The 115,343-nt window shown below is 39.9% G+C and carries 94 protein-coding genes, 1 tRNA gene and 1 riboswitch (1 of these 96 running past the window's edge); of the genes, 55 read left to right on the top strand and 40 right to left on the bottom strand.

All coding sequences use genetic code 11. The features are described 5' to 3' along the window. From LU635_RS11500 to LU635_RS11485, 4 genes are all read right to left on the bottom strand, one after another. Positions 1-183, bottom strand: the start of a protein-coding gene (locus tag LU635_RS11500) for a NupC/NupG family nucleoside CNT transporter (RefSeq protein ID WP_240099336.1). The gene continues 1,524 nt to the left of window position 1, outside the view; 183 of the gene's 1,707 nt are visible here — the first part of the coding sequence; it begins with the start codon at positions 181-183; its stop codon lies off the left edge, out of view. A 6-nt stretch (positions 184-189) separates the two neighbouring features. Continuing rightward, complete coding sequence (locus tag LU635_RS11495; protein WP_240099334.1) at positions 190-816, bottom strand: bifunctional nuclease family protein; 627 nt, start codon at positions 814-816, stop codon at positions 190-192. 84 nt (positions 817-900) lie between these two features. Further along, positions 901-1,869, bottom strand: coding sequence for an electron transfer flavoprotein subunit alpha/FixB family protein (locus tag LU635_RS11490; RefSeq protein ID WP_240099332.1), 969 nt, complete (start codon positions 1,867-1,869; stop codon positions 901-903). 49 nt (positions 1,870-1,918) lie between these two features. Beyond that, positions 1,919-2,665 (bottom strand): electron transfer flavoprotein subunit beta/FixA family protein, encoded by a 747-nt coding sequence (locus LU635_RS11485; protein ID WP_240099330.1) that lies wholly within the window; start codon positions 2,663-2,665, stop codon positions 1,919-1,921. A gap of 304 nt (positions 2,666-2,969) precedes the next feature. Here LU635_RS11485 and LU635_RS11480 point away from each other — a divergent pair, with 304 nt between their 5' ends. The 4 genes from LU635_RS11480 (at position 2,970) to LU635_RS11465 (ending at position 9,636) form a co-directional block, all read left to right on the top strand. Further along, entirely contained in the window at positions 2,970-3,950 is a 981-nt protein-coding gene (locus tag LU635_RS11480; protein ID WP_240099328.1) for a pyruvate dehydrogenase complex E1 component subunit beta, read from the top strand. Positions 3,951-4,009: 59 nt separating this feature from the next. Then, positions 4,010-6,502 (top strand): DUF5686 and carboxypeptidase-like regulatory domain-containing protein, encoded by a 2,493-nt coding sequence (locus LU635_RS11475; protein ID WP_240099326.1) that lies wholly within the window; start codon positions 4,010-4,012, stop codon positions 6,500-6,502. Positions 6,503-6,570: 68 nt separating this feature from the next. Continuing rightward, positions 6,571-7,083, top strand: coding sequence for an inorganic diphosphatase (locus LU635_RS11470; protein WP_240099324.1), 513 nt, complete (start codon positions 6,571-6,573; stop codon positions 7,081-7,083). A 132-nt stretch (positions 7,084-7,215) separates the two neighbouring features. Then, a complete protein-coding gene (locus LU635_RS11465) occupies positions 7,216-9,636 on the top strand; it encodes a sodium-translocating pyrophosphatase (protein ID WP_240099322.1) in 2,421 nt (806 codons plus the stop codon). A 44-nt stretch (positions 9,637-9,680) separates the two neighbouring features. On the opposite strand, the gene LU635_RS11460 is transcribed toward LU635_RS11465, so the two are convergent. After that, complete coding sequence (locus LU635_RS11460; RefSeq protein WP_240099319.1) at positions 9,681-10,148, bottom strand: hypothetical protein; 468 nt, start codon at positions 10,146-10,148, stop codon at positions 9,681-9,683. Between the two features lie 314 nt (positions 10,149-10,462). Here LU635_RS11460 and LU635_RS11455 point away from each other — a divergent pair, with 314 nt between their 5' ends. The 4 genes from LU635_RS11455 to LU635_RS11440 all read left to right on the top strand — a co-directional run bounded on the left by LU635_RS11455 (position 10,463) and on the right by LU635_RS11440 (position 15,032). Further along, a complete protein-coding gene (locus LU635_RS11455; protein ID WP_240099317.1) occupies positions 10,463-10,711 on the top strand; it encodes a DUF7218 family protein in 249 nt (82 codons plus the stop codon). Position 10,712: 1 nt separating this feature from the next. Then, positions 10,713-11,489 carry a non-homologous end joining protein Ku gene (ku, locus tag LU635_RS11450; RefSeq protein ID WP_240099315.1) on the top strand — a complete coding sequence of 259 codons (777 nt, stop codon included), beginning with the start codon at positions 10,713-10,715 and terminating at the stop codon, positions 11,487-11,489. Then, on the top strand, positions 11,458-13,911 hold the full coding sequence (gene ligD, locus LU635_RS11445; RefSeq protein WP_341482127.1) for a DNA ligase D: 2,454 nt from the start codon (positions 11,458-11,460) through the stop codon (positions 13,909-13,911). The genes ku and ligD overlap by 32 nt, the downstream gene beginning before the upstream one ends. A gap of 83 nt (positions 13,912-13,994) precedes the next feature. Continuing rightward, the gene (locus LU635_RS11440) at positions 13,995-15,032 is read left to right on the top strand and encodes an App1 family protein (RefSeq protein WP_240099313.1); all 1,038 of its coding nucleotides are present in this window, start codon (positions 13,995-13,997) and stop codon (positions 15,030-15,032) included. A gap of 71 nt (positions 15,033-15,103) precedes the next feature. On the opposite strand, the gene LU635_RS11435 is transcribed toward LU635_RS11440, so the two are convergent. From LU635_RS11435 to metK, 10 genes are all read right to left on the bottom strand, one after another. Then, positions 15,104-15,811 carry a sterol desaturase family protein gene (locus tag LU635_RS11435; protein WP_240099310.1) on the bottom strand — a complete coding sequence of 236 codons (708 nt, stop codon included), beginning with the start codon at positions 15,809-15,811 and terminating at the stop codon, positions 15,104-15,106. Continuing rightward, positions 15,786-16,400 (bottom strand): deoxynucleoside kinase, encoded by a 615-nt coding sequence (locus LU635_RS11430; RefSeq protein WP_240099308.1) that lies wholly within the window; start codon positions 16,398-16,400, stop codon positions 15,786-15,788. The genes LU635_RS11435 and LU635_RS11430 overlap by 26 nt, the downstream gene beginning before the upstream one ends. A 159-nt stretch (positions 16,401-16,559) precedes the next feature. Further along, a complete protein-coding gene (locus LU635_RS11425) occupies positions 16,560-16,910 on the bottom strand; it encodes a DUF6122 family protein (protein WP_240099306.1) in 351 nt (116 codons plus the stop codon). A 12-nt stretch (positions 16,911-16,922) separates the two neighbouring features. Then, positions 16,923-17,255 carry a DUF202 domain-containing protein gene (locus tag LU635_RS11420; protein WP_240099304.1) on the bottom strand — a complete coding sequence of 111 codons (333 nt, stop codon included), beginning with the start codon at positions 17,253-17,255 and terminating at the stop codon, positions 16,923-16,925. A 2-nt stretch (positions 17,256-17,257) separates the two neighbouring features. Next, entirely contained in the window at positions 17,258-19,063 is a 1,806-nt protein-coding gene (locus tag LU635_RS11415; protein WP_240099302.1) for an SLC13 family permease, read from the bottom strand. 88 nt (positions 19,064-19,151) lie between these two features. Then, positions 19,152-20,087, bottom strand: a complete 936-nt coding sequence (locus LU635_RS11410) for a threonine ammonia-lyase (protein WP_423738490.1) — start codon at positions 20,085-20,087, stop codon at positions 19,152-19,154. Between the two features lie 61 nt (positions 20,088-20,148). Continuing rightward, the gene (locus LU635_RS11405; protein WP_240099297.1) at positions 20,149-20,598 is read right to left on the bottom strand and encodes a universal stress protein; all 450 of its coding nucleotides are present in this window, start codon (positions 20,596-20,598) and stop codon (positions 20,149-20,151) included. Positions 20,599-20,616: 18 nt separating this feature from the next. Further along, positions 20,617-21,546 carry a 2-hydroxyacid dehydrogenase gene (locus LU635_RS11400; RefSeq protein ID WP_240099295.1) on the bottom strand — a complete coding sequence of 310 codons (930 nt, stop codon included), beginning with the start codon at positions 21,544-21,546 and terminating at the stop codon, positions 20,617-20,619. Positions 21,547-21,569: 23 nt separating this feature from the next. After that, positions 21,570-22,934 carry an acyl-CoA dehydrogenase family protein gene (locus LU635_RS11395; protein WP_240099293.1) on the bottom strand — a complete coding sequence of 455 codons (1,365 nt, stop codon included), beginning with the start codon at positions 22,932-22,934 and terminating at the stop codon, positions 21,570-21,572. A gap of 115 nt (positions 22,935-23,049) precedes the next feature. Then, the gene (gene metK, locus LU635_RS11390; protein ID WP_240099291.1) at positions 23,050-24,312 is read right to left on the bottom strand and encodes a methionine adenosyltransferase; all 1,263 of its coding nucleotides are present in this window, start codon (positions 24,310-24,312) and stop codon (positions 23,050-23,052) included. A gap of 925 nt (positions 24,313-25,237) precedes the next feature. On the opposite strand from metK, the gene LU635_RS11385 reads away from it, so the two are divergent. The 19 genes from LU635_RS11385 (at position 25,238) to LU635_RS11295 (ending at position 47,840) form a co-directional block, all read left to right on the top strand. Then, positions 25,238-26,530 carry an O-acetylhomoserine aminocarboxypropyltransferase/cysteine synthase family protein gene (locus LU635_RS11385; protein WP_240099289.1) on the top strand — a complete coding sequence of 431 codons (1,293 nt, stop codon included), beginning with the start codon at positions 25,238-25,240 and terminating at the stop codon, positions 26,528-26,530. Positions 26,531-26,597: 67 nt separating this feature from the next. Beyond that, on the top strand, positions 26,598-29,978 hold the full coding sequence (gene thrA, locus LU635_RS11380; protein ID WP_240099287.1) for a bifunctional aspartate kinase/homoserine dehydrogenase I: 3,381 nt from the start codon (positions 26,598-26,600) through the stop codon (positions 29,976-29,978). Then, a complete protein-coding gene (locus LU635_RS11375) occupies positions 29,978-31,141 on the top strand; it encodes a trans-sulfuration enzyme family protein (protein WP_240099285.1) in 1,164 nt (387 codons plus the stop codon). Before thrA ends, LU635_RS11375 begins: the two co-directional genes overlap by 1 nt. Before the next feature lie 33 nt (positions 31,142-31,174). Then, a complete protein-coding gene (locus LU635_RS11370) occupies positions 31,175-31,591 on the top strand; it encodes an RrF2 family transcriptional regulator (RefSeq protein ID WP_240099283.1) in 417 nt (138 codons plus the stop codon). Positions 31,592-31,706: 115 nt separating this feature from the next. Continuing rightward, the gene (locus LU635_RS11365; RefSeq protein WP_240099281.1) at positions 31,707-31,958 is read left to right on the top strand and encodes a DUF2061 domain-containing protein; all 252 of its coding nucleotides are present in this window, start codon (positions 31,707-31,709) and stop codon (positions 31,956-31,958) included. Positions 31,959-31,960: 2 nt separating this feature from the next. Next, positions 31,961-32,590, top strand: coding sequence for a phosphoadenosine phosphosulfate reductase domain-containing protein (locus tag LU635_RS11360; protein ID WP_240099279.1), 630 nt, complete (start codon positions 31,961-31,963; stop codon positions 32,588-32,590). Positions 32,591-32,601: 11 nt separating this feature from the next. Beyond that, positions 32,602-33,501, top strand: a complete 900-nt coding sequence (gene cysD, locus LU635_RS11355) for a sulfate adenylyltransferase subunit CysD (protein ID WP_240099277.1) — start codon at positions 32,602-32,604, stop codon at positions 33,499-33,501. 71 nt (positions 33,502-33,572) lie between these two features. Further along, positions 33,573-34,817: a sulfate adenylyltransferase subunit 1 gene (locus LU635_RS11350; RefSeq protein ID WP_240099275.1), complete on the top strand. Its 1,245-nt coding sequence runs from the start codon at positions 33,573-33,575 to the stop codon at positions 34,815-34,817. A 251-nt stretch (positions 34,818-35,068) separates the two neighbouring features. Beyond that, positions 35,069-37,162: a HEPN domain-containing protein gene (locus LU635_RS11345; protein WP_240099272.1), complete on the top strand. Its 2,094-nt coding sequence runs from the start codon at positions 35,069-35,071 to the stop codon at positions 37,160-37,162. Beyond that, positions 37,155-37,946 (top strand): uroporphyrinogen-III C-methyltransferase, encoded by a 792-nt coding sequence (gene cobA, locus LU635_RS11340; protein WP_240099270.1) that lies wholly within the window; start codon positions 37,155-37,157, stop codon positions 37,944-37,946. Before LU635_RS11345 ends, cobA begins: the two co-directional genes overlap by 8 nt. An 83-nt stretch (positions 37,947-38,029) precedes the next feature. After that, positions 38,030-38,623, top strand: a complete 594-nt coding sequence (locus LU635_RS11335; RefSeq protein ID WP_240099268.1) for a precorrin-2 dehydrogenase/sirohydrochlorin ferrochelatase family protein — start codon at positions 38,030-38,032, stop codon at positions 38,621-38,623. Then, the gene (locus LU635_RS11330) at positions 38,616-39,680 is read left to right on the top strand and encodes an NAD(P)/FAD-dependent oxidoreductase (RefSeq protein ID WP_240099266.1); all 1,065 of its coding nucleotides are present in this window, start codon (positions 38,616-38,618) and stop codon (positions 39,678-39,680) included. The genes LU635_RS11335 and LU635_RS11330 overlap by 8 nt, the downstream gene beginning before the upstream one ends. 138 nt (positions 39,681-39,818) lie before the next feature. Further along, the gene (locus tag LU635_RS11325; RefSeq protein ID WP_240099264.1) at positions 39,819-40,316 is read left to right on the top strand and encodes an SRPBCC family protein; all 498 of its coding nucleotides are present in this window, start codon (positions 39,819-39,821) and stop codon (positions 40,314-40,316) included. Positions 40,317-40,379: 63 nt separating this feature from the next. Then, positions 40,380-40,802 (top strand): OsmC family protein, encoded by a 423-nt coding sequence (locus tag LU635_RS11320; protein ID WP_240099262.1) that lies wholly within the window; start codon positions 40,380-40,382, stop codon positions 40,800-40,802. 148 nt (positions 40,803-40,950) lie between these two features. After that, a riboswitch (SAM riboswitch) is annotated at positions 40,951-41,054 on the top strand. A 46-nt stretch (positions 41,055-41,100) separates the two neighbouring features. Further along, a complete protein-coding gene (locus LU635_RS11315; RefSeq protein WP_240099259.1) occupies positions 41,101-42,117 on the top strand; it encodes a homocysteine S-methyltransferase family protein in 1,017 nt (338 codons plus the stop codon). A 4-nt stretch (positions 42,118-42,121) separates the two neighbouring features. Further along, positions 42,122-44,800 carry a methionine synthase gene (gene metH / locus LU635_RS11310; RefSeq protein WP_240099257.1) on the top strand — a complete coding sequence of 893 codons (2,679 nt, stop codon included), beginning with the start codon at positions 42,122-42,124 and terminating at the stop codon, positions 44,798-44,800. 178 nt (positions 44,801-44,978) lie between these two features. Next, a complete protein-coding gene (gene metF, locus LU635_RS11305; RefSeq protein WP_240099255.1) occupies positions 44,979-45,932 on the top strand; it encodes a methylenetetrahydrofolate reductase [NAD(P)H] in 954 nt (317 codons plus the stop codon). A gap of 52 nt (positions 45,933-45,984) precedes the next feature. Next, positions 45,985-47,088 carry an acyloxyacyl hydrolase gene (locus LU635_RS11300; protein WP_240099253.1) on the top strand — a complete coding sequence of 368 codons (1,104 nt, stop codon included), beginning with the start codon at positions 45,985-45,987 and terminating at the stop codon, positions 47,086-47,088. Beyond that, entirely contained in the window at positions 47,085-47,840 is a 756-nt protein-coding gene (locus LU635_RS11295; protein WP_240099251.1) for a head GIN domain-containing protein, read from the top strand. The genes LU635_RS11300 and LU635_RS11295 overlap by 4 nt, the downstream gene beginning before the upstream one ends. A gap of 38 nt (positions 47,841-47,878) precedes the next feature. Here LU635_RS11295 and gldA read toward each other — a convergent pair whose 3' ends face one another. Further along, complete coding sequence (gene gldA / locus LU635_RS11290; protein WP_240099249.1) at positions 47,879-48,796, bottom strand: gliding motility-associated ABC transporter ATP-binding subunit GldA; 918 nt, start codon at positions 48,794-48,796, stop codon at positions 47,879-47,881. A gap of 337 nt (positions 48,797-49,133) precedes the next feature. On the opposite strand from gldA, the gene LU635_RS11285 reads away from it, so the two are divergent. From LU635_RS11285 to LU635_RS11270, 4 genes are read left to right on the top strand one after another with little or no spacing between them, the layout of a single operon-like run. Beyond that, on the top strand, positions 49,134-49,961 hold the full coding sequence (locus tag LU635_RS11285) for a prephenate dehydratase (protein ID WP_240099247.1): 828 nt from the start codon (positions 49,134-49,136) through the stop codon (positions 49,959-49,961). Next, the gene (locus LU635_RS11280; RefSeq protein WP_240099245.1) at positions 49,958-51,103 is read left to right on the top strand and encodes a pyridoxal phosphate-dependent aminotransferase; all 1,146 of its coding nucleotides are present in this window, start codon (positions 49,958-49,960) and stop codon (positions 51,101-51,103) included. Before LU635_RS11285 ends, LU635_RS11280 begins: the two co-directional genes overlap by 4 nt. Continuing rightward, positions 51,100-51,984 (top strand): prephenate dehydrogenase, encoded by an 885-nt coding sequence (locus tag LU635_RS11275; protein ID WP_240099243.1) that lies wholly within the window; start codon positions 51,100-51,102, stop codon positions 51,982-51,984. The genes LU635_RS11280 and LU635_RS11275 overlap by 4 nt, the downstream gene beginning before the upstream one ends. Beyond that, positions 51,974-53,062, top strand: a complete 1,089-nt coding sequence (locus tag LU635_RS11270) for a bifunctional 3-deoxy-7-phosphoheptulonate synthase/chorismate mutase type II (RefSeq protein WP_240099241.1) — start codon at positions 51,974-51,976, stop codon at positions 53,060-53,062. The genes LU635_RS11275 and LU635_RS11270 overlap by 11 nt, the downstream gene beginning before the upstream one ends. Before the next feature lie 46 nt (positions 53,063-53,108). Here LU635_RS11270 and LU635_RS11265 read toward each other — a convergent pair whose 3' ends face one another. Then, entirely contained in the window at positions 53,109-53,753 is a 645-nt protein-coding gene (locus LU635_RS11265; protein ID WP_240099238.1) for a hypothetical protein, read from the bottom strand. Positions 53,754-53,838: 85 nt separating this feature from the next. Between LU635_RS11265 and rsgA the strand changes: the two genes are divergently transcribed. From rsgA to LU635_RS11225, 8 genes are all read left to right on the top strand, one after another. Then, a complete protein-coding gene (gene rsgA, locus LU635_RS11260; RefSeq protein WP_240099236.1) occupies positions 53,839-54,786 on the top strand; it encodes a ribosome small subunit-dependent GTPase A in 948 nt (315 codons plus the stop codon). Then, a complete protein-coding gene (gene dtd, locus LU635_RS11255) occupies positions 54,786-55,238 on the top strand; it encodes a D-aminoacyl-tRNA deacylase (protein WP_240099234.1) in 453 nt (150 codons plus the stop codon). The genes rsgA and dtd overlap by 1 nt, the downstream gene beginning before the upstream one ends. Then, entirely contained in the window at positions 55,239-55,565 is a 327-nt protein-coding gene (locus LU635_RS11250) for a nucleotide pyrophosphohydrolase (RefSeq protein ID WP_240099232.1), read from the top strand. Beyond that, positions 55,565-55,819, top strand: coding sequence for a hypothetical protein (locus LU635_RS11245; RefSeq protein ID WP_240099230.1), 255 nt, complete (start codon positions 55,565-55,567; stop codon positions 55,817-55,819). The genes LU635_RS11250 and LU635_RS11245 overlap by 1 nt, the downstream gene beginning before the upstream one ends. 29 nt (positions 55,820-55,848) lie before the next feature. Continuing rightward, on the top strand, positions 55,849-57,075 hold the full coding sequence (gene aroA, locus LU635_RS11240; RefSeq protein WP_240099228.1) for a 3-phosphoshikimate 1-carboxyvinyltransferase: 1,227 nt from the start codon (positions 55,849-55,851) through the stop codon (positions 57,073-57,075). Positions 57,076-57,150: 75 nt separating this feature from the next. Continuing rightward, positions 57,151-58,206, top strand: coding sequence for a tRNA preQ1(34) S-adenosylmethionine ribosyltransferase-isomerase QueA (gene queA, locus LU635_RS11235; RefSeq protein WP_240099226.1), 1,056 nt, complete (start codon positions 57,151-57,153; stop codon positions 58,204-58,206). A 117-nt stretch (positions 58,207-58,323) separates the two neighbouring features. Continuing rightward, positions 58,324-59,367, top strand: a complete 1,044-nt coding sequence (gene rlmN / locus LU635_RS11230; RefSeq protein ID WP_240099224.1) for a dual-specificity RNA methyltransferase RlmN — start codon at positions 58,324-58,326, stop codon at positions 59,365-59,367. Positions 59,368-59,424: 57 nt separating this feature from the next. Continuing rightward, positions 59,425-60,402, top strand: a complete 978-nt coding sequence (locus tag LU635_RS11225) for a polyprenyl synthetase family protein (protein ID WP_240099222.1) — start codon at positions 59,425-59,427, stop codon at positions 60,400-60,402. 45 nt (positions 60,403-60,447) lie between these two features. On the opposite strand, the gene LU635_RS11220 is transcribed toward LU635_RS11225, so the two are convergent. From LU635_RS11220 to LU635_RS11210, 3 genes are all read right to left on the bottom strand, one after another. Then, complete coding sequence (locus LU635_RS11220; protein ID WP_240099220.1) at positions 60,448-60,705, bottom strand: hypothetical protein; 258 nt, start codon at positions 60,703-60,705, stop codon at positions 60,448-60,450. A gap of 73 nt (positions 60,706-60,778) precedes the next feature. Beyond that, positions 60,779-61,009, bottom strand: a complete 231-nt coding sequence (locus LU635_RS11215) for a hypothetical protein (RefSeq protein ID WP_240099218.1) — start codon at positions 61,007-61,009, stop codon at positions 60,779-60,781. A gap of 274 nt (positions 61,010-61,283) precedes the next feature. Further along, a complete protein-coding gene (locus tag LU635_RS11210) occupies positions 61,284-62,984 on the bottom strand; it encodes a sulfatase family protein (protein ID WP_255749822.1) in 1,701 nt (566 codons plus the stop codon). 93 nt (positions 62,985-63,077) lie between these two features. On the opposite strand from LU635_RS11210, the gene LU635_RS11205 reads away from it, so the two are divergent. The 9 genes from LU635_RS11205 to bglX all read left to right on the top strand — a co-directional run bounded on the left by LU635_RS11205 (position 63,078) and on the right by bglX (position 80,375). Further along, the gene (locus LU635_RS11205) at positions 63,078-65,819 is read left to right on the top strand and encodes a LuxR C-terminal-related transcriptional regulator (RefSeq protein ID WP_240099213.1); all 2,742 of its coding nucleotides are present in this window, start codon (positions 63,078-63,080) and stop codon (positions 65,817-65,819) included. A gap of 228 nt (positions 65,820-66,047) precedes the next feature. Further along, positions 66,048-69,056 carry a SusC/RagA family TonB-linked outer membrane protein gene (locus tag LU635_RS11200; protein ID WP_240099211.1) on the top strand — a complete coding sequence of 1,003 codons (3,009 nt, stop codon included), beginning with the start codon at positions 66,048-66,050 and terminating at the stop codon, positions 69,054-69,056. A gap of 12 nt (positions 69,057-69,068) precedes the next feature. Then, positions 69,069-70,670 carry a RagB/SusD family nutrient uptake outer membrane protein gene (locus LU635_RS11195; RefSeq protein ID WP_240099209.1) on the top strand — a complete coding sequence of 534 codons (1,602 nt, stop codon included), beginning with the start codon at positions 69,069-69,071 and terminating at the stop codon, positions 70,668-70,670. A 7-nt stretch (positions 70,671-70,677) separates the two neighbouring features. Then, positions 70,678-72,420 carry a LamG-like jellyroll fold domain-containing protein gene (locus tag LU635_RS11190; RefSeq protein WP_240099207.1) on the top strand — a complete coding sequence of 581 codons (1,743 nt, stop codon included), beginning with the start codon at positions 70,678-70,680 and terminating at the stop codon, positions 72,418-72,420. A 248-nt stretch (positions 72,421-72,668) separates the two neighbouring features. Continuing rightward, positions 72,669-74,021: a glucoamylase family protein gene (locus LU635_RS11185; RefSeq protein ID WP_240099205.1), complete on the top strand. Its 1,353-nt coding sequence runs from the start codon at positions 72,669-72,671 to the stop codon at positions 74,019-74,021. 31 nt (positions 74,022-74,052) lie between these two features. Beyond that, on the top strand, positions 74,053-75,432 hold the full coding sequence (locus LU635_RS11180) for a glucoamylase family protein (RefSeq protein ID WP_240099203.1): 1,380 nt from the start codon (positions 74,053-74,055) through the stop codon (positions 75,430-75,432). Further along, positions 75,422-76,237, top strand: a complete 816-nt coding sequence (locus LU635_RS11175) for a carboxylesterase family protein (RefSeq protein ID WP_240099200.1) — start codon at positions 75,422-75,424, stop codon at positions 76,235-76,237. Before LU635_RS11180 ends, LU635_RS11175 begins: the two co-directional genes overlap by 11 nt. A gap of 22 nt (positions 76,238-76,259) precedes the next feature. Beyond that, positions 76,260-78,065: a family 43 glycosylhydrolase gene (locus tag LU635_RS11170; RefSeq protein ID WP_240099198.1), complete on the top strand. Its 1,806-nt coding sequence runs from the start codon at positions 76,260-76,262 to the stop codon at positions 78,063-78,065. Between the two features lie 36 nt (positions 78,066-78,101). Next, the gene (gene bglX / locus LU635_RS11165; protein ID WP_240099196.1) at positions 78,102-80,375 is read left to right on the top strand and encodes a beta-glucosidase BglX; all 2,274 of its coding nucleotides are present in this window, start codon (positions 78,102-78,104) and stop codon (positions 80,373-80,375) included. Between the two features lie 56 nt (positions 80,376-80,431). Here bglX and LU635_RS11160 read toward each other — a convergent pair whose 3' ends face one another. From LU635_RS11160 to LU635_RS11150, 3 genes are read right to left on the bottom strand one after another with little or no spacing between them, the layout of a single operon-like run. Beyond that, positions 80,432-83,011: a glycoside hydrolase family 2 TIM barrel-domain containing protein gene (locus LU635_RS11160; RefSeq protein WP_240099194.1), complete on the bottom strand. Its 2,580-nt coding sequence runs from the start codon at positions 83,009-83,011 to the stop codon at positions 80,432-80,434. Positions 83,012-83,019: 8 nt separating this feature from the next. Continuing rightward, positions 83,020-84,168, bottom strand: a complete 1,149-nt coding sequence (locus tag LU635_RS11155; protein ID WP_240099192.1) for a CehA/McbA family metallohydrolase domain-containing protein — start codon at positions 84,166-84,168, stop codon at positions 83,020-83,022. 29 nt (positions 84,169-84,197) lie between these two features. After that, on the bottom strand, positions 84,198-85,106 hold the full coding sequence (locus tag LU635_RS11150; RefSeq protein WP_240099190.1) for an alpha/beta hydrolase: 909 nt from the start codon (positions 85,104-85,106) through the stop codon (positions 84,198-84,200). Positions 85,107-85,210: 104 nt separating this feature from the next. Between LU635_RS11150 and LU635_RS11145 the strand changes: the two genes are divergently transcribed. Further along, positions 85,211-85,660, top strand: coding sequence for a GatB/YqeY domain-containing protein (locus tag LU635_RS11145; RefSeq protein ID WP_240099188.1), 450 nt, complete (start codon positions 85,211-85,213; stop codon positions 85,658-85,660). Positions 85,661-85,673: 13 nt separating this feature from the next. After that, positions 85,674-85,747, top strand: a tRNA-Arg gene (locus LU635_RS11140). A gap of 211 nt (positions 85,748-85,958) precedes the next feature. Here LU635_RS11140 and LU635_RS11135 read toward each other — a convergent pair. From LU635_RS11135 to LU635_RS11120, 4 genes are all read right to left on the bottom strand, one after another. Further along, positions 85,959-86,822: a hypothetical protein gene (locus tag LU635_RS11135; RefSeq protein ID WP_240099186.1), complete on the bottom strand. Its 864-nt coding sequence runs from the start codon at positions 86,820-86,822 to the stop codon at positions 85,959-85,961. 191 nt (positions 86,823-87,013) lie between these two features. Continuing rightward, entirely contained in the window at positions 87,014-87,748 is a 735-nt protein-coding gene (locus LU635_RS17270) for a GH32 C-terminal domain-containing protein (protein WP_341482129.1), read from the bottom strand. Beyond that, entirely contained in the window at positions 87,730-88,605 is an 876-nt protein-coding gene (locus tag LU635_RS11125) for a glycoside hydrolase family 32 protein (protein WP_341482126.1), read from the bottom strand. The genes LU635_RS17270 and LU635_RS11125 overlap by 19 nt, the downstream gene beginning before the upstream one ends. Further along, positions 88,602-89,930 carry a sugar porter family MFS transporter gene (locus LU635_RS11120; RefSeq protein WP_240099184.1) on the bottom strand — a complete coding sequence of 443 codons (1,329 nt, stop codon included), beginning with the start codon at positions 89,928-89,930 and terminating at the stop codon, positions 88,602-88,604. The genes LU635_RS11125 and LU635_RS11120 overlap by 4 nt, the downstream gene beginning before the upstream one ends. Before the next feature lie 252 nt (positions 89,931-90,182). Between LU635_RS11120 and LU635_RS11115 the strand changes: the two genes are divergently transcribed. Further along, a complete protein-coding gene (locus LU635_RS11115) occupies positions 90,183-90,545 on the top strand; it encodes a hypothetical protein (RefSeq protein WP_240099182.1) in 363 nt (120 codons plus the stop codon). A gap of 65 nt (positions 90,546-90,610) precedes the next feature. Here the strand turns inward: LU635_RS11115 and LU635_RS11110 are convergent, their stop codons facing one another. From LU635_RS11110 to tamL, 9 genes are all read right to left on the bottom strand, one after another. Beyond that, positions 90,611-91,606 (bottom strand): YpdA family putative bacillithiol disulfide reductase, encoded by a 996-nt coding sequence (locus LU635_RS11110; protein WP_240099180.1) that lies wholly within the window; start codon positions 91,604-91,606, stop codon positions 90,611-90,613. Next, positions 91,593-92,255, bottom strand: a complete 663-nt coding sequence (rpe, locus tag LU635_RS11105; RefSeq protein ID WP_240099178.1) for a ribulose-phosphate 3-epimerase — start codon at positions 92,253-92,255, stop codon at positions 91,593-91,595. Before rpe ends, LU635_RS11110 begins: the two co-directional genes overlap by 14 nt. Before the next feature lie 55 nt (positions 92,256-92,310). Beyond that, complete coding sequence (locus tag LU635_RS11100; protein ID WP_240099176.1) at positions 92,311-92,712, bottom strand: BLUF domain-containing protein; 402 nt, start codon at positions 92,710-92,712, stop codon at positions 92,311-92,313. A gap of 203 nt (positions 92,713-92,915) precedes the next feature. Continuing rightward, positions 92,916-93,779, bottom strand: a complete 864-nt coding sequence (locus tag LU635_RS11095; protein WP_072552879.1) for a sigma-70 family RNA polymerase sigma factor — start codon at positions 93,777-93,779, stop codon at positions 92,916-92,918. A 261-nt stretch (positions 93,780-94,040) separates the two neighbouring features. After that, positions 94,041-96,257, bottom strand: a complete 2,217-nt coding sequence (locus LU635_RS11090) for a polyribonucleotide nucleotidyltransferase (RefSeq protein WP_240099174.1) — start codon at positions 96,255-96,257, stop codon at positions 94,041-94,043. Between the two features lie 236 nt (positions 96,258-96,493). After that, complete coding sequence (gene rpsO / locus LU635_RS11085) at positions 96,494-96,763, bottom strand: 30S ribosomal protein S15 (protein WP_240099172.1); 270 nt, start codon at positions 96,761-96,763, stop codon at positions 96,494-96,496. Positions 96,764-96,859: 96 nt separating this feature from the next. Next, positions 96,860-97,717: an acetyl-CoA carboxylase, carboxyltransferase subunit beta gene (gene accD, locus LU635_RS11080; protein ID WP_240099170.1), complete on the bottom strand. Its 858-nt coding sequence runs from the start codon at positions 97,715-97,717 to the stop codon at positions 96,860-96,862. Positions 97,718-97,800: 83 nt separating this feature from the next. After that, positions 97,801-98,868 carry a class II fructose-bisphosphate aldolase gene (fbaA, locus tag LU635_RS11075; RefSeq protein WP_240099168.1) on the bottom strand — a complete coding sequence of 356 codons (1,068 nt, stop codon included), beginning with the start codon at positions 98,866-98,868 and terminating at the stop codon, positions 97,801-97,803. Between the two features lie 44 nt (positions 98,869-98,912). Beyond that, complete coding sequence (gene tamL, locus LU635_RS11070; protein ID WP_240099165.1) at positions 98,913-101,483, bottom strand: translocation and assembly module lipoprotein TamL; 2,571 nt, start codon at positions 101,481-101,483, stop codon at positions 98,913-98,915. A 37-nt stretch (positions 101,484-101,520) separates the two neighbouring features. Between tamL and LU635_RS11065 the strand changes: the two genes are divergently transcribed. Further along, on the top strand, positions 101,521-102,261 hold the full coding sequence (locus LU635_RS11065; RefSeq protein WP_240099164.1) for a TrmH family RNA methyltransferase: 741 nt from the start codon (positions 101,521-101,523) through the stop codon (positions 102,259-102,261). Here the strand turns inward: LU635_RS11065 and porT are convergent. Both porT and ubiE read right to left on the bottom strand, forming a co-directional pair. Continuing rightward, complete coding sequence (gene porT / locus LU635_RS11060) at positions 102,248-102,955, bottom strand: type IX secretion/gliding motility protein PorT/SprT (protein ID WP_240099163.1); 708 nt, start codon at positions 102,953-102,955, stop codon at positions 102,248-102,250. The genes LU635_RS11065 and porT overlap by 14 nt on opposite strands. A 4-nt stretch (positions 102,956-102,959) precedes the next feature. Next, positions 102,960-103,688, bottom strand: coding sequence for a bifunctional demethylmenaquinone methyltransferase/2-methoxy-6-polyprenyl-1,4-benzoquinol methylase UbiE (gene ubiE / locus LU635_RS11055; protein WP_240099161.1), 729 nt, complete (start codon positions 103,686-103,688; stop codon positions 102,960-102,962). A gap of 132 nt (positions 103,689-103,820) precedes the next feature. Here ubiE and trkA point away from each other — a divergent pair, with 132 nt between their 5' ends. Continuing rightward, entirely contained in the window at positions 103,821-105,170 is a 1,350-nt protein-coding gene (gene trkA, locus LU635_RS11050) for a Trk system potassium transporter TrkA (RefSeq protein WP_240099159.1), read from the top strand. Beyond that, positions 105,170-106,666 carry a TrkH family potassium uptake protein gene (locus LU635_RS11045; RefSeq protein ID WP_240099157.1) on the top strand — a complete coding sequence of 499 codons (1,497 nt, stop codon included), beginning with the start codon at positions 105,170-105,172 and terminating at the stop codon, positions 106,664-106,666. The genes trkA and LU635_RS11045 overlap by 1 nt, the downstream gene beginning before the upstream one ends. Before the next feature lie 54 nt (positions 106,667-106,720). Here the strand turns inward: LU635_RS11045 and LU635_RS11040 are convergent, their stop codons facing one another. Continuing rightward, positions 106,721-107,911 (bottom strand): pyridoxal phosphate-dependent aminotransferase, encoded by a 1,191-nt coding sequence (locus LU635_RS11040; protein WP_240099387.1) that lies wholly within the window; start codon positions 107,909-107,911, stop codon positions 106,721-106,723. A 162-nt stretch (positions 107,912-108,073) separates the two neighbouring features. On the opposite strand from LU635_RS11040, the gene rsmG reads away from it, so the two are divergent. Further along, positions 108,074-108,703, top strand: a complete 630-nt coding sequence (rsmG, locus tag LU635_RS11035) for a 16S rRNA (guanine(527)-N(7))-methyltransferase RsmG (protein ID WP_240099155.1) — start codon at positions 108,074-108,076, stop codon at positions 108,701-108,703. 1 nt (position 108,704) lies between these two features. Here the strand turns inward: rsmG and LU635_RS11030 are convergent, their stop codons facing one another. Further along, entirely contained in the window at positions 108,705-115,331 is a 6,627-nt protein-coding gene (locus LU635_RS11030) for a LamG-like jellyroll fold domain-containing protein (RefSeq protein ID WP_240099153.1), read from the bottom strand. Positions 115,332-115,343: the final 12 nt, after the last annotated feature.

The following is a 115,343-nucleotide window of genomic DNA, read 5'->3' as shown; positions in this document are numbered from 1 at the left end:
GGAATCCTTTAAAAAATGAAACCTTCCTTCCTTGAAATTGATCTCATTGGCATCGCCAAAAACAGTTTGTTGACTCAGACTGTCTGTCTGAGGTTCAAGTTGCCAGTTTTTTGAAATAGTTTGGGAGAAGACTGATGTAATAGAAAATACGATCAGAAGCAGGCAACACCAGATTTTGTTCATTTCGGGTTATTTTCTTTTAGAAATTTCGTCCCTGATACGGGCCGCTTTTTCATAATCTTCCTGACTAACAGCCTGCGAAAGTAACTCTTTTAATTCCTCGAGCGACATCTTTTTATAATCTGTGGTGTCTTCAGATTTCATTTCGATCTCTTCTTTCAGGAGTTCTTCTTCAATAATATCTTCTTCTTCTTTCTCCTCTTCTTCTCGCTGCTTTTCCTCGGCCTTCAGGTAGATACCGGCCTTGTCAAGAATATTTTTATAGGTGAATATTGGTGCATTGAATCTCAGGGCCAGTGCAATGGCATCACTGGTTCTGGCATCTATGATCTCTTCAATCCCATCCCTTTCGCAAATAAGGCTGGAATAGAAAACACCATCTACCAGTTTATGTATAATAACCTGTTTTACCACGATCTCAAACCTGTCTGAAAAGTTCTTGAACAGGTCGTGAGTAAGTGGTCTAGGTGGTTTTATCTCTTTTTCCAGAGCAATGGCAATAGATTGTGCTTCAAATGCGCCTATCACAATCGGAAGTTTTCTTTCGCCTCCTACTTCGTTAAGTATTAGGGCGTAAGCTCCGTTTTGTGTTTGACTATAAGAAATTCCTTTAATATTCAGTCGCACTAAACTCATACTACAATAAGTTAAAAAGGCTGTCTAAATAAGGACAATTCGCCAGATTTAGACAGCCCTTTTATGGGGCACAATTTATGAAAATTATGCGTTTTTCTCTTTAAATTCCCTCAATTTTTCGTTCAGTTTCGGTACCACCTCAAATGCATCTCCAACCACGCCGTAGTCTGCCGCCTTAAAAAACGGGGCTTCCGGGTCGTTGTTGATGACAACTTTTGTTTTCGCTGCATTGATACCTGCCAGGTGCTGGATAGCTCCTGAAATACCAATTGCAATATAAAGATTTGAGGCAACCGGTTTACCCGTCTGGCCTACGTGTTCGCTGTGAGGTCTCCATCCCATATCACTTACAGGCTTGGAACAGGCTGTAGCGGCACCAAGGATATCGGCCATTTCTTCTATCATTCCCCAGTTCTCAGGACCTTTAAGTCCGCGACCTCCAGAAACCACTATTTCAGCATCTGCAATGGTCACCTTGTTAGTGGCTTTGTCAACAGATTCCACATTTACTGAGAAGTCCTCATCTGTAAGATTCGGACTAAATTCTTCAGCCGTCGCATCTCCACCGGCCTCTTTAAGTCCGAAGGAATTCTTGGCCAATCCCACAATCTTCACATCTGTAGTGATCTTTGTGAAATTAAAGGCTTTATTGGTAAATGAATTTCTTTTTACAGTAAAAGGTTCTGTGCTTTCAGGCAGAGCTACTGCATTTGAAGCGTAACCTGCTTCCAGGTGAACTGCCAAAAGGGGTGCCAGATATTTGCTGTCGGCACTTTGGCTTAATACCACAACTTTGCTTCCCTCTTTTTTGGCTGCCTGCTTAATGGCATCTGCATAAGCTTCAGCATTAAAATTTGAAAGCTTTTCATTGCTCACTTTAAGCACTTTGTCTACTCCGTAAGTTCCTAATTCTCCTGTGTCTTCCGCATTGAAAGTTATTGCAGTAACACTGGTGTCCATCATTCCCGCAACTTCCTTTGCATAGGAAGCTACTTCATAAGAGGCTTTTTTGAACTTTCCTTGTTCTGATTCTATATATACTAAAACTGACATTTTCTTCTGATTTTAAATTTTGAAATTCTTTTTGATCTGCTGAATCTTATTAGATTGCCTTGGCTTCATTATGAAGCAGGTCTATCAATTCGTCAAGATTTTCAGGATCAACCAGTTTAACCTCTCCTTTAGGAGCAGGTTTTTCAAATTTCACGACTTCGGTTCTGGCAGAAGTTTCAGATGGCTCTACCACGTTCAATGGCTTTTTACGCGCCTGCATGATCCCTCTCATATTTGGAATACGAAGGTCGCTCTCTTCCACAAGGCCTTTTTGTCCGCCAATTACCAGCGGAAGGGAAGCAGTAAGGGTTTCTTTACCGCCATCGATTTCACGAACGGCCGTTGCCTTGTCACCTTCCACTTCAAGGCTTATACAGTTATTTACAAAATTAGCATTTGTTAGCTGTGCAAGCATTCCCGGAACCATACCGCCGTTATAATCGATAGATTCCCTGCCGGCTATAACCAGGTCGTATTCCCCATCTTTCACCACCTTTGCAAGTTCTTTTGCGACCTCGAAACCATCTGTGGCCTGCCTATTTACGCGAATAGCACTATCGGCACCAATGGCCAGGGCCTTTCTAAGGGTAGGCTCGGTTTCAGCTCCACCAACATTTACCACATCTACACTTGCGCCTTGTTTTTCCTTGAACCACATAGCCCGTGTAAGACCAAACTCATCATTAGGGTTGATTACAAACTGGACACCATTAGTGTCAAATTTGGTATCTCCCTCTGTGAAATTGATTTTTGATGTAGTGTCAGGCACATGACTAATACATACTAAGATTTTCATATATAAAGTTCTTTTTTTAATAAAACGATTTCGCAGACGAAGGTAAGTAATTTTAGTCAAAAAATGCTATGCATGCATAATAAAATTTACTTAAAAAAAGAAATTATGTTCCTGGTGATCTTTAATCGATTTCCTCTTCAAATATGCATGGGAATAATAGACATAAAAAGCCATGGCACTGCTTTAGACGGCGTGAGTACTTTCCTTAGTTGGCAGTTGGGAAAATTTTAATCGGCAAATATGGTATTTACCTTATTGAATTACTATTTTTGCCTTGCAGGAATAAAAAATAAGATATTATATAATGAGGACAATTCAATTTAGAGAAGCCGTTGCCGAAGCGATGAGCGAAGAAATGCGTCGTGATGAAAGCATCTATTTAATGGGAGAAGAGGTAGCCGAGTATAACGGTGCCTATAAGGCTTCTAAAGGGATGTTAGACGAATTCGGTCCGGAACGCGTTATAGATACACCTATCTCTGAACTTGGTTTCTCCGGAATAGGTGTAGGTTCAGCAATGAACGGTAACAGGCCAATCATTGAATTCATGACCTTCAATTTTTCTCTGGTAGGGATAGATCAGATCATCAATAATGCTGCAAAGATGAGGCAGATGAGTGGAGGTCAGTTCAATATTCCTATTGTATTTCGTGGTCCAACAGGTTCTGCCGGGCAGTTAGGGGCAACCCACTCACAGGCTTTTGAAAGCTGGTTTGCCAATACCCCGGGATTAAAAGTTATCGTGCCTTCTAATCCATATGATGCTAAAGGACTTCTTAAAGCCGCAATTCGTGATGACGATCCGGTAATTTTTATGGAAAGCGAGCAGATGTATGGAGATAAAGGTGAGGTTCCTGAAGATGAATATGTGATCGAAATTGGAAAAGCTGATATTAAAAGAGAAGGTGATGATGTTACCATCGTCTCGTTCGGAAAGATCATCAAAGAAGCATACAAGGCAGCAGATCAATTAGCTGAAGAAGAGAATATTTCTTGTGAGATCATCGACCTTAGAACTGTTCGTCCTATGGATCATGATGCTATAATAGAATCTGTGAAAAAGACCAATCGTCTGGTGATTCTTGAAGAGGCATGGCCTTTTGGGAATGTGGCGACTGAGATTACTTATCAGGTTCAGTCAAAAGCATTTGATTATCTAGATGCACCGATCGTAAAATTGAACACAGCAGATACACCGGCACCATATTCTCCGGTTCTTCTGAAGCAATGGTTGCCTAACAGCGATGATGTTGTTAAAGCTGTTAAAAAGGTAATGTACAAATAAGCTTAATCGACTTATATTTGAAACTTCATCTTTTAGATGAAGTTTTTTTTTATCCAAATATGAACAAAGGCCTCTATTTATTTCTTCTTTTGATCTTTTGTCTCAACCTTGTTCATGCTCAAACCAAGGTAAGTGGCCGTGTTATCGATAATACCGGAAATACTGTGCCTTTTGCTAATGTGATCTTTGAAAACTCATCAACCGGGACCACTACAGATGAAGTTGGGGAGTTTTATTTGCAGTCTGAAAAGGATTATGAAGCAATAGTGGTTTCTTTTCTTGGGTATAAAACCCTCAGAGTTCCACTTGAATCTTCGGTTAATCTCAATATGAAAATTAACCTTGAAGAAGAAACTTCAAGTCTGGATGAGGTTGTGATCTACAGAGGGAAGACGTCAAAAAAGAATAATCCCGCTGTAGATATCCTGAAAAAAGTCTGGAAAAACCGAAGGAAAAATGGAGTGAAAGCCTTCGATCAATATTCATATAAGGAATATGAAAAACTTGAATTCGATCTTAATACCATAGACAGTACGGTTATTAATAACCGGCTCTTCAACGGAATGGAATTCATCTTTGATTATGCCGATACAAATAACGTAACCGGCAAGACCTACCTGCCAATGTTTATCAACGAATCGGTTTCCTGGGTCTATGGCGATAATGAAATGGGAAAGAAAAAAGAAGTTTTGCTGGGAAACAAGAATTCGGGTTTCAGCCAGAACCGTAACCTGATCAATGCCGTCAAAGATATTTATGACGATTATGATATTTATAAAAACTACATAAAATTCTTCGATAAAAGCTTTGTGAGTCCCATTTCTACCACGGGGATTGATACCTATAATTACATACTTTCAGATAGCGCCTTTGTAGATAACAAATGGTGTTATAATATTATCTATTATCCGCGCCGGGAAAACGAACTTACATTCAGAGGCAATTTCTGGGTGAACGATACGACCTGGGCGGTAAAGAATATAAACCTTGAAACCTCCAGGGATGCCAATATCAACTGGGTGAAACAGGTGTATATAGAACAGGATTATGAAGTTTTGAATGATTCCGTATTCATCATCACCCGTGATTTCTTTATGGCCGATTTTGGTCTAACCAAAAAGAAAGGCTCAAAGGGAGTTTACGCCAAAAGGACGCTGCTTCTTAATGAATATGAATTCAATAAGGAGAAACCGGAACCTTTTTATCAGTCTCAGGTATATGATCCCCAGCCTCAGGTATATGATCGAAGTGATGAGTTCTGGGAAGCCAACCGTCTCGAAGAACTTAATAAAGATGAGAAAGGCATCTATGTAATGCTGGACAGTCTTACTAAAACCAGGGCTTTCAGGAGACTTTATGATATTGCAACCATAGCAGAGTCTGGTTATGTGGAATTTGATGGATGGGATTATGGTCCGGTTTACTCCACTTTTGGATTCAATGAAGTAGAAGGTATGCGTGTAAGGTTTGGAGGAAGAACCTATTTTGGTCAGAATGATCCCTGGAGAATCCAGGCCTATGGTGCCTATGGATTTAGAGACAATAAGTTCAAATATGGAATTTCAGGCAAAGTTCTCTTAGATCCAAAATCAAGACTCATCCTTGCAGGAGGGAACAGGAGGGATGTTGAACAACTTGGTGCCAGCCTTACGAATTCTACCGATGTGTTGGGCCGGAGTCTGGCCTCTTCCTCACTTATCAATGTGGGTGATAATGATAAACTGAGTTCTATTAATCTGAGTACTTTTTCCCTTTCCATTGAACCGGTGAAGAATTTTAGTCTTCGGGTGGGCGCGAATTACAGGGAAATAAGACCTGCTTCTCCTGAATTCAGTCTGGATTATTATGTAAATGAAGACAGGACCATTGTTCACTCAGAGATCCACCAGACCGAATTATCTACTATTCTGACTTATACTCCAGGGAGAATAGTTTCAGGCTATGGGGTAGAACCGAATGTTGTGAATGAGGAGGACTTTCCCACTTTCTTCCTGAACTACAGTCTGGGGGTGAAAGATGTTTTTAATAGTGATTTTGATTATAAGAAACTACAGTTCTTCTATAATCAGCCTTTACTTATCGGAGGTTTAGGCCGATCTAATTTTAGCATTGAAGCAGGAAAGACCTTTGATCCAGTGCCGCTCGGACTTTTAAGTGTGGTGCCGGGAAACCAAACCTACTTTGCTATATACAATAGTTTTCCAACACTGGATTTTTATGAATTTGTGACCGATTCGTATGCTTCGGCACATTTTGATCATAATTTCAACGGAAGACTTCTTTCAAGAATTCCATTGCTCAGAGAGTTGAATCTGAGGGAACTGGTAGGGATTAGTATGGTGTGGGGAGAGATTTCCGAAGAAAGTAAAATGCTGGATGCTTCTGGTTTAACATTGCGTGCTCCCGATAAGGATCCTTATTATGAATACAGTTTCGGGATTGGGAACATCTTCAAAATTCTTCAGATCGAAGCACATTTCAGAGGGAATTATTTTCAGAATCCCGATGCCAGATCCTTTGCTATCACCGCAGATTTTGGATTTCACTTTTAGTTAAGGAATTTAAAGACTGGAATTCACTATCTTTGCAGCCCTTAAATTAATGTTGTAAATAAAGAAAAATGTCTGAGACTTTTGATGTATTGATCGAGATCCCTAAAGGGAGTAGAAATAAATACGAATACGATTTTAAACTAAAGAAAGTTCGTTACGACAGGATGATCTTCTCTTCGATGATGTATCCTGCAGATTATGGTTTTATTCCAAATACACTCGCGCTGGATGAAGACCCGCTGGATGTGCTTGTTCTGGTTTCTGAACCAACCTTCCCGGGTATTGTAATGGAGGTGAAACCCATTGGGGTTTTCCATATGGCAGATGAAAAGGGACCTGATGAGAAAATAATATGTGTTCCCGTTTCCGATCCTATCTGGAACAGGCTTAACGACCTCAAAGAGCTTAACGGTCATATGCTTAAGGAAATAGAACACTTCTTTAAGGTTTATAAAGATCTTGAAAGAAAGAAAGTAGATACCGGAGATTTTGGAGATGCCGGCGAGGCAAAAGAGATTATAAGGCAGTGTATGGAACGCTTTCACAACTATGAGGGCGATAAATCCAAATTCGGTATATAGTCAAAAATTTATCGTTTAAAATTTGATATAATAAAAGCAATAACCTTAAAAAGTTATTGCTTTTTTAATTATAGCCGATTTTACTACATTAGCGGGCATTAATATTTAATTAACATAATTAACCTAGCTAATATGGAATCAATAATGATTTATATGCCTGCTATTCTGGCAATAATCGGACTCATTTTTATGTGGGTCAAAAGATCCTGGGTGATGAAACAGGATGCCGGTGACGGAAAAATGAAAGATATTTCATCACATATCTATGAAGGCGCATTAGCCTTTTTAAAAGCAGAATATAAATTATTGACATTTTTTGTGATAGGAGCCAGTATCGCTCTTGCGGCTATCGCTTACTTTGTTCCAACTACACACTATCTCATTATTGTTGCTTTTATTTTTGGAGCATTCTTTTCGGCGCTTGCCGGGAATATGGGGATGCGTATCGCAACCCAGTCGAATGTAAGGACTACCCAGGCAGCCAGAACCAGTTTACCAAAGGCACTAAATATTTCTTTTGGTGGCGGAACGGTAATGGGTCTTGGTGTTGCAGGTCTTGCTGTTTTAGGACTTACCGGTTTCTTTATCCTTTTCTTCAATTATTTCATGGGAGGTGAGTGGACCAATACCCAGCAAATGACTATTGTACTGGAAACCCTCGCCGGATTTTCTCTGGGAGCTGAATCCATCGCTCTTTTTGCCCGTGTGGGTGGAGGAATTTATACCAAGGCTGCCGATGTTGGGGCCGATCTTGTTGGTAAGGTGGAAGCCGGAATTCCGGAAGATGATCCGCGTAACCCTGCGACCATTGCTGATAATGTAGGTGATAATGTAGGTGATGTTGCCGGTATGGGAGCCGATCTTTTTGGTAGTTATGTAGCGACCGTTCTTGCTGCGATGGTACTTGGGAATTATATTATTGAAGATATGGGAGGTGATATCACTTCTTCAGGATTCGGCGGAATTGGACCAATTTTACTTCCTATGGCCATTGCTGGTGCAGGAATTATTATCTCTGTTATAGGTACCTTGCTGGTTCGCATAAAATCTAATGATGCTAAAGAAGCTGAGGTCCAGAAAGCACTGAATATAGGTAACTGGTTCTCCATATTTTTAGTGGCCGTAGCAAGTTATTTTCTGGTAACCTGGATGCTTCCTAAAGAAGCAATGACCATGGGCTTTTTTACCGGAGGTAAAACTGGTTTTGAATTTAAAGAGATTGAGGCCATAAGAGTATTTTATGCCACCTTGGTAGGTATTATCGTAGGAGGTGTGATCTCTGCGGTAACCGAATACTATACAGGGCTGGGAAAAAAGCCTGTTTTGAGTATCGTTCAAAATTCAAGTACAGGAGCTGCGACCAATATTATTGCCGGTCTTTCTACCGGAATGATCTCCACTTTCTTTTCTGTTCTGTTATTTGCGATTGCTATCTGGGCATCTTATGCATTTGCTGGCTTCTACGGAGTTGCATTGGCAGCCTCAGCCATGATGGCGACCACTGCGATGCAGCTGGCCATCGACGCATTTGGGCCTATTGCTGATAACGCGGGTGGTATTGCCGAAATGAGCGAACTGCCTCCGGAAGTAAGGGAGCGAACAGATATTCTTGATTCTGTGGGTAACACTACCGCTGCCACCGGCAAAGGTTTTGCCATTGCTTCGGCAGCACTTACTTCACTGGCTCTTTTTGCGGCTTACGTGACCTTCACCGGAATTGACGGTATTAATATTTTTAAAGCACCGGTACTTGCAATGCTTTTTGTTGGCGGAATGGTGCCTGTAGTTTTCTCAGCCCTGGCTATGAGTTCGGTAGGTAAAGCGGCCATGCAAATGGTGCGTGAGGTGAGAAGACAATTCAAGGAAATTCCGGGAATAATGGAAGGAACCGGGAAACCACAATACGATAAATGTGTTGAAATCTCTACCCAGGCAGCTTTGAAAGAAATGTTATTGCCTGGAGTTATTACTATAGGATTTCCAATTGTTATCGCTTTCCTGCCTATGCTTTTCGGATACGAAAATGTACTTATTGCAGAGATGCTTGGTGGTTACATGGCAGGGGTAACGGTTAGCGGTGTATTATGGGCAATATTTCAGAATAATGCCGGTGGTGCATGGGATAATGCAAAGAAATCATTTGAGGCCGGGGTAATGATCAACGGTGAAATGACCTATAAGGGATCTGATGCACACAAAGCGGCTGTGACCGGGGATACGGTTGGAGATCCTTTCAAGGATACTTCCGGTCCTTCCATGAACATCCTTATCAAGCTTACCTGTTTGATAGGTCTTGTGATAGCTCCAATACTTGGTGGTCATACAGAAACAGATGTGAACGGTGAACCCGAAGAAACTTCATCTGTTGTTCAACCTGCTAATAACGCGCAGATAATTTCTAAAGAGGTTAAAATGGAAAAGACCACGGAAGATGATCATGTGACCGCGAATGTGGTGGTGACCCGGATGGAGAATGGTGAAGAGATTACAAACACCTTCGAATTTGAAGGGACTGAAGCTGAAGTGCGTAAAAAAGTAGAAGAAACTAATTAGTTTTCAGTTTTATACCAATAAAAACCCGCCTTAGGCGGGTTTTTTTATGCCACAGGAAACTTCATTATTCCTGTGTTATTCATTTCGCCTATATTGGTTTTTACTTTATGTTTATGTTCCAGGAGAACTGCTCTTACAGAGGCATGATTGATTTTTGACAGATACTTCTGATATTTTTTGAAGCTTTTAAATTCCCGTTTATAGACCTTGGCATAAGTATAATTCAATTTATATTTTAAATATAACTGCGAAAACTCGCAACGTCGTCGCTTATAAAAAGCCAGGAGCTTTGGATCTTCTATAGGAGAAATCTCCTTTTTAACCTGATCAATCTTTTTTTCTATGTCCTTTAAAAATGCCAGTTTTTGCGCATACAATTTCCGGTAGAAATTTCTAAGGATTAATCGCTTCTCATTTGAAAAGGCAATTTTATAAATAAATGCACTTTTATAATTCATTACCCTTAATTTCTCTAGTAATTCAATTGTCTCTTTTTTCTTCCATAAACGCATAAAAATTCCCCCTACTTTTTTTGATTTAACTGGATTTTAATATGGTCGCCTAAAATTAAAAGTAAGCTTCGATAATGACTAGATATTTAACTTATTTAACCCCTTATTATCATAAAGAGCGGGTATTTGTAAATAGAGTATTAAAGTTTTTTAAGCTGGGAAATGAGGTAAAGATTTACCGGATATCGTCCAGTTGCTAATAATCTTTTAATATGTAGGGTATTGTTGTTAAAAACTAGTTAATCAGGTCTTTATGGGGTTTATAAACATTCCTGATGTTGTAGTTTTAATTAGTAACTATAAATACTAATATTATGGCAAAAGATCATGGACCACAGATTAAGAATGATGAACAATACGAGGAGTTGCGGGATAAGGGAGTAAGCAAGGAGAAGGCAGCGCGCATTGCGAATGATCCTAAATCCGGAAAAAAAGGAGGGCACGCTGATGAGTATGAAGAAAGGACCAAGGAAGAGCTATATAAGAAGGCCAAGGAAGTAGGAATTGAAGGAAGGAGCGAGATGACTAAAAAGGAGCTTATAAAGGCTCTTAGAAATCGTTAGTATGAGATCTATCTGGAATGGTTCTATAAGTTTTGGTTTGGTTTCTATTCCTGTAAAATTATACTCAGGCTCAGAAGAAAGACGCCTGGAACTGGATATGCTGGACCGAAGGGACAATGCCCGTATTCGCTATAAAAGGGTGAACGAGGATACAGGAAAAGAAGTGGAATGGAAAGATATAGTAAAGGGATTTAAAAAGGATGATGGTTATGTAGTTCTGGAAAAGGAGGATTTCGAAAAGGCTAATATGAAGAAAAGTAAGACCATCGATATTGAAGAGTTTATTGATGAATCGCAGGTGGCAGATGTTTTGTTCAAGAAACCCTATTTCCTGGAACCTCAAAAGGAAGGCGGTAAATCTTATAATCTCCTGAGAGATGCATTAAAGAAGACCGGAAAGCAAGGGGTGGCCACTTTTGTGATGAGACAAAAGGAACATTTAAGTTTGATAGGTGTTTACAAGAACGCACTGGTCCTGCACACTATTAGATTTGCCGATGAGATTAGAAATCCATCTGATCTGAAACTTTCTACAACTAAAATCAAAAAGAAAGAAGTTGATATGGCTATCTCCCTGATAGAACAGTATACTTCCGATTTCGATTTCAAAAAATACAAGGATATCTATAACGATCAGCTAATGAAGATCATTAACTCTAAGGCTACTGGGAAGAAACCTGAAGCCGATGACTTTGAAAACAAACCTACTCCCGCAAAAGATCTCATGTCCCAGCTAAAGGCCAGTCTTGAAAAAAAGAATAAGAAAAAAGCATCCTGAAACGATGGGACTTGAAGACTACAGGCGAAAAAGGGATTTTAATAAAACTCCCGAACCATCTGCAGAATTAAACAACGAAAATAAAGGACGTTTCGTGATACAGCGGCACAAAGCCACCCGCCTTCATTATGATCTGCGGCTCGAAATGGAAGGCGTCCTGAAAAGCTGGGCCGTCCCCAAAGGGCCTTCTATGAATCCCGGCGATAAGAGATTGGCTATCCAGACCGAAGACCATCCGGTTAAATATTTAAATTTTGAAGGAACTATACCGAAGGGGAATTATGGGGCCGGGGAAATGTTTATCTGGGATGAAGGTATATATAAATCGGTACAGGATAATAGAGAACTTATAGATCAACTTGAAAATGGAAATCTGAAAATTGAGTTCTTCGGAAAGAAGCTAAAAGGAGAGTTTTCACTGATAATTACTAACAGGGGAGAAGGAAAGAACCAATGGTTACTAATAAAAAAGAAGGACAGGTATTCTACAGATCTGGACTACGATTCCGAGCTGTATATTCCTGAAAACCTTTCCCAGGAAATTAAAGTACGGGAACTGGATTCAGGAGATCCGGTAAAGCCAATGCTTGCCACTCTGCATAAGAAAATTTTCAACAAACCAGGCTGGATATATGAGTTGAAATGGGATGGCTACCGGATGATAGCAAATATTGAGGATGGAAAGGTATCTATACATTCCCGGAATGGTATTACTTATAATTCCAGATTTCCAAACCTTGTAAAAGATCTGGAGCGCATTCCTCATAATGTAATTTTAGATGGTGAAGTAGTAGTGCTTGACGAAACTGGAATACCTATTTTTCAGGAATTACAGAACTATGATTCTTCCACCAGTGGAAGTCTGAGGTTTTATGTTTTTGATATGCTTTTCCTTAATGGTCACAGTATGCTGGAACTCCCGTTACTGGAGAGAAAGAGCCTTATTCCTGAAGTTCTGGAAGATACTGTCCTTTCGGTTTACTGCGATCATGTGGAAGGAATGGGAACTACTTTTTTTGATAAGGCCGTGGAAGCGGGCATGGAAGGAGTGATCGCCAAAAAGGCCGATTCTGTTTATACTCCGGGTTATCGAAGTGAGAACTGGCTGAAAATAAAGGCTCATGAGAGTCAGGAAGCTTTGATCTGTGGTTACACAGATTCTGAAGGCTCTCCTTTTGGCTCTCTGATACTGGGAGTTTTTAAGGAAGCTATACTGGTCTATGTGGGGAATTGCGGTACAGGTTTTTCTTTTGACCAAAAGCGATCTCTGCTGAAAAAAATGGAAAAATTAAAGGTCAATGAAAGTCCTTTCCAGGGTCGACTTAATCTGAAGGGAAGAGCAGCTAATTGGATAAAGCCAGACCTCATTTGTGAAGTGGTTTTTTCAGAATGGACAAAAAAGGGCCGGATGAGGCATCCTGTTTATAAAGGCCTCAGGGAAGACAAAATTCCTGTAGAAATTCAAAAAGAAAGCGAAAATACAGGACTAAATAGTCGGGGAAAAGCGCCATCAAAATCCAACGCTCTTGAGGTCGACGGCCGGTTAATTAATTTTACAAACCTTGATAAGATCTACTGGCCCGATTCAGGTTTGCAAAAATATGACCTGATAGATTATTATATAAAAGTAGCCGATTGTATCCTGCCATATCTCAAAGATCGTCCCCAAAACCTGCACAGACATCCGAACGGGATTAATAAGAAAGGTTTTTATCAAAAAGATAATGAGGGCCTACTTGAAAAATGGATAAACACGACAAAAATATATTCAAAATCTAGCGATCGGGATATTGAGTATATGCTTTGCCAGGATGAAGCTACCTTGCTTTATATGGCGAATTTAGGATGTATCGAGATAAATCCGTGGAACTCCCGCATCCAGAATTTAGAAAGACCCGACTATGCTGTTATTGATCTGGACCCTTCAGAGCAAAATAATTTTGATGAAGTGATAGAAGTAGCTAAGGTTGCCAAAGAAATCCTGGACCAGGCTCATATTAAAGCTTATTGTAAGACAACGGGTTCCAGAGGGATTCATATCTACATGCCCCTTGGAGCAAATTACACTTATGAAGAAGCCAGAGATTTTACAAAAATTATCTGTTATTTCATTTTGGAGAGAACAAAAAAATTGACCAGTATGGAAAGGACTGTGAGGAATAGAAAGGGAAAGATCTATTTGGATTATCTTCAAAACCGAAGGGGTCAGACGTTGGCTGCTCCCTATTGTGTCAGGCCTAAAAAGTCGGCGCCGGTTTCTGCTCCTGTCGAATGGAAGGAACTGAAACGGGGATTGAAGATCACCGATTTTACTCTTAAGAATATGCCTTCAAGACTGGATAAAAAAGGAGATATTTTTAAAGGAGTACTTTCTGAGAGCATAGAAATGGAAAAAGCCTTGTATCGCCTGGAACAGCTCTAGATATTAAATATTTTATAAAACTAGGCATTAAAACAAAGGCTTTTGACAATAAGAACTAACTTGAAAGCAAAGCGTCAACTTTAATGATCAAACGTTTTAAGAAAATCATTGGCCGTTACCGGAATCTGGAACAGGTTTATGTGCTGCCATACCGAAGTTATGGAACCTATTCCCATTTATATGTAAAAGGAAGAGTCTTAGATAATGAGCCGCTTAAAATTGTAAAGGACCAATCCTTTTTTAAAACCATTAAAAACACCTACAAGCAGTTCGATAGTTTTGAGATTCCTGATGCCCTTATGGAGCTTGTAATTCCGGATAAGATAAACCTAAGGGAAATGACTAACGATGAGGGCTACTTCCTTTTTAAAAAGACCATTGACAAAAACCTTTCAGAACATGCTAATGAGGAAGGCTGGGTAGAATATGAGATTTATTATCGCAATGAGTTAGGGGAGAGGACCGAACTCCTGGCCAATCCATTCCGTGGAGAATTCCTGGTGCCACAGGTGGATGCTGAATTTGGAGTGATAAGCGATATTGATGATACTATTCTGCACACAGGAGTCACTTCTTTTCTAAAATGGCGGCTGCTTAAGAACTCACTTTTAACCAATGCCTACAAACGTATTCCCTTAAAGGATGCGCCAGATCTCTATCAAAAGCTTCATAAGGGGAAGAGTGGAAAGAATAAGAATCCAATGTTTTATTTGAGTAACAGTCCGTGGAATTTATATGAGTACCTGAGATTGTTCCTGGATTATAACAAATTCCCCAAAGGACCAATTCTGCTCAGGGATTTTAGAACACCGTTTGAAAGTACTCTCAAACCCGAAAAGCCTCATAAACAGAAGGAAATTACCAATATCCTGAAAACTTATCCTGACTTGAAATTTATCCTGATTGGTGATAGCGGGGAACATGATGCAAGTATCTATACCGATATTGCCGCCCAGTATTCAGACAGGATACTTGCAATATACCTCAGAAGTGTAAAGCATAAAAGGAGAATGGAACGGGTAAAGAGTCTGATCGATAATTTTGATACTGTGCCAGTGCTTTTAGCTGAAAACTCCAATGAAGCCGAAAAGCATGCCCGTGAGAACGGCTTTATTCAGTAACGTTTTGATATAAAAAGATCCCGGAAGTCCGGGATATTTAATCTTGTACCATTGAAAGCCGTCGAAATGTGCTAACTGGGATCGATACTGGTGCCTACCTTTGCACGTTCACTCTTAGGTGATTGTCTGGGCATTGTTCTGAAAATATGATCCCATAATGGAGAAGATACTCCAAATGCCCTGTCCGGCTCACGATAATGATGAATACTATGATGGTGCCAGAGAGTCTTCAGGAAATTATTAGGCACCTTGAATGCATGTACCGAATAGTGGACCGCGAGATAACCAGCATAGCCTATAAGAAATCCTGCTAAGAACCCAAAAACATAATCTCCAAGCACGGCACGGTAAATAATGAATAATACCGTAGCAATAATAAGGCTTAGAACGGGCGGCATGGCCAGTCTTGATTTATCTTTTGGGTAATCATGATGAACCCCGTGCATAGTATAGGAGATTTTTTGTCTTCTAGGTGTGGTTGCCGGGATGTGGTATAGATACCTGTGCATTAGATACTCCACCAGGGTGAAAAAGAAGAGACCTGCAAAAAATAACAGGACCATTTCCGGCACTTCAAATCCTTTCTCAATGATCCCGTAATAGATCAGGGCTGCGGCAATGATTCCAAAAATTATCAGGGGGATCGAGATGTGAGTATGTGTTAGTTTCTCAAGGATCGGATTATTAAACAACTTTGGTGATCCTTTATGTTTTGGTCTTTTTAGTTTTGTAGATTCCATAATTTCAATACTGTTAAAAAAGTCCGTGTAGTTCTCCATCGATCCGGTTTATGATACCCCCCAGATCTTCAGGATTATTTACAAAGTTAATATTATCAACGTCAATAATTAGTAGATTTCCTTTGTCATAGGTATGTACCCATGCTTCATATCTCTCATTCAAACGACTTAAATAGTCTATGGAAATGGAGTTTTCATATTCCCTGCCACGACTGTGAATCTGGGAAACAAGGTTGGGGATAGTACTTCTTAGATAGATAAGAAGATCAGGTCCCTGAACCACGCTTTCCATAAGGTCAAATAGAGATTTGTAATTCTCAAAATCCCTGTTGGTCATTAAGCCCATGGCATGAAGGTTAGGAGCAAAAATATACGCGTCTTCATATATGGTTCTGTCCTGAACAATCTTTTTTCCGCTCTCTCTTATTTGAAGGATCTGCCGGAACCTGCTGTTAAGAAAGTAGATTTGAAGGTTAAACGACCATCGCTCCATTTTGTTATAAAAATCCTCCAGATAGGGGTTTTCAAGAACATCCTCAAAATGGGGTTCCCATTTATAATGTTTTGCTAATAATTTAGTTAGAGTGGTTTTTCCTGCACCAATGTTTCCTGCGATGGCTACATGCATAATAAATATTTTACTGCCCTGGTTAGATTAGGTTGATTGTATTCTCAATTTTTCAAGGGAGTAAAGATAATAGATTTAAGATAAAACCGGGGTTTAAGCAAGAGACAGAATAGTTAAAAAAAGTTATTTTTTATGCTATAAATTAGCAGGTTCAACCACTTAAAATATATCCTGAAGACAGGGTGCGCAACGGGCGTACGTCCAGATACAGTCAACAAAATCGGTTAACATATGAAAGAATAGCCCAATAAAGATCAGTCTTATCACTTTGTGGTTAATGAATATCATTCCAAGTACATAAGCGGTAATTGCCAGTTCAGAATGTAAGGGATGGAAGCCAATTCCGCATCTTTCAGGGTCAAAAATAGGGGTGGCCATAAGGTGATCCAGATCAACCAGCATAGTAGCAGCCAGAATCAGCCAGTATTTCAGCCAGTTTTCTTTATCATAAAGGTAGGCGATAATTCCAATAACCAGAAAATGTAGGGAGTAATGAACGATTTGCTGCACCTGAACTAGCCTTTAATTTTTATGTGAATCGTCATTATCATTATCCTCACGTAGTAATTTCATAAGTTTTCTTTCAAGTGCAATATATCTGGAAACTCCCACTAATAAAAAAAGCAGACAAATAAATAAAGCCAGATAACCTACCCACATCAGACTGATGCCCTGATATTCCTTGATCTGAAGCAACGCCAGTCCGCTTATGAGAAGATAGATGGAAGCTCTGATGTATGATAACAAGGTACGTTCATTGGCCAGTTTTGTACGTTCCAGCGCAAGATGTTCCCTTATCAGTTTTTCATCGATCAGTCTTGTTTTAAATGGGTTGTGTAATTTTACTTTTCTCATAGCTAAAAAGGAAAAAATATTGGTATTAAAAATGATGCCGCAATCCAGATGATAAAGTTAAGGGGTGTGCCGAACTTTAAAAAATCCCGGAACCTGTAATTTCCTGGTGCATAAACCATCGTATTCACCGGATAGCTAACCGGGGTCATAAAGGTAAGCGAACATGCGAACATAACCCCTATGAGAAATGGTTTCTCACTAACCTGCATCGCAGCGGCCAGGCTAATTACTATGGGTGTCATTAACGCAGCAGCGGCTTTGCTAGAAAGTACATTAGTAGACAAAAAGGTGAACAGGAAAATAAGACTTAAAGTCCACCGCGGATCCATATCTCCTAAAGACTCATAGATATATTGGGAAATAATATCAGAGCCACCGGTCTTTTCCAGGGCTTTTCCCATAGAGAGTACCCCGGCAACCATAAAGATCACCTTCCATTCTATGGCCTCATAGGCTTCCTGTGGTTTGAGTATTGTTAAAGTAACCAGGAGGAGACTTCCAATCATCGCACTTATCAGAATTGAAGTAATGTTAAATGCAGCGGCACTTACAACGCCAATTACAATAAGAATCGCAGGAATTGCCTTTTTATAGTTCACTCTTCTTCCCTGATATTCGGAAAGGGTTACGATCAGTTTTTCTGAAGTTAATAATGAAATGGCCTTTTCGGATGCGAAAAGCAGCATCATATCTCCCTCTTTGAGAACCACATTTGAAACATCTTCCGTAATAGTTTCCTTTCGATGCCGTATCGCCAGGACCGAAGCATAATAGGTGCTTCTGAAATTAAGCTGCTTTATGGATCTGCCCGCAAGTTCCGAACCATAAGGGATCATCACTTCGTAAACCTTTTTTTCTTCATTCGGGGGGGAGTCATTAGAAGGAATTCTATCATTTGGTGTAACATTCCTTATGTTTTCTTTGTCCCCAATTACTGAAACTCCTCTTTTAACTTTTAGTTTCGCCATATTAACGGGATCTACAAGAATGCGAACCAGATCATTTTCCCTGAGTACAGTCTCCCCGTTGATCTCATAAACCCTGTAATGCTTTCTTTTGATTCGCAGGATCTGAACCTTATAATCGTTCACCAGTTTTGACTGTGCTATAGATCTGTTTACATCATCACTCTCCTGATGCAGTTTGATCTCTGCCATGTATTTCTCTGCTTCCTTTTTCAATCCTGCTTCTTCCGGAAGACTTCTTTTGGGAAGCATTATAGGCCCTACGATAAAAATATAAGTCATTCCAATAGTCAGCAAACAAAGTGCAGCCAGCGAAAATTCGAACATCCCAAAACCATCGGAACCTAATTTCTCTGCATAACTGCTTACCAGGATATTTGTGGAGGTTCCCACCAGGGTACAGGTGCCTCCAAATAATGCTGAAAAGGAAATAGGAATCAGTAATCTTGAGGGACTAATCCCAGCTTCGCGACATACCAGTAAAGCCACGGGAATGAATATCGCTACCACTGCAGAATCGTTGATGAAAGCCGAAAGAACCGCTGCAGTACTACAAAGGGAGACAAGTGCCAGGAAATAATTAATACGTGCGATCTGGATAAGCTTGGCACTTAATCCATCAATGATCCCCGATTTAAATACCGCGGCACTCACAACAAACATACAGCCAAGAGTGATGGTTGCCGGGTGATTGAAACCGGAAAAGCCCTCTTCCGGACTTAAAACACCGGAGACTATAAAAAGAGCCATGATGATGATGGAGGTGGTATCTATCGAAAAATAATCGCGGACAAAGAGAATGATGCCAATGATAATTATCGCGACGGTTAGATAGAGCTCCATTTAAACCAAGTTTAGTTTAAATATACAGTAAGTTTCTATCCAATAAAAGGGCTAAAACTCAAATGGACCTAAAAATTAGACAGTTAAGCTAGAAAGGAAGTCGTTCAAGGTCTACATTTCCGCCGGAAATTACAATGCCGATCTTTTTATTACTGAATTGTTCTTTTTCCCTGATTATTGCTGCGAGAGCCACTGCACTGGATGGTTCTACGATGATTTTCATTCGTTCCCATATAAGTCTTAAAGCTGACTTTATTTCTTCTTCTGAAACCCTGATGATCCTGTCAATATTTTCCAGGATGATAGGAAAGTTGATATCTCCAAGATTGGTCTTTAGGCCATCAGCTATAGTATTTGCAGACTCATTAGTTTCAATTCTTCCACTTTGCATAGACCTCCAGGCGTCATCAGCCTCCATAGGTTCTGCTCCTATACATCTACAATTATTTCCAAAATATTTTGCGGCAAGAGCACTTCCGGCGATCAGGCCACCACCACCTACGGGAGTGATCACATAATCAAGGTTGGGGTGGTCCTGTAATAGTTCAATGGCTGCAGTTCCCTGCCCGAGTATCACATCCAGATCGTTGGAAGGATGGATAAAAGTGGCCCCTGTTTTTTCCTCAATTCCGGAGGCCGTTTCTTCACGGTCTTTGAGCGTTGAAGGGCATTCTGTGATCTGGCCGCCATAAGTTCTCACCGCAGCTTTTTTTACTTCGGGGGCACTTTCGGGCATTACGATATAAGCGGGTACATTCAGACTTTTTGCAGCTAGCGAAAGTGCCTGGGCAAAATTCCCTGATGAATGGGTCACCACTCCTTTTTTTCTTTGTGCCTCATTCAGGCTCATGATCGCATTGGCGGCACCCCTCATCTTGAATGCCCCCATTCTCTGAAAATTTTCGCATTTGAACCAAAGCTCAGTCCCGGTAATTTCATTTAAAAGTCGTGATTTCATTACAGGAGTACGGTGAATATAGGGTTCAATTCTCTCCTGTACTTTTTGTAGCTGAAGCTTTGTTATTTCCAAAATTCTAAAGTTTGGATGAAGTTAAAAAATCCGCTGAATTTCCGAGTACTATTTTTTAACCTTCATCTATCGGAATAGTCAGCATGGGAATTTCAGCCTTTTTAATCAGCTCCAATGAGACATTCTCCTGAAGCAGGTTATGAAGAAAACTGTGCTTGTGAGTACCCACGATCAGCAGATCAATATTCAGTTTTTTGGCCTCGTCCAGTACGGTCTCTACCGTAGATCCCTGGATCAGAAGTGCTTCAGATTCAATATCTGCACTGATAAAATTCTTGCATACCTCCTGCAGATTATGATGTTCCTCGCGATATTCTTCAGCTTTGATATCCCTGATATATTGCGGTCCAGGTTCGTAGCCCACAAAATCGGGTTCAGGTTCTGCCACGTGCAAAACCCAGATCTTGGAATTGAATTTTTCGGCCAGGCCTTCAGCATAAACCATCAATTCGCCTATACTGTCATTAAAATCAATAGCTACCATGATATTCTTTAATGTATCCATCCTTATAAGTTTTAGTTATCAGTATCCTTTGTCTATTTCTACCCTGTTTTTCAAGGGTTCGTCCTCTTTCATCCTTTCGTAATTTTCAACGATTTGAGGCACCACAGAATTAGGATTGGTAAGGCTGGCAATATGAGGCGTTATGTTTATTTTTTCATGTTCCCAGAAAGGGTGTTCATCCGGAAGGGGTTCTTCCCTGAAAACATCCAGAGAGGCTCCGGAAAGATGACCGTTATCTATCATTTTCATCAGGTCGTGTTCAACGAGATGCTGGCCGCGGGCTACGTTTATTATGTATGCTCCTTCAGGAAGCATATCAAACAGGTCGGCATTGAGTATGTTTTCGGTATCCTTGGTGAGAGGAAGCAGACATACGAGAATTTCCGAATTCTGAAGAAACTCTTCCAGTTGTTCCTTACCGTGGAAGCTGGTTACATTTTCACAATCTTTCTCAGTCCTGGACCATCCATAGATATGGAAACCATTTTTATGTAGTTTATCGGCAACCGCATTCCCAAGAACTCCCATTCCCATGATCCCAATCTTTGTATCTTTGGGTCTCTGATATTGAAAACGATCCCATTTCTTTTGTTTTTGTGCTTTTGTGTAATAGTGCAGACCGCGAATATGATTCATTACCTGGCTGAGTACAAAATCGCTCATATCCTCGGTAAGTCTTTCATCTACCACCTTGGTTACCTTAATGCCTTCAGGCAGGCCGGTATCGCTTAAGATGTGATCTACCCCTGCACCCATACTTGCGATGACTTTAAGGTTCGGATAATTTTTGAAAAGCCCACGTGGATGATTCCAGCAGAGAGCGAATTCCACTTCCTCATTATCATGATCTTCAGGATAAACATATATATTCATTCCCGGATGCTGATTCTTCAATTCATTTACCCAATTCTCCGGATCCTTCCCGGGGCATACAATTAATACTGACATAAATTTTCTTTCGTTTTCATTTTTTAACTTATAAAGGCGCTGTAGCCGGTGATGGCTCGCCCTACAATTAGTGAGTTTATCTCTTTCGTTCCTTCATAACTGTAGATCGCCTCAGCGTCTGCAACAAACCTTGCTACATCATATTCAAGTAAAATTCCATTACCTCCCATAACCTCTCTGGCCCGGCTAACTATATCTCTCATTCTCATGCTGCAATATACCTTGGCGAGGCTGGCATGTTCATCGGTGAGCATTCCCTGGTCCTGCATTTCTGAAAGCCTGAAGCATAGGGTTTGCATGGAGGTGAGGTTGGAAAGCATTTCCACAAGATGGTCCTGTATCAGCTGAAAAGAAGCGATAGGACGTCCAAATTGTTCCCTTTTTTTGGTGTATTTCAGGGCGCTTTCATAAGCTCCGCGGGAACAGCCTACTGCCTGCCAGGCCACCGCAGCCCTCGTCATTCGAAGCACATTGGCGGTATCTTTAAACGAATTGGCATTCTGCAGCCGGTCACTCTCCGGTACTTTACAATCCTTTAAGGTGATGATGGCATTCTGAACTATTCTCAATGCCATTTTATCCTTAATCTTCTCTGTTTTGAATCCCGGATTTTCTTTTTTTACCAGGAATCCTTTTACTCTGTTCGAATCCAGGTCCCTTGCCCAGATAATGGTCACATCAGCAAAAGTGGCATTCCCTATCCATTTTTTCTGACCATTCAAAATCCAGTTTTCCCCATCAAATTTACAGGTGGTCTCCAGGCCTCCGGCTACTCCTGAACCTACATTAGGTTCGGTAAGCCCAAAGGCACCAATCTTTTCAAGCTTCTGCATTTTGGGAAGCCATTCCTGTTTCTGTTCTTCACTTCCGCAGAGATATATTGAGCCCATCGCAAGCCCACTATGTACTCCGAAAAACGTGGAAACAGAAACATCTACCCTGGCCAGTTCCTGGGCGATGATCCCTTCCATTAGAAAAGGAAGATTAGGACAGCCATAACCTTCATATGGTACTCCTACTATATCTATTTTTTTGAACTTTTCAATGATCTCGAATGGGAACTGGTCTTTTTTCCAGTATTCGTTTACAAGTGGCCGAATTTCTTCTTCCATGAAATTACGCACTTTCATCTGGATTTCTCTTTGTTGCTCAGTTAATTTCAGGTCCAGATTATAAAAATCACCATCGATGGGAGGCAGGTCATGCTGGCCTTTTCTGCGTTTTGTTTTTAACATTTTCATCAAACCGGCCAGCTGGCGCTCATCTAATTCTCCTAGACTTTTCATGGCATCGGCCAGATCAATTTTTTCATTGATCTTCGCCAGTTGATCCATATCTACCGACTTTAAAAGGCGGATGGTGTTTTTTACTTTTTTGAATAAAGACATAGGAAAATCCTCTTGGTGAGTTTTAAAAGTAGAAATAAATAAAGCTCACAGCTGTTAAGGTTTTCCGAAGAAATGATAAAAAAAGGCCGCTCAGTGGCGGCCTTAAGAATTTTTATTAATTGTTTATCGGAATAGCTTCCTTCACCTGGTCTACATAATCCAGCTTCTCCCAGGTAAATAATTCCACTTCTTTGGTGATCTTTCCGTTGTATGGACTTTCAAAGACCTTGGTCACTTTTTTGGGTTCCTTACCCATATGTCCATAAGCAGCAGTTTCCCGGTAGATAGGACTCCTGAGTTTTAAACGATCTTCTATAGCGGCTGGCCGCATATCAAAGATCTGTTTGACTTTCTCGGCGATCTGTCCATCGGTTAGATCGGTGTTCTTTTTCCCGTAGGTGTATACTGAAATTGAAGTGGGCTCAACCACCCCGATCGCATAGGAAACCTGAACAAGGACTTCAGGAGCAACTCCCGCAGCCACCAGGTTTTTGGCAATATGTCTTGAGGCATAAGCGGCCGAACGGTCTACCTTGGAAGGATCCTTTCCTGAAAAAGCACCACCGCCGTGAGCTCCCTTACCCCCGTAGGTATCTACAATGATCTTTCTTCCGGTAAGTCCGGCATCCCCATGAGGTCCGCCAATCACAAATTTACCGGTCGGGTTGATGTGATAAACAATATCGTCATTGAACAATTTCTGAACATATTCAGGTAAATGTTTCTTCACCCGTGGAATAAGGATCTCGATGATATCTTTCTTGATTTTTTTCAACATGGCCTCATCGTCCTTATCGAATTCATCGTGCTGAGTAGAAACCACTATGGCTACGATTCTTTCTGGCACATTATCGTCGCTGTATTCTATGGTTACCTGACTTTTGGAATCGGGACGTAGATAATCTATATCTTTTCCTTCTCTTCTCAACTTGGCCAGTTCAATAAGGATCTTATGAGAGATATCCAGGGCCAGGGGCATATAATTTTCTGTTTCATTGGTGGCGTAACCGAACATCATTCCCTGGTCGCCAGCACCCTGTTCTTCTTTTTTGCCTCGATCTACTCCCTGGTAAATCTCCTGGGATTGTTCATGGATCAAGGAGATCACACCACAGGAATCACCACTGAATTTATAGGCTCCTTTGGTATAACCAATATCATTGATCACATCCCGGGCAATATTCTGAACATCCAGATAAGTATTGCTTCTCACTTCACCTGCGAGAACCACCTGGCCCGTTGTTACCAAAGTTTCACAGGCTACCTTTGACTCTTCGTCAAAAGCCAGGAAATTATCTAATAAGGTGTCGCTGATCTGATCTGCGATTTTATCCGGATGCCCTTCAGATACACTTTCTGAAGTAAATAAATAAGCCATTCAATTCCTTTTTTAAGTTTATACGAATGGAAAAATTTGACGTGAAAGGCTAATAGGAGTGTGAAAAACTACTGCTTTAGCATTTTAATATGTACTACAAAACATGTGGTACATTTTAGGGTTGCAATCAGTCAAATCTGTCCCTTTCAATAATTCGGTTACAAATGTATGAAAATTAGTATGACGGCAAATTGATTTAACGTCATTTTATCCTAATTTCTGTCATTGCGATAACATATAAAATATAGGGTATTATTATTTTAGTATGCATCCGGGCGTTGCGCTTCGCCCTTTTTGGGCTCAGGCCGGGCTTTCGCGACTCGCTTCCCGATAAAAAAATCGGGAGAGCTTAAACATTTCGCTCAAACCCTAACGCAGTCTTTTTCGAAGAAAATTAAAAAACTCAGGAGTAAATTCCGATATTCTTGAAATATCGATCAAATAATTAAATTTCAATAATTCTTCTGTAATCGCTTGGAAATTAAAAATGTGTGTTGTTATCTTTGTGAACACAAATAAGTGAAATAATGGTCAGAATAATTTGTAATATGATGATGTGCATGATGGGGACAAGATCCGCAGCGTATCCTATTACATGAATCTGAAATAGATAATATTGTAAAAAGCCGCTGCCAACCGCAGCGGTTTTTTTATAGCCTTAGTTTAAAGAATACTGAAAAAGAAAAATTAGAAATCTGCCGGAAGGCCTGAAAATTTAAAATGATGGTAACAGCTAAAATTCAAAATATGATGATGTGTCGCATGATGATGCACATGTGTATGTGTCACATGGAAAGCTATTACCAAAACTGGAGAATTTAATATTAGTTATATAGTTCAATTAAACAGTCCCCTTGGTAATAGCTGATCAGGGGGACTTTTTTATAACAGCATTTTTTTATAACAATATTAAATTATTCTAATCATGAGTACACAAAAATTTTCAACAGCAGCCCTTCATGCAGGACACGATGTAAAAGCTAACGGTGACACGCGGGCAGTTCCTATTTACCAGTCTACATCTTATGTATTTAAGAATTCAGATCATGCAGCCGATCTTTTTTCCCTTGCCGAGCCCGGGTATATTTATACGAGGATCAATAACCCGACTAACGATGTTCTTGAGCAAAGGCTGGCAGCACTGGAAGGTGGGATTGCTGCGGTAGTAACCGCTTCGGGAACTGCCGCAACCAACACAGCTCTGCTAACTTTATTAAAGGCCGGAGATCATATAGTCTCCTCTAACAGCCTTTATGGCGGAACTTATAATCTGTTTAAAAATACGCTTCCACGTCTGGGGATCACTACAACTTTCGTAGACCCGTCAGATCCTTCAAATTTCACTAAAGCGGCAAAAGAGAATACAAGGGTATTCTTTGCAGAATCTGTAGGGAATCCAAAACTTGATGTTTTGGATCTTAAAGGCATTTCAAAGGAAGCAAAGGCTTTTAATGTTCCTTTTATTGTTGATAATACGGTGGCTACCCCTTATTTGTTGAACCCTATAGAGCATGGGGCCGATATCGTGATTCATTCCCTCACCAAATATATTGGTGGAAACGGGACTTCACTGGGTGGAGTGATCATTGATGCCGGAAAGTTCAATTGGGCAAACGGGAAGTTCCCTGAATTTACTGAGCCTTCTCCGGGTTATCACGGCATAATCTATCATGAGGTACTTGAAGAAGCGGCATTTATTGCCAAGGCTCGTATTGAAGGTTTGAGGGATCATGGTGCAGCGCTAAGCCCGTTCAATGCATTTCAGATACTTCAAAGCCTGGAAACCCTGAAGGTGAGAATAAAGGAGCATAGTAGTAATGCTCTTAAGCTTGCTAAATGGCTGGAAGATCAGGAAGAAGTGGAATGGGTGAATTATCCGGGTCTTGAAAGCAGCAAATATCATGAGCTGGCTAAGGAATACCTCAGTAAAGGACAAAGCGGAATAGTAACTTTCGGAGTAAAGGGTGGCTATGAAGCCGCTAAAACGGTTGTTGATGAGACTGAGATCTTCTCACTTCTGGCAAATATCGGAGATACAAAATCACTGATAATCCATCCGGCAAGCACTACCCATCAGCAGTTAACTGAAGAAGAACAGGAGTCTACCGGAGTTACTGCGGACCTTATAAGACTTTCTGTTGGGCTGGAGGATATAGAAGACCTTCAAAATGACCTGAAGGAAGCCTTCTCAAAAATTAAAAAAAGAACACTGGTTTAAATTGTTGGTTTGGTTAGTCAATCCGGGAAGGGAACAGGAGGCTCTTCCCGGATTAAATTAAAAACATATGCTTGGAGAATTAGTCATAAAAGATTTTAAAAATTCTGCCGGAACAGTTCAGGATATTAAGCTATCGTATGAGGTCTTTGGTCAGCCTTTACATTCGGCGCCGGTAGTGCTGATTAATCACGCCCTTACCGGAAATTCAAATGTGGCGGGAGATGACGGCTGGTGGAAGGAAATCGTTGGTGAGAATAAATGCATCGATACCAATAGATACACCATCCTGGCTTTCAATATTCCCGGAAATGGTTATGACGGCTTTATCATTGAAAATTATAAGGATTTTGTCGCCCGCGATATCGCGCATATTTTTCTTCTGGGCCTGGAAGAATTAAAGATCACACAATTGTTTGCGCTTATTGGTGGTTCGCTTGGAGGCGGAATTGCCTGGGAAATGGCTGCGATCAATCCTTCGATCACTCAGAATTTAATCCCTATAGCTACCGACTGGAAATCTACCGACTGGTTGATAGCGAACTGTCAGGTACAGGAACTGTTCCTTAATAATTCAAAAAATCCGGTTCATGATGCCAGGATGCATGCGATGTTGTGTTATCGTACGCCTGAATCATTTAAATCCCGATTTAAACGTAGTACCAATGAGGAGCTGCAGGTATTTAATGTGGAAAGCTGGTTATTGCATCATGGAAATAAACTCCAGGAACGTTTTCAGATAGGGGCTTATAAATTAATGAATCAGTTGTTAAAAACTATTGATGTTTCACGGGGCAGGCCGGAACTGGACAAAATTCTGGAACAAATTCAGGCTAATATTTGCATCATTGGGGTAGATTCAGATTTATTCTTTACCGCGGAAGAGAATCGGGAAACACATCGTCAATTAGCGCAAAGCAGTAATAAAGTGACCTATAGTGAAATTCATTCTGTGCATGGCCATGATGCTTTTCTTATTGAAGCAAGGCAGGTGGAACATATCATTTCAGGAATATTTCAGCAGGGCAGTAAGCTGAAAATTGTAAAATTTGGTGGTAAATCCCTGGCTAATGGGCGTGGAATCAATGCAGTTCTCGACATTATTGAGAATAAAATTGAAAACCAGGAACGAATAGGTGTGGTGGTTTCCGCGAGAGGAAAAACAACCGATCAGCTGGAAGACCTGCTGGAATTGGCTGCATCAAATCAGGATTATAAGGTTGCCTTTGAGAAATTCAAGAAATATCAGACAGGCGGTTATGAGGCTTTAGATTTTTCCGAAGAATTTAAAAATATTGAAAATATTCTGGAAGGAGTGCGATTGCTGGGAGATTATAGTCCTAAAGTAAAAGATCAACTACTGGCTCAGGGAGAAATTTTATCTGCCAAATTCATAACCGAAGTACTTCGCCAACGAGGTCGGCAGGCGCATTTTACCGATTCCCGGAGCCTTTTAAAAACCGATGATAAATTTGGCAATGCTCAGCCGCTTGAGGCGCTTTCAAAAGAATATTTTCTGAAACATTTTGAAAAGCATAACGGGCAAACTGTAAATATCATCACTGGTTACATTGGATCAACATCGAATGGCGAAACCACTACTTTAGGTAGAAATGGAAGCAATTATTCCGCGGCGCTAATCGCCAATTATCTGGATGCTGAAGAACTTCAGAATTATACCCATGTAGACGGGATTTATACGGCGAACCCGGATCTGGTGAGAAATGCGCAACGTATTGAGGAACTTTCTTATAGTGAAGCTAACGAACTGGCTAATTTTGGAACAACGATCCTGCACGCCAAAACGATTATACCTCTAATCGAAAAGAATATTCCGCTGCGTATTTTAAATACGTTTAATGATGACAATCAGGGAACTTTAATCACCGCCAAACCTACAAAGGAAGGAATCAAGTCTCTATCGGTTCTTGAACACACTTCATTGCTTAACCTGGAAGGCCGCGGACTTTTAGGAAAATCAGGTGTCGATGCCCGAATCTTTAGGGCACTCGGAGACAGCGGAATTAGTGTTAGTATTATTTCACAAGGTTCTTCAGAAAGAGGTATTGGGCTCGTGGTTGACGCACAAAACGCGAATCGTGCGGTTAAAGCGCTGGAAAGGGAATTTGAAAGTGATTTTTATTCAAAAGACGTCAATAAGATTTCGGTCGTAGAGGAAGTTTCGGTAATATCCATTGTGGGGCAGGACCTAAGCACTTTTCACAAACCTTATAACGCACTTATCAGGAATCAGATCGTGCCGCTGCTTTTCAATAATACCGTTACCGGAAAAAACGTGAGTCTGGTCGTGAAAAAAACACAGTTACATAAGGCACTGAATGTGATTCACGGCGAGATTTTCGAAGTTTATAAAAAGATCAATATTGCCATTTTTGGCCATGGGAATGTGGGTGGAACCCTTATCGAGCAGATTTTGGATTCGGCAGAGTCGATCGAAGAACGCAAGAAAATAAGACTGAATGTTTTCGCGGTGGCCAATTCCCGAAAATTGCTGTTGAATTCAGAAGGTATTTCCGAAGATTGGAAAGCCCAGTTGAAGGCATCAGAAAAAGCATCTTCCGTTTCAGAAATTATTGATTACGCCCGGCTGCATCATCTTGAAAATCTTATTGCGATTGATAATACGGCCAGCGGGGAATTTGTTCAGAATTATCCGAACCTGGTTAAAAATGGGTATGATTTGATCTCTTCCAATAAAATAGCCAATACTTTAGATATACAGTTCTATAATGATTTGCGAAGGGATTTAGAGAAAAACCAGAAACGATATTTTTATGAAACTAATGTAGGGGCGGGACTTCCACTTATAGATACCATCAGGATCTTGCATCTTTCAGGAGAAAATATTACTCGAATCAGGGGTGTCTTTTCCGGAACATTAAGTTATCTTTTCAATACATTTTCTTCGGAAGACAGGCCTTTTAGCAGCGTCGTGAAAGAAACAATCGAAAAAGGTTTTACAGAACCAGACCCTCGGGAAGATTTTAATGGAAATGATGTTGGCAGAAAATTACTTATTCTGGCAAGGGAACTTGATTTGCAGAATGAATTTGAGGATGTGAAAATTAAGAATTTAGTGCCTGAAAATTTAAGAGGTGGAGACACCGAGACCTTTATTTCCAATCTGGAAAAATTGGATGAAACCTATCAAAAAATAAAAGATCAACAAGAACCCAATCATGTTTTGCGATTTATAGGGGACCTCTCCGGGGATTTGCAACAGGATAAGGGCGAGCTGGAAGTCAAGCTGGTCTCTGTTCCGGCAGATAGCAGTCTTGGGCAGGTGAAGGGAGCCGATTCGATTTTTGAAATTTATACCGAATCTTATGGTGACCGGCCTATCGTGATCCAGGGAGCCGGAGCCGGAGCCGCCGTTACCGCGCGAGGTGTATTTGGGGACATTTTAAAATTATCAGAAAAAATAGCTTAATGGAAAATTTTGAAACCATAGCAGTAAGAACACAAACTGAAAGAACACAGTTTCTTGAGCATTCAACACCTTTATATCTCACTTCAAGTTATGTCTTTGAAGATTCTGAGGATATGAGGGCGAGTTTTGCTGAAGAGAAAGAGAGAAATATCTACAGCAGATTTACTAATCCCAATACTTCTGAATTTGTGGAAAAGATCGCGAAGATGGAAGGGGCTGAAACTGGTTATGCGTTTGCTACGGGAATGTCGGCGGTTTTCTCAACCCTGGCAACACTGTTGGATAGTGGCGATCATATAATCTCGGCAAGAGCTGTTTTTGGTTCTACCCATAGTCTGTTCACCAAATTTTTCCCCAAGTGGAATATTTCACATAGCTATTTTAATGTGAATGAAGTCGATAAGATTGAAAGTCTGATTAAGCCGGAAACAAAGGTCATTTTTGCAGAAACTCCCACTAATCCGGGTGTGGATATACTGGATCTTGAGGAACTGGGAAGGATCGCCAAGAAGCATGATCTGTTATTAGTGATAGATAATTGTTTTGCAACTCCATATCTGCAAAATCCAATAAAATTTGGAGCGGACCTGGTGATACATTCGGCAACCAAATTAATCGATGGCCAGGGGAGGGTTCTTGGCGGAGTTACTGTGGGAAGGGAAGAACTCATAAGAGAGATCTATCTCTTTAGCAGGAATACCGGGCCTGCACTTTCGCCATTTAATGCATGGGTATTGTCAAAAAGCCTGGAAACCCTGGCGGTAAGACTGGACAGGCATTGCGAGAATGCATTGAAAGTTGCAGAGTTTCTTGAAACTGAAAATAATGCTGAAAATGTAAAATATCCTTTTTTGAAATCGCATCCGCAATATGAGATCGCGAAAAAGCAAATGAAACAGGGTGGAAATATCGTGTCATTTGAAATAAAAGGAGGAATTGAAGCCGGGCGAAAGTTCATCGATAAACTTGAGCTTTGTTCCAGATCGGCAAACCTGGGCGATACCAGGACAATAGTGACGCATCCGGCATCTACCACTCACAGCAAATTATCTAAGGAAGAACTGGAGGCCGCAGGGATTTCTGAAGGTTTGGTTAGGGTTTCGGTGGGGCTGGAATCTATAGAAGATATTATTAACGATTTAAAAAACGCATTAAACAATTAAAGGAAGCAGAAGGAATATTTTTATATTCGTCTTATGCTTTCTAAAAAGACCAAGTACGGAATTAAGGCACTGGCTTACATTGCCAGAAAGAAGGACAGGAAACCGGTCCAGACCTCAGAGATCTCCGAGAGTGAGAATATTTCACAAAAATTCCTGGAAAGTATTTTGCTGGAATTAAGAAAATCGGGGTTCCTGGGATCCAAAAAGGGTAAAGGAGGAGGTTATTATCTCATCAAAGAACCGGAAGAGATAAAAATGACCGCTGTTATCCGGGTATTGGAAGGACCAATCGCGATGGTTCCCTGTGTAAGCCTTAATTATTATGAGAAATGTGATGATTGTCCGGATGAAAATACCTGTGCGGTTCACAAGCTAATGATACAGGTAAGAGACGCATCACTGAACATACTTGGCGAAAATACATTGCGGGATATTGCCACTTCTCAATAACCCAAATGTTAAAGTCATAATTTAATTAGTGAAATAGTTGGTTGTTAGGTAATTCAAGTATAGTTTTGTCTAAAACCTAGTAAACCGATAGGGTAATAGAGAAATGATAACAGGAATGTTTATAAACCAGTCAAAAGCCGATACGACTTTTAAGAAAGACAGAGCTTCAGAAAAGCCTCTTAGGAGTATAGCCAAAACAGTAAGCTGGCGTATCGTTGGGACGATAGACACTATAGTAATTTCCTGGTTTCTTACCGGGAAAATCCAAACGGCACTAGCCATAGGAGGTGTGGAATTAGTAACAAAGATGATCTTGTATTTTGCTCATGAGAGAGTTTGGAACGTGATAAATTTTGGGAGGGATTAGTTATGAAAAAGTATACAGAACAGGAATTAAAGATTTTAAATGAGAAGTTCAGGGAAGCAAAGCCTGATGAAATCATAAAATGGGCCTTAGCTGCCAGCGATAAGCCGGTGGTGACCACTAATTTCAGGCCTTATGAAGCAGCGATACTTCATGCCTGCGTAAGCGAAGACCCTTCTATTAAGGTAATCTGGTGCGATACGGGTTATAATACCCCGCAAACCTACAGGCATGCCAGTGAGGTAATAGATTTACTTCATCTTAATGTAAAGCTCTACATACCAAAACAAACAGCTGCATACAGGGATGCCTATTTTGGAGGAATACCAGAAGTGAACAGCCCGAAGCATGAAGAATTTACACGTCAGGTGAAGCTGGAACCTTTCCAGAGAGCCATGGCGCAACAGCAACCAGATCTTTGGTTTACCAATTTGAGAAAAGGCCAGACTTCATTCAGGGACAGTATCGATATCCTTAGTTATAGCAGAGATGGGCTGTTAAAAGTTAGTCCGTTCTATCACTGGAGTGATGAAGAACTGGATGTATACCTGGCAGAAAAAGGATTGCCAAATGAATTTAAATATTTTGATCCAACTAAAGTATTAGGAAACAGAGAGTGTGGTTTACACGCTTAAAAAAGAATATAATGGGAGCAGTATTAAATCAAAATACCTTAGAAAGCGAAGCAGTCTATATCTTCCGGGAAGTGGTAGCACAGTTTGAAAATCCAGTGCTGTTATTTTCAGGAGGGAAAGACTCCATCACCCTGGTAAGACTGGCTCAAAAAGCCTTCTTTCCGGCTAAGATTCCTTTCCCACTTCTGCACATTGACACCGGCCATAATTTTCCCGAAACCATAGAGTTCAGGGATAAGCTGGTAAAGGAGCTTGGGCTTCAGCTAATAGTTCGTCATGTGCAGGATGATATTGATAATGGAAAGGCGATCGAAGAAAGCGGGAAATACTCCAGCAGGAATTCGTTGCAAACCAATACGTTGTTGGATGCCATAGAAGAATTCAAATTCGATGCCTGTATTGGAGGAGCCCGTCGTGATGAGGAAAAAGCCCGCGCCAAGGAGAGGATCTTTTCAGTAAGAAATGATTTTGGGGAATGGGATGAAAAGAATCAGCGTCCCGAGGTATTTGATATGCTCAATGGAAGGATAGAAATTGGCCAGAACGTAAGGGTGTTTCCAATTTCCAACTGGACCGAACTGGATGTATGGAGTTATATAGCCAGTGAAAAAATAGAAATTCCTTCTATTTATTATTCTCATGAAAGGGAAATATTTGAACGTGACGGGCTGCTATGGTCAGCTTCCGAATTTGTTTACAGGGAAGAGAATGAGATCCCGGTGAAAAGGAGAGTTAGGTTCAGAACCGTAGGAGATATGACCTGTACCGCTGCGGTCGAGTCAGATGCAGATAGCATAGACAAGATCGTTCAGGAGATAAGAGAATCAGCTATATCTGAGAGAGGGGCAAGAATTGATGATAAACGTTCTGAAGCCGCGATGGAAACCCGAAAACAACAGGGATATTTCTAAAATATAATAAGAGTGCATCCTGTTCCAATAACTATCGGAATTGTTTCAGGATCTAACAAGAAAAGAATAAAATGGAAGTTTTAAAAATAGCAACAGCAGGGAGTGTAGACGATGGGAAAAGTACCCTTATAGGGAGGTTACTTTACGATACCAGGTCTTTAACTTCAGATAAGCTTGAGTCAATAGAAGTAAGTAGCCGTAAGAAGGGGCTTGATTACCTGGATTTTTCCCTGGCAACCGATGGATTGGTAGCTGAAAGGGAGCAGGGAATCACCATAGATGTGGCTCATATATATTTTTCAACGAGGAAGAAGAGCTATATTATCGCTGATACTCCTGGCCATGTGGAATATACCAGGAATATGGTTACCGGAGCATCGACTTCCCAGGCATCCATCATTCTTATCGATGCCAGGAAAGGTGTGATCGAACAGACCTACAGACACTTTTTTATCAATAATCTTTTAAGGGTGAAAGAAGTGGTCGTGGCTGTAAATAAGATGGATCTCGTAAATTATTCGGAAGACGTTTTCAACGAGATTGTTGCGGATTTTCAGGAATTGAGAAGCAGAAGTGAGTTTAAGGATCAGAACATCACCTTTATTCCGGTAAGTGCCCTTTGGGGTGAAAATATTGCTGAAAAGTCTTCTGCAATGTCATGGTATGAAGGCGATACAGTTCTGGAGCATCTTGAAGCAATTAAAGCGGAAGATTTTGAAGAAGAAAGTCAGGCAAGATTCGCAGTGCAAACGGTGATCCGTCCAAAGACCGATGAATATCATGATTACCGTGGTTATGCCGGTAAGATAAGTGGAAGCAGTCTGAAAGTCGGTGATGAGGTAACTGTTCTGCCTTCCCTGACCACTTCAACGATCAAGGATATTCACTTCTTTGATGAGAGTTTCGAAGAAGCACCTGCCGGAAGCTCGGTTACCATTAGTCTGGCAGATGATATCAATGTGGCCCGTGGAGATATGCTGGTGAAGTCGGGTGAGGTCCCGCAGCAAACAAAATTACTTGATGCAACGGTTTGCTGGATGGACAATAAGGCGTTGCTTCCCGGGAATAAATATGTTTTACAACATAATACCAATGGAATACTGGCTAAAATCGACAGGATCGAGGGTCATGTGGAAACTAATTTTGGGGGAGTAACCCAGACCGATTCTTTAAGATTGAACGAAATTGGTAAGGTAAGCATCAAACTAAGCAAGCCGATTTTTGCCGACAATTTTGAAAAGAACAAGGCAAACGGAAGATTCATTCTGGTAGACACACAAACAAACACCACTGCCGGAGTTGGATTTATAAGATAAACAAAAAGAGAAAAGAAGTGAACTGTCTCATTATGAATATCATGAAAGTTATGTGTATGCGCTATTCGCCTCACACTTAGAAGTCTTATTTATAAAACCAATTATAAAAAAGTCCTTTTAAGTGCAGATTAAAAGGACTTTTTTCATTTCAAAATTTAGAGCCACGCGCAGAAATTTGAAATATCGAATTATTCCCACAAGGGATCGCTTTTAAAAAAAGCACTGAATAAAAAATTAAAATATCAGTAACCATGCAAAGTTTTAGAACCGAAATTGAAAACCCAGTTGTTGAACAGGACATTCTGGATTTGGAGAAAAAGATCAGGCTGTTCCGTGAAGGAAAAGCTGATGAAGAGAAATTCCGTAGCCTTCGTCTTGCACGTGGGGTTTACGGGCAGAGACAGGCTGGCGTACAAATGGTTCGTATAAAACTGCCATTTGGAAAAGTAACTTCTGAACAGTTACACAGAATTGCCGATGTTTCTGATGAATATTCCACGGGGAGACTACATATAACCACCAGGCAGGATATACAGATTCACCACGTAAGTCTGGATCGTACCCCGGAACTATGGGCACAGCTGGAAAAGGATGATGTTACCCTTCGGGAGGCTTGCGGAAATACTGTGAGAAATATTACTGCTTCTGAAACGGCCGGGATAGATCCTAAGGAACCTTTTGATGTTTCGCCTTATGCACATGCAGCTTTCAGTTTTTTCCTCAGGAATCCGATTTGCCAGGAGATGGGAAGAAAATTCAAGATATCATTTTCCTCTTCTGAAGAAGATACAGCATTGAGCTATATACATGATCTTGGATTTATAGCAAAGATCAGGGACGGAAAAAGAGGCTTTAAAGTATTGCTTGGCGGCGGACTTGGTTCACAGCCAAGACATGCCGATGAACTATATGATTTTCTTCCGGCAGAAGAGATCATACCTCTTATCGAGGGAGTTCTCAGGGTATTCGATCGTCATGGAGAAAGGGCAAAAAGACTAAAGGCAAGAATGAAATTCCTGATCAAGGATATTGGAAAGGAAGCCTTTATGGATCTTGTTGAAGAACAGCAGACAGCCTTGTCTAAAAGACAGCCTGAGTTCCAAATAGAAAAATTCGAGGTGGAGCCTCCATTACAGGATGTTGAGGTGCCTGCAGTTGAGATCGAAGATCAGAAGGATTTTGAGCTTTGGAAAAGCACTAATGTAATTCCTCAGAAGCAGGACGGTTTGTTCGCAATAGGTATTCGTGTTCCGCTAGGTGATTTTTATACAGGTGGAGCAAGAAAACTGGCAGACCTTGTTAAGAAATATGCCGGGAATGAGATCAGGCTGAGTTTAAGACAGGATATCCTGATTCGTCATGTAAGAGAGGAATTTCTTCCATTCTTTTACACCGAGTTAAAGAAACTGGGCTACGCTGATACTGGTTATAACAAGACCGTTGATATCACTGCCTGCCCGGGTACAGATACCTGTAATCTGGGGATTGCCTCCAGTACGGGAATAGCCAGCGTACTGGAAGATGTTTTAAAAGAAGAATATCCACAGTTTGTGAATGGGAAGGATATCACTATAAAAATAAGCGGATGTATGAATGCCTGCGGCCAGCACAACATGGCCGAGATTGGGTTCCAGGGAATGTCAATTAAAGTTGGAAAGACGGTGGCACCCGCACTTCAGGTTTTACTAGGAGGAGGAACTCTGGGTGACGGAAGAGGTCGTTTCGCAGATAAGGTTGTAAAAATTCCGAGTAAAAGAGGCCCGGCAGCTTTAAGGATCCTGCTGGATGACTTTGAAGCGAATTCAGGAAATGAAGAGAAATATGCGGAGTACTATGACCGTCAGGAAAAGACTTATTTCTATGATCTTCTGAAAGACCTTGCAGATACTTCCAATCTCACCGAAAGTGACTTTGTGGACTGGGGACATGAAAAGCCATACATAAAGGCCGTAGGAGTTGGGGAATGTGCAGGTGTAGTAATTGATCTTATTTCAACTTTGCTTTTTGAAAGCGAAGAGAAGATAGATAATGCTAAAAGTGCACTGGAAAGAAAAGCCTGGGCAGATAGTATCTACCATTCCTACACATCCATTGTGAATTCGGCCAAAGCATTGTTGCTTGCTGAAGACGTGAAAACCAATACACAGGCTGGTATAATTTCACAGTTTGATGAATTATTCGTTGAGCCTGGAAAACTTGAGCTGTCAACTTCATTTAAGGAGTTTGCATATCAATTGAATGAAAATGAGCCTACAGAGGCTTTTGCAAAGAAATATTTAGAGGATGCGCATTTATTCCTGAAGAGAGTAGATGCCTATAGAACGAGGGAGGTACAAAATGTATAATTTACCAAAATTAAGCGTAGTAGGAGCAGGGCCGGGAGATCCTGAATTGATAACCATAAAAGCAGTGAATGCTCTTAAGAGTGCAAAAGTCGTATTGTATGATGCGTTAATAAACAGGGAGTTACTGGAATATGCACCACAGGCTGAACATGTTTTTGTGGGAAAAAGAAAGGATAAGCACCGGTACTCACAGGATGAGATCAATGAGCTTATAGTAAAATATGCCCTGGAACGGGGACATGTGGTAAGACTTAAGGGAGGAGATCCATTCGTTTTTGGAAGAGGATCAGAGGAGATTAGTTATGCTAAAAGCAAAGGTTTGGAAACCGAAGTGGTTTCAGGCATTACTTCTTCTGTGGCGGTTCCGGCGAATGTGGGAATTCCGCTAACACAAAGAGGAACTTCAGAAAGTTTCTGGGTAATCACGGGAACAACATCGCAAAGAAAACTTTCCGATGATGTGCACCTGGCGGCTCAGTCAACGGCAACTGTGGTCATTTTAATGGGAATGGGTAAAATTGCTGGGATCGCCGAGGTTTTTAGTCGGTTTGGAAAAGAAGACACCCCGGTTGGGATCATCCAAAATGGAACCACTGAGAATGAAAAATCGGGCTTCGGAACAATAAGAAATATTGTGGAAGTGGTGAATGATAAAAAGCTCACTGCACCGGCTATAATTGTTATAGGAGAGGTAGTGAAGGAAGCGAATGCTTTGCAGAAAGTATATCATAATATAAATTCGGTTCCAGAGAGATCAGAATTTTTGAAATCTCAAGTGACTTAATTACAGAATTGTCATCCTGAATTTAATTCAGGATCTGTGAGAAGCTGAAGCAAGTTCAGCGTGACAAGTAAAGAAAAATTGCTATGGAAGAGAGAAATGAATTATACCCGGTTTTTTTAAAGGTCAGTAAGCTCAATATTCTGGTAGTTGGCGGAGGGAATGTAGGCCATGAGAAATTGCATTTTTTGCTGAAATCCAGCCCGAATGCAAATGTTGAGGTTGTCGCAAAATGGTTTTTACCAGAAACTGAAGAATTAGCACTTAAGCATGGAGTGAAGCTGACCAAAAGCCGGTATAAGCGAAAATTTTTAAAGAAAAGGCATGTGGTGATTGCCGCAACGAATGATGCTAAACTAAATAAAAGAGTTTATCGGCATGCAAAGAAACGTTATCTGCTGGCCAATATTGCAGATACGCCGGATCTATGCGATTTCTATATGGGCGGTATCGTAAATAAAGGTCATGTGAAGATCGCGATCTCCACCAATGGAAAATCACCCACTACTGCCAAGAGGTTACGGCAGTTCTTTGAGGAGGTAATTCCCGAGAATGTAAATGAAATGGTAGAGAACCTGAATGAATACCGAAAAACAATAAAAGGCGACTTTGAAGCCAAAGTAAATCAGTTGAATAGTTTAACAGAATCCTTAATCGAAAAAAAAGAAAAAGATGATTAAAACAGACATCCTGATAATAGGAGCAGGACCAACGGGATTGTTTACCGTGTTTGAAGCAGGACTTTTAAAGTTAAAGACACACCTTATAGATGCTTTACCGCAACCAGGAGGACAGTGTTCAGAAATATATCCAAAAAAGCCAATTTATGATATTCCGGCATTTCCGGAAATTCTGGCGGGAGATCTTGTTAACAACCTGATGGAGCAGATAAAGCCCTTTTCTCCTGGTTTTACACTGGGTGAACGTGCAGAGACTCTGGAGAAACTGGACGATGGCACGTTTATCGTAACCACAAATAAGGGAACACAACATCATGCACCTGTAGTAGCCATAGCCGGCGGTCTGGGATCTTTTGAGCCTAGAAAACCCCCGATCACCAATATTGGCGATTTTGAAGATAAGGGAGTCTCTTATTTTATAAAAGATCCGGAAGTATATCGTGATAAGAGAGTTGTAATCGCCGGTGGCGGGGATTCTGCTCTGGACTGGGCGATCTACCTGGCTGATGTGGCTGCTGAAGTTGCTCTTGTGCATAGGAGAAGGGAGTTTAGAGGTGCTCTGGATTCTGTGGAGCAGGTATCGGAACTGGCAAAACTTGGTAAGATTGAAATGATCACTAATGCTGAGGTAGTTGGTTTAAGAGGAGAAGAAAGACTTGAAAAGGTTGTTATTCGTCATAAAGATGAAGCTCGCGGAGAAGAATTCAGAGAAGTTGATGAATTCATTCCGTTATTCGGACTTTCACCAAAACTTGGGCCTATTGGAAGCTGGGGGCTTGAAATAGAAAAGAATGCCATCAAGGTGGACAATTCATATGATTATCAAACCAATATTCCCGGTGTATATGCAATAGGAGATGTAAATACCTATAAAGGAAAACTCAAACTTATCCTGTCCGGATTCCATGAAGCAGCGATCATGTGTCAGAGTGCTTATCAGAGAATCTATCCAGATAAGAAATTTGTACTGAAATACACCACTGTTGGTGGCGTGGAAGGATTTGATGGTAGCAAAAAAGAAGCGAAGAAAGAAGTTGTACAGAGTATAGGCGTTTAATTATTAGATAATAATCCGTTCCTGAGGTCTTAGAGATTGTGTTGTTTTTAACTCCATGTTTTCAGTAGTTTAAGGCTGAAAGAGTTAAATTAGCTATAAGCAGTATTGCTGGAACTTTTCAGTTAAATAAAGATGAGCATGGAAACTTTAAAAATGGATTTTAGAATAGACACGGAGGAGAATTCGGTTTGTGTGGAAAAAGAATTTGCTGCTCCTGTAGATGTGGTTTGGTCAGCATGGACGCTTCCTGAAACCCTTGATAAATGGTGGGCGCCAAAACCATGGAAAGCGAAGACCAAACTGATGAAATTCAGGGAGGGTGGCAGATGGTTTTATGCAATGGTGAGTCCCGAAGGAGAAGAGCATTATGCTTTGGTAGAGTATCACGAGGTAATACCGGAGCAGAGGTTTGAAGGAGTAGACGCATTTTGCGATGAGAAAGGGGTGGTAAATGAAGAATTGCCAAAATCACATTGGAAAGTTTCATTCGAACCTGAAGGAGCCCATACCCTGGTTACAATTGAAACGACTTATGCAACGGCCAGTGAACTTGAAACTATTCTGAAGATGGGATTTCAGGAAGGCTTTACCGCCGGACTCTTGCAGCTGGATGAGCTATTGAAATCCGGAAAATGATAGTTAAGACTCAGGGTTGCAAATTCCAATTCTGGAATGCTATCTTTGTTAAAAATTATTTCAATGAAGATCAGTTTAAGAAGAATCAATGATAGTTACCTTTTTGAAACAAAAAATGAAAGGGGGGATATTGTATTACTGGATAATAAATCTGAAGAAGACCCAAGAGGCTCAAGTCCGATGGACCTGATCCTTCGAGGGATCGCAGGTTGCAGTAGTATAGATGTGGTTATGATTCTTCGAAAACAACATCATGAACTTGAAGATATTCAGGTGCATGTAGAAGGATTTCGGGAAGACGGTGCAGTGCCAAATGTGTTTAAGAAGATCCATCTTGATTTTATCCTGAAAGGAGATGTCACTCCGGCAAAAGCTAAAAGAGCTGTAGAACTTTCGATGGATAAATACTGTTCAGTCGCAAAAATGCTGGAAAAAGCAGCGGGTATCAGTTATTCTGTTCAGTTGAACGGAGAAAAAGTTTGCTAAATAAGGGAAAGAGGTGATAAAGGAAATACCTAAAAAGTAAAGGTCAGAGCTTTTCTGATTATATTTTTTAACTTATTTCTTCCTTAACTTATTGGCATATCACCTGCTTCGCCCTATATTTGCGCCTATAAGTTCATTGTTTATACCAGCGTTATCAAGAAAGGTTGAGGGATTAGACCCGTAGAAACCTTAGCAACCCTCCTGAGTGAGAAGGTGCTACATTCTACTACGCCCGGCGTAGATAGATAACAAAGACTTCTTTTCTGTCTTCTTTTTTGATAACCTTATTTAAGTAAATATGTCAAAAATAGAAGAGTTACTCTCTAAAAAAATATTGATTCTGGATGGTGCCATGGGGACCATGCTTCAGGAATATAAATTCTCTGAAGAAGATTTCCGTGGAGAAAGATTTGCCGACTGGCCCGTATCACTTAAGGGTAATAACGATCTGTTATCCCTTACCCAGCCTGAGGCGATCGCTGAAATTCACAGGAAATATTTTAAGGCCGGTGCAGATATCGTTGAGACCAATACATTCTCAGGGACTACTATTGCCATGGCCGATTATAAGATGGAAGAGCTTGTTCATGAACTGAATTATGAATCGGCAAGGATCGCTAAAAAGGTAGCTCTGGAATTAACCGAAGAAAATCCCGATAAACCGAAATTTGTTGCCGGAGCCATGGGGCCTACCAATAAGACGGCCAGCATGTCTCCAGATGTGAATGACCCTGGTTTTCGTGCTATCTCATTCGTTGAATTACAAAAAGCTTATAAACAGCAGGCAAAAGCCCTGATTGAAGGTGGTGTTGATGTATTGCTTGTTGAAACCGTTTTTGATACGCTTAACGCCAAGGCGGCCTTATTTGCAATTGATGAACTGAAGGAAGAGCTCAATACTGATATTCCGGTCATGGTAAGCGGAACGATCACAGATGCTTCAGGAAGAACACTTTCGGGACAAACCGCAGAGGCATTCCTGATTTCGATTTCGCATATTCCGCTTTTAAGTATTGGTTTTAATTGTGCTTTGGGAGCAAAACAGTTGACTCCTCATCTCGAGGCGTTAGCAAGAAATACAGAATTTGGAGTTTCAGCCTATCCCAATGCCGGCCTTCCGAATGCCTTTGGTGAATATGATCAGGATGCTGGGGAAATGGCTTCGCAGATAAAGGAATATCTGGAAAAAGGTCTGGTCAATATCCTTGGAGGCTGTTGTGGGACCACCCCGGAACATATAAAGGCCATTGCAGAAATTGCAAAAGATTATAAGCCCAGGCCGATCAAAAAGAATCTCAAATTTCAAAGCGTTTAGGTATATGTCACAAATCAGACCATTAAAATTATCGGGACTGGAACCTCTTGTGATCACTCCTGAAAGCAATTTCGTAAATGTAGGTGAAAGGACTAATGTCGCAGGTTCAAGAAAATTCCTGAGACTCATAAAAGAGGAAAAATATGATGAAGCTCTTGATGTTGCGCGGGAACAGGTAGAAGGTGGAGCCCAGATCATCGATATTAATATGGATGATGGGCTTATCGAGGGAAAGGAAGCTATGGTCAAATTTCTGAATCTGGTAGTTGCAGAACCTGACATAGCCAGGGTCCCTATTATGATAGACAGTTCAAAATGGGAAATCATTGAGGCTGGTCTTCAGGTGGTCCAGGGGAAATGTGTGGTAAATTCCATCAGCCTTAAAGAGGGAGAGCAGGAATTCATTGAACACGCAACAAAGATCAGGCGTTATGGAGCTGCGGTGATTGTAATGGCCTTTGATGAAGTTGGTCAGGCCGATAATTATGAAAGGCGTATAGAAATAGCCAAACGTTCCTATGATATTCTGGTCAATAAAGTAAAATTTCCTCCCGAGGATATCATTTTTGATCTCAATATTTTTCCGGTAGGGACCGGGATGGATGAACATAAAAGAAATGCCATCGATTTTATCGAAGGAACCCGTTGGGTAAAAGAAAATCTTCCTTATTGTAGCGTTAGTGGAGGTGTAAGTAATGTTTCATTCTCGTTTCGGGGAAATAATCCAGTTCGTGAAGCCATGCATTCGGTATTTTTATACCATGCTATAAAGGCTGGTATGAATATGGGAATCGTGAACCCAGCTATGCTGGAGGTTTATGACGAAATTCCCAAAGACCTTCTGGAGCATGTGGAAGATGTGATATTCGACAGAAGGGATGATGCTACCGAACGTCTTCTTGAATTTGCAGAAAATGTTGTTGGAACCAAAAAAGAAAGTAAGGTCGATCTTTCCTGGAGGGAAAATCCTTTACAGGATCGTATTACCCATGCCCTGGTAAAAGGGATAGATGCTTATATCCTGGAAGATATTGAGCAGGCCAGGCTTGAAGCTGAAAGACCTCTTGATGTGATCGAAGGTCCTTTGATGATAGGGATGAATGTGGTAGGGGATCTTTTTGGAAGTGGTAAAATGTTTCTCCCTCAGGTGGTGAAATCAGCGAGGGTGATGAAGAAGGCCGTGGCTTATTTACTCCCATATATCGAAGCTGATAAATCTAACAAAAGACAATCTGCAGGCAGGGTTTTAATGGCAACGGTAAAAGGCGATGTACATGATATTGGCAAAAATATCGTGAGCGTGGTCCTTGGTTGTAATAATTACGAGATCATAGATCTTGGGGTGATGGTCCCACCGGAAAAGATAATAGAAACGGCTAAAAAAGAAAATGTTGATGCCATTGGACTCAGTGGACTCATTACGCCTTCCCTGGACGAAATGGTCTATCTGGCTAAAGAGATGGAGCGCCAGAAATTTTCGGTGCCACTTCTTATAGGAGGGGCGACTACATCCAAGGCTCATACTGCGGTTAAGATAGACCCGCAATACAAATATGCAGTAGCTCATGTAAATGATGCCTCACGTGCGGTGACCGTGGTGGGGGATCTTTTAAAGGAAAGTACCCGTGAGAAATATAAGAGTGATCTGAAAGCTGAATACGATAAATTCAGAAAGAATTTTAAGAAAAGAAGTAAGGTCAAATCTTTTCTAGGTATAGAAGAAGCCCGGAAGAATAAATATCAGATAGACTGGCAGAATACTTCAATTGTGAAGCCTAATAAATTAGGCATTCAGGTAGTAGAGGATTTTGACCTGAAAAAACTGAAAGATTATATAGACTGGTCACCGTTTTTCAGGAGCTGGGATCTGCATGGGCGTTATCCTGATATTCTCAAAGATGAGAAAGTCGGGCCACATGCGCAGAGCCTGTTTAATGATGCCCAAAACCTATTGAAGAAAATCCTGGATGAAAAGCTTTTGAAGGCAAAAGCAGTATTCGGGTTTTTTCCTGCTAATACGGTAAACGATGATGACATAGAAATTAGGTATCAGGATAATTCAGAAGAGAAGCAGGCGATTTTCAGGACACTTAGGCAGCAACTGAAAAAGCACGGGGGAAAACCAAATTTTGCCCTTGCCGATTTTGTGGCTCCAAAGGAAAGCGGTATCCAGGATTATATGGGCTGTTTCTGTGTGACCACAGGTTTTGGAACTGAAGAGCTTGCGGCGAAATTTGAAAGAGATCATGATGATTATAATTCAATTATGATCAAGGCGCTGGCCGACAGGCTGGCCGAGGCCTTTGCCGAATTTATCCATAAGCAGATAAGAACTGAGGAGTGGGGCTATGTGCCGGAAGAGAATTTAAGCAACGAAGAACTAATAAAAGAGAGCTATAAAGGAATAAGGCCCGCACCTGGATATCCGGCCTGTCCCGATCACCTGGAAAAACTTACGATCTGGGATGTTTTAAAAGTTGAGGAAAGAATTGGAGTGAGACTGACTGAAAGCCTTGCGATGTGGCCGGCTGCCAGTGTAAGCGGATATTATTTTGGAAATCCAGAGGCCAGGTATTTTGGTGTGGGAAAGATTAAAGAAGATCAGGTGAAGGATTTTGCTGAAAGAAAAGGAATATCATTTGAAAAAGCCGAGAAATGGCTAAATCCGAATATAGCTGATTAATTTCAGTGGCAGACCTCACAGGTTTGAGTAACCTGTGAGACCTATAGAAGAATAAGTGCGTTAGGGATTGAAGCGGCATCCTTTTGCTGCCATGCTGAGCTAGTCGAAGCATAAGGTAAAGATACAGCGGAAAGCCCGGCCCGAAGGGCAACGCCCAAAAACAAATAATTATTTTTTAATGAAAGTTACCGAACACATCAAAAAAGCTAATGGCAAAACTTTGTTTTCCTTCGAGATCATTCCACCGAAGAAGGGAAAGAATATTCAGGAACTTTATGACAATATAGACCCATTAATGGAGTTCAAGCCGCCTTTTATTGATGTTACCACTTCAAGGGAAGAATATGTGTACGTTGAAAAAGAAGGACTACTTGACAGGCAGATCACCCGCATGCGCCCGGGAACTGTTGGTATCTGTGCTGCTATAAAACACAAATACAATGTGGATACCGTGCCTCACGTGCTGTGTGGTGGTTTTACCAGGGAAGAAACGGAATATCTTCTTGTGGACTGCCATTATCTGGGTATTGAGAATGTTATGGCTTTGCGCGGAGATGCGATGAATCATCAGAAATATTTTGAGCCATCGGAAGGTGGACATAATTATGCCTCTGACCTGGTAAAGCAGATAAAAAATCTTAATCAGGGGAAATATCTTCATGATGTGATCGAAGCTGATCATAAATCGGATTTCTGTATTGGTGTGGCCGGCTACCCTGAAAAACATCTGGAAGCCCCTTCCCTGAAATCAGATCTGAAACGTTTAAAGGAAAAGGTGGATGCGGGCGCTGATTATATAGTGACTCAAATGTTCTTCGATAATTCGAAATTCTTCAAGTTTGTGGAAGACGCCAGAAAAATGGGTATTAATGTTCCAATCATTCCAGGTATAAAGCCTATAGCAGTGAAAAGGCATTTGCAGATTCTGCCTCAGGTCTTTAAAATAGATCTTCCCGAAGAATTGATCCTGGAGGTGGAAAAATGCAAGACTAATGCTGAGGTTAGGCAGGTTGGAGTAGAATGGTGTATCGCTCAGTCTAAAGAACTGGTCGATGCCGGGGTGCCAACCGTACATTATTATTCAATGGGGAAAAGTTCAAATATCCAGCAGATAGCCGCTGGTGTATTTTAGAATTTCAACCGATAGGGAGTTTTTTTCGTAAATATGTTAGATTTGCTTTCGTATGAAAAAAATTGCCCTATGCCTGTTTTTCTTATTTAGCTTGTTGCTTCAGGCACAAAAAGAAAAAACTCCCAAATTTTATTCTTTTGATGGCAGTTATTTCTACGGGAGCATTATGGAGCATAATCCTGATATCGGTCACCTGATAACAGGACATCCTACAGGTGTGATCCTTAGCTGGAATCAGAAGACGTATGGTTTAAAGGAGTGGGAGCGCCGGTATAATTATCCTGATTTTGGTTATTCTTTCACTTTTCAGGATATGAAAAATCAATATCTGGGTGATACTTTTGGATTATATGCCCATTTCAATTTCTATTTTTTCAACAGGAATATGATGTTCAGAATCGGGCAGGGACTGGCTTATAATTCCAATCCGTATGATCAGGATGCGAACTATTTTAATAATGCATTTGGCTCTCATTTATTAAGCACTACCTACCTGATGGGGAATTATCATAAGCAGGATATTATCGATGGTTTCGGTCTGCAGGCGGGAATCTCGATCATCCATTATTCCAATGCCGATTTCAAATCACCCAATAACAGTACTAATACCTTTACCTTTAATCTGGGAGTGAATTATCTGCTTGATCATGAAGATCATCCGGATTATGTTCCGAAAGCTGAAAAGGAAAAATATAAGGAACCGGTGCATTATAATTTTGCCATTAGGGGCGGTGTGAACTCGACCGGCGTTGTAGGTTCGCCACAGTTGCCGTTTTTAACTATCGCAGCCTATGCTGATAAGGTGATAAACAGGAAAAGTACCTTGGAGGGAGGAACAGAGCTTATCCTATCTAGAGCGCTGGAAGAGTTTATTGCATATAAGGCAGTGGCATTCCCGCAACAGGACAACGATCCGGATGCCGATGCGAAAAGAGTTGGTGTTTTTGTAGGGCATAAACTTACTTTCAATAAAATGTCTTTGATCACTCAGCTTGGATATTATGCCTACTATCCCTACAAGAGTTATGTGGAGCAGATCTATAATCGCATAGGGCTGCAAAGGGAGATCACAAAAGACTGGTGGGCTTCGGCAACAGTAAGGTCTCATGGTGCGAATGCTGAAACTGTGGAATTTTCAATTGGATACAGGCTATGAAAAGGTTTTTAGGGCTTATAGTGATAATCTTGATTTCAGGATGCAGTTCTGAAAAGACACCCGATTGTTTCCAGACAGCCGGAAGCATTACCCGGGAGGAAGTGGAACTCGATCCATTTACGGAAATTATGGTATTTGAGAGGGTGAAGCTTTATATTGAGCAGGGCCCAGAACAGAAAGTTGTTGTTGAAACTGGTAAAAACTTGATCAACGATGTAAGCCTGAGAGTTCAGGATGGAAGACTGATATTGAGAAATGAGAATGCCTGTAATCTTTTTAGGGATTATGAGATCACAACGGTGTATGTGACCAGTCCCAATCTAACCTGGATCCAGACAAGCACTGCGAGTGCTATAGAAAGTATTGGCACCTTAAGTTATCCGGAATTATGGCTTAGATCCCTGAACCAGGAAAAAGATCCTGATATACATACCGATGGTGATTTTATTTTTGATCTGGATGTTCAGAACCTACGAATCACCACTGATCATATTTCCAATTATTTCCTTACCGGAAAGGTGGAGAATTTCAATGCCTTCTTCGCCGCTGGTGATGGAAGGCTGGAAGCCCGGAACCTTATAGTACAGCATTATGATATTTTTCATCGGGGAACGAATAAACTTATAGTGAATCCTCAGCAGAGTCTCAGAGGCGATATTTATAGTTATGGAGATATCATCTCGGTAAACCGGCCACCAGTGGTAGAGGTGACTGAGCATTTTAAGGGAAAACTCATTTTTGAGGCCCCCTGAATCCCCAAAGGGGCGCTATTTCCTGTCCGTAATAATATTTAGGAGGAAGTTAATTCTGCAAAGAGGCTCTCCAGATTCTTTGTTTTTTGATTCAGTTGAAGGGTTTTCAAGCCGTTGTCATAAGCGAAATCAAAAACTTCCGGCCTCATATCCTTATTGGTATCAAAAGTAAGTTCGTAGGTGAAGCCGCCTGTATTTTTTGCAGAAACAAGATTCGGTATCTTCTTTAAAGCGATCTCTTCAATACGGTAGTCGAATTCTACAAAAATGATCTGTTCATTTTCATCCCTTAATTCTTTCATATTTTTATCGGCAACGATCTTACCATTATTGATAATGATCACCCGATCACAAATAGCCTCCACCTCCTGCATAATATGAGTGGATAGAAAAACCGTCTTCCCCGGTTTTCCATCCGGCTGGTCTTTTCCAATATTCTTAATAAGGGTTCTTATTTCTACTAACTGATTAGGGTCTAAACCTGTAGTTGGTTCGTCAAGGATCAGTACTTCGGGGTCATGAAGCAGAGCAGCGGCCAGGCCCACGCGCTGGCGATAACCTTTAGAAAGCTGGTCGATTTTCTTGTTGGCTTCGGGAGTTAGCCCGGTGAGTCCTATAACTTCTTCGACTCGTTTCTTATCAATATTATATACCGAAGCGCAGAACCTCAGGTATTCCCTAACGTACATTTCGGTATATAAAGGATTGTGTTCGGGTAGATACCCGATACGTTGCTGGATATCTGAAATATTTTCCTCGAGATCCATTCCGCTGATTTTTGCCTCCCCCTCATCTGACGAGAGATATCCGGTTAGGATTTTCATCAATGTAGATTTTCCGGCACCATTTGGTCCAAGAAATCCAACAATTTCACCTTTTGAAATACTAAAATTGACTTCATCTAGCGCTTTTTGGCTTCCGAACTGCTTCGAGATGTTTGTAACGGTGATAGACATAGCTCAAAATTAGGAATAATTATCAGTGTGGCCGCTGAAAACTTTTCAATCTTCCAACGAATATTTAAGGCTTAAAATTGTAATCCTCAGTAAAAAGCCACGGATTTTCAGAATATGGGAAAACTGGAAAATTTCAGATTAAAATATTTTGAAACTGAATTTTAAGCACTACTTTAGTCGCTCATAATTATTGCAAATGACAAGGTTAATTAACTGGAACGCATTCTACTATTTTTATTTCTATTTTAGAGATAGGGTCGGGAATGCTATATGATTAACTGAACTAAAATTATATAAAAGTCTCGATCTGAAATCGGGACTTTTTTTTGATAGCTATATGAACAAAAAAATAGGCATTCAGGGCATAAAAGGCTCTTTTCATCACCTGGTGGCGATGGATTATTATCACAAAGAAGTAGAGGTAATGGAGCATTTATCGTTTCATGAGCTCGCCCAAAAACTGGCCGCTAAGGAATCTGATGAAGCCGTAATGGCTATTGAGAACAGTATTGCGGGCTCAATTTTGCCAAATTATGCGCTTATAGATGAGTATAATCTGACTGTGGTGGGAGAACATTATACACCGGTAAATATGAATTTGATGGCATTGAAAGGGCAGGAGATCGGGGATATAAAGAAGGTGTTTTCACATCCAATGGCCCTGCTGCAGTGCAAACAGTTCTTCAAGCAGTATCCACATATCAAACTGATCGAGGATGTAGATACTGCGGAAGCTGCTAAACGCATTCATGACGAAGGACTTAAAAAAGTCGCTGCTGTGGCGAGTCCTGCAGCTGCCCAAATGTATGAGCTTGAAATTCTTGCAGAGAGCATACATACCATTAAAAGCAATGCGACAAGGTTTTTGGTTCTTGGAACCGAACAGAAAAAACCTAATGGAGAAAAACTGGATAAGGCCTCCATCAAATTCGATCTGAAAAGCGAAAGGGGAAGTCTGGTTTCAGTGCTCAATATTATAAGGGATTGCTATCTGGATATGACCAAGATTCAGTCTTTGCCAATAATAGATGAACCATGGAAATATTCATTCTTTGTGGATGTAACCTTCGAAAGACCGGAAGACTTTGAAAGAGCCATGGATGTACTGAAACTAATGACTGAAGGATTGAGAATTTTTGGGATCTATAAAAACAATTTGTCATGATTACGGCAAAAAGACTTAATAATGTACAGGAATACTACTTTTCGAAAAAACTTCGGGAGGTGGCCGAGCTGCGTTCAAAAGGAAAAGATATTATTAACCTTGGAATTGGAAGCCCCGATCTTGCTCCACCGCCGCAGGTGATAGAAGCACTGAATAAGGCGCTTAGTTCAAACGGAGCGCATCAGTATCAGCCATATAAAGGAATCAAGGATCTGAGGGATGCAATTGCTGATTTTTATCAGGAATTCTATAACCGCACTCTGAATGCTGAGACAGAAATCCTCCCGCTGATGGGTAGTAAGGAAGGGATCATGCATATTTCAATGGCATTTCTGGATCCCGGTGATGAGGTGCTGTTACCAAATCCTGGTTATCCAACCTATAGTTCTGTTTCTAAACTACTTGATGCTACTGAAAGGAATTATGAGCTGAATGCTGAAAATAATTGGCTGCCCGATCTGGAGAAATTATCGAAAGAGGATCTAAGCAAGGTGAAGCTCATGTGGGTGAATTATCCTCATATGCCAACCGGATCGGTGGCGCCCGAATCATTCTTTGATGAAATTACGGCCTTCGCTGAGGAACATAAGATCCTGGTGGTAAATGATAATCCTTACAGTTTTATACAGAATGAAGAGCCCATAAGTATTTTGAATAAAAACAAACTGAGCGATTATGTGATGGAATTGAATTCACTTAGCAAGAGTTTCAATATGGCTGGATGGAGAGTCGGTATGCTGGTGGGAAGCCAGAAGAATATCGATTCTGTTTTAAAGGTGAAATCGAATATGGACAGCGGGATGTTCTACCCATTACAGGCCGGAGCCGTTGAGGCCCTTAAGCTTTCCCAGTCCTGGTTTGATGAGCAGAACAGTATCTACACCAGAAGAAAGGAAATGGTTTTGGAGCTGATCGAAGTACTTGACTGTGAAGCAGCAGAAGATCAGGTAGGGCTCTTTGTCTGGGCAAAAGTTCCGGAAGCGAAAACATCGGAAGATGTGGTGAATGAACTTCTTTACGAACATGACGTTTTTATTGCCCCAGGTTTCATCTTTGGTTCGAAGGGAGAAGGCTATGTAAGATTCTCAATTTGCGCTTCGGAAGAGGTGATAAAAAAAGCATTAAACAGAGTAAGAAAATGAAGGTTTTTATAGTTGGAACCGGGCTCATAGGTGGATCTTTTGCGTTGGATCTCAAGGCTGAAGTAAGCAATGTTGAGGTCTATGGAATTGATGAAAGTGAGCAGCATCTTGAGGAGGCTTTAAAGGCTGGTCTAATAGATCATAAAGCAGAATTTGAAGATCTGGCGAAGGCCGATCTGGTTTACCTGGCAATTCCCGTGGATGCTTCGCTCCAAATTCTGCCTAAAGTACTGGACATTGTTAATGACGACTGTGTAGTGACCGATGCCGGTTCGACCAAGGAACAGCTTTGTTTAAAGGTGGCCGATCACCCCAGGCGACGAAACTACCTGGCGGGACATCCCATTGCGGGGACAGAGTTTTCGGGACCGTCAGCCGCACTTCACGGCCTTTTTAAATACAAGACCAATATAATTTGTGAAATAGAAAAGACAGCTTTTAAACTTCAGGAAAAGGCCCTGGAAATATTTAATGCTATTGGAATGAGGATAAGGTATATGGATCCTGTTTCCCATGATCGTCATATCGCTTATGTTTCGCATTTATCGCATATAAGTTCTTTTATGCTTGGGAAGACTGTGCTGGAAAAAGAGAAGAACGAGAGAGATATTTTTGACCTGGCGGGTAGTGGTTTTGCTTCTACGGTAAGACTGGCAAAAAGTTCGCCGGAAATGTGGACGCCCATATTCAGGCAGAATAAGAAAAATGTGATGGAAACTTTGGATGAATATATTTCAAATCTGAAGCACTTCAGGCAGCTTATGGAAGCCGATAATTTTGAAGAGGTCTTTCAGGAAATGGAAAAGACGAATCATATAAAAGATGTATTAAACGGAATAACTCAGAATGAAAATTTAAAAATACTGGAAAATGGAAAATAGCAGTGAACTCAGAAAATGGCTGGATGATTTTAATTTATCCCATCCACTCGTAATTGCCGGCCCATGTAGCGCCGAAACAGAAGAACAGGTTTTAACGATCGCTCATCAGCTAAAAGATAGTGATGCAACGGTACTTAGAGCCGGGATATGGAAACCAAGAACAAGACCTGGAAATTTTGAAGGTGTAGGAGCTCTTGGATTGAAATGGTTGCAAAAGGCCAAGGAAGAAACAGGAATGCTAACAACTACCGAAGTAGCGAACCCTAATCATGTAGAGCTGGCTTTGAAGCATGATGTGGATATACTTTGGATTGGTGCCCGAACAACAGTTTCTCCTTTCATAGTTCAGGAGATTGCAGATGCACTTAAAGGAACAGATAAGGTAGTACTGGTAAAAAACCCGGTGAACCCGGATCTTTCTTTATGGCTTGGAGCGGTTGAAAGATTACATACGGCCGACATTAAAAATCTTGGAGTGATACACCGTGGTTTTTCGGCCTATGAAAAGACAAAATACAGGAATAATCCTGAATGGCAGATTCCCATTGAACTTCAGAATAAATTTCCTGATCTCCCGCTTATCCTTGACCCGTCTCATATTGCTGGTAGAAGAGATATCATTTTCGATCTTTGCCAGACTGGCTTAGACCTTAATTATGACGGGATCATGGTAGAAACTCATCATACTCCTGATAAAGCCTGGAGTGATGCGGCTCAACAAATAACTCCGAAAACACTTATTCAAATTATGGAGGATCTACAGGTGAGAAAAGAAGTTTCCGTAAGTGAAGAATTTCAAAATAAGCTGAATACTTTAAGATCCAAGATCGATATTGCAGACAGCCAGATTCTTGATATCCTGTCAAAAAGGATGAAAATTTCAGAAGAGATCGGGCAGGTTAAGAAAGATCAGAACGTGGCCATTCTTCAAACCAAGAGATGGAATGAGATCCTTGGAAAAATGGTGCTGGAAGGAGAAGAAAAAGGGCTTAGTGAAGAGTTTGTGCTAAGAATGTTCAAGGCTATTCACCAGGAGTCTATCAACCATCAGCAAAAGATACTGGACGGGATCAATTAGAAATAAAAAAAGCTGTCCAAAGACAGCTTTTTTTATTTTCAAGGGGTTATTTGGTATAACCTAGTCTTCTTGAAGCTTTTCTCATCAATTTGTTGATTAATTGATCGGTGTTGCTTCCAAGACTGCCGGCGACTCTTTTATTATAATTCCATAGTAATTCGCCATCGGTACCATCATTAACACTCATGTTAAGAGTAGCAGCATTAGTGCTTCCCCAGAAACCTACCAGAAGGCCCAGAGCAATTGAAGCACCGTCAGACATTGGTTTGTCGGTTTCGAAGATTCCGGTAATAACAGCGTCCACTCCAAGGATACCCGCAAGTTCTTCAGAAGTGATGGCTTTAAGGTTTACATCGTTTTGAGAAAGCAAAGCATTAGTTCTTTTAGGGTCTTGTATTTCCACTAAAAGATCTCCTCTTTTTTTTCTTTTTAAAAACCAGGAGTACATGGCAGACTGAACCGATAAACCTTCATTTTTTTCAATATCAGCCAGCTGTTTGGGGGTGATCTCTTTCATTTGTTTAGGCCGAAGGCTTACATTTGCATCAAACGGAAGGATCGCGACCACTTTATGATCTGCTGTCTTTTGTTCAAAATCCGGATGTTGATAAAGATTGGTTTGGGCCGTCGCTTGATTGAAATTAAGCAAGAATAGGATGGCCATAAATAATTTAAAAGTAAATTTGTACATAGGTATTAAATTGATTAACTGTAATACAAATATATCTTAAAAACATTAACATAATTGACTAATATTTTAGTTTTATTTAACATTAATGCAGGGAACCGTTTATAAATCTACAGGTAGCTGGTATCAGGTAAAGGCGGAAGACGGTGATTTTTATGAATGCCGCATCAAGGGGAAGTTCCGTATTCAGGGAATTAAAAGTACAAATCCTGTGGCAGTGGGGGATAAGGTCATCTTTGATCCGGAAGCTGAGACTGAAGGCAAGACCGGAGTGATAAAGAAAATCCTTGAAAGGGATAATTATATCATCCGGAAATCGGTGAACCTTTCAAAGCAAACTCATATTATCGCTTCCAATATAGATCAGGTTTTTTTGCTTGTCACTTTAAATAACCCTCCAACCTTAACAACTTTCATTGATCGCTTTTTGGTCACGGCAGAAGCTTATGATATAACCGCAGTTCTTCTTTTTAATAAAGTGGATACCTATTCCATCGAGGAGCTTGCCGAAGTGAAGTATCTGGCTGAAATGTACCGGAAAGCCGGCTATGAATGCATCGGGATTTCAGCAAAGAAGGGAAAGAATGTAGATAAGGTGAAGGAAAAAATGAAAGGAAAGACCAGCATGATCTCGGGGCATAGCGGAACCGGAAAATCCACACTTATCAACGCCATTGAGCCTTCCCTGGATTTGAAGACGGCTGAAATCTCAAGACAGCATAGCCAGGGACAACATACCACCACCTTCGCAGAAATGTTCGACCTATGCTTCGATGCTCGCATCATTGATACTCCCGGTATCAAGGGCTTTGGAGTAGTTGATATGGAAAGGGAAGAGATAGGAGATTATTTCCCGGAATTCCTGGAGAGAAAGCAGGATTGTAAATTTCATAACTGTCTGCATCTTGAAGAGCCTAAATGTGCTATAAAAGGAGCTTTAGAGAAAGGTGAGATAGCCTGGTCAAGATATAAAAGCTACCTTCAGATCATGGAAGGGGAAGATGAAAATTATAGAATAGATCAATATCAAAAATAATGAGAGCAGTATTACAAAGAGTTTCAGAAGCATCGGTTAGAGTAGATCATAAAGTATGTGCTGTGATGCATAGAGGTCTTCTAATATTGCTGGGAATAGAGGATGATGATACTGTGGAAGATATCGATTGGCTGTGCAGAAAGATCATTAATATGAGGATTTTTAATGATAAGGAGGGTGTTATGAATGAATCGCTGAAGGCTGTAGATGGTGATGCGATTGTGGTAAGCCAGTTTACACTTCATGCCAGTACTAAAAAAGGTAACCGACCCAGTTATATCAAAGCTGCAAAACCTGAAGTAGCCGAACCTTTATATCTTAAGTTTATAGCGAAATTTCAGCAGGCACTTGGAAAGGATATTGGAGTTGGAAAATTCGGGGCAGATATGAAAGTATCTTTATTAAATGACGGACCGGTAACGATTTTATTGGATACTAAACAAAAAGAATAAATGGATATTGAAGACGCACAGAAAGCGGTAGATAAATGGATTAAAGAACACGGTGTTCGTTACTTTAATGAGCTTACCAACATGGCTCAGCTTACTGAAGAGGTAGGGGAAGTGGCCCGGATAATTGCGCGCAGGTATGGTGAGCAAAGCGAGAAGGAGAGCGATAAGAATAAAGATCTGGGAGAGGAACTTGCTGATGTTGTTTTTGTGGTTCTATGTCTGGCTAATCAAACAGGAGTAAACCTTCAGGAGGCTTTTGACAGGAAGATGGATATAAAGACCAAAAGGGATAAGGATAGGCATAAGAATAACGAAAAGCTTAAATAATGGGATTTAAAACAATAATTTCTCAAAGGTCTTTCTGGAAATCTGTTTTGTGGCTGGGGCTTTCTTTTCTGGTTCTTTATAATGTAATTACCATTCTTTTTGAATATGGTGAATTAGCATTTTCAACATTCTTTAGGGAAAGGACTGCCGATGGAAAGCTGTTTAGGTTTATCATAGGCCAGATTTTAGCTTCATTCCTTTATGGATTCATTTTAGCATACGCGCAGTTTCGAAGTAAGGAAAAGAAAAAGTAAATTAGCGCTTAACTTTTGTATTTTTTCTAATGACCCTATCAGTTTCGCACACCGAACTAGACTTGAAAGCTGAGTTAAAGATTACCGGCTCAAAGAGTGAATCTAACAGATTATTGATCCTTCAGGCTTTATATCCTGATATTCACATTGAAAACCTTTCAAATAGTGATGATACGGTAGTCCTTAAAGAAGCCCTGGAGAAGGGCGATGGCACTATCGATATACATCATGCTGGAACAGCGATGCGTTTTCTTACTGCCTATTTTGCTTCAAAAGAAGGCTGTGAAGTAGAAATTACAGGTAGTAAAAGGATGAAAGAGCGACCTATTCGGTTACTTGTGGATGCTCTGCAAAGAATGGGTGCAGATATCAGGTATTCCAACGAAGCAGGTTATCCTCCTTTGAAGATACGAGGGAAGAAACTTAATGTAGACTCCATAAAGCTTCAGGCAAATGTAAGCAGTCAGTACGTTTCGGCACTTATGCTCATCGCGGCATCTTTGCCAAACGGACTGGAAATAATTCTTGACGGACAAATAACTTCTACCCCTTATATTTTAATGACCCTTGAGATACTTCAGCACGCAGGGATACAGGGGAAATTTGATGAGGACCGGGTCTCCATTGAGCCCGTGGACCAACTGCCTCCATCCACTATCGCAGTGGAATCTGACTGGAGTTCGGCTTCTTACTTTTACAGTATTGCGGCAATTTCAAATTCAGCAGAAATAAGACTTTCGAATTACAGAGAGACCAGTAGGCAGGGAGATTCATGTCTGGCTGAGATCTACAGGCATTTTGGAGTGGATACCAGTTATGTTGGAGATAGTATAATTCTGAAAAAGAACAATATCAAAAGATCCAGAAGAATACATGAGGATCTTCGGAATTCTCCGGATATTGCTCAGACTATAGCGGTTACCTGTCTGGCTCTTGGCATGGAATGTGAACTGGAAGGTTTACACACGCTAAAGATCAAGGAGACAGACCGACTTCAGGCCCTGAAGAATGAAATGGAGAAATTTGGTGCGAAAGTTAATATAACTGATGATTGCCTCCAGCTTTTTCCGACAAATAGGTTAAATGAAGGGGTTCATGTTGAAACCTATAACGACCACCGAATGGCGATGGCTTTTGCTCCGCTTGCATTAAAAGTGCCGTTGTTTGTGGAAGATGCCGATGTGGTCTCAAAATCTTATCCCGATTTTTGGGAAGACCTACGGAAATTAGGCTTTAAGACCAAAGAATCAGTATAATTCCCAAATAAATAGTCATTTACTTGACAACCCCTGTTTTGAGATTGTATATTTGCAGCTTTTAAAACTGGAACTATGGGAATGAAACTATCACACTTCAATTTTGAGCTGCCTAAAGAACTTCTGGCTGAATATCCTTCTGAGAACAGGGATGAAGCCAGGCTTATGGTTCTCAATAGAAAAGAGCAGACGATTGAGCATAAAAAATTTAAAGATCTAATCGATTATTTTGAACCGGAAGATGTGATGGTTCTAAATAATACTAAAGTGTTTCCTGCCAGGTTATACGGTAATAAAGAAAAGACAGGAGCCAGGATCGAGGTTTTTCTTTTAAGGGAACTGAATCCTGAAACCAAACTGTGGGATGTTCTTGTAGATCCTGCAAGGAAGATCAGAATAGGAAATAAACTGTATTTTGGAGAAGATGAGAGTCTTGTTGCCGAGGTGATTGATAATACAACTTCTAGAGGGCGAACACTCAGATTCCTTTATGATGGGTCATACAGTGATTTCAGGAAGAAACTGAAGGAATTGGGGCAGACTCCCCTTCCTAAATATATAAAGAGAGATGTGGAGCCGGAAGATGAAGAGCGCTACCAAACAATCTATGCGAAAAATGAAGGAGCTGTGGCTGCGCCAACGGCAGGACTTCACTTTTCAAAGCATCTTTTAAAGAGACTCGAGATTAAGGGTGTTGATTTTGCAGAGGTTACCCTTCATGTAGGGCTTGGAACATTCAGCCCGGTTGAAGTAGAAGATCTTAGCAAACATAAAATGGATAGCGAAGAAGCATTCATCACCAAGGATGCTACCGAGGTTATCAATAAAGCCAAGTTAGAGAAACGTAAGGTTTGTGCCGTGGGGACTACTGTAATGAGAGTTCTGGAAAGTGCAGTTTCTTCAAACCAGACACTTAATGAATTTGGTGGTTGGACGAATAAATTTATCTTCCCTCCTTATGATTTCAATATCGCTAATTGTATGATCACTAATTTCCATACTCCTAAGTCTACATTGCTTATGATGGTCTCTGCATTTGCCGGCCATGATTTTATGAAGAAGGCTTATGAGGAAGCTGTAAAGGAAAAATACAGATTCTATACTTATGGGGATGCCATGCTGATCTTGTAATCAGTATTTCAATATAGCGAAGGCCATAAGCGGATATCTCCGGTTTATGGCCTTTTTTGTAAGTATCTGAAAATAATCAGACTGAAGGTTTCAACATTAATTTAGTAATTTATAGGCGTGAAGCAGAAGAAAAAAGACATACGAGCACTTACCAAAGAGCAACTGCAGGAATTTTTTGTTTCGCGTGGAGATAAGACCTTTAGAGGAACCCAGGTATACGAATGGTTATGGAATAAGGCAGCCCATTCTTTTGATGATATGACCAATATCTCAAAGGAAACACGCCAGATGCTGAAGGATAATTTTGTTATTAATCATATTCGGGTAGATAGAATGCAGCGTAGTAGTGACGGAACAATTAAAAATGCCGTAAAACTACATGATTCTCTTACCGTAGAGTCTGTACTCATTCCAACGAAATCACGTACCACGGCCTGTGTTTCTTCTCAGGTAGGTTGCAGTCTGGATTGCCAGTTCTGTGCTACAGCCAAATTAAAAAGAATGCGCAACCTTAACCCCGATGAGATCTACGATCAGGTTGTAGCAATAGATAATGAGAGCCGACTTTATTTTGACCGTCCGCTTTCCAATATAGTCTTCATGGGAATGGGGGAGCCTCTGATGAATTACAATAACGTAATGAAGGCGATTGAAAAGATTACTTCGCCGGAAGGTCTCGGCATGTCCCCTAAAAGAATTACAGTGTCAACTTCGGGTGTACCAAAAATGATCAAAAAACTGGCTGATGATGAGGCTAAGATAAAGCTCGCTGTTTCTTTACACTCAGCGCGCAATGAGGTGCGGTCCAAAATAATGCCTTTTAATGAAACCTTTCCGCTTGAGGATCTTCGTGAAGCTTTGGAATACTGGTATTCAAAAACTAAAAGCAGGATAACCTATGAATATATTGTCTGGCAAGATATTAATGATACTCCTGAAGATGCCAGGGCATTATTAAGGTTCTGTAAATATGTTCCCTGCAAGGTGAACCTGATAGAATACAACCCGATAGATGATGGGGATTTTCAACAGGCGACATCAGAAGCAACAAATATGTATCAGAATCTGCTGGAACAAAACGGTATCACGGTTACCGTCCGCCGTTCCAGAGGAAAAGATATCGATGCGGCCTGTGGACAGCTTGCAAATAAATCGGCTTAATTCATTACTTTTTTAGGGGCTTTTCCTTCGATAGAAATATGTATATTTACGCCCTTTATGAAGGTAATATCCCAAATAAAGCTTCCCGTTGAGAAGGAGATGGAACTTTTCGAGAAAAAGTTCTTCGAATCGATGTCTTCCAAAGTAGCTCTCCTTAATAGAATCACTCACTATATTGTAAACAGGAAAGGAAAGCAGATGAGGCCCATGTTTGTTTTTCTGGTGGCCAAAATGGTTTCTGATGGAAGCGTGAATGAAAGAACCTATAGAGGTGCTTCGGTTATAGAACTTATCCATACTGCAACTCTTGTACATGACGATGTGGTTGACGATTCCAATAGAAGAAGAGGTTTTTTCAGTATAAATGCCTTATGGAAGAATAAGATTGCTGTTCTTGTTGGCGATTACCTGCTATCCAAAGGCTTATTGTTGTCTATAGATAATAATGACTTTGATCTGCTTAAGATCATTTCGGTTGCCGTAAAGGAAATGAGTGAGGGAGAATTGCTCCAGATCGAAAAAGCCAGGAGACTTGATATTACCGAAACGGTTTATTATGATATTATCCGGCAGAAAACGGCAACTTTGATAGCCGCCTGTTGCAGTCTTGGAGCAGCATCTGTAAAACCTGAAAGTAATGAGATTGCCAAAATGAGAAGGTTTGGAGAACTTATAGGAATGGCTTTTCAGATAAAAGATGACCTATTTGATTATGGAACCGAAAAGATTGGAAAACCAACAGGGATAGATATTAAAGAGCAGAAAATGACACTTCCTTTAATATATACCTTGAATAAGGTTTCAAAAAAAGAAAGGGAGTGGTTAATAAATTCCGTGAAAAACCATAATAAGGACAGGTCCAGGGTAAAGGAGGTTATAGAATTTGTAAGGAATAATGGTGGACTGGATTATGCAGTAAAAAGAATGAAGGAATTTCAGAGGGAAGCCATGCTGATCCTGGAAGATTATCCTGCTTCGCCTTACAGGGAGAGTCTGGAACTTATGGTGAATTATGTTATAGAAAGGAAAAAATAAAGAAAGCGAAGTTATAAACTCCGCTTTCCTTGAATATTCCAAATTTTAAGCTGCATCATCGGTCGCCTCTTCATTATTTACGTCATCGGTTTCGTGAATTTCTTCATCGATTTCCTCTTTTACTTTCTTTTCTACCTTTTCGGCACCTTTCTTAATTTTTTCTCCGGCTTCTTCAGCACCTGCTTCGATATCTTCGCCAATGGCTTCTGCCGCTTCTTCAGTTTTTTCCTGAGTGGTTTCACGGCAGGAATAGATAGACAGGCTAAAAATCATAGCCAGAATTAAGATTACTGATTTTTTCATTTTATTGGATTTTAGGGTTAATTAAAAAAAGCCATTCAGAGAATGGCTTTGATTTATTCAAGAAAAAAGATGATTACATGTTATCATCAGTTTCATGTACTTCTTCTTCTACTTCTTGCTCCATTTCATTTTCTGCGTTCTCAGCAGCCTCTTCAATTTCTTGGCCAGCTTCTTCGGCACCACTTTCGATATCTTCACCCATAGCTTCTACAGCTTCCTCGGATTTTTCTTCAGTTGTTTCTCTACAAGAGTAGATTGATAATGACATTGTTGCAACAGCAAACAGTAAGAATAATTTTTTCATTGTTAAAATGTTTAATTAGTTGAAGAAACAAAGTTAAACATTTTTTGATTATGCATATGAACTCTTTTATTTAAATGTTTTTCTGCAGTTTTTATGGATATGTTGAATGGGAGCACCAATGTTTACAGGACTTTTAATATTTGGATTATTAGTATGCTCTCTCCGCCACCTTTGAAAAAAGATTTTTGGACTTTTTCAGCCTACTCGTAATTTGTATGCGAATTGCCTGAATATTCAGGCAATTATACTGAAGTAAGGTTTTTATTTAGAGGAACTAATCTACTTTAGTCTTTTTCTTTTCCGGATAGGTTTCAGGATCTTCGCCTGCAAGTCTGGCGAAATTCCTGTAGGCCCTTTCGACTCTCTCATCAGGGGTGGTTTTAAATTCATCTTCTGTTACCTTATACTTTTCCTGAAGGGACTTTAGTTTGGTATGCAGTTTCTTCTGTACTTCGGCATATTCCGGATCTCCATACAGGTTGTTCTCTTCCTGGGGGTCTTCTTCTAGATCATATAACTCCCAGGTATCAATATCATCATAGAAGTGAATTAATTTATACCTCTCTGTCCTTACACCATACTGGCGTTTTACCATATGGAAGGCTGGAAAATCATAATAATGGTAATAAATAGCATCTCTGAATTCGTCTTCATCAGCTTTTCCGGTCAATAGAGGTTTTAAAGATTTTCCCTGCATTTCTTCCGGAATTTGGGCATTAGCAAAATCAAGGAATGTAGGTGCGAAATCCAGATTTTGAGTAAGCGCGTCTATAGTGGTCCCTGGTTTTATTACAGGCGGATATTGCATTAATAATGGCATGGCTAGAGATTCTTCATACATAAAACGCTTATCAAAGAACCCTTTTTCTCCAAGATAGAAGCCCTGATCGGTAGTATACACGATAATCGTGTTTTCGGTAAGACCTTGTTCTTCAAGATAATCAAGGATTTCTCCCACACCTTCATCAACAGCGGTAACAGTTCCCATATAATCACGCAGATAGCGTTGGCCTTTCCATTCTGCCAGCTCCCTTCCACTGAGATTTGAATCATGAAAAGTATCATTTTTAGGACGGTAGGCAGCATTCCAGGCATCTCGTTGTTCGTTCGTCATTCTTTCAAAATCGGATGTCCACGGGTTGTGTCTTAAGGAATCGCTTCCTTTTGCAACTGTCATCTTAAGATCGTGGCCTTCATACATGTCCTCATAAATTGTCTGAAGCTGTTCCTTTGCAGCCACCTGATTTTCATGTTTTGAAAAATAGGTTTCAGGCAGGGGGAATGTGACTGAATCATATGTATTTATGTGTCTCAGGGGCGGCATCCAGTTACGGTGAGGTGCTTTATGATGTACCATTAAAAAGAATGGCTTATCTGAACTTCTTTTGTTTTTCAGCCATTCTATGCCCATCTCAGTAATAATGTCTGTCGCATAACCATTGACTATGGTGGTATCATTTTCACGAATGAATTCAGGATTATAATAATTTCCCTGGTCGTTAAGAATATTCCAGTAGTCGAAACCCTGAGGTTTACCATGAAGGTGCCACTTCCCGACGATAGCCGTCTCATAACCAACTTCTTTTAAATATTTTGGAAGGGTAGGCTGGGAACCATCAAAAACTTCTCCGTTCATTCGAAAGCCGTTAATATGGCTGAACTTTCCGGTCAGTATCACTGCACGACTGGGGCCGCATATTGAATTTGTACAGAAGTTGTTCAGGAATTTAGCTCCATTATTGGCAATTCTATCAATATTAGGGGTTGGCGCAAGCTGACTTACCGGATGCCCATAGGCACTAATTGCCTGCTCGGCATGATCGTCTGACATTATAAAAACAATATTTGGCCTTTGCGATGTGAAGGGTTTTTCTTCGGACTCTTCATCCTTGTTATTTTTACAACTTAGGATAATAAATGGGATGATCAGGATAAAACTTAAATATGGCCGAAATGAAACAGGTGAAATATGCATAAAATGGTTTTTTTAAAGAGTGAAAATACAAAAGTTTTCCTGTAAAATTGTAACTTTTCACCTGCTCAATAATTGCACAAATTAGTATACAATATGAAATTATTCTGCTTTAAAATTCTGGTTTTGTTTTGTTTAAGTGGATTTTATTCTTATTCACAGGAATTAGTGCCACCTATACAAAACTTTTCACCAAGTGAGTATGTAGCTGCAAGTCAGAATTGGGATATTGCTGTGGATGAACGTGGCGTAGTATATACGGCAAATAATCAGGGCTTATTGGTTTTTGATGGTTTAAACTGGGAGCTATTTCCCCTCGAGAGTCAATCAATTATTCGTTCGGTTTATCCGCATAATGGAAGAATATATACTGGGTCTTATCAGGAATTTGGTTACTGGGAGACAACCGATGAAGGTTGTATGACATATAATTCGCTAACACCTCTTATGGACGAGATCAATATGCAAAGTGATGAATTCTGGGAGATAACTTCACATAATGATGCCATTTATTTTAGGTCTTTTGGAGCAGTTTATAAATATCAGGATAATAAAATCACCAAAATTGAAGATTTAGTTTCTACCGCGCTCGGCAGGTTTCAGGATAAATTATTATTGGCACCAAGGAAGAATGGAATTGTCTATGTGAATGACTCTGGTGCTATAAAACCTTTAGAAGGAAATCCAGGTGTTATTGAAGATCTGAATATTATTGATCTCGAGTCCTCGGGGGATACGTTATATATAGGTGCTAGGGAAGGATTATATTTCTATTCTAACAATCGTTTTAAAAGGTTCTGGAACGATAAACTTAATTCGCTTCTGGCCAAAACTGAATTAAATCACATTATTTCTGTTTCCGGTAATGAACTTGTGTTGGGGACTATTAAAAATGGAATAATCCATTATAATATTAAAGAGGATAGTTTTCATGTTTTCAATCGAAATTCAGGACTTCAGAATAATACCATACTGGGAATGGCCTATGCCAGGGATAAATTATGGCTGGCCCTGGATAATGGGGTTGATCTAATAGAACTAAATTCACCTATTAAATTTTATACGGATAATACCGGCGAACTGGGGGCGGTTTATGATCTTCAAATCTATAGGGATAATTATTATTTGGCCAGTAATACGGGGGTCTACAGGTTTTCTAATGAAAAACTTGAGTTAATAGATAACGGAGCTGATCATGCCTGGAATCTCGAGCTTATAGATAATGTATTATATGCTAACCACAACACGGGTACCTATAAGATCATAAATAACCAATTTATACCAGTTGAAACCCGAACCGGGAGCTTTTCCATCATAAAAAGGGATAAAGAGGAACAGTTGCTGGTATGTCACTATACCGGGCTTAGTCTTTATAACCCGGCGCTTGAGGAAATAAGGGAATTGGAAGCGGTTAATTTTCCTGTAAAAGAAGTTGTTTTTGAGGGAGAGAACAAGATTTGGGCAGCACATCCATACGAAGGTATTTACAAAATCACTACCGGTAGCTGGGAGGATATTCAGGTCGAGAAAATTCCTGCCTTGGGTAATAGCGAGAATTTCAGTCCCGAGATATATAAGATCAACGATCAGATAATTTCCTATGTAAACGAGCAATGGTATAAGTATAATCCGTTCACTGATAAATTTGAGAATTTCAAAGAACTCCATGCCTATGATAGTTGCAGGCTCATAATTAAAGACGATTATAATAAGTATGTTTTTGTAGACTCAAATGATGGGTCCTTAATCATTACCAATCTAAAAGGAGATAAACTTTCCATTCCTGCACAAAAGCTTAATAACAGGTTGGTTAAAGGAAATGAGAATTTTATTAGCTTAAATGATTCTATTTCCTTTGTAACTCTTAATGATGGTTTTGCACGCATAAACCTTAAAAAGGTTCAGAAAGAAATGGAAGACCAGTGGATAAGTACTCCGATTCTAAAAGAGTTTTCAGATGAAGTTAAACGATATTCCCTGGAGGGATCTCCTGTAATCCCTTACCGAAATGCAAAAAATATAAGCTTGAAAGCCGGAATGCCGGTTTCCGAAGCCATGGAATTGAAATATACATTAAATGGGGAAGAAAAGCTGAGTGGAACAGTGAATGGGGGTCAGGTAAATTTCAGAAACTTGAAGCACGGTGATTACAATTTGCAATTAAGCGCAATAGGAGGTTCTCTTAATCAGGTGTCCAGCGAAAACTTTAATTTCACCATCGCACCGCCCTGGTATTTTTCAATCTGGATGAAAACCGTCTATGCCTTTATATTGGTTGCAATTTTTTTCCTTGTTTTCTGGCTTAACCAGCAAAAGCTTAAAAAGCATCAGCTTCAACTTGAAGAAAAATTTGAAAAAGAACACTCAGAAAGATTGAACCGGCTTGAAAAACAGCGACTGATGAACGAAATTGACCTGAAAAGAAAGGAATTAGCTAACACCACCATGATGGCCGCGAAAAAAAATGAGGTGTTAATGGAAATCCAGGGAGAACTTAACAAGGATAAGAACAAATTTTCCAATCAGTTCCGCATTAAACATATAATGAATAAAATTAATAATGCTGTTAAGAATAAGGATGAATGGAAGGTTTTTGAAACTAATTTTAATGAAGTCCATGAAGATTTCTTTAAAGATTTACTGGAACAATACCCGAAGCTTACTAGCAAGGATTTGAAACTATGCTCCTACCTTAAGATGAACTTAAGCTCAAAGGAAATTGCTCCCCTTATGGGAATTTCGGTACGGGGCGTTGAAGTGCATAGATATCGTTTAAGAAAGAAGATGAAGCTCGAAAGTGATGTGAACCTGACAAAATTCCTTATTAAGAATTTCTAAATTCTTAATAATTCATCAAAATAATACCAAAAACATACTACTACATTACTACATCATATTCAAAATATTATTATAAAAATATACTTCAAAATACTGTTAAGTAGTTGAAAATCAGGAAAATAGAATGTGTTTTTACTTGAAGTAGTAGTTGTGTACTACAACGTTTGCGTAAAATTGGCCTTTGGGTGTATCTTTCTTTTACAATTAATGCAAAAACACCCTACGAGTATGAAAGTGAAACTATTCTTGGCTTGCACGTTTTTTCTGGCTTTTATGAGCTTTAGTTACGCGCAGCAAACTAAAACTATTAATGGTGTCGTGACGGATGCCAATGATGTACCCTTACCAGGAGCTGAAATTAAGGTAATTGGTAAGGAGATTTTTGATGTAACCGATTTTGACGGAAACTTTACTTTGGAGAACGTTGAAGTGGGAGATGTGTTCAGAGTAACCTTCCTTGGTTTCGCAGCACAGGAGATTGAGGTAACTACAAGTTCAGAGTATCCGGTTTCTCTGCAGGAAGACGCAGGGCAATTGGAAGAAGTCGTGGTTGTGGGTTATGGTACTCAAAAGAAAAGGGATTTAACCGGATCTATAGCAACAGTGGATGCTGAAGAGATCGAAAAAACTCCAACGGCAAACGCTATGCAGTCTTTACAAGGTAAGGTTTCAGGTGTACAAATCGTTAGTTCTGGTTCACCAGGGGATTCGCCAACTGTAAGAATTCGTGGACTAGGAACCTACCAGGACGCAACGAACGTCCTTTATGTAGTGGATGGTACCTTATATGATAATATTGATTTCCTTAATACAAAGGATATTAAGTCTATTAACATATTAAAAGATGCCTCTTCATCTGCAATCTATGGGGTAAGAGCCGCAAATGGTGTGGTTATTATTGAGACTAAATCGGGTAAATTGAATCAGAAACCTGAATTTGAATATGACGGTTATACAGGAATTCAACGTGCTCAGAACGTCGTAAAGTTGGCTAATACCGAGCAATTTGTGACAATGGCCCAGGAATCAGGTTCTGAAGCCGATGTGCAATTTGTGATGAATGCCATGCAGCGATATGGAAGAAGTCGTGTTAATCCAAATGTTCCTGCTGTAAATACAGACTGGTATGATGAGATTCTGCGTGATGGTATTATTCAGAGTCATAGTATCGGTGTTACCGGAGGAGGAGAAAGGGTAGCTTACTCTGTAGGGACAAACTATTTGGCTCAGGAAGGTATTCTGGACATGAAGAATGAATATGAACGCTTTAATATAAGGTCAAAATTAGATGTAGATATATCTGACAGGTTTAAAGCGGGGGTTAATTCGGTTTTTAGTAATGCAACTAAATTTGCTCCTGAAAATGGTGCCTGGTTTAGAGCGTATTTTGCGGTACCGCTGATGCCGGTTATCGATTCTACGAATACTGCTGCCGCACCAATTCGTTATTCAAACGCTCAGTTGCTTGGATATAGGGGGACGCAAAACCCATTTCAGGACCTGACTTATAATGAAAATCGGTTGAAGATAAGAAAGCTGCTTACAAGTTTATATTTTCAGTTCGATATCATTCCAGACAAGCTGGATTTTAAAACCACTTACAGTCATAATTTCTCAGCTCTGGAAGAACGTTATGTAAACCTCCCGTATACTTTAGGAAATAACTTTGAAAGAATCTCCAGTATTAGAAGGATAAATAATACTTTTTCTAATCAGTACTGGGATAACATTCTCACCTATGATGATGAATTTGGAGATCATGACATAACTCTTATGGCCGGTGCTTCCTACAGAGATGAAGCTTCAAATGAATTCAATGTTTTAGGTCAGGATATAGCGGGAATTCGTTTAGAATCGAGTAGATTTTTAGATTTTGCCGATCCTGATTCATTTAACAATAATGTAAGTGAAATTGGAAGAAGATATTATGGGGTCTCCTATTTCGGAAGACTTGCATATAACTTCAAGGACAAATATCTGTTATATGGAACCTTCAGAGCAGATGGTTCTTCCAAGTTTACCCAGAATCCATGGGGATACTTCCCGTCTGTAGGTTTAGGATGGGTTGTTTCTGAAGAAGAATTTATGCTAGGTAACGAGATATTTCAATTTTTGAAATTAAGAGCCAGCTGGGGTAAGTTAGGTAACGATAATGTCGCAGCCAGTTCTGGAGCAAATACGATTAATGTTGTTACCGCCGCTTTAGGTGACGTTCCACGTACCGGAATTACCTCTACGAGTGTTTTCTCAAATAACACCTGGGAAGTTATTGAAGAAAAGAACTTCGGTATTGATATTGAGACATTTGATAGAAGACTCTCTTTAACAGCCGATTATTATATAAGAGATACAGAAGATGCTATTTTACCGGTGTTTATTCCTATAATCAACACGAGTATTAATAGGAATTCCGGGGTTATCAGGAATTCCGGGCTCGAAATAAGTGGTAATTGGAACGGAACGATTTCCGAAGACTTTACCTATACTATCGGTGGTAACTTCACTACTGTGGATAATGAGGCCATAGAGATTGAAGATGAAAGAGGTTATATTGACGCAGGAACGGCTGAATTCCGTCAAAGAACTGAAATAGGAGGTCCACTTTTCGCCTTTTACGGTTATGAAAGGGTGGGTGTTTATCAAAACCAGGCCCAGATCGATGCCGATCCAGTTGCAGTAGAAAATAACCTTGTACCCGGAGACCTTATCTATCGAGATCAGAACGGGGATGGGGTAATTGACGATGCAGACAGGGTGATACTGGGTTCTTTCCTGCCAGATTTCACTTATGGTGGTAATATTGGAGTTTCTTATAAATCATGGGATTTCTCAATGAACTTCTATGGTCAGGTAGGAAATAAGATTTTGAACCGAAAACGAGGTGAGATAATATTCACGCAGGATACGAATATGGATGCCGACCTTGCTATAAACAGATGGCATGGAGAAGGAACCAGCAACACTTATCCGTCCTCTGCAGGATTGCGTAAGGCCTGGAACCAGAGGTTAAGTAATTTTTGGATAGAAGATGGAGATTTTTTCAGAATTCAGAACATTCAATTGGCTTATACCATTAATTCTGAAAAGTTACCCACTACCAGACTTTATTTTACAGCAGAGAAGCCATTTACTTTCTTCGAGTATAATGGGTTTAACCCCGAGGTGCCAAATGGCGTGGATAGGCAAACCTACCCAGTGCCTGCTACATATACTGTAGGGCTTAACATAAAAATTTAAAAAATTTGCAAAATGAAAAAATTTAAGAATACAATATTCCTGAGTGCATTTGCGCTGTTTGTTGTGGGCATGCTTAGTTCATGTCACGATAAACTGGAAACAACAGAAGGTCAATTAAATACGGCTGATATAGATTATACCGATACGGAAGATATGATCTCACCTCTAATTGGAGCATATAGTGAATTTGCAAGTAGAGGATGGGAAGAACCATTGTTGCTTGGTGTTCGCGGTGACGATGTGAATGCTGGAGGTCTGGGAGATCAGCAACCTTTTGCAGCCACAGACCAATATGAATATACCAAAGATTACTGGATGTATAATTCTTTATGGAACATCCATTATGCTGATATTATCGATATGAATACTGCGATACTTCAAATAGAGAATTATCTGGAATTTGTTGAAGAAGGTAGTGCTGACTGGGACCGAGGGAATCAATATATTGCCGAGATCATGGTTTTTAGAGCCTGGTTCCATTTTAATCTGGCCCGTGTTTGGGAAGATGTATTCATTATTACATCCAACCAGCCGGAAGAAGAGATAGAAGCAGGTGTGTCATCTAAAGCCGAGATCATGCAGTTCATATCAGATCAGATGGATGAGGCTATTCCACATCTTCCGGATGCCAGACCTAATGAGCGTACTGATATTCCTGGTGGGGTAACCAAATATACGGCCTATGCCATGAAAGCACTGGCTAACCTTGAACTTGCTAGCCTTGGAACTGGGAATTATCAGGCTGTGGCAGATGCTGCCGGTGCAATAATCAGCTCAGGTAAATTTTCACTCTATCCTGATTTCTATCAACTATTTAAAAAACCTGGAGAATTGAGTGACGAGAGTTTACTTGAAATGCAATATTCAGATTACGGTTCTGAAACCGGGGATGCCTTTTATCATTTATATGCACCGTTTGGTCCGCAGGGATGGACTCCGGAAAGGGAGAATGCATCCAGCGGATGGGGATTCTATGAGCCAAGTTTTAAATTCATCGAGTTTATGCTTGATCGCGACGAGACGGTTCGTCTGGAAACCAGCGTATTGTTTACCGATAGAGGTATAGCCGAAATTGAAGCTGATGGATATACAAACCTTCCATCATTCGTTTCGAATACTACCAGATCTGGTGATGTTATCAATGACTATGCACGTGCTTATTTTGCTAGTGGTAAGCATTATTTACCCTCTGTTCAGTTGACAGATGGCCGAAACAACTATGGAGCTGGTAAGAATATGATTGTTATCAGATACGCAGAAGTATTACTGATGTATGCTGAGGCCCTCGTACAGGGAGCAAGCGGTGTAGGAATGTCTGCTGATGAAGCGGTTAATCTTGTGAGAGCAAGGGCCGATATGGATCCGATTTCCGGAGTAACCCTTCAGGATGTAATGGACGAGAAATTTGCAGAGCTGGCCATGGAATGGGGAATTCGTTATTACGACATGATCCGATTGGATATGTATGATGAGTTAAGCTATGATGGAAGAACATTTAGTGCAGATAAAGAATACCTTCCTTATCCTCAGGCTCAGGTGGATGCTTTGCCACTTGATGCTTCATCGGTAGATCCAAACTCTGAGATGAATAATGTATTGAACGATTTAAACTAAGACAACAATGAAAAATATTTATATAAAACTTTTGGGATTGTTTTCCTTCATTTTACTCTTTGCTGCCTGTGAATATGAAGGTATCGATCCTATAACGCCGGTTGATCCCGGTGCAGATGCCGCAGATCCGGAAGTGACGATTTCCTCACCCATTGAGGGTACGACTATAAATGTGCTCGAAGAAGTCTCTTCGGTCAACATAAAATTTGAAGTTCAGGATGATATCGAAATTGCCAATATTGAGGTTGCGGTAGACGGAAATACAGTGGCCACTATGAACGAATTCCTGGATTATCGTATTGTAAAGGATGAAGTGGTTTTTGATAATGTAACCAATGGAGATCATACCGTTACCGTGACGGCCACCGACATTAATGGTAATACCACCGCTAAGACCGTTAACTTTAGTAAAGAACCTCCTTACACTCCTAAATATGATGCATTAGGAGAATATACCTATATGCCTTTTGATGGGGCCTATATAGACCTTATGACGCTAACGGAGGCCGACGTGGTTGGCGATCCTGGGTTTACTAACGACTCATTCTTAGGAACAGCAGCTTATAAAGGAGCAACAGACTCCTACCTCACCTTACCTTTTGATGGATCTGTTGGTCAGGAATTCACCGCATCTTTTTGGTATAAGTTTAATCCTGAGCCTGACAGGGCAGGGATATTAGTTGTAGGACCGGAAGATACGGCCAATCCAAATGCACAGAACGATCGTTCATCTGGTTTTAGATTATTTAGAGAGCTCGTTCAAGGTGTTCCAACGATTAAACTTAGCATTGGGACTGGAGATGCAGATGGTGAATGGAATAACGGTGGAAGCATTGAGGCATATGAGGGAGAATGGATGCATGTTGCATTTACAATTACTACATCTGAAACTAATATTTATTTTAACGGGCAGTTAGTAAATAAGAATGATCTTGTTAAACCAATTGACTGGACTGGTGCGAAATTTATGTCTATTATGTCGGGGGCTCCAAGATTTACAGGCTGGAACCACCGTTCAGATCTGAGCGCTATGGATGAATTGCGAATTTTTGACCAGGCTCTTACCCAGGGAGAAATTCAAACTCTAATCAATGCTTCGGCAGAAACACTGTACATGCCTTTTGATGGAGCATATAAAGATTTAGCATCGAACAGGGATGTGACTGTAGTAGGCGAGCCTGGATTTGCTGGTGAAAGTGTAGTAGGATCGGATGCCTATGCCGGTGCGGCAGAGTCATATTTAACCCTCCCCGCAGATGGTTTGACAAGTCAGGAAATCAGTGGGACATTTTGGTATAAATTAAATGCAGAGCCTAATAGAGCTGGAATACTTGTGATCGCACCTGAAGATACCGAGAATCCGGATAGCCAGAACCTTAGAACCAGCGGTTTCCGTTTGTTCAGAGAGGCTGATGGGGCTAAACAAAGAATAAAGTTACATGTGGGTAATAGTATTGAAGATAACTGGAACAATGGCGGGTTAGTTGATCCTGCGGTTGATGAATGGGTACATGTAGCTTTTACTATTGCTGGTAATGAATCTAAGATATATTTGGATGGAGAATTAGTAAGTACCGCTAGTATCAGTGGAGACGGAATTAGCTGGGAGAATGCTAACCTTCTTTCAATTATGTCTGGAGCTCCAAGGTTCACAGGTTGGGACCATCTTTCAGACAGAAGTTTTATGGATGAGTTACGTTTATATAATAAAGAACTTACCCAGGATGAAATTCAGGCAATGCTAGACTAGTTAAAAAAAAGCTCCGGAACCTTTAGTTCCGGAGTTTCTTTTCATTTTAAACGTAAACTAATCGAACTTTAATACCGACGAATTTCGGAATAGATATAATCTCTTTTTAAGTCACATTCTAACTATCTCTTTCATTCAGCTTTGAACAGGAAAGGTATTCTCTTTACTGAGGTTTTGTCGGTGTATTGAGATAGAAAGAACGATTCTGAAAAAATGAATACTGGCCGCGAAGAAAAGGCAGATGAAAAATGAACAAATTACCAGAAATGCGTGGATATCTTTATTTATTCGGATTAATACTATTTTTTTCATGTTCCAATGATTCAGGACCGGGTTATCAGGAACCCTATATTCCCGATCCTACAGATGATGGCCAGAGTGAGGTGCCTTCACTTACCGATGAAGAGCTTTTAGATCTTGTACAGGAAACCACATTTAATTATTTCTGGGATTTTGCCGAACCTACAACCGGAATGGCACGAGAAAGATCTCAGGATAACGCTTATGGAGGTCAGTCTCCTAATCTTGTAACAACAGGTGGAACTGGCTTTGGCCTTGCTTCTTTTCCTGCCGCAGTGGAACGTGGATGGGTTACACGAGATGAAGCGGTAACAAGACTTGAAAAAATTCTGGATTTTCTTGAAAAAGCACCTACCTATCATGGAGCTTATTCTCACTGGTATCTGGGCAGTACTGCTCAAGCAAGACCATTCAGTCAGTTGGATAATGGAGGAGATCTTGTTGAAACAGCTTTTCTAATGCAGGGTTTGCTTATATGCCGTGAATATTTTGATGAAAATGATATTCAATCCCGAATTACCGAGATTTGGGAAAATGTAGAATGGACCTGGTATACCAATGGGAACGATGTTCTTTACTGGCACTGGTCTCCAGAGTATAATTTTCAGATCAATCTTCCCATCAAAGGATGGAACGAAGCGCTAATAGTATATGTTTTGGCAGCTTCGTCACCCACTTATTCCATAGAGAAAGAGGTCTATAAAAGCGGATGGGCTTCAAATGGAAATATTGTGACCAACAGAACTCATTATGGTATTGATTTACCATTGGGGCAGTCTTATGGTGGACCATTATTCTTTAGTCATTATTCATTTATTGGTTTGGATCCAAGGAATCTCCAGGACGATTATGCCAATTACTGGCAACAGAATTTAGCCCATACAATGATCAATTATGAATATTGTGTAGATAACCCTAAAAATTATGAAGGATATGGAGAAGAAACCTGGGGCCTTACGGCTTCAGATAGTCATGAAGGCTATGCGGCTCATAGCCCTACCAATGATCTTGGAGTGATTACTCCAACCGCTGCATTGTCCTCTTTTCCGTATACCCCTGAGAAATCTATGGCCGCATTGAGACATTTTTATGAAGATATGAATTCTGAACTATGGGGAGAATATGGGTTTTATGATGCGTTTTCAGAGGAGCACGACTGGGTTTCTAATGGCTGGCTCGCGATAGACCAGGGTCCCATTGTAGCTATGATAGAAAATTATCGTTCTCAATTGCTCTGGGATTTGTTTATGAGAAATCAGGAAATTAAGGATGGCCTTGAAAAACTGGGATTTCTGTATTAATAATTAAACTTTTTACTTCAATAAAATTCAAATGTTGAACAAATCTTTTTTAATAATACTACTGGGAGTATTCATATTTATTGGCTGTAAGGACAAAAATAAGGAGACATCAGAAGGCGGGAAGGAAAAGTCAGCTTCTGAAATAGAAATTTCTGAAGAGGCCTTACTTGATACTGTTCAAAAACAGACATTAAAATATTTTTGGGATTATGCCGAACCTAACAGCGGTATGGCTAGGGAACGTTATCATCCGGATGGGAAATATCCAAAAAATGATGCCCATGTGGTTACTACAGGTGGTTCCGGTTTCGGTTTAATGGGAATTGTAGCCGGAATTGACAGAGGTTTTATCCCTCGTGATTCCGCAGTAGCCCGACTTGAGAAGATCGCAGATTTTCTTGCAGAAGCCCCTAGATTCCATGGTGCCTGGTCACATTGGCTTAATGGAGAGACCGGCGAGGTTCAGGCTTTTGGTGAAAAAGATAATGGAGGTGATATTGTGGAAACTTCGTTTCTCGCACAAGGTTTCATCGTTGTCAGGGAATACCTTAAGAATGGTTCGGAAAAAGAAAAGGCCGTGGCAAAAAAATATGATGAACTATGGAAAGGAATTGAATGGAACTGGTACACCAATAATAAGAATGGAATATACTGGCATTGGTCTCCTGTTTACGAATGGGAAATGGATTTTATGATAGAAGGTTATAATGAATGCCTTATCACGTATGTTATGGCGGCTTCGTCACCAGAACATGCGATAGACGCTGCAGCTTACCACGAAGGCTGGGCAAGAAGTGGTAATATCACCACTGATGTGGAAGCCTATGGAATTCCGCTGATTCTGAAGCATAACACCAGAGGAGATAAAGGAGGGCCATTATTCTGGGCTCACTATTCCTATCTCGGCCTTAACCCAAAAGGGCTTACAGATAAGTACGCTAATTACTGGAACCTGAATGTGAATCATACCAATATCAATTATGAATATTGCCAGGAGAACCCTGAGAATTTTGAGACCTATGGGCCAAGCTCCTGGGGCCTCACTGCCAGTTACACCAGAAAGGAGGACGGGAGTATCGGTTATGCCGCACATTCACCAGATAGTGATAGGGGCGTAGTTTCACCTACCGCAGCGATTAGTTCTATTCCTTATACCCCGGACAAATCCCTTAGGGCAATGAGATATTTCTTTACAGACCTGAATGACCTTTTATGGGGACCGGCAGGATTCTATGATGCCTATAGCCTTGAAGGAGAACCATGGGCTGCCGAAAAATATCTTGCCATAGATCAGGGGCCAATGGTTGTTATGATCGAAAATTATCGATCAGGGCTTATCTGGGATCTTTTTATGCAGGCACCTGAAGTACAAAACGGACTTGAAAAGCTTGGTTTTAGCTATGAAAAATAGATTAAGATACTTTATGATAATGTTGGGATCTGTTCTGCTAACGTTTCCCATTACATTAAATGCACAATCTAAAGAAGAGTTTAAAAAGGAACACTTTATTGTGGAAGATGATACCCTGAATTACAGGATCCTTTATCCGGAATCCTTTTCTGAAGATGAAGAGTATCCCGTAGTTCTCTTTCTTCACGGTGCAGGAGAGCGTGGAGATGATAATGAATCTCAACTGGTACATGGCGGAGATCTTTTCCTGAATGAAAAGAACAGGGAAAAATTTCCCGCTATCGTGATCTTTCCCCAGGCCCCGAAAGAAGATTACTGGGCCAAGGTTGAGGTAAAAAGGGATACTATGCCCTTTCAGTTTGATTTTATGAACAAAGCAAAGCCAACTAAATCACTTGAGATGGTAATGGAACTTATGGATTCTATAGTTTCTAAAGATTTTGTGGATAGTGATCGCGTATATGTTGGTGGTCTTTCCATGGGAGGTATGGGCACCTACGAGATCATTTACAAGAAACCGGAAATGTTCGCGGCAGCCTTTGCAATCTGTGGTGGTGCTAATGAGGAAATTGCCGAAGAATATCCCAAAGGATTCAATATCTGGATCTTTCATGGAGAAAAGGATGATATAGTGCCGCCAAGATTTTCTAAAACAATGGCCAGAACTATCAATCACTATGGAGGGAACGCAAAGTTATCTCTTTATCCTGAAGATAATCATAACAGCTGGGATTCGGCTCTTTCTGAACCCTATCTGTTGCCATGGTTGTTTTCTCATGAGCGAAATAAAAAAACATTAGACTAAAATTTCAGATAGAATAATTTAAATGAAAGTTTTTAAAAATATACTTACCTCGGCAACTATTCTCTTTGGCCTGATGGCTAATTCCCAGGAAACAGTACCCGAAACCTATATCAACCCGTTGGATATTGATTATACCTATATGGTTTATAATTCAGCTAATAATATTTCCTATCGTTCCGGAGCCGATCCTGCAGTAATAGAATACCGGGGGGAATATTTCATGTTTGTTACCCGTTCTTTTGGCTACTGGCATTCAAAGGATCTTATCAATTGGGAATTTATAAAACCGGAGCAATGGTTTTTTGAAGGTTCCAATGCACCAACCGCTTTCAATTACAAAGATTCGCTGGTGTATTTTGCGGGTGACCCTGCAGGTTACGGTAGTATTCTTTACACAGATGACCCGAAAAGTGGTAAATGGACACCAACCGCTTCAATTTCTAACAATATCCAGGATTCGGAGTTATTTATCGATGATGACGGGAAAACCTATTTGTATTGGGGTTCATCGAACGTTCATCCCATTCGTGTGAAGATGCTGGATAAAGATGACCGTTTTCTGGAGACCGGAGTTAAAAAAGATCTTATTAATCTGGTGGAAGAAGAACATGGCTGGGAACGGTTTGGTGAAAATAATTATCATCCCACTTTAAAGGAGGGCTACATGGAAGGTGCCTCGATGACCAAGCATGATGGTAAATACTATTTGCAATATGCGGCACCCGGTACTCAGTTTAATGTGTATGCAGATGCGGCCTACATTGGAGAAACCCCACTAGGTCCCTTTAAATACATGAAAAATAATCCCATGAGTTTTAAGCCGGGCGGTTTTACAAATGGAGCCGGCCACGGAATTACCGTCAAACAGACCAACGGACAATACTGGCATTTTGCCACCATGGCCCTGGCATCCAATTCTCATTGGGAACGCCGTTTGTGTATGTTTCCAACCTATTTTGATGACGAAGGATTAATGTATACAGACACCAGCTACGGTGATTATCCTCTCTTTGGACCAGATCATCCAACAAAAGCAGGTAAGCATACCGGTTGGATGTTGCTTTCCTATAAAGGAAATACACGGGTTTCCTCTTCACAAATGCAGATTAGTAAAAGTACTTCCACAGATGGTGATTATGATATCACTGAAATGCCATTGGAAAAGAACAGCGCAGGTGAAATTATTTCTAAGGTGTTAACCGATGAAAGCCCGAAATCTTTTTGGGTAGCTGAAGCCAATAATGATAAACATTGGGTGGAGATCGAATTCCTGGCACCGGGAAAAATATATGCGTTTCAGTTGAATTTTCATGATCAGGACTCTGAAATCTATACACGCATCGATAGCTTAAGACACAGATTTACCCTGGAGATCTCAGAAGATGGTAAAAATTGGGAGACAGTCGTGGACAGAAGTGATAGTTATGAAGATGCACCTAATGCCTATATCACACTTAATCAACCTGTAAAGGGGAAATATGTGCGCTATAACAATGTGAAGGTTCCTGGGAAAAACCTGGCCTTATCTGAAATAAGGGTGTTCGGTAAAGGATTGGGTAAAAAGCCTGCAAAGGTGAAGGGCTTTACGGTAACCCGTCAGGAAGACAGAAGAGACGCTTCTTTTAAGTGGGAGCCAGTGAAAGGAGCCCAGGGATATAACATTAGGTGGGGTATTGCACCTGATAAATTGTACCAGTCCTGGTTGATCTACGATAAGAATGAACATTTTATGCGAAACCTGGATCGTGATACTGAATATTATTTCAGTATTGAGGCATTCAATGAAAATGGAATTTCAGAAAGCACTGAGACCATATTTGTTAAATAGAAAGAAGAACCAAATATATAATCAAAAGTGAAGACAATGAAGAAAATTTATTTATCGATATTCTGTATAGCTTTTTTGGGAATTTCATTCCTATCCGCACAGGAAAAGATCCCGCAAGTAGAAGAATTACTTGCAAAAATGACCCTTGAAGAAAAGATTGGGCAGCTTAATCTTTTAACTCCAGGTGGAGGTGTGGCCACAGGTTCTGTTGTAAGTGAAGGTGTGGAAGCTAAAATAAAGGCTGGTAAAGTTGGAGGAGTTTTCGGAGTTTCGAGTCCTGCAAAAGTGAGACAGGCCCAGGAATTAGCCGTTAAAAACTCCCGTTTGGGAATTCCGCTACTTATCGGGTCTGATGTTATTCATGGATATAAAACCACTTATCCAATTCCACTAGGACTTTCTGCCAGCTGGGATATGGACCTGATCAAAGAGGGAGCCCAAATGGCTGCAAAAGAGGCTACGGCTGACGGGATTAACTGGAACTTTTCTCCAATGGTAGATATCGCTAGAGATCCGCGCTGGGGTCGTATTGCAGAGGGAGCAGGGGAAGATCCATACCTGGGATCGCAAATAGCCAAAGCAATGGTACATGGATACCAGGGAGAGGATCTTACACAGCCACACACTATGATGGCAACAGTGAAGCATATGGCTTTATATGGAGCACCTGAAGCCGGTAGAGATTATAATACCGTTGATATGAGCCGTCTTAAAATGTTCAACGAATACCTGCCTCCATATAAAGCTGCGGTTGATGCGGGAGTGGGAAGCGTAATGACCTCTTTTAACGATATAGATGGAATCCCTGCTTCAGGGAACAAATGGCTTTTAACTGACTTGCTTCGTGAAAGATGGGGCTTTGAAGGCTTTGTGGTTTCAGACTATACTTCGGTAAATGAAATGATCGCTCACGGATTGGGTGACCTGCAGGCTGTTTCAGCTTTAGCTATCAACGCCGGACTGGATATGGATATGGTTGGAGAAGGCTTTTTAACCACCTTGAAAAAATCTGTGGAAGACGGGTTGGTTTCCGAAGATCAGATCACGAAAGCGGCGAGAAGAATTCTGGAGGCAAAGCATAAGATAGGCCTTCTGGATGATCCTTACCTGTATTCTGATGAAAGCCGACCTGAAAAAGATATACTTACAGAAGAGAACAGAAGCCTGGCCAGGAAAGCTGCAACCAGATCTTTTGTGCTTCTTAAAAAGCATAATAATACACTCCCGTTGGCTAAGGACGCCAATATTGCCATGATTGGCCCCCTTGCGAATAATAAGAACAATATGCTGGGAACCTGGGCACCTACGGGAAATCCTCAATTGTCAGTTCCGATTCTTGAGGGACTTAAAAACGTTGCACCAAACGCAAATATCACTTATGCCAAGGGAGCTAATATCTCTGATGATAGCACTTTTGCTAAAAAAGTAAATGTATTCGGTGAAAAAATCCAGATCGCTGATGAGTCTCCGGAAACCCTACTTAAGGAGGCTCTTGATCTGGCTAATGCTTCAGATGTAGTTGTGGCAGTGGTGGGTGAAGCTACTGAAATGAGCGGAGAGGCGGCCAGCAGAACCGATATCACTATTCCTGACAATCAGAAAAAACTGATCAGTGAACTTGCAAAAACAGGTAAGCCTCTGGTATTGGTTTTAATGAGTGGTAGACCGCTGGATATTTCAGAAGAAATGGCGCTTCCTGTTAGCATTCTTCAGATCTGGCATCCGGGAGTTGAAGCAGGAAATGCAGTAGGTGATGTTTTATTCGGAGATTATAATCCCTCAGGAAAACTTACCAATAGCTGGCCTAGAAGTGTTGGACAGATACCAATACACTACAGAATGAAGACTACTGGAAGACCTGGGCCTGAATCAGGTGAATTCCAGAAATTCAAGTCCAATTACCTGGACTCTCCTAATACTCCGCTACTTCCATTTGGTTATGGGCTTAGTTATACCACTTTCGAATACAGTGATGTTAAAGCCAGTTCTAAAGAGCTGAGTGCCGATGGTTCAATAGAGTTAAGTGCTACTGTTACTAATACCGGGAATTATGATGGAGAGGAGATAGTTCAGCTTTATATAAGGGATGTCGTGAGAAGCGTAACTCCTCCCGGGAAAGAACTTAAAGGTTTCCAGAAGATTGCCCTAAAAAAGGGTGAGTCTAAAACGGTGACTTTTACAATCTCTCCCGAAGACCTTAAGTTCTATAATTATGATATTGAATATGTGTATGAACCCGGTGAATTTGAATTTTTCATCGCGGGAAGTTCAGATTCTGAATTCGCTGGTACATTCACTTTGAAAAAGTAATCCTTTTAGTTTTAGTTTGTTGAGCCCTGGTAGTTTTTCGGAACGCCAGGGTTTTTTTATAGTTTTTCAAGGCTGATCCCTGAAAGTATGGATTTTCCTTGTTGAGGTTCAAATTGAATATTTATGCTACCTTCAGTATTAATCTCATAACTTAGTTCAACTGCCTGCAGAATGCCATAGTCTCCCGCCAGGTTCAGATCCTTCTCCATCAGATTACCATTTATCAGGATATCAAAACTTCGAATTCCGTCAGAAGTATCTTTCTTATCCGATCCAAGATTATAAATATTCTCAGTGGAAGCTTTTCTGTTAGGTTCAGCCATTAACAGAGTGATTCTGTAGTTTCCTTCCAGAACATCAAATCTATAAGTTTCAAGTCCTTCCCTCATGGTTTGAAAAAGAGGCTCTTTGGTAGTGACCTTTATATTAGATGCAGTTCCCTGGAATTTACTCTTTGACTGTTGATAGACTTCTCCGTCTAAATAGCCAAAGGAATTTTCTGAATAAGCCTGATCGCTTATCCAGATACTGCCTGTTTCTTCATCTATAAAATCACTGTGGCTGCCCACATTTATTCTTATTGGCTCAGTATCTATATTTTCGATTAGGTTATTCCTGAATTTAACTTCAATGTTTCTATGATGATTCACCTTTCCCGAAATTGCCTTTATTGAATGTTTGCCTTCTTCCAGATCAAGCTCAAATTCAGCAATATTATCTCTTACCGGAGACTCTTTTTCGATACTATCATTGACAATTAGCCTTACATTTTCGGAATTTGAAAAAACCTTCAGTTTTACATTTTCATTTTGATCTATAGACCGGGTAGTGAAATTCTTTCCGGCGATATAAACAAAATCCTCATTTATAAGTCTCGCTTTGTAGTAGTAATAAATATCCTTTGGTTCCCGATTAAAATTTACCAGGCCCTTCTGATTAATATATGGCCGGCTATCCTGCCTGCCGGAAGAACCAAAGTCGGCAAAATTCCAGGCTGCCATTCCTAGCATATAATCCCGTTCCATTACCTGATTCAAATAACTCACATGACTTTTTAACTGATAGGCTTCACTGAAATCCCATGGTTTAGGATCGTTGGTTTGTATCCTGGAATCACTTCCCGGCCCATATTCAGAGATAAGCAGGGGTCTTTCCGGATATCTTCTGTGCTGTTCGTCAAGGAATTTCCCAAGATTTTCCAGGCCTGGAGTGTACCAGCCAAAATAAAGGTTCCAGCCTATCACATCTGGGATATCGGCAATCTTAGAGGTGTTGTAGAGTTCATTTTCATGTAATGCCATCACACTCAGCCTTGAGGTATCAAGTTTCTTAGTGGCTGCTTCCAGTTTTTTCGCCAGCTCAACACTGGTTTTGATCTTTGCATTCTTATCGGCTTCGCTCATATCACCAGTGAAAACAAGGCGTATAAAAATTTCGTTCATAATCCCCCAAAACACGATCGAGGGATGGTTGTATAGCTGAAGTATCTGTTCCTTTTGCATATTTACAGCATTCTCATGATAAGCCTCGCTATCTGTCACATCATTGATCACCGGGACTTCTGTCCAAACCAGTAAACCAATCTCATCACAGATCCGGTAAACATCTGAATCCTGAGGATAATGGGCTGTTCTGATAAAATTACTACCCATATCCTTAATCATCTGATAATCCTTGCGGTGTATTTCATTTGGAACAGCATTTCCCATATTTTCAAAATCCTGGTGCCTGTTCGCGCCAATAAGTTTAATTGGCTTTCCATTAAGAATAAATCCTTCATCAGGATCGGCCTTAAACCATCGACAACCAAAACCGGTAAAATAACTGTCCAGGATTTCTCCGGAGTTATGGTCTTTAAGGTTTGATTCTATCTTATAGAGGTGTGGCTGATCCGGCGACCAGAGAAGGGGATTTTCAATTTCGAAATCCACAGAGAATTCGGACTGGTTGGGTTCAAGTTCAGGCGCTAAAGTTTTAACAACTTTTCCGTCCGGATCGGTAATTTCAATTTCCAGAATCAGATCTTTATTATTTGATCTGGAAATCTCTCCGGAAAAATTCACTTCCGCCAATTCTTCTGAAACTGCAGGGGTATGTACCTGCATGGTTCCGGCGGCTTCACCTTCAAGTTTAAAATGATCCTTTCCAGTAACTATTAATTCCAGATCGCGATAAATTCCGCCATAAAAATTAAAGTCGGCTTCGAGTGGAGGGATATCCTGGTTATGTGAATTATCTACCTCGATCCTTACCTGGTTCGTTTCGCCAAATTTTAAATTTTGAGATATCTCAAAAATAAAAGCTGTATAACCGCCGGTGTGCTCTCCAATGAAAGCGTCATTAATATAAACTTTGGTGTGCTGATTAGCTCCTTCAAATTTCAGGAATACAGAACGTTCATTCCAGTTCTGCGGAATGAAAAGCTGTTTTTGATAAGTTCCCTTTCCTCTGTAATATGGCCCTTCCTTGAAAGCATCCTTGGAGTTCCAGGTATGTGGGATATTCGCGGTTTCAATCCTGTCCTTATTTTCCAGCTGGAATTGCCAGCCTGAATTGATTGTTTTTACCAGGCGCTGAGCCTGTAAATTAAAACCGACGAATAACACGGCTAATAATAGGATTTTGAAGGTCTTCATGTGGCTTCTTATCTTTTTGAGACGGGTTGTGTCCAGGCAACTTCAGTATCACCTTCGCGATAGGGATTCTTCTTCAATTTATCAGAAACGATCTTAGCCCTAACGAATAAAATGTCCTCTGGAATTTGGAAATTGGCTTTGGTGTCTTTTACCTTTTTCAAAATTTCGCTTTTAGTAGATCCTTTCCTTACTCCAATAAACTGGATCTCATAATTCACCCCGGCTTCTGGGTTAACACCTATGGAAAGTTCATTGTTTTTAAATTTAAGATCTGAAAGCTCCACTCCTGTACTTGCATAGAAATCTCCGGCTTCCATGGCTTCAATAATCGATCCCGGGCTAAGTTCACCTGATCTTACCATAACCCAGCCTCTACCGGCATTGCTGTATTTTTCTCCAAATTTGTGATAATGATGACTATCATCTGTAGCGATTCCCAGCAGCAGAGGCTTGTTCATCGAATGATACGCAATATTCACCTGATCCCACATTTTCTCTGTTCCGTCATGGAGACTATCTCCGTAATTATTTACATGAGGGTGGCCGTTGAAAACCTCAAAGAATCGTTCTCCGTCAATCTGAATTATATCTTCAGCTTTTATGGCATAAGTAAAGTTAGGGTGGTTAAGGTGTTGTAAGACCGGTTCACCTGTTTTTTCTTCCTGAGCGAGGATAGCATCCAGGTTGTTCTGGATAAGCTCAACAATAGTATTTCCTTTTTTAGGTTCAATTACTTCCAGAATATTGATGGCACCCATATGGACTGCCTTATCTTCAAGGTACGAGGTGACCTCTTCAGCTCTGAAGATCATGAATTCCTCAGGGTCTTCGAATAAAGGTCGGAATTCCTCCAGGGTTTTTAGCTGAACATGCAGGCCTTTCTCATCCTTTTTATGATTTACCCAGTCTTCTCCATATTTATTCAGATACTCCTTAAAAGCATTTTGATAAAGAGAATCATTGGAAATCGTCCTCCATTTTTCTCCTTCAGCTATAATATTATGATCTGACAGTGCTACGAACTGGTAACCATTCTTCTTATACCAATCCATGATCATTTCAGGGAACTCATCACCATCGCTCCAGTAGGAATGAGTGTGAAGATTTCCTTTATACCATTGGCTGTCCTGAGCATTGACCGTAAAAGTTAATGTCAATGAAAATAGAATTTTTAGCAGGTACCTTTTCATTTGTAAATCGTTGTCTGGATTTTGTTATTATTAAAGACTACTTCGTTGAGAAAGTCAAAAACCTGGGGTAAATGCTTAAAAGGCATTCCCGAAATTTCATGCCTGGCATCCTGAAAACTATAGAATAGATAAGAGGTTTTCAGCTTATCAAGCTTTTCCACTATGGTTTTTGAGCCATCCAGAATAATATAGCCTGGTTTAGAATTCTCGCAATAGTGATGTGGGGCAGTGGCATAAGGGACAAGATTATCAGCAGTGCCGTGGAAGAAAAGTCCCGGAATGGCATTTCCCTCATTTAAATATCTTACATCCACTATGGCTCCGGCAAGAGATATAACCGCTGAAAATTTGATATCAGAATATTTTTCTGAATCCTCAAATATAAGGTCAGGGTTATATACTGCGTTAAGAACTGCTTCCGCTCCTGCACTGCTTCCTCCAACAATTATTTTTTCTGCATCTATATTGAATTTATCTGAGTTGTTTTTCATGAATTTCGCCGCATCCATAAAGTCTTCAGCAGCTAGTTGAAATGTCTTTATCTTTCCAGCCGCATCAAAATCACAGCCAAAACCTGTTTCCTTCCCTTTCCTTATCAGGCGGTATGAAATAAGGCCAACACTATATCCTTTTGCAGCAGCTATATTGGCAAATTTTATTTCCTGTGGATTCTTAGGGCTTCCGCCCGAAAAACCTCCTCCATGCATAAAAATGATAAGTGGAGTTTTTTCAGAGTTCGCTTTTTGTGGTTGATAAAGGTCAATAATTAAATCTTCACCATTTTTCGTGCTGTAGATCTCCGTTTGAACAGGACCGACCTTGTATAAACTATCAATGTATTTCTCCTGAGCTGCAATACTTTGCAAAGTCAGAAAAGCGATGCAATAGAATAGGATCTTTTTCATGCCTTAAAATAAAGTTTAGGCTTTGAATATACTTATTTTTGAAGGGATAAATAAGTGGTAATTTCAACCAGAAAATTTTATCTTCGCAACATAATTTTTGAATTATGAGTTTACAGGATAAAGTAATGGCCGAAATGAAGGCGGCGATGAAGGCGAAAGACAGCGCCAAGCTGGAAGCTTTAAGAGCGGTAAAAAGTGCCATTCTTTTGGCAAATACTGAATCTTCTTCCAAGGATGGACTTTCCGAAGAAGAGGAATTGAAACTTTTGCAGAAGCTGGTTAAGCAACGTAAAGAGAGTGCTCAAATCTATAAAGAACAGGGCAGGGAAGACCTTGCTGAACCGGAAATAAAACAGGCCGAGGTAATTGAACAATTTCTCCCTGAACAGCTTAGCGAAGCTGAAATAGAAGCGAAGGTAGATGAGGTAATCGCTAAAACCGGTGCTTCAGGAATGCAGGATATGGGGAAGGTTATGGGAATAGCAACGGCAGAACTTGCCGGGAAAGCCGATGGAAAGACAATCTCTACCATTGTAAGAAAGAAATTAAGTTAAGAGTTTATAGTGAGGCCCAGTAGTTCAACTGGATAGAATATCAGATTTCGGCTCTGAGGGTTGGGGGTTCGAATCCTCCCTGGGTCACTTTTAAAAACCGCAAAATGCTTATTAATAGTCGTTTTGCGGTTTTTTTATTGAAAAAGAACCATATCTGTGGTTCAATTTATCAGATTTAAAGGAGACGTATGTAGTTTTATATTTGAGCTATATTCTTAGAGTCCTGATTCTGCCACTTATTATATATAGTTTATTTTAGTTTTCTAATATCTCTTATACATTTTTAAATTCATATTCCCTATTTGAAAAGAAACTTAAACCATTGTCCAAAATTTTTACTTAATATGTACAATTTGGAAGGTGTCAATTTATGGTAATTCAGGTTTTTGGAAATCTCAGAGAGAGTTTTCCCCTTCACATAGCTTAATTTTTTCCATTTTTCAGGTTCCAGGTAGAAAAAGTTTTCAAACTTATCATAATTGGATTGATCTATTTTTCGCCATTTATCTAAAAACTGATCGATATTTACCTGATGTGCATGTCCCCAGTTAGTAAACTTAATACGAATTTCTTCTTCACTTCGGGACAAACATTCATGTATCACAATATTTGGAATATAGATTACTTGTTGTTTGGTGTTTCTTCCGGTTACATAAGCCGGATAATTAGTTGCAAATTTCTGATTTCTTGGTTTGGATACAAATAAAATTCCTTCTTCTGTATATTTATATAAGTTTAAATAATATCCAGCTATCTGAATCGGATTTTCCTCTGGATTGTTCAAATATTTATTTCGGAGCTTAAGTTCATCCGTGAATTTTTTAAAGTCTACAAAATATTCATCACTGTCTATTTGAACTATCCAATTCCCAGTTCCCATTTTTGAGGCTAGCATTTTCCTTTCTTTCACCTCATTTTCCATGGCACTTAAGTTGGAATCAAAAAAATCATCTCTATATAATTTGATCTTTTTTTCGATGTCGAAAGATGCAAGCCAGAGAAAGAAACTTTCGTCAACTTCAAATTTTTCTCCAGACCATGTTCTTAAATTCTCGTCGAGTGCAATGGTAATGGCGTCGGCTTCATTATATACTAATGGAATTGAACTTTTAAGTAATTCATAGTCATAGGACATTAAAAAACCAACTTGAATTTCTTTCATTACTTGTTTTAATGGTCTTTAAATTTTTAATAATCTCTCAATATAATATGATAAATGCTTAAAAAAGCAATCATAAATATAAATTTGGAAACACTTATAAATTAATTCAAGCAGGCATTAAATAAAAAAACTGAAAGCTTAAAGATTCAGGTGTATTACTTCTTTATTCTGAAGCATACTCTTATTCTGTTTTACTCCAGATCAATCTTATTTATTTCCATATCCTGTATCGTAAAATTGGAATTTGTAGTTATTGTAAAGGTATCGTAAGGTTTATTCGGAAAAAATATCTCACTCATTACGGTTGCTCCATCGTCGTAAAATATTTCAATGGAAGTTTTATCAAGGATAAAATGAACTTTGAGTGTATCAGATTTTACAATTCTGGGAGCGGTGGCAATCTTCTGTGTAAACTTTTCACTGAAATCTGTAATTCCTGATTTCTTGCGGTTAACATAGAATTGGTGGTCTGTCTTGTTAAATCCAAATTTCAGAGAATCATTCTGCTTATTGCTAAGAACAAATTCTACCTTATTTATATTCTTCACAGGCAGATTAAATGAAAATTCATTATTCATGAGGTCTCCATTCTCTGCCTCGTATCTGTATTTTTTTTCTGAATCTATTTTGTCTTCAGCAAAGATCACGGTTCTATACTTATTTAATTCCCGTACGGGCTTAGAGAATATCCGATAAGTTTCATCTCTTTTTTTCAATATTAGTTCTCTTGCCAGGGTCATGGTGCTTCTCCATTTTTCCGTAGGAACTTCCTGAGCATACAGCCAGTTAGACATCCAGCCTATAAAAAGAGTACGGCCATCCTTTTGCGGAATATTTGACCAGGTAACACCAGCATAATTATCCCTTCCGAAGTCCAGCCAGAAACTATGTTTTTCATCCAGGTCTGTCATATAATCTTCAGGAATGAAAGTGGTGCCGTCAAAATCCCCAATAAAATACTGAGTTCCAGAGCCACCGTTATGCCGGGATTAAGACTTTGAATCAGGACCCATTTCACTTCACCGGTTTCCTCAACTTTCATTGGGAAAAAATCAGGGCATTCCCAAACACCATTATGAGCTCCTGTGGCCTCGCCAAATTCTGATATTTTTTTCCATTCTTTCAAATCCTGGGAGGAATAAAAATAACTTCTATCCCTTGTAGCCAGCACCATTAGCCATTGGTGGTTGATAGTATCCCTTGTAATTTTAGGGTCCCTGAAATCCTGGATTCCGGGGTTTGATATCACCGGATTGTCTTTGAATTTTGTCCAGTTATAACCTTCATCCAGGCTATAGGCTATAGCCTGAGACTGGTAATCCTTACGACCCTGCTTTTCTCCCTTGGGGTCATGATAGGTATACATTGCTATTACCGGGGTTTTATCATCTTTTTCAAATCCGGAAGTGTTTTCAGAATCAACCACGGCGCTACCGGAAAAGATATATCCTTTTTCATCTGGTTCTAATGCAATTTCCTGCTCTTCCCAGTCGATCATATCCTTACTTGTAGCATGCCCCCAGTGCATGGGGCCCCAGACAATATCTTCGGGATAATACTGAAAGTAAAGATGATAAGTGCCATTTAGATAGAACATCCCGTTGGGATCGTTCATCCAGTTATTTTTAGGGGTGAAATGAAAAACCGGACGAAATTTTTCGTCTTTAGTTTTTGATGTTTCAATTTCATCTGACTTCTTTTCTTCCTTTTTATCATTTTTACAGGAGTAAAGAAGCATTATAACCGCAAGCGGAATAAAGGTGAACTTTGCTAATTTTTTCATTGGTTAAATTTATTTAAGGCCAGTTCTTCTGATAGTTCCTCTAATGATTTTCCTTTAGTTTCTGGCATCAGGAAGATTACAAAAAGCAATTGCAGTACCATCATGAAAGCGAAAAAGGCGAACACTGTTCCTGCCCCGATCGTTGAAAATAAAAAGGGTATGAGGGATGGAATAATAGCTGCCAGAAGCCAGTGGGTTGAAGTCCCGAATGCCTGACCTGAAGCTCTAATATGATTAGGGAAAATTTCAGCAATAAAGACCCAGATTACCGCGCCCTGTCCGATCGCATGGGAGGCTATAAAAATGAACAGGAATATGGGAACATAATAACCGCCCCAGTTCAGAAAAAAAGCTGCGGCTACTAATGAAAGGGATATAATATAGCCTATCGATCCCATATACATTAATTTTTTTCGTCCGAGCCTGTCTATAAGAAATACGCCGAGTAGTGTGAAGATTAAATTTACCAAACCAATTCCAATACTGCTTAATAAGGCCGTACTTGCTCCAAGACCGGCTTCCTCAAATATTCTTGGTGCATAGTAAAGAAAAGCATTTATGCCCGATAGTTGGTTGAAGAATGCAATCAGGAAGGCCAGAATGAGAGGGAATCTGTATTTTTTCATGAATATATTTTCACCTTTCACTTCATTTTCAGATTGATGCTGAATTTCCGCTATTTTATCCGCTACATCTATATTGGGATTTATGTACGCTAGCGTTTTTTTAGCTTTCTCGATTTTCCCTTTTGAAATAAGCCAGCGCGGACTTTCAGGAATGGTAAAAACAAAAAGTATATATATGAGAGCAGGAATGGCTTCAACACCCAGCATCCATCGCCAGGGCTCTGTACCGGTATTTCTGAGAAAATAATTTGACAGAAATGCAATCAATATTCCTAAAACTATATTAAACTGGTAAAGTCCTACTAATCTTCCGCGGTCTTTAGAAGGAGCTATTTCCGAAACATATGCGGGCGCTGCAATAGTAGAGGCTCCAACCCCCAGGCCACCAATAAATCTGAAAGCAGCAAAAATATAAGGGCCGTCAACTAATGCAGATCCCATAGCTGAAACAAAATATAAGATTCCAATTATGAGTAAGGTATTTTTTCGGCCCAGAGCGTTAGTCGGGATTCCTCCAAACATGGCACCCACCACGGTTCCCCATAAGGCCATGGCCATTACTACAGACCCGTGAATACCATCACTGGTTTGCCAGGCGGTTTGTAATTGCTGATCGGCACCGGAAATCACCACTGTATCAAAACCGAAGAGAAAGCCGGCCAGGGCGGCACATATGGACCATAGTAGAATTTTGTTCATGAATAATTGAATGTGAGTTGGTTGACGAAAAAGGTATTAGAGCTATGAATATATAAATTATTGATAAATAATGCTATTTTTATTGTCAATCTCTAATAATGTGATAGTTTCTTTAAACTATTAGAAATAAAATGATGATAATTAGATTATTTTTTTGGTTTTTTTTAAACCTTGGCGTTAAATCTTACCTAAATAATTTTCTCAAAATGACTTAAAATCTAATTTAGCCTGTATAGAAAAAACCTAACACCTATGGCAGCATATTATAATACAAATCAACTAAGGAGTTCTTTACAGGAACTAGTGAAAGTTTACATTTCTGAATGTGAGGAATGCAGGGAATTATCACAGGATTGTATCGATCTCATAAGACATAATTTTCTTGCGGAGTTTGTAGTATACAATAAAAAGGACAACACCATTGAAGTAGGTATCAATGAAACTGAAAAATTTGATGGTTACCCTGAAATTAAGATTTACACTTTTCCTTTAGAGGATATTGGAAAAAAAGTAGATCATTCTTTTCGGAACAATACTGAAGATCTGGAATTCTATGGAAAACTGGTAGGAAGACGAAAGGGTATAGGTTTTACTTCTGTAGTCGTTTTTGAATAAATAGACATATTATTTTAATCAAAAAAGCAATTTTAAAATCTTTTAAAATTGCTTTTTTATTTATATTAATTAAAGGCCTCTTTTTCTTTCTTACTAAGGTGTTCCATGATCATTTTGGCATGTATCCGGGAGTTTTCGATAAACCACTTATGCGTTTCCACACCTCCACAGATCACACCGGCTAAAAAGATACCGGGGATGTTGGTTTCCATAGTTTCCTCATTATACTGTGGAATCTTACGGCCGTCTGTAGATAATTTTATACCTATATCCTGTAGGAATCCAAAATTGGGGCGGTAACCGGTAAGAAGAAGTACAAAATCATTCTCCAGGATATCTTCTCCTTCAGGGGTGTCTATAACTACCTCATTTTCTTTGATCTCCTTGAGGTTCGAATTAAAATATGCCTTTATGCTACCTTCTTCAATTCTGTTGATAATATCCGGTCTTACCCAGTATTTTACCCTTTTGCCAATTTCGGGTTTTCTAACGATCATAGTCACATCCCCTCCTTTGCGATAAATCTCCAAAGCAGCATCTACGGCAGAATTGCTGGCACCAACTACCAGTGTTTTTTGTGTGGCATAGTAATGCGGATCGTTGTAATAATGTGAAACTTTTGGTAGATCCTCCCCGGGTACGCCTAGATAATTTGGAATGTCATAAAAGCCTGTGGCAACGATCACATTTTCAGCTGAATAATCACCCTTGGTTGTGGTGACGGTGTGAGTTTTATCAGCATGTGTCTTTACGGAAGTAACTTTTTCAAATAACTTGATGTTAATGTTATTCGACGTCGCAATCCTTCTGTAATATTCCAGGGCCTCTCTTTTGCCAGGTTTAGGGTTGTTGCTAATAAAAGGGATATTGTCGAGTTCCAGTTTTTCAGAAGTTGAAAAAAAGGTCATATTGGTAGGGTAGTGGTAGAGTGAATTCACCAGACAACCCTTTTCAAGAATTATATACGAAAGCTTCTTCTTTTCAGCTTCCAGAGCGCAGGCAATACCAATGGGTCCGCCGCCAATTATTACAACTTCATATTTGTTTTCAGGAATTTGCAAGCTGTTTTAAATTTTTAATGGTTTGGGGCTGGTCTTCAGCTTTAAACACAAAACTTCCTGCTACCAGTACATCGGCTCCAGCCTTTGAAAGTTCTGCCGCATTTTTATCGGTAACACCCCCGTCAATCTCGATAAGTGTATCAGCATTATGCATTGTAATGATCTCTTTTAATCGCTGGATCTTGTTATAAGTTTTGTCAATAAAGCTTTGGCCTCCAAATCCGGGATTTACACTCATTATAAGTACTACGTCGATATCATTGATGATATCTTTCAATAAGTCTACACTGGTATGTGGGTTTATAGCCACACCTGCCTTCATCCCTTCAGCTTTTATGGCTTGTAGAGTTCGGTGCAAATGTGTACATGCCTCATAGTGAACGGTAAGAATATCTGCGCCTAATTGAGCAAAATCTTTAATGTATCTGTCAGGATCAATTATCATGAGGTGAACATCGATCTTCTTTTTTGCATGTTTGGTAATAGCTTTTAAAACAGGCATTCCATAGGAAATATTCGGCACAAAAACTCCGTCCATGATATCTATATGAAACCAGTCGGCTTCACTATTATTAACCATTTCTGTATCTCGCTGAAGATTACCAAAATCGGAAGCCAGCATGGAAGGAGCGATCAATGTATCTTTCATTATTGTGTTGCTATGATTTCTGCAAAAATAGAAAGAAAATAGAGTTATCTAAGCTTTAATATATAAAAGCCCTCAGAACATTTTCTACGGCCTGTTGAGTTTTTGTATCAAGGACTTCCACATGACGATGGTAATCCCTGAGTTTAGCAGAATTGAATTTGGTGTTCTCAGTAACATAATCACTTCGGTAGCCATCAAAAGCCGGTTTATGAATAGGTTTTTCAAACAGCTTTATAATGTTGGTGTGCCTTTCATCATTTTTAATGTCTTCAAAAAGTTCTCTTACTTTTTTTTCTTCACCTTCTATGACCTGAAAAAAATTTCCTTCGGAAAATAACAGGAGGCCGGTAATATCTCCAGTGTTGTTATATTCCTCAGCACTGTCTAAAATCTCCTCAACTTCTTTTTCTGAAATATTATTTTTGGCAGAGCTTACATAACTAATTGCATAGCGCATGATTGTGGAATTAAGGCTTAGTTTGGGGCCAAAGCAGTTATCATTTCCATGAAATTACGTAAAAATAGGTTGAAAAATGTTAAGATTTTGAAAAGAAAAAACCCCGGTCATCACTCCGGGGTCATTCATCAATCAAAAAACGAACAGTTATTTTCATGACGGTTCATCACGCCGTCACTAAACTGTTGTTGCTTTAAATATTTTTAGCCAAGATACGTTTTTAAAATTTTACTTCTAGACGTATGTTTTAACCTTCTAATGGCTTTTTCTTTAATTTGTCTTACTCTTTCTCTAGTTAGATCAAAAGTCTCGCCAATCTCTTCTAAAGTCATAGGATGTTGATCTCCAAGACCAAAATACAGCCTAATAACATCAGCTTCACGAGGTGTTAAAGTTTCCAGTGCGCGCTCTATTTCTGTTCTCAGAGATTCGTGTAATAGTTCCTTATCCGGATTTGGAGATTCCCCTGAACGTAAAACATCGTAAAGGTTAGAATCTTCTCCTTCTACAAGTGGAGCATCCATAGATACGTGACGCCCGGAATTTTTCATGGATTCCTTAACGTCATTGATAGTCATATCAAGCTCTTTCGCAATTTCTTCAGCACTTGGCGGACGCTCATGTGACTGCTCTAAAAAAGCGAAAGTCTTATTTATCTTATTTATTGAACCAATCTTGTTCAATGGTAAACGAACAATCCTGGATTGTTCTGCCAATGCCTGTAGGATAGACTGACGAATCCACCACACGGCATATGATATAAATTTAAAACCACGGGTTTCATCAAAACGTTTTGCCGCTTTGATCAAACCTAAATTACCTTCATTAATAAGATCAGGAAGGGTTAATCCCTGATTCTGGTATTGTTTTGCTACCGAAACCACAAAACGAAGGTTTGCTTTTGTAAGTTTCTCTAATGCACGGTTATCACCGGCCTTGATCCTTTGTGCCAGTTCTACCTCTTCATCAGCGGTGATCAGGTCTACTTTTCCAATTTCTTGCAAATACTTGTCTAACGAAGCGGTCTCACGATTGGTTACCTGCTTCGTAATTTTCAGTTGTCTCATCTATCTTCTACTTGGATTTTAATGGTGCATAGCTCCTTGTATTTGTTTATACGTAAGAAGCGGTGAAAATGTTACAAAATCATTAATCTTTTTTAAGATAATTGAAAACTCCAGTGTTTTATAGGTCTTCAAAGCTTTTAATTTTCTTCCGCGCACTATTAGTCGAACAAAAATTTATTCCCTACAGCAAATTTTAGGTAATTTTCATTAAAAAAGGGTCGCAATATTGCGACCCTTTTTATAAATCTATAGAAATTGAATTTAATCTCTGTGTTTATCCCCGCGGTTTCTGTCATCACGGTTTCGGTTATCTTTATTTCTGTCGGAACTTCGATTATCGCGGTCGCGATTCTCATTTCTTTCCGGTCTTGGTAATAAAGCTTTCCTGGAAACCTTTTCCTTACGGGTTTTAGGATCTATACCAAAATACTTTACATCGATAACGTCCCCAAGATTAACTACATCAGTTACATTATTGGTGCGTTCCCATGCAAGTTCTGAAATATGAAGAAGTACTTCGTTGCCTGGTGCATCAACATATTCTACTACAGCACCAAAATCAAGTATCTTGATTACCTTAACCTCATAAATACTTCCTTTTACAGGCTTGAAAGTAATAGATTCTATCTTCGCAAGAACTTTATCAATTCCTTCCTGCTGAGTTCCAAGAATTTCAACGATTCCTTCTTCAGTTACCGGATCTTCATTGATCACGATCTCTGTTTTGGTCTCCTTTTGAAGTTCCTGGATTACTTTACCACCAGGTCCAATCAATGCACCAATGAATTCGTTTGGTATTCTCCGGGTGATAATCTTAGGAGAATGTGCTTTAACATTTTCGTTTGGAGCAGGAATAGTTTCAGTTAATTTCTCAAGAATGTGAAGTCTTCCGGCTCTTGCTTGTTTTAATGCATTAACAAGAATCTCATAAGAAAGACCTTTGATCTTAATGTCCATCTGGCAAGCTGTGATACCATCTTCAGTTCCTGTAACTTTAAAGTCCATATCACCAAGGTGATCTTCATCACCAAGAATATCGGAAAGTACCGCATAGTTTTCACCATCAGAAATTAATCCCATGGCAATACCAGAAACCGGCTTCTTAAGTTGAACACCAGCATCCATTAATGACATTGTTCCTGCACACACGGTAGCCATAGAAGAAGAACCGTTAGATTCTAAAACTTCAGATACTACACGAACAGTATATGGACAATCAGCTGGGATCATACCTTTTAAAGCACGCTGTGCAAGGTTTCCGTGCCCTATCTCACGTCTTGAAGTACCTCTAATTGGGTAAGCTTCACCGGTTGAGAAAGGAGGGAAGTTATAATGTAAGTAAAATGTTTCTTCTCCTTGTTGGGTTGGAAGGTCTACCTGGTTTGCTTCTCTGGAAGTACCTAAAGTAACCGTAGCCAAAGCCTGAGTTTCACCTCTGGTGAAAATAGCTGAACCATGTGTTGATGGAAGATAATCTACTTCACACCAGATTGGACGGATTTCGTCAGTCTTTCTACCGTCAAGTCTGATGCCTTCTTTAAGGGTTAGATCACGAACTGCTTTTTTCTGAGCATCGGCGAAATATCCTGAGATCATTTTTCCTTTCTCTTCCAATTCCTCTTCAGAGAACATAGCTTTAACTTCTTCTTTTAGTTCAGAAAAAGCTTCGGTTCTTTCTTTTTTACTTGTTCCGCTTTTCGCGATATCGTAAGCTTTCTGGTAAGTAGCATCAAGGATTTTCTTTTCAATATCCTCATCGGTTTCTGCTACTTCATACTCACGTGTTTCTTTTTTGCCAAAGGCTTCAGCCAGTCTTACCTGTGCTTCACACTGAACCTTAATAGCTTCATGTGCAAATTTGATCGCTTCAGCCATTTCTTCTTCTGAACATTCGTCCATTTGTCCTTCAACCATCATTACCGAATCGGCAGAAGCACCAACCATTATATCCATATCGGCCTCTTTCAAAGCTTCACGGCTTGGGTTCAGAACAAATTCACCATTGATTCTGGCGACTCTTGCTTCAGAAATTGGTGTTTCAAAAGGGATGTCAGATAATTGGATAGCAGCAGATGCTGCAAGTCCTGCTAATGCGTCTGGCATAACATTATCGTCATGAGACATTAACTGAATCATAACCTGTGTTTCAAATTTGTAGTCTTTTGGAAATAGTGGACGAAGAACACGGTCTACTAAACGCATTACTAAAATTTCTTCACTACTTGGTCTTGCTTCTCTTTTGAAGTAACCTCCAGGGAAAAGACCTGCAGCAGCAAATTTTTCACGGTAATCCAACGTCAATGGAAAGAAATCCATTGTGGTGGGAGTGTAAGAAGATACAACTGTACAAAGTAACATAGCGTTACCCATTTGAACAACAACCGACCCGTGAGCCTGTTTTGCTAATTTTCCGGTTTCGAGGGAGATGGTTCTGCCATCACCTAGATCGATAACCTCTTTAAAAGTTTTTGGAATCATAATAATTTTGAATTCTTGATCTGAATAACTTCAACCAGATCTTATTTAGTTAAACAATGGTCTCCGCCATCCGGACGGCCGGGTTGTGTGTTGTGTGTAGTTGTTTGTAGGACCAATGAAAAACTATCCGTCTTGACGGATGACAATTTTATTCTGCAATGCAGAAAATAATGGAAAAATCACCTTAAAAGGTAAACTAAATATATAAAAAAAGGGGGCATATAGCCCCCTGAAAATTATTTTCTTAATCCAAGTTCTTTTACAATGGCACGGTACCTCATGATATCCTTTTTCATCAGATAGTCTAAAAGACTTCTTCTTTTTCCAACCAGTCTAACAAGTGAACGCTCAGAGTTAAAGTCTTTACGATTCTTTTTAAGATGCTCAGATAAGTGCGCAATTCTGTAAGTGAACAATGCGATCTGCCCTTCAGCTGACCCGGTATCGTTCTTACCTTTGCCGTGCTTTGCGAAGATCTCTTCTTTCTTTTCTTTTGCTAAATACATTCCAATATTATTTAAATGATTTTTATGTATTGACAGTTTTTCTGTCAGGCGGCAAAGATACTACTAATTTGAATAATACCTACTCTCACCGTAAATTTATTTTCTTACCGGTTGATTTTGAATAAGATCTAGATACAGGTTTACCTTATTCTTAAGTTCAGAGCGTTTAACGATAAAGTCAAGGAAGCCCTTTTCTTTTAAGAATTCAGCGGTTTGGAAATCTTTTGGAAGATCTTTTCCTGTGGTGTCTTTTACTACTCGAGGTCCTGCAAAACCAATAAGAGCACCCGGTTCAGAGATATTTATATCTCCCAGCATCGCAAAAGAGGCCGTAGTTCCTCCTGTGGTGGGATCGGTACATAAAGAAATATAAGGGATCCTGGCGTCTGCAAGTTGGGCCAGTTTGACCGAGGTTTTGGCAAGTTGCATAAGTGATAATGCCGCTTCCTGCATTCTCGCTCCACCTGATTTGGAGATAATCATTAAGGGAAGATCATTTTTTAGCGCATAATCTGCAGCCCGGGCTATTTTTTCTCCAACAACAGAACCCATACTTCCTCCAATGAATTTAAAATCCATACAGGCAATAACCAGTTCTTTTCCTTTTGATTTTCCAACTGCCGTTCTTACCGCATCTTTCAATCCGGTTTTTTCCTGTGCGGCCTTAAGACGATCGATATATTTTTTAGTGTCTTCAAAATCCAAAGGGTCCTTGGCAGTCATTCCTTTATCTAACTCCTGGAATTTATTGTCGTCAAAAAGGATTTTGAAATATTCATTGCTCCCTATTCTAACATGATACCCATCCTCCGGACTTACATAGAAATTGCTTTCCAATTGCTCGGCATCAACAATTTTACCTGTTGGAGATTTATACCATAAACCTTTAGGGACGTCTTTTTTCTGTTCTGTAGGGGTTTGAATTCCTTTTTGTGTTCTTTTAAACCAGGCCATTTGCTTTCAATTTTTATCTCCCAATCGTCATCTAATAAAAAAAACAGTCTTTCTCTTAAGAGAAAGACTGTTTTATATTATTATTAAAGTGTGTTTACATTATTCAGATCTTCAAAAGCCTTTTTCAGACGGGCTTTAAAAGTTAATTCTCCTTCACGTAGCCATTTACGTGGATCATAATATTTTTTATTTGGCACATCCTCACCTTCAGGGTTTCCTATTTGAGCAGCGAGATAATCTTTTTTACCTATAATATAATCGCGAATACCTTCAAGATATGCATACTGAAGATCGGTGTCGATATTCATTTTGATAACCCCGTAGCTAATCCCCTCGCGAATCTCTTCAACTGTAGAGCCACTTCCACCGTGGAAAACAAAATCGATATGATTTTCCTCCACATTATATTTTTTAGTGATGTATTTCTGTGAATCCCTGAGGATAGTAGGAGTAAGTTTTACATTTCCAGGTTTATATACGCCATGTACATTTCCGAAAGCTGCAGCTATGGTAAACTGGTCGCTTACTTTGCTGAGTTCTTCATAAGCGTAAGCTACTTCTTCTGGCTGAGTGTATAATTTTGATGAGTCGACATCTGTATTGTCTACACCGTCTTCTTCACCACCGGTAATTCCTAGTTCAATTTCCAGCGTCATTCCCATTTTTGACATTCTCTGAAGATATTTTTTACAGATATCCATGTTCTCTTCAATGGATTCTTCAGAAAGGTCAATCATGTGCGAGCTGTAAAGAGGTTTTCCGTATTGCTCGAAATGTTTTTCGCTTGCATCCAGTAATCCGTCGATCCATGGAAGTAATTTTTTCGCGCAATGGTCGGTATGCATAATTACGGGCACCCCGTAAGCTTTTGCCATTTCATGAACATGTTTGGCGCCTGCAACACCTCCGGCAATTGCAGCCTTTTCTCCATCATTTGAAAGTCCTTTTCCAGCATTAAACTGTGCACCTCCGTTAGAAAACTGAATTATCACAGGGGCATTGAGTTCTGCCGCAGTCTCCAGAACGGCATTGATGCTGCTTGAACCAATTACATTTATGGCTGGGAGCGCAAACCCCTTCTTTTTTGCATAATTGAATATTTCCTGAACTTCTTTTCCTGTGGCAACGCCTGGTTTAATGTTATGACTCATAATTTTTTTTGATTAGGCTTACAAAAATAATAAAATAAACTGGCTTAGAAAGGATAATTGATACCTACATTATAAACCGCATGGTTAAAGTTGTAGTCCTTAAACCAACGGTGGCCCAAAGGCTTTGCCGGGTCGTAAGTTTTGAAGCCGATATCGAACCTTAGAACAAAAAAGTTAAAGTCATATCTAAGTCCAAATCCCGAGCCTACAGCAATATCTTTAAGATCTGAAAATGATTCAAAGGTAGAGGCTTCATCCTCTACAATGTCGGCAACATTCCAGATGTTACCAACATCAATAAAAAATGCACTGTTAAGAGAACCTACCAGATTATACCTGTACTCCAGATTAAAGGCCAGTTTCATATTAGCTTCATTGAACTCATTTCTTCCGCCGCTACTTCCCGGACCAAGATCGTAAGCCTGCCAGGCCCTGTTATCGTTAGGTCCGCCGGCAAAGAAACTTCTGGCAAAGGGGATACTGTTTGCGTTTCCGTAAGGAATGGCTACGCCGCCAAAAGCTCTGGCTGCTAAAATATTATCACTGCCAAGATCCCAGTGTTTAATAAAATCAATTTCGGTTTTGGCATACTGTGAAAAAGCTACTCCCAGAACCTCATAATTTCCATTTTCGTTTTTATCCATTCCTGCTACACCGGTAATGGCAGATAAAAAATTACCTGCAGTCTCTATTTTAAAACGAAACCTGGAAAATTCCTGGTCATAAAGATTCTGTTTGGTATTCCAGAGATAGGTGTAATTACTTGCAAAAATCAGGTTATTCTCAGTAAGCCTGTTCTTTCTTTCTCTAATGTTAATGATATTCTGCCTCTGATCTTCAGTAAGCCCTGAAGTGGTGCCATCATTATCATTTACCCCGTCAATAAAACCATCCGCTCCTTCCGGAATAATAAGTTCTCCTTCTTCATCCAGAAAATCCTGTTCTGTATTAACATTCCCGGTCTGTATTATTTCATTAAGTTCTTCATATGAATTTCGGTAAACATTGAAATAATTGGCAACATTCAAATTTTTGACATATTGAATATTTAAGAGGTCCAGCCTGTTGGAGAGCTGTTTAGAGGGTGTCCAGCGGTAGTTGATTATTCCGGAGAAATTCTGTTTATCCAGTCCTATATTGTTCTGTGTGCTCACCCCAAGGCTAAGGGTGCTGAACGGGGACATGTATTTTGGGATAAGCCTTTCAGTGTTAAAGGGAAGGAATATCCGGGGAAAGGTGAGCTTCATGTCGGCCCCAATTTCAGAAATATCAAAGAACCGGTTGTCATCACTATTCCCCGCGGCATCGGTAGAAGAACCAACACTGCCACGGCCTGAAATTTCGAAATTCTCTGCGCCTCTGAAAATGTTTCTGATAAGTAATGAACCCCCGAAAGCTATTCCGAATTCCTGAATATTACTCTGGGAGATATCAAAATCAAAGCCGAGCGAATACTTTGGCAGAGGTGTTAAAAAGACATTGGTTACAAGATCTGTTGCTGTACTGTCAGCTGGATCCGGGGTGAACTGGATATTTGGGTATTTGAAAATTCTAAGAGAGTTAAGTCTATTATAGGTGCGGGTTCTATTTAAATCGCTGTAGATCTCACCAGGTTTTATAAATACTGCATCGGTTATTGCTTCTGGCCGGTAACGCATTTTATCAAACCCGTAGAGAGTGTAACCTTCATGTCTGGCACTATCCGTTAGTGGGCGATTCCTGTTTGCATAAGTGTAATCGGTAAAGATGTTAACTTTACTGATCTCATGTATCTTGAAGGGAACCCTGGAAATACTGTCACCAATATTATTCCTGCGATTTTTTATAATCAGGGTAGTATTTACCTTATGATCGGTATTTACTGTATCAGCATCAAAGCTTATATATTCCTGATCAAAATTATAGACTCCATTATTTCTGAAAAGCTGAGAAAGCCGGTCCCTTTCATCGTTGAAGTCCAGCGTATTGTATTGAACGCCAGGTTTTATCTCTGAGTTGTTTTTATGTAACTGATAAAGAGAATCCAGGGGTTGGGAAGATATTGAAGTTTTAATGGAATCAACCATATATGGGTCATGTGGGGTGATATAGTATTCTACCCGAGCCCTTTTTTCTTTTTCTTCCAGCGGAATTATCTGATAATCTGTTTCTACATTAAACCAACCATTGTTCCAGTACCAGGATTTTAAGCGGTTCTCAGATTTTTTTGTTTCCTCTTCATTTACAATCACCGGGGCTTCACCGGTTCGCCTGATCCATTGATTGAATTCCTTTCTTGAATTTAAGAAGCGCTCAAATTGTTTTTTTGATAAAATATTTATTAAGCGATTTTTTTTCCGGTCGTTTTCGAGATATTTCACAGTGAGAATACTGTCAATATTAGGTCTAGCAAGATTATAAAAATGAAGTCTGAAGGGAATTCCTAAAAAGCTAGTGTTGGGTTCCTGGTATAACTGGCTATATACTCTGGAATCTTTAACTTCCTGAGCATTGCTATAGATCTCATTTTCTACAAGCAGATTTTCGTTCGGCTCCAGTCTTTTTACGGCGTTGCAGCTTAATATTAAAACGAGTGTTAAAAAAAATAATAATATTTTTGCGAAAAGCCGTTTCAAACAGTAGCGATTAGTGGCTCAAAAATACATTTTTTGGATGGTTAGCAAAAACCAGATTAAGTTAATAAAAAGCCTTTCTCAAAAAAAGTTCAGAAATAAGCATGAACTATTTGTGGTGGAAGGATTAAAAGGCATCAAAGAATTTTTAAATTCAGACTTTGATCTTGTTTCATTGTTTACCAATGAAATTGATTTTGATGTTTCAGAGAAGCTGGTCAGTAAAATTGATGAAAGAGAGTTGAAAAAATTAAGCTTTCTTAAAACTCCACAGCAGGCTTTGGCTGTTTTTCGAATTCCGAAAATAAATGAAATTGAAGTAAAAGGTCTTATGGTGATTTTGGATGGTGTAAGAGATCCCGGCAACCTGGGTACAATAATCCGACTTTGTGACTGGTTTGGGGGCGAAACACTGATTTGCTCTGAAGATACGGTAGATTGTTACAACCCTAAGGTTGTTCAGGCCAGTATGGGATCACTTACGCGAGTTAAGGTTAATTATACGCAATTGCCAGACTTTCTTAAAGAGAACAGAGAAATTCCCCTATATGGAGCTATGCTGGATGGTGATAATATATATGAATGCAATCTTCCCGATTCGGCCTTCATTGTTATGGGAAATGAGGCTAAGGGGGTTTCTGAAGAGATAGAAAAACTTCTTACTCATCGTATCAATATTCCTCAATTCGGAAAAAATAAGGATACGGAAAGCCTGAACGTGGCAACAGCAACTGCTATAATTTTGAGTGAATTCAGAAGGCGTCTTCCTACTGGAAGGTAAAGTTTATAAAGATGGCCCGGGAAGACATCTTGTCTACATTTCCTGTATAAAGGCTGTTGGGATCGGCATCTCTAATTAATTCGTCATTAATGGCGAAAACACCTCTGATAGAAGGGGATAATTTGAAATAATATAGATAAAGGTCTATACCGAATCCAACTTCATAATAATAGGAGTTAGTTGTCATTCTAAACTGGCCGGCACTGTTATCATCTGGATTATTTTCGTTACTACTTAAGTTTATTGAAGTGGAAACTCCCCCTACAACAAAGGGTTTAAAGTTGTTCAAACGGTTAGCACTGAATTTTAGAAGAAGAGGAATGTGGACATATGTAGAACTTATCTCTCTGTATGTGCCGGCATCTGCTTTTATCGCCTGAAATCCTCTGGTGTTAAAATTTACTCCGGGCTCAAGACGAAGGTCTAAATTATGACTGAGTTTTAGATTTCCGAGTAATCCAACGTTAAAACCTATTCTTGTTTCCACTCTGAAATCCTGTCCAGTAACTGTACTGGGATTATAATCTATATAATCAAAATTGAAATCGTAACTATTAAAGCCCAGGAAATAACCCCAGGACCATCGCTGCTGATCGAAGTTTTGCTGATTCAAAACCCTTTCACCCGAAAAAATCTGGGCGTGGGCGGCATTAAAGCTTAATGCCAGAAGAGCAATCGTTAATATCTTCTTCATAGTATTACTTTGAAGCAATATAAATGGTTGAAACGCCAAATGTTTGCGGCATATCTTTAACATCTATAAACCCGATTTTTTCCAAAATATTGTTGAATGCATTGCCATATGGAAAATTTGCAGCGCTTTCACTTAAATAGGAATAGGCAACTTTATCTTTCGAAAATATTTTGCCAATAACGGGTAATATGAAATTTGAATATAAACGGTAACCCTGTTTGTAGGGAAATTTGGTGGGTACCGAGGTTTCCAATACTACGAAAATACCTCCAGGTTTCAAAACCCTATATATTTCTTCAAGTCCTTTATCAAGATTTTCAAAATTTCTAACGCCGAAAGCAACTGTAATGGCGTCGAAGGAATTATCTTCAAAGGGTAAATTTTCAGAATCTCCCTGGATCATTTCGATTCTGGAATCCAGATTCTTGTCTGAGATCTTCCTTCGGCCAACCTTTAACATGCCTTCAGAAAGGTCCAAACCAACAATCCGGGTCGCGTTTGTTTGCGCCATTTGAATGGCAAGATCCCCTGTGCCAGTAGCAATATCTAAAATGCTCTGTGGCTTGGTTGCTGAAACTGTTGTAACAACCTTTTTTCTCCATTTTACATCGGTTCCAAGAGAGATAACCCGGTTCAGACCGTCGTAATTGTCCGAAATGTTATCAAACATCTGCTCTACCTGCTTTTTTTTGGAAAGTTTGGAATCCTTATAAGGCGTAACCTTTTTACCCATAAAAATACTTTGGGCCAAAGATAACTTATATGCTTAAATTACCTTGCTGATCATTAAAATTTTATCCGAACAATCTAATTTCTCGTTTCTTTAAAATACCTTAACTTTGCTCTTTCAATTTGAAGCTGATATATGAAAATAATTATCGCCGGTGCAGGTGAAGTAGGATTTCATTTAGCTAAATTACTTTCCTTTGAATCACAGGATATCACCTTAATTGATCCAAATCGGGATAATCTGGCATATGCTGATACTCATTTGGACATTAAAACGGTGAAGGGTGATGCAAGTTCCATTAAAATTCTTAAGGAAGCCCAGGTAAAGTATACCGATATGGTAATAAGCGTCACTTCCAGCGAAGCTACTAATATTACGGTATGTGTACTGGCCAAGCAGTTAGGTGCAAAAAGAACGATTGCAAGGATCTCAAATACCGAATTCCTGGAAAACCAGGGCGAATTAGGATTTACACGTTTTGGGATAGATGAACTTATTTCTCCGGAGGCTTTGGCTTCACGGGAGATTGAGTTGCTATTGAATCAATCGGCTTTTAATGATAGTTATGAGTTTGAAGATGGAGCACTAACGATGATTGGGGTAAGTCTTTCCAGAACAGCCACTTTTGTAGGTAAAACTGTTAAAGAGGCAGCTAAAATATTCCCTGAATTAAATTTTGTCCCTATTGCTATTCAAAGATTTGGAACCCAGTATACCTTGATACCCAGAGGGGATACTCAATTCAAGGATGGAGACCAGGTGTATTTTATTACCCTGAAGAATGGGGTAGAGGAACTTTATAAGCTAACAGGAAAGATAAGACAGGATATTAAGAATGTTATGGTTCTTGGCGGAAGTAAAATCGGAAGAAAAACTGCCCAGGACCTTTGTAGAAATAATTTTAATGTTAAGCTGGTTGAGAAGGACAGGGAAAAGGCTTATGAGCTTGCTGATGAGTTGCCGGATACTCTGATTATTAATGGAGATGGACGAAATGTGGAGTTACTGGAAGAAGAAAACATCCATGATATGGATGCTTTTATCGCGGTGACGGGTAATTCTGAAACCAATATTATGTCCTGTCTTGTAGCCAAATCAAAGAGCGTTAAAAAGACTATTTCCCTCGTGGAGAACATGGATTATTTTCAGTTAAGCCACTCTATAGGAATTGATACTCTTATAAATAAGAAATTACTTGCAGCAAACAATATTTTCAGATACGTCAGGAAAGGAGAGGTTGTTGCCATGACGAAACTGAACAATATGAATGCCGAGCTTCTTGAATTTATTGTTAAGCCTGAATCACAGGTAAGCGATAAAAGAATTAAGGATCTTGACTTTCCAAGATCCGCTATAATCGGAGGGATAATCAGAAATGGCAAGGGGATGATCGCTTTGGGGGACTTCCTTATTAAACCCGGTGATAGAATTGTAGTTTGTTGCCTGCCACGATCTATCAATAAAGTAGAAAAACTTTTCTTATAATGCCCAGGCTGAATTATCAAATAATTCTTCATGTAATGGGCTTATTGCTGCTTTGTAATGGCGGCTTTATGCTACTTGCCACTCTTGTAAGCTGGTTTTACCAGGATGGAGTTACCCTTGAAATTTCCACGGCTGCCTTGATTACCTTATTTGTAGGAACGCTCCTCATGTTTACCACCAAAGGGCACAGTAAGGAGGTTAAGGTCAGGGAAGGCTATATCATCGTGACTTTTGGCTGGATATTCATGGCACTCAGCGGGGCATTACCTTACGTAATAAGTGAATCTATTCCCCGCTTTACAAATGCTTTCTTCGAAACAATGTCTGGGTATACCACCACAGGTGCTTCTATTTTAAATGATATTGAAGCGATCCCTAAGGGTATTTTATTTTGGAGAAGCCTTACGCACTGGATTGGAGGAATGGGAATCATCGTTCTTGCCATAGCTATTTTACCTCTTTTAGGAATTGGAGGTATGCAGCTGTTTAGTGCAGAATCGCCAGGCCCGAGTGCCGATAAGCTGAAACCAAGAATCAGGGATACCGCTAAGAGATTATGGCTCATCTATGTTTCTTATACACTTGCTGAAACTATTTTGCTTTGGGTTTCGGGAATGACGTTTTTTGATGCAATAAATCACGCATTCAGTACACTCTCAACAGGTGGTTTTTCTACTAAGAATGCCAGTATAGCCTACTGGAATGATAATCCTACAATTCAGTATATTATTATTGTTTTTATGCTGCTTGCCGGAAGTAACTTTGTATTAAGCTATTTTGCTTTTAAAGGAAAGATTAGTAAAGTACTTCATGATGATGAATTCAAATGGTATTTCTTTTTTATTGTTGGTTTTACCCTGATAGCATCGCTAATTGTTTATTTTGAGGCAGATGTAAGTATTTCCTCTATAGATCACCCAATGATATTAGGTGAAGGCGAAAGCGCTTTCAGACATTCATTGTTTCAGGTCCTTGCAGTGATTACAACCACAGGTTTTGTAACTGCCGATTATACCATGTGGACCCCATTCCTTACTATACTATTTTTTGGTTTGTTCTTTCTGGGAGGCTCGGCTGGTTCCACGGCAGGTGGTGTAAAAGTGATGCGTCATCTTATCATGATCAAGAATGGTTTGATCGAATTTAAACGGACTTTACACCCAAATGCTATTCTTCCAGTTCGTTTTAACGGGAAGTCAATAAGTAAAGAGATTGTTTTTAATATCCTGGGATTCTTTATACTGTATATGTTGGCTTTCATTATTGGAGCGGTGGTTCTTGCAGCTTTAGGATTGGATTTTGAAACGGCCATTGGTGGTGCGGCTTCCTCTTTAGGAAACATTGGTCCTGCTTTTGGTGGTCTGAGCCCTGTTAACAATTTTGACATGTTGCCAGACTTTGGAAAATGGTGGTGTAGTTTTCTTATGCTAATAGGAAGGCTGGAACTGTTTACAGTATTGATTATACTTACTCCGTTTTTCTGGAGAAACAGATAAAATAAAAAACCGGCGCTAACGCCGGTTTTTTAATAGGTATATATTCTTTATAAATTATTCCTTAACAGCATTTTTGATCCTGTTCAATGCTTCTTCAATTTGCTGTTCACTGGCAGCGTAAGAAATTCTGATACATTCCGGATTACCGAAAGCATCTCCTGTTACAGTCGCTACATTGGCTTCTTCTAAAAGGAACAGGCTGAAATCAGTAGCATTTAAAATTTCATGCCCTTTTATAGTCTTTCCAAAATAGGAAGATATATTCGGAAAAACATAAAAGGCCCCTTCTGGTTCCGGGGTTACAAATCCGTCTATTTTATTTAAAAGATCAACGATCAGTTTTCTTCGATTCTTAAAGGTGTCAATCATATGACTGATCTTGCTTACCGGTGCTTCCAGTGCAGTTATCACAGCACGCTGGGCAATACAATTGGCACCGCTGGTGATCTGTCCCTGCATTTTATTACATGCTCTGGCGATATAAGTTGGAGCACCAATATATCCTATTCTCCAGCCGGTCATAGCAAATGCTTTTGAGACTCCATTAACAGTTACCGTACGGTCATACATATCTTCGAATTCAGCCATAGAAGCATGCCCGCCAACAAAATTTATATGCTCGTATATTTCATCACTTACCACGATGATATCCGGATATTTCTTCAGAACATCGGCCAGCGCTCTTAACTCTTCTCTGCTATAAACCATTCCGCTGGGATTACATGGAGAGCTGTACCAGATCATTCTTGTTTTGGGAGTGATTGATGCCTCTAATTGCTCCGGAGTTATTTTGAAGTTGGTTTCAACCGTTGTTGGTATCTCCACAGGAACACCCTCAGCCAGTTTTACAATTTCAGCATAACTTACCCAGTAGGGGCAGGGCAGCAATACTTCATCACCGGGATTGAGAATTACCATAGCGACGTTCGCTAGTGACTGCTTGGCTCCTGTAGAAACTACAATCTGAGACCTGTCATAGGTAAGATTATTGTCTCTTTTAAATTTATTAATGATGGCATCTTTTAATTCCACATAACCGTCTACCGGTGTATAGGAGTTATAATTATCATTGATGGCCTGAATGGCTGCTTCTTTTATAAAGTCGGGAGTATTGAAGTCAGGTTCTCCAAGGCTCAGGCCTATAATGTCCTTGCCTTCTTCTTTAAGTTCGCGCGCCTTCGCCGCCATAGCCAGCGTTTGGGAAGTTGCCATTGATTTAATGCGATTCGATAATTGTTCCTGCATAATTTTTAATAATTTAAATATTCCTTTTGCAACTGTTTTTTGCGCGTGATCTACCAAATGTAAAATCAGCTTCAAAGTTAAAATTTTATAAATTTCAATGCTCTTTTTTGAAAAAAAATAACGATAAAAAATACCTACTTTTGGACAAAAATTTTGAGCAATTTGGAACTAATAAAGAAATATTTTCCGGAATTAACAGAACAGCAGCTTTTCAGGTTTAAAAAGCTGGAAGAATTGTATAAGGACTGGAACCTTAAAATTAATGTTGTATCCCGAAAGGATATTGAGGAACTTTATTTAAGACATGTGCTTCATTCATTGGGAATTGCAAAAGTGCAGCAATTCAAACCAGGATCAAAAATTTTGGATGTTGGCACCGGTGGTGGCTTTCCTGGAATACCACTGGCAATAATGTTCCCTGAATGTGAATTTCATTTAGTGGATTCCATCGGAAAGAAAATAAAGGTTGTTAATGAGGTGGCTGATGGCCTTGGTCTGGAAAATGTAAGGTCTTTTAATAAAAGGGTTGAAGACCTTGATGGGCAGTATGATTTTATCGTAAGCAGGGCGGTGGCTGTGATGCCAACATTTGTAAGATGGGTAAAGGGAAAAATAGCAAAGTCTAGTAAACATGAAAGAAAGAATGGCATTCTATATCTGAAAGGAGGAGATCTAACCGAAGAACTCAAAGATTACCGCAATGCTGAAATCTTTGAGCTATCCGATTATTTTGAGGAAGATTTCTTCGATACTAAAAAAGTAGTATATTTTCCTTTAAAATATAAGCCTTAATTTATTCCTTAATAAGAACTTTTCTTGATTGCTGGCCTTTTCTGGTAAATACTTTTACAATATAGATCGCAGAGCTTAAAGGCCTTTCTACCTGTAAGCGGATGCTTTTTTGAGTCTGAATATCTTCAAAACTTTTAATAACCTGGCCGCTCATACTGAAAAGCTCCACATTATCAATTTGTAAAAGGTCTGGATTGGTAAGAACAATTTCTTTTGTATCCCGAAGGTAATCGACAAAAATCTGGATCGGTGAGGTGTCTGAAGTAGTATCAGACTTATCCTCTTTCTCTTCAAATGATGGCTTCTGGAAGACTATTTCATATTTTTCATTGATATATCCTGTAGTAGCATTAGCTCTGAAGATGTCTTTTGAAAGGTTATGATAGGTGTCTTCCTCCTTGTCGTGAACAAAAATATCTATGTTGGAAAAGTTTTCAAGTTCTTTAATATCAATAGAAAATTCGCCTTCTTCACTAATTTTCATTCCTATTGGTAAAACCTGATTATAATTGAAATTAGGTACTGCCTGGATTACGAATTCAGATTCGTTGATCATCCAGTACATATCTTCAGCATTATTTTCAATAAGAGGTGCATCATACCCAAGATCAAAACCGTTGGTGGTATTGGCATCGGCAGTTACCAAAATCTCTCTGTGATAACCTTTTGGAGAGGCAAAATGTAGCCTTATCTTATACCTGTTATCTTCAGTATATTTGGCCTGTTTTTGCTGTCCTTTAGTTGGATTGATTTGCATTAAGAACTGGGATTCGTTGGTGCTCTCCTTCACAAATACCCGTTGACTGTTTTTGAAAATTACATCACCTCCGGTAACCGAATGATTTCCAACACTTTCGTCTAATACCGCATTTACAAAAAATCCTTGAGCAACCGGTATATAGCGTCCGGGAGAAGTAGAACTGGTTTCTCCTGTAGCATCAATTCTTTCATCTGTAGAAACGGCCGGGATACCTCCGGCTAGATTGAAAACACCGTAACCGCCAACATACTCCTCAAGATAATGAGAATTTTGTGGTCCAAAATGATCCCAAAAGTAAACAGCTCCGTTAAAAATGTTGCTGGAATTCCTGCCTCCATTAACATCTTTAAGGTTATCCCTGATAAATTCCTCAGCATCTATAGCAGAAGGGTAGGGGTTACCTACCAACCTGTTTTCTCCCGAAGCGATAGATAATAATATATCTCCATTATTAGGCTTTCCACGAAAAACATAGTTTTGTGGACTGTCTATTGAAGCGCTGCCAGAGGTTCCTTTCATGGTATAACCTTCTCCTGCCTGGAGCGGATCATTTTCACTTATTTGGTGCCACTCTTTATACTCATCTGCCATTCCTCTAAAGGACCATAACCAGTAAGTACTAATACGTTTAGCTCCAGTATAATTGTAATCGGCGAATTCATACCAGTAATTATATGATAGGTTTCCAGGATTGTCTGGGTTAGTTCCGTCTTTAAGAATAGAAGCAATACTGTAACCAGAATTATTAGAAGATCCTTGAAGACTTACCGGAGAAGTCCAGTAATTATAATTAAAACTATTGGCTGTTCCCTGCTGATCTCGATCCAGGTATCCGCTACTGTTCTCATCAAGAATACTTCCTTCGGTTTGGACCAGTTGGGACTCCCCCTCCAGGTTGATTGTTCCATCTAATCTGAGGTAATGAGTTATAGTTAAACCCTGCCCGGTTTCATTTGAAACATTGCCATCCATTAATAATTCTCCAGTTTCTGAAAGAAGTCCGAGCATATAAATGTCCTGTGGAGTAGAATTAATGTTATGGGAGATTCTGGCAATATTCCAGTTGATATACTCACCATTTATTCCAACTCCGTTCGGGACATCCCATACTGTAGGTCTGAGCCAGGTAGACGAGTTTCTCCAGGAACCATCCTGTTTGGAGATATATGGTAATGGCGCTGTATTCTCCTGTGCGGTTTCAATATTCTTCAAAACCCCATTTACCTTATTGGTGGCAATATCAGGTGTTTCTCCATTAGCAATCTCATTTGCCATTAATCTATAATATCCCTGCAAGTTAGACCAGGTAAGGAAATTAGGGACGTCCATTGGAAGCACTTCGCCTTTGGTATTTCCGCCATTATTCACCACTCTCTGATTCATCATAAATCTCAACTGGTTTACTGTAAGAGCGGTATTCCATATTCTCAATTCTTCCATCCAGCCGTGGAAGTAGTCTTTAGGTACATCGGGAGTGGCGGAATCATAAATTCCTCCCAGTAAAAATGGAGCTACAGTTGAGGCCGGGTTTGATGCTGAAGTATTTCCAACCTTTATTCCGTCTACATAAAGCTCTATATTTGAATTCTTATAGATCACTGCTAAATGGTACCATCTGTCGGTTGATACCTTACTGGCGGTAGAAACAGAATTGCTGCCCCATCTAAAAGTAGGTGCGCCGTTATTGATAATAAGGTCAAAACCGCCATTGCTGATATTGGAGTAATCCCTTTTCGAAAGAACGGTTTTTATTCCTGAAACAGACTTGGGCTTAACCCAAACCTCAATGGAAAAAGAACCTGAAGATAAAGGATAATTATCTCCGATTATGACATGATCATCCACACCATCAAAATCCAATGTACTACAGTCTGAAGAAAAAGTAACTGTCATGTCACTTGTTGTTGCACAGGTTCCGTCCGGATGGGAAATAGTCCATCTTAATGTATGTATGCCGCTGGTTCCGGTAAATTCGGAATTAGGATCAGAGATGTCAGTAATAGTCCCTCCTGGACCGGATACAATGGTCCATTCCCCAACTCCGGTAACCGGTGTATTAGCTTCTAGATTTGTGGAATTGAAGCCACAACCAAAAGTTTGATTCTCCCCGGTTTCAGCTATTGTAAGTTCTTCAGGTTGAGTAATGGTAACACTGGTAATAGTCTGACAACCGTTAGCGTCAATTACTGTTACTGTATATTCACCGGCACTCAGACCGGTAGCAGTAGAAGTTGTTTGTTCAGAAGCATCATTCCATAAATACTTATATGGTTCTCCAGTTTCGAAAGGAGTTCCACCTGATGCACTAACTGAAGCTTCGCCTAGGTCTCCATAACAAACAGGGTTAATTACAGATGTTTCTAAAGTAAGAGGACTGGATGGCTGAGTAATTGTTACTGACGGAACTTCATAAATCTCACCATTATAATCTTTCACCCAAACGGTATAATCTCCGGCATTTAAATTATTAAAAACATTGCTGGATTGATAACCTGTGTTTTGACTAGTAATACTATACTGATAAGGACTCATCCCACCGGATGCCGTTACATTAATTGTTCCAACATTATCACCGTGGCATAGTAGTTCATTAGGGACAGCTTTTGCAAAAAGAGGGGATTCCACATATTCCTGATTGCTGGAAGAATAACATTTTGGCTTTGGTTGGCCCTGGCCGCAATTAAATTGTTGGGCATTATTTGAAAAGGTTAGATAAACATTTTGTAAAGTGACAATATCACCACAATTATATTCAATTGGAATTGTCCTTGCCGGTTCTGGAATAGCCTGCCTTTCATAAAAACAACCATTTTCAATATAAGTGGTTATCTCTCCAGTCTCTAAATTAGTTATGGTGTAGGTTAACTCAGCGTATAGAGAGTATCTTGTAGACTGGTTACCCAGCAAAATATAAATATATTTTTGGTCTGAAGCATCACAATTAGAGGAGGTGATTCTATTGCCATTAGCATCTCCTACGTAATAATTGGTTGCAATAAAATCATTGGATACACAATTTGGACGATAGCATTGTCCTACAAATTGAGTATAAGAAAATGTTTGACTAAAGTTTTCAGAATCGGTCACTGTTAGAGTAATGACCTTATTGCCGACTTCTGAATAATTCACTTCGTGAGATCCGGGGCCTGTTGCACTAGTGGGCAAAGAAGTGTCTCCAAAATCCCAGGAATAGGTATAGGGTCCTACTCCTCCTATGGCAGTTAAATTTTCTACTTCAAAATATGATGTCCTAATAGCATCTTCTTCGTCACTTGTACATATGGAAGTAGGGATAATCGTTGCATTTATAATTTCATTTATAATAAATTCAGTAATAAATTTACATCCTTTACTATCTGTAACAGTTAACTCATAAGCTCCAGCAGGTAAATTGGTTGCAGTTTTTGTAACTTGAAGTACAGTACTGCTTTCAGCGTTTCTCCATTCGTAAGTATATCCGGGAGTTCCTCCTGTTGCATTCGCAGTAGCAGTTCCCGTTGAAGAACCATAGCTGGTGGTCCGGGTTTTGCTTACCGTAGCTGTTAGTGGAGCGGCTGGCTGGGTGATTTCCACAGCACTGTTCAATACAACTTCACAATCGGTATAGTCAGCATCTCTTATATAAACTGTATAAGTACCACTGCTTAAGTTTTGAAGTGTACTTCCTGATTGCCATGAGGTTCCGTCCACACTAAATTCGTAGTTCCCGTGACCTCCGGTAATTTGAGATAGAGTTATAGCTCCATCTGATCCATCAAAACAGCTAACATTTGTTTTGGCTATAGATGCACTTAATTCCCCGGGTTGGCTAACTGAAATAGTTTTTTGTAAAGAACAGTTTTTATCATCCTTAACGAAAATCGTATAATTTCCAGCGGTAAGACCTGTAAAGGTAGTGGATGTTGTAAAGTTTGTATTATCCAGTGAATACTGATAATTACCATTTCCTCCGGACATTGTACCTACGGTGATAGTTCCGTCAGCCCCTCCATAGCATGTGGCTTCCGTACTGCTTGGTTCGGTCATGCTCAGTGGTTCTGGTTCTGTGACCTCTATGACCTGTATTAATTCACAGTTCTTGGCATCCCTTATTTTGAGATTATAAGTTCCCGCGCTAAGGTTGCTAAAGGTTTTTGAAGAGCTAAAAGTTCCGTTATCTAAAGCATATGAATAATTACCATTTCCTCCGGAAGGAGTTCCTGCTGTTATCGTTCCGTCATTGCCTCCATTACAGCTAACCGTTGTAAATGTAGCAGAAGTAGAGGTTAGGGGATCCGGTTCTATAACATTAATAGTTTCGGTAGCTTCACATCCTTTATTATCCTTTACGGTAATGGTGTGGTTACCAGCGGATAAACCGGTGAATATTTTAGAAGTGGAAAATACCCCTTCATCAATACTGTATTGAAATCCGGAATTACCTCCAGAAACTGTACCAGCCGTTATTGTTCCGTCAGAACCGCCATTACATGAGACCGGAGTTGTGGTTGAACCTGAAAGATTTAACGTATCCGGTTCAGTAACTGTAATAGTTTCGGTAGCTTCACAACCTTTGCTGTCTTTTACTGTGATGGTATGATCGCCCGCGGCGAGTCCGGTAAATGTGTTGACCGACGAAAATGTTCCTCCGTCAATACTGTACTGAAATCCGGAATTACCTCCTGAAACGGTGCCGGCAGTTGCAGTACCATCTGTGCCTCCATTACATGAGACTGGCGTTGTAGTTGAGCCGGATAGAGTTAGAACCTCAGGTTCAGTTACTGTGATAGTTTCGGTAGCTTCACATCCTTTGCTGTCTTTTACTGTAATAATATGCTCTCCAGCAGATAAACCTGTAAATGAATTTATGGTTGAGAAAGCACCTCCATCAATATTGTATTGATATCCGGAATTACCTCCTGATACGGTTCCGGCGGTTGCAGTTCCATCTGCTTCACCATTACATGAAACAGGAGATGTAGTAGATCCTGATAGAGTTAGAATTAAAGGTTCTGTTACCGTTATGTTAGTAGTAATTTCACAGGAATTAGCATCTTTAACGGTGACGATATAATCTCCAGCAGAGATATCATCAAAGATATTGGTATTCTGATAAATTCTTCCTGTTATTTTATACTGGTATGGTGATGTGCCACCCACAACCTCTTCTACAGTTAATTGGCCTGTATTGGAACCAAAGCAATTTGGTTCCAAAAAAGTTAGATTTGTAATCTGTAATTGGTCAGGTTCTGTAACAGTCACATTTTCTGTCGCGGTACACCCCCCAGCATCCTGAACAGTTACCGTATAAGATCCGTTGGAAAATCCTGAAAAATTAGTTCCTGACTGGTAACTTCTACCATTTACTTTATATATGTATGGAGGTGTTCCACCTGTAGCGGTTCCCGCTATTATTTCTCCGTCTGAAACTCCGTTACAGCTCGGCTCTACGATAGAGGAGCCAGTAAGGTTTAAGGCCTCAGGTTCAATAATATTTATAGTTTTGGTTGCAATACAGCCATTGGAGTCCTTTACATAAATAGTGTGTTCTCCTGCACCGAGTCCGGTGAAGTTTTTTCCATTCTGGTATAATCCATTATTCAGTTTGTACTGGTATCCAGAAGTTCCGCCAGTAACATCTATAGAAATAATAGATCCGTCTTTACTTCCTTTACAGGTAGGTTTTGAATAATCGGTATTGTTAATTATTAATTCATCAGGTTGAATAATACTTAAAGACTCTGATGCTTCACAACCTTTGTTATCACGAACAGTAATCGTATAATTTCCTGGCGCAAGGCCACCAAAAGTTTTTGACGTTTGCCATGAAATTCCGTCGATACTATATTCAAATCCTGAGTTTCCCCCTGTAACGGTTCCGGCAGTCAAAGTACCATTACT

The sequence above is a fragment of the Christiangramia crocea genome (assembly GCF_022410465.1).
Taxonomy (GTDB): Bacteria; Bacteroidota; Bacteroidia; order Flavobacteriales; family Flavobacteriaceae; genus Christiangramia; species Christiangramia crocea.
This window is presented reverse-complemented; position numbering and strand designations above follow the sequence as displayed.

Excerpts from the sequence above, each read along its gene's own strand:
- LU635_RS11385 (WP_240099289.1), top strand. The coding sequence starts at position 25,238 with ATGAGTACACAAAAATTTTCAACAGCAGCCCTTCATGCAGGACACGAT.
- LU635_RS11275 (WP_240099243.1), top strand. The coding sequence starts at position 51,100 with ATGAAGGTTTTTATAGTTGGAACCGGGCTCATAGGTGGATCTTTTGCG.
- metK (WP_240099291.1), bottom strand. The coding sequence starts at position 24,312 with ATGGCTTATTTATTTACTTCAGAAAGTGTATCTGAAGGGCATCCGGAT.
- accD (WP_240099170.1), bottom strand. The coding sequence starts at position 97,717 with ATGGCCTGGTTTAAAAGAACACAAAAAGGAATTCAAACCCCTACAGAA.
- porT (WP_240099163.1), bottom strand. The coding sequence starts at position 102,955 with ATGAAGAAGATATTAACGATTGCTCTTCTGGCATTAAGCTTTAATGCC.
- LU635_RS11495 (WP_240099334.1), bottom strand. The coding sequence starts at position 816 with ATGAGTTTAGTGCGACTGAATATTAAAGGAATTTCTTATAGTCAAACA.
- aroA (WP_240099228.1), top strand. The coding sequence starts at position 55,849 with ATGACCCTATCAGTTTCGCACACCGAACTAGACTTGAAAGCTGAGTTA.
- LU635_RS11345 (WP_240099272.1), top strand. The coding sequence starts at position 35,069 with ATGCAAAGTTTTAGAACCGAAATTGAAAACCCAGTTGTTGAACAGGAC.
- LU635_RS11315 (WP_240099259.1), top strand. The coding sequence starts at position 41,101 with ATGTCAAAAATAGAAGAGTTACTCTCTAAAAAAATATTGATTCTGGAT.
- LU635_RS11440 (WP_240099313.1), top strand. The coding sequence starts at position 13,995 with ATGATCAAACGTTTTAAGAAAATCATTGGCCGTTACCGGAATCTGGAA.
- LU635_RS11160 (WP_240099194.1), bottom strand. The coding sequence starts at position 83,011 with ATGAAGACCTTCAAAATCCTATTATTAGCCGTGTTATTCGTCGGTTTT.
- LU635_RS11170 (WP_240099198.1), top strand. The coding sequence starts at position 76,260 with ATGAAAGTTTTTAAAAATATACTTACCTCGGCAACTATTCTCTTTGGC.
- LU635_RS11330 (WP_240099266.1), top strand. The coding sequence starts at position 38,616 with ATGATTAAAACAGACATCCTGATAATAGGAGCAGGACCAACGGGATTG.
- metF (WP_240099255.1), top strand. The coding sequence starts at position 44,979 with ATGAAAGTTACCGAACACATCAAAAAAGCTAATGGCAAAACTTTGTTT.
- LU635_RS11185 (WP_240099205.1), top strand. The coding sequence starts at position 72,669 with ATGAACAAATTACCAGAAATGCGTGGATATCTTTATTTATTCGGATTA.
- cobA (WP_240099270.1), top strand. The coding sequence starts at position 37,155 with ATGTATAATTTACCAAAATTAAGCGTAGTAGGAGCAGGGCCGGGAGAT.
- LU635_RS11335 (WP_240099268.1), top strand. The coding sequence starts at position 38,030 with ATGGAAGAGAGAAATGAATTATACCCGGTTTTTTTAAAGGTCAGTAAG.
- LU635_RS11095 (WP_072552879.1), bottom strand. The coding sequence starts at position 93,779 with ATGAGACAACTGAAAATTACGAAGCAGGTAACCAATCGTGAGACCGCT.
- LU635_RS11420 (WP_240099304.1), bottom strand. The coding sequence starts at position 17,255 with ATGAGAAAAGTAAAATTACACAACCCATTTAAAACAAGACTGATCGAT.
- LU635_RS11045 (WP_240099157.1), top strand. The coding sequence starts at position 105,170 with ATGCCCAGGCTGAATTATCAAATAATTCTTCATGTAATGGGCTTATTG.
- LU635_RS11225 (WP_240099222.1), top strand. The coding sequence starts at position 59,425 with ATGAAGGTAATATCCCAAATAAAGCTTCCCGTTGAGAAGGAGATGGAA.
- LU635_RS11490 (WP_240099332.1), bottom strand. The coding sequence starts at position 1,869 with ATGTCAGTTTTAGTATATATAGAATCAGAACAAGGAAAGTTCAAAAAA.
- metH (WP_240099257.1), top strand. The coding sequence starts at position 42,122 with ATGTCACAAATCAGACCATTAAAATTATCGGGACTGGAACCTCTTGTG.
- LU635_RS11300 (WP_240099253.1), top strand. The coding sequence starts at position 45,985 with ATGAAAAAAATTGCCCTATGCCTGTTTTTCTTATTTAGCTTGTTGCTT.
- LU635_RS11125 (WP_341482126.1), bottom strand. The coding sequence starts at position 88,605 with ATGAAAAAATTAGCAAAGTTCACCTTTATTCCGCTTGCGGTTATAATG.
- LU635_RS11150 (WP_240099190.1), bottom strand. The coding sequence starts at position 85,106 with ATGAAAAAGATCCTATTCTATTGCATCGCTTTTCTGACTTTGCAAAGT.
- LU635_RS11175 (WP_240099200.1), top strand. The coding sequence starts at position 75,422 with ATGAAAAATAGATTAAGATACTTTATGATAATGTTGGGATCTGTTCTG.
- LU635_RS11205 (WP_240099213.1), top strand. The coding sequence starts at position 63,078 with ATGAAATTATTCTGCTTTAAAATTCTGGTTTTGTTTTGTTTAAGTGGA.
- LU635_RS11460 (WP_240099319.1), bottom strand. The coding sequence starts at position 10,148 with ATGCGTTTATGGAAGAAAAAAGAGACAATTGAATTACTAGAGAAATTA.
- LU635_RS11320 (WP_240099262.1), top strand. The coding sequence starts at position 40,380 with ATGAAGATCAGTTTAAGAAGAATCAATGATAGTTACCTTTTTGAAACA.
- LU635_RS11100 (WP_240099176.1), bottom strand. The coding sequence starts at position 92,712 with ATGCGCTATGCAATTAGTTATGTAAGCTCTGCCAAAAATAATATTTCA.
- LU635_RS11455 (WP_240099317.1), top strand. The coding sequence starts at position 10,463 with ATGGCAAAAGATCATGGACCACAGATTAAGAATGATGAACAATACGAG.
- LU635_RS11195 (WP_240099209.1), top strand. The coding sequence starts at position 69,069 with ATGAAAAAATTTAAGAATACAATATTCCTGAGTGCATTTGCGCTGTTT.
- LU635_RS11265 (WP_240099238.1), bottom strand. The coding sequence starts at position 53,753 with ATGTACAAATTTACTTTTAAATTATTTATGGCCATCCTATTCTTGCTT.
- cysD (WP_240099277.1), top strand. The coding sequence starts at position 32,602 with ATGGGAGCAGTATTAAATCAAAATACCTTAGAAAGCGAAGCAGTCTAT.
- LU635_RS11325 (WP_240099264.1), top strand. The coding sequence starts at position 39,819 with ATGGAAACTTTAAAAATGGATTTTAGAATAGACACGGAGGAGAATTCG.
- LU635_RS11365 (WP_240099281.1), top strand. The coding sequence starts at position 31,707 with ATGTTTATAAACCAGTCAAAAGCCGATACGACTTTTAAGAAAGACAGA.
- LU635_RS11360 (WP_240099279.1), top strand. The coding sequence starts at position 31,961 with ATGAAAAAGTATACAGAACAGGAATTAAAGATTTTAAATGAGAAGTTC.
- LU635_RS11115 (WP_240099182.1), top strand. The coding sequence starts at position 90,183 with ATGGCAGCATATTATAATACAAATCAACTAAGGAGTTCTTTACAGGAA.
- LU635_RS11400 (WP_240099295.1), bottom strand. The coding sequence starts at position 21,546 with ATGTCAGTATTAATTGTATGCCCCGGGAAGGATCCGGAGAATTGGGTA.
- trkA (WP_240099159.1), top strand. The coding sequence starts at position 103,821 with ATGAAAATAATTATCGCCGGTGCAGGTGAAGTAGGATTTCATTTAGCT.
- LU635_RS11395 (WP_240099293.1), bottom strand. The coding sequence starts at position 22,934 with ATGTCTTTATTCAAAAAAGTAAAAAACACCATCCGCCTTTTAAAGTCG.
- gldA (WP_240099249.1), bottom strand. The coding sequence starts at position 48,796 with ATGTCTATCACCGTTACAAACATCTCGAAGCAGTTCGGAAGCCAAAAA.
- LU635_RS11190 (WP_240099207.1), top strand. The coding sequence starts at position 70,678 with ATGAAAAATATTTATATAAAACTTTTGGGATTGTTTTCCTTCATTTTA.
- LU635_RS11295 (WP_240099251.1), top strand. The coding sequence starts at position 47,085 with ATGAAAAGGTTTTTAGGGCTTATAGTGATAATCTTGATTTCAGGATGC.
- LU635_RS11215 (WP_240099218.1), bottom strand. The coding sequence starts at position 61,009 with ATGAAAAAATTATTCTTACTGTTTGCTGTTGCAACAATGTCATTATCA.
- LU635_RS11120 (WP_240099184.1), bottom strand. The coding sequence starts at position 89,930 with ATGAACAAAATTCTACTATGGTCCATATGTGCCGCCCTGGCCGGCTTT.
- LU635_RS11280 (WP_240099245.1), top strand. The coding sequence starts at position 49,958 with ATGATTACGGCAAAAAGACTTAATAATGTACAGGAATACTACTTTTCG.
- dtd (WP_240099234.1), top strand. The coding sequence starts at position 54,786 with ATGAGAGCAGTATTACAAAGAGTTTCAGAAGCATCGGTTAGAGTAGAT.
- LU635_RS11375 (WP_240099285.1), top strand. The coding sequence starts at position 29,978 with ATGGAAAATTTTGAAACCATAGCAGTAAGAACACAAACTGAAAGAACA.
- LU635_RS11435 (WP_240099310.1), bottom strand. The coding sequence starts at position 15,811 with ATGGAGAACTACACGGACTTTTTTAACAGTATTGAAATTATGGAATCT.
- LU635_RS11285 (WP_240099247.1), top strand. The coding sequence starts at position 49,134 with ATGAACAAAAAAATAGGCATTCAGGGCATAAAAGGCTCTTTTCATCAC.
- LU635_RS11245 (WP_240099230.1), top strand. The coding sequence starts at position 55,565 with ATGGGATTTAAAACAATAATTTCTCAAAGGTCTTTCTGGAAATCTGTT.
- LU635_RS11270 (WP_240099241.1), top strand. The coding sequence starts at position 51,974 with ATGGAAAATAGCAGTGAACTCAGAAAATGGCTGGATGATTTTAATTTA.
- LU635_RS11470 (WP_240099324.1), top strand. The coding sequence starts at position 6,571 with ATGTCTGAGACTTTTGATGTATTGATCGAGATCCCTAAAGGGAGTAGA.
- bglX (WP_240099196.1), top strand. The coding sequence starts at position 78,102 with ATGAAGAAAATTTATTTATCGATATTCTGTATAGCTTTTTTGGGAATT.
- ubiE (WP_240099161.1), bottom strand. The coding sequence starts at position 103,688 with ATGGGTAAAAAGGTTACGCCTTATAAGGATTCCAAACTTTCCAAAAAA.
- LU635_RS11350 (WP_240099275.1), top strand. The coding sequence starts at position 33,573 with ATGGAAGTTTTAAAAATAGCAACAGCAGGGAGTGTAGACGATGGGAAA.
- LU635_RS11065 (WP_240099164.1), top strand. The coding sequence starts at position 101,521 with ATGGTTAGCAAAAACCAGATTAAGTTAATAAAAAGCCTTTCTCAAAAA.
- LU635_RS11210 (WP_255749822.1), bottom strand. The coding sequence starts at position 62,984 with ATGCATATTTCACCTGTTTCATTTCGGCCATATTTAAGTTTTATCCTG.
- LU635_RS11480 (WP_240099328.1), top strand. The coding sequence starts at position 2,970 with ATGAGGACAATTCAATTTAGAGAAGCCGTTGCCGAAGCGATGAGCGAA.
- LU635_RS11220 (WP_240099220.1), bottom strand. The coding sequence starts at position 60,705 with ATGAAAAAATCAGTAATCTTAATTCTGGCTATGATTTTTAGCCTGTCT.
- LU635_RS11145 (WP_240099188.1), top strand. The coding sequence starts at position 85,211 with ATGAGTTTACAGGATAAAGTAATGGCCGAAATGAAGGCGGCGATGAAG.
- rpsO (WP_240099172.1), bottom strand. The coding sequence starts at position 96,763 with ATGTATTTAGCAAAAGAAAAGAAAGAAGAGATCTTCGCAAAGCACGGC.
- LU635_RS11040 (WP_240099387.1), bottom strand. The coding sequence starts at position 107,911 with ATGCAGGAACAATTATCGAATCGCATTAAATCAATGGCAACTTCCCAA.
- LU635_RS11465 (WP_240099322.1), top strand. The coding sequence starts at position 7,216 with ATGGAATCAATAATGATTTATATGCCTGCTATTCTGGCAATAATCGGA.
- LU635_RS11430 (WP_240099308.1), bottom strand. The coding sequence starts at position 16,400 with ATGCATGTAGCCATCGCAGGAAACATTGGTGCAGGAAAAACCACTCTA.
- LU635_RS11475 (WP_240099326.1), top strand. The coding sequence starts at position 4,010 with ATGAACAAAGGCCTCTATTTATTTCTTCTTTTGATCTTTTGTCTCAAC.
- LU635_RS11090 (WP_240099174.1), bottom strand. The coding sequence starts at position 96,257 with ATGATTCCAAAAACTTTTAAAGAGGTTATCGATCTAGGTGATGGCAGA.
- ku (WP_240099315.1), top strand. The coding sequence starts at position 10,713 with ATGAGATCTATCTGGAATGGTTCTATAAGTTTTGGTTTGGTTTCTATT.
- LU635_RS11250 (WP_240099232.1), top strand. The coding sequence starts at position 55,239 with ATGGATATTGAAGACGCACAGAAAGCGGTAGATAAATGGATTAAAGAA.
- queA (WP_240099226.1), top strand. The coding sequence starts at position 57,151 with ATGGGAATGAAACTATCACACTTCAATTTTGAGCTGCCTAAAGAACTT.
- LU635_RS11405 (WP_240099297.1), bottom strand. The coding sequence starts at position 20,598 with ATGGATACATTAAAGAATATCATGGTAGCTATTGATTTTAATGACAGT.
- LU635_RS11415 (WP_240099302.1), bottom strand. The coding sequence starts at position 19,063 with ATGGAGCTCTATCTAACCGTCGCGATAATTATCATTGGCATCATTCTC.
- LU635_RS11135 (WP_240099186.1), bottom strand. The coding sequence starts at position 86,822 with ATGAAAGAAATTCAAGTTGGTTTTTTAATGTCCTATGACTATGAATTA.
- LU635_RS11180 (WP_240099203.1), top strand. The coding sequence starts at position 74,053 with ATGTTGAACAAATCTTTTTTAATAATACTACTGGGAGTATTCATATTT.
- rpe (WP_240099178.1), bottom strand. The coding sequence starts at position 92,255 with ATGAAAGATACATTGATCGCTCCTTCCATGCTGGCTTCCGATTTTGGT.
- LU635_RS11200 (WP_240099211.1), top strand. The coding sequence starts at position 66,048 with ATGAAAGTGAAACTATTCTTGGCTTGCACGTTTTTTCTGGCTTTTATG.
- thrA (WP_240099287.1), top strand. The coding sequence starts at position 26,598 with ATGCTTGGAGAATTAGTCATAAAAGATTTTAAAAATTCTGCCGGAACA.
- LU635_RS11370 (WP_240099283.1), top strand. The coding sequence starts at position 31,175 with ATGCTTTCTAAAAAGACCAAGTACGGAATTAAGGCACTGGCTTACATT.
- rsgA (WP_240099236.1), top strand. The coding sequence starts at position 53,839 with ATGCAGGGAACCGTTTATAAATCTACAGGTAGCTGGTATCAGGTAAAG.
- fbaA (WP_240099168.1), bottom strand. The coding sequence starts at position 98,868 with ATGAGTCATAACATTAAACCAGGCGTTGCCACAGGAAAAGAAGTTCAG.
- LU635_RS11485 (WP_240099330.1), bottom strand. The coding sequence starts at position 2,665 with ATGAAAATCTTAGTATGTATTAGTCATGTGCCTGACACTACATCAAAA.